The organism is Pseudomonas sp. 65/3-MNA-CIBAN-0223, assembly GCF_040310425.1.
Taxonomy (GTDB): domain Bacteria; phylum Pseudomonadota; class Gammaproteobacteria; order Pseudomonadales; family Pseudomonadaceae; genus Aquipseudomonas; species Aquipseudomonas gregormendelii.
Genome location: NZ_JBEOPV010000023.1, coordinates 1 through 90,480, shown reverse-complemented (window position 1 = coordinate 90,480; position 90,480 = coordinate 1). Strand labels below are relative to the sequence as shown.

The window sequence follows — 90,480 nt, the reverse complement described above, 5'->3', positions numbered from 1 at the left end:
TCACCTCCAAGTCACCAGCGAGGCCACCACAGCCAAGCTGGTTGCGCTTGCGCGCAACGCGCCATGCCTGGCGCACGAATAAAAAAGACGTCCCGAAGGACGTCTTAAAATTCACCTCTGCTGAAGGAGCTTCTAAAGGTGAATGTGGAGCTTCAACTGAACAGCAATGAGTTTCAGACTTTCACAGACTAGTTACTTATCTGTAGCAATCTAACCAGATGCGCTAGCTAGAGTGCTATTAACTCCAGATAATTATAAGGAACTCAAGCTAACGGGGAGATGATTAAAAAATGACATTTTTGTAATCTTTCTAGAGGGAACGGGATGCTCGTCTAGGGCGAATCATCCCGTTCAGGCATTACAGAATAGCTAATGGATACTCAACAATCACACGAACTTCATCCAGGTCCGACTCAAATGCGGTTGCGCGAGTGTTAGCTTGTCGCAGGCGGAAAGACATGTTTTTCAAGGAACCTGCCTGAACGACGTATTTTACTTCGATGTCGCGCTCCCAACGCTTCTGGTCAGTCAACGGGTTCCCGTCCGCATCACGCCGCATGTACGTCGCGTTAGCGTTGGAGTAGTCAGCGTCAGTGCCACGAGCGTAACGTGTCATAAACGACAAACCAGGCACGCCATACGAACTCATGTCGAGGTCGTAACGAACCATCCAGGAACGTTCTTTAGGCGAGTTGAAGTCGCTGTACTGGATTGAGTTGTCGAGAAAGATAGAATCCGACTGGCGCAGATAGTCGAAGTCGTCGTTACCATTATTTCGCTGGTGAGAAAGTGCAAGCGAGTGCGCACCATACTTCACGCCAACTTTGCCGCTCCAGATATTGTTGTTAAACTCACCCAGCAGTTTTTTGCCTTCATCGACAGCCTTGTAGTAGTTCACGCCACCGAATACGGAAAGCTCATCCGTCAGTGCGTAATTCAACCCTGTGCCGGCATAGTATTGATTCCAAGCGTCTTTGAGACGGCTGGAGTAAAGACTGATGATGACGTTTTTGTTCAGACTATAGTCGCCACCAAAGTAGCCGACCCAAGGCGAGTTAACAGGCCCTGCATAGAAGGTCGCAAAGTTGTCACGCATATTACTGGAGACTGGCTGGCTCATCGCATGAAGACGACCGCCCTCAACCTTCAAACCTTCAATGCTGGTATTGGTCGCCGTCACACCACGGAAGCTTTCCGGCAGAAGTCTCGAATCACCAGCAGCAACAACCGGGTTGGAGGGGAACACATCACCGACTTTCACCACGGTGTCAAAAGCACGAACCTTTGCCGCGCCACCGACTTTGGTGTATTCGTCTCGAGCTTCGCCGTCGCTATTGACGGGCAGTACATCGAATGAACTGCGACCGCCATTACGACCATCACCCGTATCAAGTTTCAGACCGATCATCGCGAAAGCATCGACGCCCACGCCAACAGTACCTTGAGTAAAGCCTGATTCAAATTTACTGATAATCGCGTGCGACCAAGTTTCGGAATAGCCATTTCCCGTGGGGCTTGATTGACCGTTGCGATGATCACGATTGAAATAAAAGTTTCGGTTGAGCACCGTAAGGCTACTATCTTCTATAAATCCCCCAGACTTTTCCTCAGCAAAAACCATGGACGGCCCGGTACTGACAACCACGGCTAAAGCAGCCATCGAGAATTTTTTGTTGTTAACCATCAATCACTCCTTAGGTTCGGCAGAACTGGAAAGTTCTTCGGCTTGATTTTTGTTTTGCTACGGGAAGCCGGATTGCCCTCCCGTACAGTTGCCGATTTATATCGTTGCAGCCTGGAGATAACGTGGAGATGATTGGAATATTACAATTTTGTAATGTTCATGTGCGGCGGGTGAGCATCGTCCAATAAACCCTGTTTGTTGGACGGATTGTGGTGGTGATGTTCAGTTGCAGAAAGCGTGAGGCCATGATTGAATGCAAGCTCGCTCGGAGCTAATGTGAGCCAGATAGCTTAAGTGCACTTCCTGTTCCGTTGCTCCCCAAACCCTATTTCTGCATTTTCTGACGCTATGGCGTCCACCTCTACGACCTCAACCTGATAGACGGAGCGCTTAGCGTACGATTTTTTCCGTTTTCTCTATTCGCCCCTGTTTTGACGCAGTTCCGATAGAGTTCGATCACCGATTGATTATAAAGGTCGCCCCCTGCCCGACCAAAAAACCAGACCGCTGGATGACGTTGCACAGACAATCATGGGGCGTGCAGTGGAGGACACAATCACTTCATAGCCTGCTTCTTTCCGAAGGTATGGATTCAACAACGAGGCGGCGGCGGCGCATCAAGCGGTAAGCTGCCGGGATGACAAACAGGGATAGTAAGGGCGCGGTAACCATGCCACCGACCATGGGCGCGGCGATGCGGCTCATCACTTCGCTACCGGTGCCGCTACCCAATAGGATCGGTAACAGGCCAGCAATGATGACCGCCACCGTCATGGCCTTGGGTCGAACCCGCTGCACCGCGCCTTCACGAATCGCGGCGATCAACCCAAGCTCGGTGTTATCACCGACGTCTACACGTTCGGCCCAGGCGTTTTTTAAGTAGAGCAGCATGATCACGCCGAATTCGGCAGAAACACCCGCCAGAGCAATGAAACCGACGCCGGTAGCCACCGACAGGTTGAACCCCAACAGGTACAGGAACCACGCCCCACCGGTAAGGGCGAATGGCAAGGTGGCCATGATCAGCAAAGCCTCGTCGAATCGGGAAAACGTCAGATACAGCAGCACGAAAATAATCAGCAGCGTGGCCGGCACTACCAGCTTGAGCCGTGCGTTGGCTCGTTCAAGAAACTCAAACTGCCCTGAGTAACTCAGGCTCATGCCTGGCGGCAGCTTGACCTGCTCACCCACAACCCGACGTAGATCGGCAACAACTGAGGCAATGTCCCGACCACGCACGTCGATGTACACCCAGCCGGAAGGTCGGGCATTTTCGCTCTTGAGCATCGGTGGGCCTTCACTGACCTTGACCTTCGCCACCGTGCCAAGGGTGATCTGGCTCCCTAGCGGGGTGTAGATCGGCAGTTGCTCCAGGGCGCCAAGCGAATCCCGCCACTCTCGGGGATAACGCACATTGATAGGGAAGCGCGCGAGCCCTTCAATGGTCTCGCCAACGTTTTCACCACCAATAGCACCGGCGACGATCGACTGCACATCAGCGATATTCAACCCGTAGCGGGCAGCAGCCTTGCGATCGATATCCACATCAATGTAGCGGCCACCGGTCAACCGTTCAGCCAAGGATGAACTGACCCCGGGCACGTCCTTGGCCACGCGCTCGACCGCCTGGGTGGCCGCATCGATCTCCGTCAAGTTGGCGCCGGCAATTTTCACTCCGATCGGACTCTTGATCCCGGTGGCGAGCATGTCGATGCGGTTGCGGATCGGGGGTATCCAGATATTGGTCAGGCCCGGGACGCGTACCACTCGATCCAGCTCTTCCACCAGTTTTTCCTGGGTCATACCAGGGCGCCACTGCTCGCGTGGTTTGAACTGGATAGTGGTCTCGAACATCTCCAGCGGCGCCGGGTCGGTGGCGGTTTCGGCGCGACCAGCCTTACCAAAAACGTGTTCGACTTCGGGTACCGTCTTGATCAGGCGGTCGGTCTGTTGCAGCAGCTGCGCCGCTTTCTGCGCCGACAACCCTGGCAGCGCCGAAGGCATGTAGAGCAAATCGCCCTCGTCCATCGCAGGGAGGAACTCGCCACCCAAGCGAGAGATCGGCCACAACGCACTGAGAAAGACCAATAGCGCGATCAGTAGGGTGACTTTTGGCCGACTTAACACCGCATCCAGGGCCGGCTGATAGATCTTGATCAACCAGCGGTTCAGCGGATTGTGTTCCTCTTTGGGGATCCGTCCACGAATCCAGTAGCCCATCAGCACCGGCACCAGGGTTACCGACAGTCCGGCTGCCGCAGCCATGGCATAGGTCTTGGTAAAGGCCAATGGACCAAATAGACGACCCTCTTGCGCCTCCAGGGTGAACACCGGAATGAACGACAGGGTGATGATCAGCAGGCAGAAGAACAGCGCTGGTCCCACCTCCGCTGCCGCTTCCGTTATCACCTGCCAGTGACGTTCGCCCTTCAACTCTTCCCCTGGATGGGCCATATGCCAGGCCTCAACCTTCTTGTGGGCGTTCTCGATCATTACCACGGCGGCGTCGACCATGGCGCCGATGGCGATAGCGATCCCTCCCAACGACATGATGTTGGCGTTGATCCCTTGGTAGCGCATAACGATGAAGGCAATCAGCACCCCCACCGGTAAGGAGATAATGGCCACCAGGGATGAACGCAGATGCCAGAGGAATACTCCACAGACCAACGCGACGACGATGAACTCCTCAAGCAGCTTGTAGCTGAGGTTTTCCACTGCGCGATCGATCAGTTTGCTGCGGTCATAGGTGGTGACGATTTCTACCCCGGCCGGTAGGCTGCTTTTCAGATCGTCAAGTTTGGCTTTGACCGCGGCAATGGTTTCGCGAGCGTTCTTGCCGCTGCGTAGAATCACCACGCCGCCGACGGTCTCGCCTTCGCCGTCGAGTTCCGTGATGCCGCGACGCATTTCTGGCCCCAGCTGGATAGTCGCCACGTCGCCGAGGGACACCGGCACCCCACCGGCACCGAGTTTGAGCGGAATCGAACGAAAGTCATTGAGTGTCTTCAGATAACCGGAAGCTCGCACCATGAACTCGGTCTCCGCCATCTCCAGCACGGCGCCACCGGTTTCCTGATTGGCCTTGCCGATAGCCTCGGTCACCTCAGCCTGAGTGATTCCGAGGCTGGCCAGCTTGAGTGGATCGAGCTGCACCTGGTACTGCTTGACCATGCCGCCCACGGTGGCCACTTCTGCAACGTTCGGCAGGGTTTTGAGTTCGAACTTGAGGAACCAGTCCTGCAAAGCGCGCAGTTGCGCCAGGTCGTGTCCGCCACTGCGGTCCACCAGTGCGTACTGATAGATCCAGCCCACGCCTGTGGCGTCGGGCCCCAAGGACGGTTTGGCGGAAGCCGGCAGGCGGCTTTGGACCTGACTCAAATACTCCAGCACCCGCGAGCGGGCCCAATACAAATCGGTACCGTCTTCAAACAGCACGTACACGAAGCTGTCGCCAAAAAAAGAATAGCCGCGTACGGTCTTAGCCCCCGGCACCGAGAGCATGGTGGTAGCCAACGGATAGGTCACCTGGTTCTCAACTATTTGCGGCGCTTGTCCCGGATAAGGGGTGCGGATAATCACCTGAACATCGGAAAGGTCTGGCAATGCGTCGATGGGCGTGCTATGAACCGACCAAACGCCCCAGACCGTGACGAAGATCGTGGCCAGCAGTACCAGAAAACGGTTGGCGACTGACCAGCGAATCAGGGCGGCGATCATGGCTGACCCCCGGCTTTTTCCAGGCGTTCAACGCGCAAACCATCATCGGTTTGACTCACCGAGACCCGAACCTTGTCGCCCGCCTTGAGCCCTTGCATGAGCGCCGTGGCAGCCAATGGGAAGGTCATGGTCATGCCCGGCATGCCCAGCGTCTTGAAGGGGCCATGGGCGAGCGTCACGTCTTTGCTATTGATCTCGACAACCTGCCCATCGGCCTCATGCAGGGCGGAGGCAGCGGCGGTAGGTGGTGGAATTTCCAGCACTCTCGCAACAATGCCCTTGAGACTGGCCTCGGAGTCGAGCAGGAACTGTCCAGAGCTGACTACCTGCTGGCCTTCTTCCAACCCCCTCAACACCACCGTCTTGCCTTCGTTTTCCTGCCCGAGTTGCACTTCTACCGGTTGGTAGCGACCGGCGTCTTCGGCGAGCATCACCAGGACGCGTCGACCGGTGCGAATGATTGCCTCGCTTGGCACCCACAGCACACTTTGTTCGGTCGAACGATTCAGGTGCACCTGGGCCGTCATACCCGGCCTGAGTCGCCCATCCAGGTTGGGCAGTTCGACCCGCACACGCACAGTTCGGCTGTCGGGATTGGTTTCGGGCAGAATCGCACTGACCGTGCCCTTAAGCACTGTTCCAGGAAAGGCTGGCAGACGTGCTTCGACCGCTTGCCCCATGATGATCGATCCAGTCTCCGATTCTGGAACGGCCACTGCCAGCCAGACGCTGCTCAAGCCATTGACTCGAGCCAGAGTCTCGCCGGCCGCCACGGTCATACCCGAACGTACATTCAACGCTTGCAGCACACCGCTTATGGGGCTGGTAAGCGTCAGGACCGACTGGGTCTTGCCGCTTCGCTCCACTTGAGCAACCAGCGTCGCTGGCATCCCGGTCAAGCGCAAGCGTTGGCGTGCTGCCGCCAGCAAGTCGGCATCGCCACTGCGTTTGAGTGCGAGAAACTCTTCCTGAGCAGCGACCCACTCCGGGACCAGGATATCGGCCAAAGCCGCATTGGCTTTGAGCACATCGCCTGGAGCACGGGCATACACCCGCTCCACAAAGCCAGCAGTACGCGATTGAATCACCGCGACATCCCGCTCGTTGAATGCCAGCACACCGACCACGTCCAGGCTGGAAGCAAGCACGCCGCGAGTGACGGTGGCCAGACGCAAGCCGAGATTCTGGGTCAGGCTGGGGTCGATACTGATGGCCGCACTGTCCGCCGCACTATCAGCGTAACGGGGCACCAACTCCATATCCATGAAGGGCGATTTGCCTGGTTTATCGAACTTCTGCTGCGGGGACATCGGGTCGTACCAATACAGTACTTTGCGTTCGTCTTGCGTTTTAGGGGCCTGTTCGGCGGAGGTCTCAGGCATTGCACTCATGCGCTGCTGAGCGAACCAGTAACCACCGGCAGCGCCCAAGGCAATCGAGAGGCCTGTCAGCACAGCCCCTTTCCAGATTCGAGAGCTCATTGATTGGCGTCCCCATAAGCAAAATACAGGCGAGCACTGGTGAGGGCTCGCTGTTCTTCGAAGTCGATCTGTTTGAGGCGGGTCTCGATGAGTTCACGTCGGGCAGCGATGACAGCCGCCAAGTCGCTTTTACCGGCTCGGTAGCTGGCCATGGTCAGCCCCACCTTTTCCTTGGCCAGGGGTAACAGGCTGTCCTGGCTGCGGCGCACGGCACGGTTCAGACGCTCGTATTCGGCCAGATCGTCTTCCAGTTGCTGGGTATGTTCACGTACGAGAGCTTCGCGCTCGGCCTCCAACTGATTCAGTTCAGCGTGTTTGGCGGCGATCTTCGGGTTCTGTCGGGAGTCGGGGAACAGTGGCAGGTCGAACGTGAACTGCACGCTCACCATGTCGCCGAACTGACGGTTGCGCCGCTGGTAATCAAGCTCCCAACTCCAGTCGGACTGCTTTTCCGACTCTGCTTCACGGACCTTGGCCTGCGCTTCGCGAGTCATTGGAACGAACGCCGCCAGTGCGGGGTGATGTTGCAGCTTATGCGGGTAACCCGAGGCGTCGATGGGCCACTCGGGCAAGCTGCCGACGGGATGGTCATTGGCGGCCGGACCTATCCAACGTCGCAGAGCCGCTCTGGCCTGTGCCCGCAGGCGGATCAGGTCGTCCTGTTGTTCCGCCAACTGAGCCGCCTCCTGTTTCGGCGTTACCGCATCGGCAGGCTGAGCTCGACCACCGGCGATCTGCGCCCGGACGGTATCAGCCAACAGACGGTTTTCCCGGTAAAAGTCCTGAAACAGCGCCTCTTTACGCTCGACGGAGTAGCTGCTGATCCAGGCCAATGCCGTGGCCTGACGAACGTTCAGGCGCTCGACACGGCCTTCCGCAGCAGCTCGATCAACGAATGCCTCAGCGACCTCGATACGCGCCCGGCGCTTGTCACGGTTGGGCACCTCCTGCATGACGCCGACCATCTGCATGGTCATGAAATCCTGTTCAAGGCGCCAGCGGTCAGGGCCGCCGATGGGATAGTTTTGTACGCCCAACAGGAGCTTCGGGTCGGGTAGTTCGCCGGCTGGAATGGCGGCGCTGCTGGCAGCTTGCAGTTTGGCTGCTTGGGCGGTCAGCGATGGTGCATTGGTTTCCGCAAGGCGTAAGGCTTCGTCGAGTGTCAGGGGCGCAGCAAGGCTCGGCAATGCCAGCACGCTTGCCGCCAGGGCCGCCACGAGGGGCCAACCGGTGCAGTAGCACTTGGAGTTCATGTTCACGATTCCTGTGATGATCCACTGCGCGCGTCTCTGAACATCCGCGCAGATATGCCATCCCGCGCCAGAACGGGATGAGGCTCAGTGTGGTACAGGAATCAGGCGCGAGGCGGTCGCCACACCCCGGACGGGGCCTGAGTAGGCAGGGAGTCGCTGAAGATTGTTAGCATCTGCGGACGGGACAAACGGGTGGTAGGTTTCCCAAACGACACTTGTAGCAGACTGGCGCTCCTGCATTCCTGGCCAGGTTTGCAGGGTTTGCCATGATCGGCGGAGCTGCTCATGTCGAGGCAGCAGTCTTGGTTCATATCACCCATCAGGGTCATACCCGTCGTTTTCATCGGGCAAGGTTCTATCGGTGACTGAATGCCCGCCATCCCGCTCAGGGGAAGCGCCAAGCTGATCAGAAAAATGAGGCAAAACCGCAGATAGCGTTTCATGCGAGGGAGTCTAGTCGCTGACAACGGGCTATACAATTACGAAGCTGTCAGGAAGAGCCAGCCAGATAGCGCCTGCAGTTCAACATGAATTCCCTCCCCAAGAAACAAGGACCCGTTCAACAGCGAAGCCCACACGCATGCTGATAGGTCAGGCTTTGTAAATGCTTGTCTCGTGAGTCGGTAATGCCACGATAAGGATCACCGCAATGGGTAGCGCCGGTGACCGTGCCGAGAACAGCGATCAACAACAGACAGATAACCGCGAAACACCTAGTGTCGTATCCCGCTATAAGCTTGTTGAGCTGATAGCTCAATGTGATCTCGCCGCAACAGAACCACTGGACGCAGTAAATACACTTGCGGGCGATAGCCAAGGAAACTGGAATATGTCCGAGACAATAGCTACACGTAGCATTCCCCGTACGGTCTGGGCGCTAGGTTTCGTCAGCCTGTTCATGGACTTGTCTTCAGAAATGGTTCATAGCCCGCTGCCTATCTTTCTGGTGGGCACTCTAGGCGTCAGCATGATCACTCTGGGTCTGATCGAGGGTATTGCGGAGGCGACGGCCCTGATAGTGAAAGTGTTTTCAGGGGCGATCAGCGACTACTTCGGTCGTCGCAAGGGCTTGCTGCTGGTTGGCTATGGTCTTGCGGCACTCACCAAGCCGCTCTTTCCATTGGCTCACTCTGCAGAAATGGTGTTCACCGCACGCTTTCTGGATCGAATTGGCAAAGGTATTCGCGGCGCTCCACGAGATGCCCTGGTCGCTGATATATCTCCACCGGAGATCCGCGGCGCTTGCTTCGGCTTGCGTCAATCCATGGATACGGTAGGCGCCTCGGGCCGGCGGTAGCGATCGGCCTGATGTATGCCTTCAGTGAAAACATTCCACTGGTGTTATGGAGCGCGGTGATACCGGCATTGGTCGCCGTCAGCCTGATTCTCGTTGGCGTCGATGAGCCCGAACATGAACAGTCAGCTCAGCGCTTTCGTTCACCCATACGGCTACTGCGTAATTGCACGGACTTGAACACCCATTCACATTCCCACTGAACAGCAGTTGCATCACTTGCACACCTGAAAATCGGGGGCGCTTATTGAGTACCTTCAGCCGATTGGGTTGATCCATACGAAACGCCATGGCAACACAATCCATCCAGTTATCGCCTAGAGGGGCCGAAAGCCACTGCGATGACAAATTAATTACATATATATGACTAGTCAGATGTAAAGCAGCTGAATTTGCTTGGCGATGGCAATCTGTTGCTCTCAATCCCTGGTTTTTGAAGGAACTGGCTCTTAAAGCGGCTTTCCTGCTCAGAAAACGGCGTTTCTGCTTTACTGTATATTCGATAAATCATATATTCGTTAAACCATATCCTCTTCGATACTTGGCAATGACCGATAAGACCCGCGTGCTGTTCGTTTGTGTCGCTAACGCTGCCCGCTCGCAGCTGGCTGAAGCGCTGCTGCGGCACACTGATTCAGAGCATTTCGAGGCCTTTAGTGCAGGCAGCCTGCCCAGCGAGATCGATCCCCGCGCCTTGGGAGCGCTTCAGCAAGGTGTGAGTACCGAAGGGCTGTACAGCAAGTCTATCGATGAGTTTGCGGCAGAGCGTTTCGATTACGTCATCACGCTGTGCGATAAATCGTCTCTGGAGTGTCATGCCCTGCCAGGAGTTGGAGAAGTGCTGGCCTGGAACTTTGAAGATCCGGTGACCAGCACCAAGCACGACGCATTCCGTCACACCCTTCACGAGATCCATGAACGCATCAAGATGTTCGTGTTGGTGAAATCCAAACATTGAGACTCCTATGGCTGACCATCTGACACCGACCACCGTATTCAAATGCCTGGCCGACGAAACCCGCATTCGCCTTATGTTGCTTATCACCCGTGAGGACGATCTGTGCGTTTGCGAACTGACCTGCGCACTCGATGAGAGCCAGCCGAAGATTTCCCGCCACCTGGCGCAACTGCGCAATTGCGGTTTGCTGGAGGATCGTCGGCAAGGTCAATGGGTGTATTACCGCCTGCATCCCAGTCTGCCGGACTGGGTGATCGCCGTATTGAAAACCACTCTTGACGCCAACCAGCATTGGCTCAGTCCCGACGCCAAACGCCTCGACGTGATGGGTGATCGCCCTCAGCGCCTAGCCGCTTGCTGCTGAGTTAACGCCTGCCCGAGCAGCGCTCGGCCTTTACGAGATAGCCCGATGAAGATTCTGTTTCTCTGCACCGCCAACAGCTGCCGCAGCATTCTTTGTGAGGCCATGTTCAATCATTTGGCTCCAGCGGATATGCACGCCTACAGCGCTGGCAGCCAGCCGAAGGGTGAAGTGCATCCGCTGAGCCTGAAAACGCTGAATAAGGCTGGAGTCTCGACTGCGGGGCTCTACAGCAAGTCCAGCGAAGTCCACGAGAACCTGGCACCTGATTTCGTCATCACGGTGTGCGACAAGGCTGCCGGTGACGCCTGCCCGGTATTTTTCGGGCCGGCCACCAAGGCCCACTGGGGGCTGGCTGACCCATCGGAATATCAAGGGACTCAGGAAGAAATCGAGGCGGCTTTCGAAGCCACTCTGGAACAGATCAGAACCCGAATCGAAGCCTTCCTGGCTTTACCGCTCAAGCAGTTAAGTGCCGAACAACTCAAGGCCGAGCTGGCCCTGATAGGCACCCTCTGACACCGGAGACATGACTATGAGTAAAAGCCGTCTTTCTTTTTTGGATCGCTATCTGACGGTCTGGATCTTTCTCGCCATGGCGATTGGTGTCAGCTTGGGCGGTCTGTTCGAGGGACTGCCGGCCTGGCTCAACAGCCTGTCGGTGGGTTCGACCAATATCCCGATTGCCATCGGCCTGATCGTGATGATGTATCCGCCGCTGGCCAAGGTGAAATACGAAGAGCTTCACGAGGTGTTCAAGGACAAGCGTATTCTCGCGCTGTCGCTGATCCAGAACTGGGTGATTGGCCCCGTGCTGATGTTCGTGCTGGCCATCGTGTTTCTCGCCGACAAGCCGGAGTACATGACCGGACTGATCCTTATCGGTCTGGCGCGCTGCATCGCCATGGTGCTGGTGTGGAATCAGATCGCGGGCGGCAACAATCAATACGTTGCCGGGTTGGTGGCTTTCAACAGCATCTTCCAGATCCTGTTCTTCAGTGTGTATGCATGGATCTTCCTCGGTCTGCTACCGCCATTGTTCGGCCTGCAGGCCAGCGTGATTGACACCAACTTTGTCAACATCGCCGAGTCCGTGCTGATCTACCTCGGCATCCCATTCCTGGCTGGTTTCCTTACGCGTAAGATCCTCATCAGCCGCAAAGGCGAGACCTGGTACAGCCAACGTTTCATTCCGCGCATCAGCCCGCTGACCTTGGCCGCGCTGCTGCTGACCATCATCGCGATGTTCAGCCTCAAGGGCGACATGGTGTTGCAGCTGCCGCTGGATGTGCTGCGCATCGCTATCCCGCTGACCATCTACTTCGTGGTGATGTTCTTCATCAGCTTTTGGATGGGCAAGCTGCTCCACGCTGACTATCCACGCACCACCGCACTGGCTTTTACCGCTGCCAGCAACAACTTCGAGCTGGCCATAGCCGTGGCCATCGCGACTTTCGGCCTCGCCTCACCGGTGGCCTTCGCCACGGTGATTGGCCCGCTGGTGGAAGTGCCGGTGCTGATCTCCCTGGTTGGCGTAGCCCTCTGGCTCAAGCGCCGCTGGTTCGATCATCCGAAGGGCGCCCTCGCTCAGGAGTAAATTTATGACTGAAGAAATGATCCCCAACCTCGATGCCGAACTGGTCGATCTACCGACACTCGATAAGCTCGGCAGTACGTTGTCGGCCACCCACAAGCCGCGCATCCTGCTGCTCTACGGCTCGACTCGCGAGCGTTCGTTCAGCCGCCTGCTAACTGAAGAAGCTGCGCGCCTGTTGCAGCACTTCGGCGCAGAAACACGCATCTTCAACCCATCTGAGCTGCCGTTGCCAGATGACGTGCCGGACAGCCATCCAAAAGTCCAAGAGCTACGCGAACTGGTGCTCTGGTCAGAAGGTCAGGTCTGGTGCTCCCCGGAGCGCCACGGCTCGATGAGCGCGGTGTTCAAAGCGCAGATCGACTGGATTCCGTTGACCATGGGCGCGGTGCGCCCAACCCAGGGTAAGACGCTGGCGGTGATGCAGGTCTGTGGTGGCTCGCAATCCTTCAACGTGGTCAACCAGCTGCGTGTGCTCGGTCGCTGGATGCGGATGTTCACCATTCCCAACCAGTCCTCGGTGCCGAAGGCCTACCTGGAGTTCGATGAAGCCGGGCGGATGAAGCCCTCCGCATTCTATGACCGTGTCGTGGACGTGATGGAAGAGCTGGTGAAATTCACTTTGCTGCTGCGTGAGCGGCAGGACTATCTGGTCGACCGCTATTCCGAACGTAAGGAATCGGCGGAAGAGCTCTCCAAACGCGTTAATCAACGCTCTATCTGAAGGACGCCTGATCGTGCACCAACATCCGTACTCCGTGCTAACCACGACAGCTGTGCAAGGCCAACTGATCTTCACGCCTTGCCCAGGCACCAAAGACGCGTCGGTCGCTGAGGCGCTGGACACTCTGAAGGCAGCAGGTGCTTCGGCCTTGCTGACGCTAATGCCCACCGAAGAGTTGAGCCAGAACGAAGTCGAGAATCTGCCAGAGCAATGCCAACAGCACGGCATCGAGTGGTTTCACCTGCCCGTGGAAGACGACCAAGCACCTGTTGAGTCGTTCCAGGTTGCCTGGGAGGCCAATCGTGAGCGGATCAAGCAACTGCTCACCGAAGGCAAGAATATTGCCATTCACTGCAAGGGCGGCTCGGGCCGTACCGGATTGATTGCAGCGCAACTGCTGATCGAATGCGCAGTGCCGTTCCGCGAGGCGGTAAGCGAAGTACAAGCGCTACGTCCGCGTGCGATTCAGCACCCTGCGCATATCAACTACATCAGTCAATTCGACATCGCCAAGTCGTAATTGCCCCCAGACAGCAGTCCCAAGAGAACAACAGCATGAGCATCAAAGTAGGTATCAACGGTTTCGGTCGCATCGGTCGTCTCGCCCTGCGTGCGGCCTGGGGCTGGCCAGAGTTCGAGTTCGTGCAAATCAACGACCCGGCAGGTGATGCAGTAACCCATGCGCACCTGATCAACTTCGACTCAGTGCATGGTCGTTGGCACAATGAAGCCAGCGCAGAAGGCGATCATGTAGTAATTGGCGGCAAGCGCATCAAGGTCACCGCGAACAAAGCGATTGCCGACACCGACTGGTCGGGTTGCGATCTGGTGATCGAGGCCAGCGGCAAGATGAAGACTGTGGCGGTGTTGCAGGCCTACCTGGATCAGGGCGTTAAGCGTGTGGTGGTCTGTGCGCCGGTCAAGGAGCAAGGCGCCTTGAACGTGGTGATGGGCGTTAACCAACACCTGTTCGACCCGGCGCAGCACCGTATTGTGACTGCTGCCTCCTGCACCACCAACTGTCTGGCACCAGTGGTCAAAGTGATCCACGAGAACCTGGGCATCCGTCACGGTTCGATCACCACGATTCACGACCTGACCAACACCCAGAGCATCCTCGATCAACCGCATAAGGATCTGCGCCGTGCCCGCGCCTCGGGCATGAGCCTCATCCCGACCAGCACCGGCTCGGCCACCGCCATTGCGGAAATCTTCCCCGAACTGCGTGGCCGCCTGAATGGTCACGCGGTGCGCGTACCGCTGGTCAACGCCTCGCTCACCGATTGTGTGTTCGAAGTGGAGCGCGCCACCTCGGTGGATGAAGTTAATGCGTTGCTCAAGGCAGCAGCAGAAGGCCCGCTGAAAAATATCCTCGGCTATGAAGTACGCCCACTGGTGTCCATCGACTACCGCACCGACCCGCGCTCATCGATCATCGATGCGCTGTCGACAATGGTGATCAATGGCACTCAAGTGAAGATCTATGCCTGGTACGACAACGAATGGGGTTACGCCAACCGCGCTGTTGAGCTGGCGAAACTGGTCGGTTTGGCCGATTAACAGGGAGAGATCATGAACGCGTTGTCAGCCCTTTCCCCGCAAGTGCGTCAGTACCTGCTGGTGACCGGCAATTACTGGGCCTTTACCCTCACCGACGGTGCGCTACGCATGTTGGTGGTGTTGCACTTCCATGCGTTGGGCTACAGCCCGTTGCAGATTGCGTTCCTGTTTCTGTTCTACGAAATCTTCGGTGTCATTACCAATCTAGTGGGCGGTTACCTGGGTGCCCGTCTAGGCCTGAATCGCACCATGAACATTGGTTTGGGCTTGCAGGTGGCAGCCTTGTTGATGCTGACTGTGCCCGCTGCCTGGCTGACCATCCCTTGGGTGATGGGGGCCCAGGCGCTGTCGGGTATTGCCAAAGACCTCAACAAGATGAGCGCGAAGAGCTCCATCAAGCTGCTCGTGCCCGACAACCAGCAAGGCACCCTTTACCAGTGGGTGGCAATTCTCACCGGCTCGAAGAACGCGCTCAAAGGCGTGGGTTTCTTCCTGGGAGGTGCGCTGCTGGCATTGCTGGGCTTTACGGTTGCCGTGCTGGCGATGGCCGCGACTCTGGCGCTGATATGGATAGCCAGCCTGTTCCTGCTGAAGAAACATCTGGGCAAAGCCAAGGCCAAACCGAAGTTTCGCGACATTCTCTCCAAGAGCCGGGCGATCAATATCCTCTCGGCGGCGCGAATGTTCCTCTTTGGTGCCCGCGATGTGTGGTTCGTGGTGGCGTTGCCGGTCTACCTGAGCACGGTTTTTGGCTGGGACTTCTGGATGGTTGGCGGCTTCTTGGCGGCCTGGGTCATCGGCTACGGCATCGTCCAGTCGTTGGCCCCGAACATTACCGGAAAGAAGCACGGCCACGTCCCGGATGGGCAAGCTGCTTTCGTTTGGGCGGCATTTCTGGCAGGGCTGCCTGCGGCAATCGCCCTCGGTCTCTCGGCTGGTTGGGCACCTCACGTTGTACTGCTGGGTGGGTTGATGGTGTTCGGCGCGTTGTTCGCGGTGAACTCTTCTCTGCACAGCTATCTCATCGTCTCGTATGCCAAAGAAGACGGGGTGTCGCTGGACGTGGGTTTCTACTACATGTCCAACGCCCTGGGCCGACTGCTCGGCACCGTGCTGTCCGGCTGGATTTATCAGGGTTACGGATTGGAGGCCTGCTTGTGGGTTTCTACGGCCTTCGTGTTACTGGCCGCCCTAATTTCTATCGCCTTACCCAGGCATGCCGAGGCGATATGAAGCCGTCAGACAGGACGAAGTGAACCTCTGCGCGCTGCGCACGCGGGGGAGTTGGCAGAGCCTGAACCAGCACATGTCGGAGGCACGCCATGAGCAAGTTTTTCGACATACCTGCACTGTCTTTTGTGGTGCTTACAGCTGTTCTATTGGCCGCCTGTGATCAAGGCGAGACACAAACCAAGCGTCCGTCCGGTATGGATAAGACGATTGAAGGGACATGGTTTATAGGTGAGTGGCGCAATAATCGTAGGGATGCTTTGGTGCTACCGGCATTTCGGCTTTCCTCCGACAGGCTGCAATGGGGCGATTGCACGGCGGAGATTGGCAGTCTGATCAGCCGCGACGAGAAGCGAGCATCCCTGGTGGTAAAAGAGGGCAGCACCTGTCCAACCAACAGCCAAGGACTCCTGAAGGACATCCTTCTGCAGCGCATAAACGACTGCATGGTCAGTGTCCAGCTATACGCTTCTGCGGATGATATCAAGCAAGGCTCTCCTCACCAGTCAGCGGTATATATCAAAGCGGGTTGCAGTCCCCTTCAGCCGGACTGATCGACGAGTAATGCGTCATTTCGCTGACTGTGGTGCGTGCTGTGCGTGTGACGCCGATCAGCGTGACGGAAGCCGAACCTGTCCACTCGCTGTGGCCGACCAGCCTTGGCTCTTGGGCTGAGTGGGTACCGGGCTTTCCAGCGCTAACAGTTGCACGCTCATCAGGTGTGCAAGTGATGCAACTGCTGTTCAGTAGGAATGCAAATGGGTGTTCAGATCCGATGCAATTGAGTGTGCAGATGAATGCAATTGCTCAGCTACAACTGCTCTACAGCTTTTCGCCGGCTTACTGGTGGGTGGTGATAGCCGGCGCATTGTTTACCCTGGCACGTTTTAGCGAGGCTTTCCTGGTCTTGCGCGCTCAGCAGGCAGGACTGTCTGCCACCTGGGTGCCGATAGGGATGGTGGTGATGGCCTTGTTCTACACGCTTTCGGCCTACCCTGTGGGGAAGCTCTCTGATCGTGTCAACCGCACAAGTCTCCTCGGGGTCGGGTTGATATTGCTGACCTTGTCCGATCTGGTTCTAGCCAGCGCTGAGTCCGTCTCAATGTTGATACTCGGCGTCGCCCTATGGGGACTTCATATGGGATTCAGTCAGGGGCTATTGGCTGCCCTTGTCGCTGACACGATACCGGCAGAATTGAAAGGAACCGCTTTCGGGATTTTCAACCTGGTGAGTGGAGTGTCCATGTTGCTGGCAAGTGGGATTGCGGGGTTACTTTGGCAAACTTATGGTTCAGCAATGACGTTTTATGCCGGCGCAGTTTTTTCTGCGGTAGCACTCATACTGCTGATAGCACATCGTAGTAAGAGCACACTTCGCTTGCATGATCACGGGCAGTGACCATGCAAGAATTAAGGAAAGGTTGAAAATTAGTTTGCCGGGTACTCGGCAATCACTTGGTCAGCACCTGCTTTACTCAGGCCGATGACTTGATAAGCATCCCGCTTCCCCGCGACCTCCATACCAGGCGAGCCTGCCGGCATGCCCGGCACAGCAATCCCGATAAGGTCATCGCGATTGCTCAAAGCAACTATTTGCTCAGCAGGTACGTGGCCTTCAACAAACTTTCCGTTGATCACCGCGGTGTGGCATGACGAGAGACGCGGAACAACACCCAGGTCCTGCTTGATCGCGCTCATGTTGGTTTCTACATGATCAACGACGGTGAAGCCGTTAGCTTCAAGGTGCTGAATCCACTTCTTGCAGCATCCACAATTAGCGTCACGATGGACATCGATCGTCAGCGATTCTGCTGCATGGCCAGCAGAACTGATAAACAGCGCCGCGAATGTAGCGAGGCGAAGCGCCCGGCCGGGACGAAGGAAGTTATTTCGCATGGGTATGATCCTTCCCATCATCATGGGTATGAGTTTTTGGCTGAGCGGCTGGAGTCGCTGGAGCAGCTGGAGCAGCATTTGAAGCCTCGCCCCCCGGTGGTTGGGCATGTTCGGGACTTTCATCCTCAGAAAGTTCTGCGGCCTGATCATGAGCATGGGCGCTGTTTTTCTCTCCATGATGATCGTCTGCTTCGGCTACCTCTTCGGGTGCATTCGCATCATGATGTCCAGCGACAACCCCTTTTTCACCATCATGCTGACCTTCATGGTTATGCATTTTGGTTTCGCCGCCACCGTGTTGATGACCACCACTGCTGGCCGCTAAAGCGGTGTATTGCTCTGCATCCAATGAAGGCAGTTGCTGGAGAAAAGCGACCATCCCCCAGATGTAGGGATCAGCCATGCTTTTACCCCAGGCAGGCATGCCTGTGGATTTGATTCCATGTTTGATGATCCAAAAAGCGGCGGCAGGGTTTCCATCAACCCCCAGTTTCGACAGATTCGGAGGTGCTGGGTAAAGGCTTTTACTCAACTCGGTTCCAGCGAGTCCCGGAGCAAGGTGGCAGCCAATGCACATTGAGTTGTAGTTGCCAGCACCTTCGCGGATGAGTGCTTCTTCGCTCAGGTCGGGGACTTTAATATCGCGTGAACGCACAGCAATCGAGCGATCCCGAGCAGTGGACAGCAGTGCGTACACGGGATCGGAGTGTGGTTCATCGGCCCCAACGTTGAACACACCAAAATGCACGACGCCGGCCCCCATGATGACTGCAACCACACCGGCAGCAGCCAACGTTTTTATTGTTCTTTTCATATAAGGGGTTCTCAAAACCACATCCGAATACCGGCGACAAATCGCGCCTCACTCGTATCTTCTCCTTCATCGCTGGCGAGGTCGGCAGTCTTGCCATAAGAACGGCTCCAAGTAACGCCGATGTAGGGGGCAAACTCGCGGACAATCTCGTAGCGCAACCGCAAACCTACTTCGGTATTGGCCAAACCAGAACCAATGCCGCGTTGAGGGTCGTTTTTCCCGTAAAAGTTCATTTCGGCGGTGGGCTGCAAGATCAGGCGATTGGTCAGCAGAATGTCGTAATCGCCCTCTAACCGAGCCGCGGTCTGCCCGTTCTCACCAATGAACGCGGTGGCTTCCGCTTCAAAGTTGTAGAGAGCCATCCCTTGGATACCAAAAGTGCCCCAAGTCTGTGGCGAGCCTGGTTTAAAATCTTGACGCACCCCGGTAACAACGTCCCACCACGGACTGATCGAGTGCCCCCACAGCGCTTGGAGTTCGGCGTCTTCAGTCACACCGTTGGTACGCTCCCCCTCCGAGCGCAGCCATAACCGATCAATGTCACCACCAATCCAGCCTGTTGCATCCCAACTCAGGGCACTGCCGTTGTCAGCGTCCTGATACTCGAATTGATCGAGGAGAAAGAACGTATTGAGGCTTTTGTCATGAACTCCATGGCCTGCGACAGGCGGAAAAGCAGCTGCACGATCAGCGTCGGTCAGTACCGGTATGGGCGTTCGGCTGGAGGTAGTCGCCCCGGCATCCATACTCATTTTGCTGTGGTCCATGCCCTCCATACCGTCCATTTGGCCCTGGTCCATGTTCTTTTTGCTGTGATCCATGGCCCCCATCTTGCTATGGTCCATGGTTCCCATCGAACCGTGATCCATCTTGGAGTGATCCATTGAGCTGTCTTTTGCTTTCGCAGACGTCGGCTTTTGAACCGCCGAAGGTTGCGAGTCCGAACTCGATGGCATGGCCATCGACGGATCCATCGCCTCAGCGGCGCTGGCCCAGCCAGCAAAAGCGGTGCTGACTGAAACCGTCAGCGCCATCAAGGTCGGACGTAAAAGCTTGTTGGTCATGATCTCAATCCGCTTTTTTAGTTTTTTGGTCATGATCCATCGACTCATCGCTCATTTTGCTGTGATCCATCGAGCCATGGTCCATGGAACTGTGATCGGTTTTGGATTCATTGGCCTTGGATTTTTGGGTTGGCTCTGGCTTGTCCGTTGATGATGCAGGAGTTGGATGGGAATGATCACCACCGCTTTCTCCTGCCAGTGCAACGGGCATTCCCCCTAATAGGCCAAAGACGAGGGCGCAACCGATCAGCGACTTACGATACAGATATGTGCTCATAACCTGTCTCCTTTACTCATCAACCCGTACTTCACGGAACATGCCCATTTCCATATGGAATAGCAGGTGGCAGTGATAGGCCCAGCGACCTAACGCATCGGCGGTGACTCGATAGCTGCGTTTGGTTCCTGATGGCATGTCGATCGTGTGTTTGCGCACCATGAATTTTCCGTTCTCATCCTCAAGATCACTCCACATACCGTGGAGGTGGATGGGGTGAGTCATCATGGTGTCGTTCACCAGCGTGATGCGCAGACGCTCGCCATACTTGAGACGCAATGGTTCGGCGTCAGAGAATTTGATGCCGTTGAATGACCAGGCGAACTTTTCCATATGACCGGTCAGGTGCAGCTCAATGGTGCGATTGGGCTCGCGGCCATCCGGATCCTGGAAAGTGCTCTTAAGGTCAGAGTAGGTAAGCACGCGACGGCCATTGTTGCGTAAGCCAATACCAGGATCGTTGAGCTTCGGCGTAGGGGTCATGGCTTGCATGTCAACCAGGGGGTTATTGGTTTCGGAGGCTGGGTGAGTCTGCATCTCTCCACCCATGCCGCCCATGCCGCCCATGCCCGCCATCCCTGACATGTCACCATGGTCCATGCCGGTCATCTTGCTGTGATCCATACCGGTCATATTGGACATGTCACCCTGGCCCATGCCGGTCATTTTGCTGTGATCCATGCCGGCCATACCGGACATGTCACCTTGCTTCGTAGCGCCGCCATCCATACCATCCATGCCAGCCATGCTGCCGTGGTCCATCCCGGCCATGTCACCCATTCCCATATCATCCATGGTCACAAGAGGGCGCGGGTCGATCGCCGGCACCGGCGCCTTCAGCCCTTCGCGTACCGCCAAGGTTCCGCGCGCATAGCCGGTTCGATCCATGGACTGGGCGAATATGGTGTAGGCCTCTTCGCTGGCAGGCTCGACGATCACGTCATAAGTTTCTGCCACGGCGATGCGGAATTCGTCGACGCTGACCGGTTTGACGTGCTGGCCGTCGGCGGCCACAACGGTCATTTTCAAACCTGGGATACGGACGTCGAAATAGCTCATACCCGAGCCGTTAATAAAGCGTAGGCGCAGCTTCTCTCCCGGCTTGAAAATACCGGTCCAGTTACTATTAGGGGCCTGGCCATTCATAAGGTACGTGTAAGTATCCCCACTGACGTCTGCGAGATCGGTGGGGTTCATCTTCATTTCGGCCCACATCTTGCGATCCGCCACTGTCGCGGACCAGCCTTTCTCGCTGACATCGTCGATGAAGTCGCCCACGGTACGCTTGTGGTGGTTGTAGTAGTCCGACTGCTTCTTCAGCTTGGCCATGACGCGAGCAGGATCTTCATCGGTCCAGTCGGTCAGCATCACTACGTAATCGCGGTTGTATTGAAAAGGTTCAGGCTCTTTCGAGTCGATCACGATGGGACCGTAGACGCCTGCCTGCTCCTGTAAACCCGAGTGGCTGTGATACCAGTACGTACCGTTCTGATGCACCTTGAATTTGTACTCGTACATGCCATCGGGTGCGATGCCATGGAAACTCAAGCCCGGCACACCATCCATGTTGGCCGGCAGGATGATCCCGTGCCAATGGATAGAGGTGTCCTGGTCCAGGCGGTTTTTCACCCGCAGCGTAACCGTTTCTCCTTCACGCCAGCGCAGCAGTGGCCCTGGTAAAGAGCCGTTGATGGTCATGGCTGTGCGCGGCGAACCGGTAATGTTTACCGGGGTTTCACCAATAAACAGATCAAACTCGTTGCCGGTCAATACGTTCGGCAGACCGGGGCTGGTCACTGCCCATACAGGAGTGCGCCACAGACCAAGACCGCCGAGAATGCCACCAGCGGCCAGGCCTTTAACGAATGTCCGCCTAGAGGTTTTGGAATGCATGCCGTTTATGTCCAGTCAGTCAAAAAGGGAAACCGTGCGAAACACACTGTGCATTGTGCTTACAGGTTAGGGGGTTCTCAGGAGTTCGTCTCGAATCTCTATGAACCTTGCCCGCCGCCGCAAATGACAAAATTCATACGGCAGGCGAGCTCAGAAATTGCCACATTTTAACCACCGAGGTGATTACATTTCTGTCAGCTTGGGAGTGCATCGAGCCGTTCAATATTTGGCTTGGTCAGCCGCCTTGGCGTTGCTCTTCGCTACCGGGGTTTGAGTGCCTTGCTTTTGGGCAACTTGGTGCGCATCCATGGAGCTCTTCCTGGCGGCTTCCATACGTGCGAATGTCCGGTCACCACCGCCTTCGGCCATCGCCAGAGAAGAGACGGTCAAAGCGGCTATGACGAACAGGGTTTTAATGGATTTCATGGGGTATCCTCAAATGAATTTTGGTCATCCCGTTGAATTCACATTGAAAAATGATTCTTGGGGCTGAGCTCAAGGCTCGATATAACTTTAGGACTCATCCCCTGTCAGAAACCTTAGGTGAATATTACAGTTGTGTCAGGTTGCCACTTTTCTCTTGAACAGCAGGCGGATTAATTCGTAAGGTCACTCATCCAAGCAACATTTCACCGTATTTAACCGATTAAAATTCATATATGACAATTTTGTAATCTTGCCGTCATCTTCAAGGAGGCTCGACGGATTTTGAACAGCTGAACAGGGTCTGAAATTTACCGGCGTGGACGCATTATTTTTAACATTGAGTGTTCGATATGCGTATTGCGTTGGGACTGGTAATTCCACAAAGGTGATTAGACGTGAGTATTAATTTTGAAAAAGCCGTTGGCTCTGCGGAAAGAGCGTTAATTTATCGCAGCCAAAGAGCGGAGGTGCTGAGCAATAATATCGCTAACGCCGATACGCCAAATTTCAAGGCCCGCGACTTGGACTTTCCTGCCTTGCTTGCAGACCAGTCAAAGCGAGTGACGGCTACTCAGTTTTCGTTACAAACAACAAACCTAAAACACATTGCTGGGAAAGGATCAGCAGCCGAAATTGATGGGAGTGATTTACTTTACAGAACTCCAAATCAACCGTCCCTTGACCAAAATACCGTGGATCAGCAAGTCGAGCTTGCGAAGTATACGGAAAATGAAATTCATTTCGAGGCTGCGTTCACCCGACTCAATGGTTCATTTAAAGGCCTGATTAAGGCTCTTCGTGGGGAGTAATTGCCAAAAAACAAATAACCGCATTCATTATAGAGCAGCCCGGTTATCGCCCCTCTGGTTGCCCTAAACGTAATCTCAGTGTCAGCCGAGGACGCCCCATTGTCCCTACAACATTGTGCTCATTGAACCATCGAGGCTGGCTGGAAAGGTGCTGAAGCTATTACTCCAGGAAAGCACCAAGAAGACGTGGATCAGCTCATCTCGGCCCTGGGCTCATATCTGAAATGAGCCCAAGGAGAGCCCGAGTATGGGAGCGTTAACGCTGGAGCGGATCAGCACCCGCAGGCGCTGATTTTGGAAGGGAAGCCCAACGTTTCCACAGCTGCGCGGGACTCGCTCAGGGTTTTCGCTACTTTCAACGATGACCTTGCCGGCAGCACGATCCACCAAAACCTTTGCCTCATTATCCAACGCCTGAATAGCTTTGGTGATTTTGCTAATTCAGCTGCCGCAACCAATGCCGGACACATCTAAGACGAACATAGTTATTCCTCTCGTATTCGAACATCCGAATCCCGGCATCTTAGGTATTCCACTGGGTGTCAGTTCGTAAGTGGGGTCAGCGCAGATTTTTCTGCGCCGAGAAGCCAGGCTCCCATTCTTTTCTCATCTTCACTTTTGCTTGCTCGATCGTACGGATATCGGGTGACGGCATGAATGGGGAAGCATGAGTAAATGCGGCAACCTGAGGCTTAACAGGAAACCTAGTACTGTGAGGCCCGCGCTCAAGACGAAAGAGGCGCCAGGGAGAAAGACAGCGCTGTAGAGGATTCCACCCGCAGCCGATCCTAAGGTTGTCCCAAGACTGGAGGCTGCCGTTTGCTTGCCGAGTTCCCAGCCCTGCGCGCTTCCAGCCTTGGCCGAGATCCAGTAGGTAAGGATCGGCGACAGGATGCCGGCGCTGGCAGCGACCGCACCGATCACGACCAGCATCAACATAAAATCAGATGCCCAAGGTACGAGAAGCAATCCAGCTGCCAGCACGGAGAGTGCGGGTGCGATGAGCCAGCGGGTCGTGTCCGGCTTGAACCAGGGCGAGAATGCAATTGCCTGCATCACAAACATGACCAAGCTGCACTCGGTGAACATGAGTGCAATCTGATATGGACTCAAACCGAGTTCCTGTTTACCACGCAGTGCGAGCCCGACCTCGAAGACCCCGACCCCAACCGAAACGATGAAAGTGAGGATAAGGAGTTTCGGTACTAGCCATGCTTTCTGATCGCCCGAGGCCCTAGTGGTTTTCGGTGACCGACTGCGGCCTTCGTCATTTGGCACTGAAAATGCGACTGCACTGGCCACAAGAATGGCAAGCAACGCTGTCGCTGCGAGCGGAATCGCGACTGATCCGGGCGGCAAGGCGAGATTGAAGCTAGCAGCAGCAAATCGCGTTACGAACACGCTCAGCATCGGCCCGAGCAGGAAGCCGCTAATTCCCGTCACGCTGACAAGCGCAAGCCGACGGGCTCGCCCCTGTTCAGTCGTCCTGACGTTTCCTATCACCGCCGCAGCTACAGGCGTCACGGCTGCGGCGAACATGCCACTCAGAAAACGCTCGGCGTATACAGCGACGAGACTCTCAACAAATGAGAAAACCAACATGGTTACGCCAAAGCCGAGGAGTCCAATAAGCAGTACACCACGCGGGCCGCGTTGATCGGAAAGTCGACCCCACAGGGGGGCGAATAGAAAAAGTGAAAGAGTATAGACAGCCGTCAGTAATCCCGTGTGCCGGGAAACCTGCGCAGCATCACCTCCCGCGCCCAGGAGTCGCTCAATCAGGTAGGGCAAAAGTGGAAGCACGATGCCAAAGCCAATCGACACAGTGAACACGCTAAGCATAAGCGTGGCCATAGTCGCGACGGGCAAACCTGCTGAGCGCACGCTGGTGACCCTCATGTAGCCACAGGCCATCGAGTCATGCCTGCGGTCTGACTGCTGGGCATCATAGGGACGAGTTAGCCGCAGCAACCGCCCTTGGATTGATGACTGGACGGGGCCTTAGCCATATCCACGCCATAGCCCGCGCCTTTCACGGCCGATTTCAGTTGATCGGGTGAGGTCAGTTGCTCGTCATAGCGCACCGCAGCCTCGCCGGTCGAGAGCGACACTACTACGTCATGGACTCCGGGAATTGCTTTCAGCGCGTTCGCCACATTGCTGGTGCAGCCGTCACACGTCATACCCGTTACGTTCAACGTTTGATTTAGCATGGTGATACTCCTTTTCATGATAGGGAATACAAACATCGCAGTAATACGCTTTTAGTCTCCTGCATGGACCTTCACATTCTCATGCAGATCAATACTTGCCGGATTGCTTGACTCAAGGATCGCTTTGGATCTCGCCATCTCGTCCGAGGAGCCATGGGCTACAACAAGAAATCCATCAGCTTTGACGGCTTGCTCGTACTGTATGACGCTGTCCTTCGGAATGCCGATGCTGAAAAGCGCAGCGCCAAGCGCGCTCAACCCACCGACCAGAATTGCACCCTCGACAGCGGCAACGACGATCCCTGCCAAGTGACCAAGCACCATGACAGGCCCGATCACAGGAATGGTCAGAAATATTCCGCCGAAGAACAGGCTCCAAAGGCTGCCCCAAAATGCGCCCTTCTTACCCCAAAATTTAATTCGGTCGCCGACGTTGTAGAAACCCACAACCTTTTCCTCGGAATGAAAACCTTGTCCGACGATACTGAAATGCGTCATGTCGAAACCACTGGCAGCAAGCTTGCGGACAGCGTCCTCTGCATCCTGATGATGAACGAATACAGCGACTACAGCGTCATGCTGATCCAGTTGGAGTGTCATGCTCTGTTCCTCGGTTGAGCGTGCTTGAGTTTTTTGGTTGGCACCAGCGATAGAGGGCTCCTCAGAGAACCATTGGTTTATCCGGTAATTCATTCGGCTCACCGCCGGCAACGGGAAAGTGTTTCGTCAGATGCTGTGTAACCGCCTGAACACCGCTGACTACGCCGCCTTCGTAATTGGATTGTTTGAAGGCGGCTTCCATCTGGCGGCAAATACTTTGCCATTCTTGAGAGCCTGCCTTCGCGTGTATCCCGCGATCGGCAACAATCTCCACGTCCCGGTCTGCCAGCAAAAGATAAATCAGCACACCGTTATTGTGAGCGGTGTCCCATATACGCAGCTGCGAAAACACATCAATAGCGCGCTCTCGCGCGGACTGGCCCTTGAAAAGCGGTGTGCTATCCAGTGCGCCCTCCACGACGAAACGGATTTCTCCGGCGTGTGCAGCCTCACTGGCTTTGATCGCTAGTTCGATCGCGATCAACGTTTCGCGGGGAAAAGCCCGTTTGACCTGCCAGTGGGTCATAACAAGATGGTTTAGAATGCGTTTGATATTCATCTTTACCATCTCCCTGATGCACCGCCGCCGCCAAACCCGCCGCCGCCGCCGAAGCCACCACCACCGCCTCGACCGAATCCTCCACGATGCCCCCCCATACCGTATCCGCCCATACCGCCACCGACCAACGTGAACAAGAGCGCTATCACTCCCGCGCCCAACGCGATGAACAGTGCGCCGGCAACCAACCAAGCGATAACGGCCACAACGCCTCCAGTGACTAGCGCGCCTGGAAATCTGCCCAAAACGGGGCGCAGAACACTGCCTATTACGAGCGCAAGAATAAAAACGAGCGGACCATACTGCCGAATATCTGTAACACCGCCGATAGTTTGTGCGTTGGGTGCAGGCAACGGTTCGCCATCAATTACCCGGATCATCTGGTCGAGCCCGGCAGCAATGCCACCGTAGAAGTCTCCTTGCTTGAAGCGCGGTGTGATGATCTCGCTAATGATGCGCTTGCTGGTGGCGTCATTGAGTGCGCCCTCAAGCCCGTAGCCTACTTCGATGCGAAGCGCACGGTCGGTCTTAGCGACGACCAGGATTGCGCCGTCATCCACTTTTTTTCGGCCTAACTTCCATTGCTCCGCAACGCGCAAAGCATATTGTTCGATCGCTTCCGGCTGGGTGCTGGGGACAATGAGAAGTGCGAGTTGAGTGCCTTTCTTGGCTTCAAACGACCGTAAAGTTTGCTCAAGACTTGCTGCCTGATCTGCGGAGAGCGTAGCGGTCTGGTCAGTGACCCGGCCAGTCAGGGGGGGGACTGCGACTTGAGCGCCCACGAGGAAAGACCAGCAAAGCACTAAGACAAACAATGCCGCCGCGCTTGTCGTGCGCACCGTCGTCACTTGGTTGCTCCCTGAGTCCCGCTTGGGGGAAGAGCAGGCGCTGACCCAAAATCTACTGCGGGGGGCTTAGCGATTTCTTTTTCGTTTGCGACCGTGAAATTAGGCTTCTCTTTGTATCCGAATGCCATCGCCGTCAGATTGGAGGGGAACGAGCGGACCGTGACGTTGAATTCCTGCACTGACTTGATGTAACGGTTGCGTGCCACTGCGATGCGGTTTTCGGTGCCTTCCAGTTGCGCCTGCAAATCGCGAAAACCGGCGTCGGCTTTCAGTTGCGGGTAGTTTTCGCTCACTGCCAGCAACCGGGATAACGCTCCGGACAGCTCGCCTTGTGCAGCCTGAAACTTGGCAAAGGCGGCCGGGTCATTGAGCACCTCTGGCGTCACTTGTATGGAGGTCGCCTGAGCCCGCGCTTGCGTCACTTGAATCAATACTTCTTTTTCATGCGCAGCATAGCCTTTGACGGTATTGACCAGATTAGGTACCAGATCCGCCCGCCGCTGGTATTGGTTTACTACCTCAGACCAGCTCGCTTTGATTTGCTCGTCGTTGCTCTGGAATGTGTTGTAGCCGCAGCCATTTAGGTTTAAAGCAACCAGCGTTGCCAGGATGATCCATAATTTGCGCATTTTATTTTTCCAAAAACAGGTTTTCAAACCGGACAACATTGTGACTGTTGCGCCTTTCATCAATATCCTTGCCATGTTTTGGTACCGGCGGCGTCTCGCCCCTCCAGCAGCACGAGAATCCTATCGCCGCAGCCGATAAAGTGCCTCTGTAGCTTGACCAACTCAATCTGCAAAACATGAAGCTGAGCTGCATAGTCATTATGTGAGATCGATGCCTCGGTTTGCCCCCTGCTGACGATAAGTTCGGCCGGCGTAATACCTGTGCCACCTGCAACCGACAGAGCGACTGCGTCACTTCGCCTGACATTTTTTCTTTTTGCTCATAGAAGTACTCCATCGTCCAGCTCGGTCGTTCGGACCTTCAGGGCAAAACTGATCTTGGTGACCACCGATTCGATCTTGGTCGGTGTCACGGACGCAGATTTTTTAGGCGCTTACGCGCTGTCTGCACACGCACCCGATACGGGTACCTCCCCTGACATTAGGCTCGTTCTGCTGAGGTACAAGACCCGAGCAATCAACAGATGGAATGGGATTGCTTGCGTCGTTGAACCTGCTAACGCGATTCAGGTGTTGATCCATAGCCGCCGGAATAAACGGAGTTAAAGGAGTGCCAGCGAGCCTTCCGGCAACATCGCTTCAGGTGGCCGATAGCCGCTTGCGCAGCGACGGCAGAAAGCGTGGCGTCCTCGCCGCATAATCTTCAAACTCCGCGCCGAACTGCTTACGCATCTCCGCCTCTTCTGTGATAGCCAGCCGCGCATACATCACTAGCAAAATAGGAAACATGAGCAAGGTCAGCAACGTCGGCCACTGGAACAGAAAGCCCAGCAGAATAAGTACGAACGCAACGTACTGCGGATGGCGGATGTGCGCATACGGGCCTGACACGGCGAGACCTTTGCGCTGCTGCGCGTGGTATAGGACATTCCACGCGCTAGACAGTAAATAGAAGCCGAAGCCAAGGAAGACATAGCTGGCGATGTGCAGCACACCGAAGTGCGGATCGCCCTTCTCTCCGAGTAACGTTGACCACAGATGGCCGGTGTTGTGGGACAGTAGGTCGAGGCTCGGAAACTTCGTCTGAAGCCAGCCCGACATCAGGTAGATGGTCAGCGGGAAACCGTACATCTCGACGAACAGAGCAACTATGAAGGCTGCGAACGCCCCGAAAGTGCGCCAGTCGCGTGCGGTCTGAGGCTTGAAGAAACTGAACGCGAACATGATGAAGATGGCCGAATTGAGGATGACGAGCGTCCACAGTCCGTAGTCCGGTGTGTCGTGCATGACTAATCTCCAGTCTTTGGCGGCTGCGATGGTCCGGGGGGGGCTTTAGCCGATGGGTCTCCGTGATGGTGACCATGGCGGCCGTGCATGAAGAAGTGCATCAGCGGGCACGCCAGCAGCAGTAGAAACGGCAGCGCGCCAAAGAAGTGGGCACGGTGTTCGCTTAACAGAAAATACGTAGCAATGGCGCCAAAAACGATCAACCCGATCAAGTAGCGCGAGTTCCAAAAGCTTGGTGGCTCAGAGCTTTGCTGGAGGTGGTCGTGCTTCACTAGATTCTCCTTGGGGAGCCTACAGAGTTCGGAAAAATCGTACGCTAAGGTTTTCCGAACTGCCGTAGGCCGAGCAGTCGCGCGGCGACGATGAGGTACGCACCCCTGCGATGTGGAATTGCGGAAAGCCAACTCGGCAATAAGCTGCTGATCATCGCCGTACCACCCGCGGCAGCAGCCGGACCAAATCCAGGTTCATTCCCAGGACCGCAGAGACCGGCACCGCGCACACTTTTTCCGCATTCCCGGCGTAGCAAAGCGCCGCGAGCCGTGAGGGTGAGGCGCATGAGACTACGGCGGTGATGACGGAACCAGTACATGAGCATTCCATAGACCTGTTAAGCCATGTCGATGTTCAGTTTAGACCTCTAAGCAGCATCAGAACTGACCTAAGTCAAACCAGCGGTTGTTTGCTGCTCACTCGGGCACTTGGTAGCTAATGCCATTGGGTCCGGCCCCAACTTTATGGCTGGCCACCACTGTGCGGCTGGCAGTATCGATCACAGAGAAGGTGCCGGCCTCGATATTGCTAACATGCACGCGACGGTCAAACCGTCAAGGCGTCACGCTGATGCCGTTGGGGCCCTTGCCTACAGGAACGGTCTTCGTGACCTTGCGGTCCTTCACGTCGAGCACGGAGACCGAGTTGGCGTAGGTGTTGGTAACGTATGCGTACCGTCCGTCACGGTCGACGACCACGCCATGAGCACCGGCGCCAGTCACGACTGTCTTGGCGACCTTGAAACTCTCCAGGTCGATCAGGCTGACGGTTTTGCCAGGCTTCTTGGGCGTGCCCTGGTTGGCCACCAGCAGCGTGCGCGAATCCGGCGTGACGTACAGCTGGATAGGCACCGTTCCGACGGCAACCTTGCGAATCACCTGGCGCGTGGCCGGGTCTATCACGGCGACGGCGTTTTCTTCCGACAGCGACACCAAGACAAGACGACCGTCCGGCGTGAAGCCGACTTGAGCCGGACCCTTGCCTACCTGCACCTGCGCGATCTCCTTTTGGCTGACGGTATCAATGACCGACACCGTGCCGCCCTTGAGGTTGGCGACGTAGGCCTGCTTGCCGTCCGGACTGATGCGAAGACCGTGGGGGAACTTACCAACCGGAATCGTGGCGACAACACGCTGCGCCGATGTGTCAATCACACTCACCGTGTCGTCGCCGCCGTTGGTGACGTAGGCAAGGCGGCCATCTGGCGACACCACCACATGGGCCGGGTGCGTGCCGACCGGCACCTTGGCGATTACCGCGTCACTACTGGTATCAATGGCCCAAACAGCTCCTACCGTCGCCATCGCGCTGTGTTCACCTTTGGCCATTTCCTTATGCACAGAGCCAGCCGCCTGATCAGGCTCGCCGTTATTGGTCACCCATACGACCTTTCCGTCGGGCGATACCTGCACGTTGTGCGGTGTCTTGCCGACGCGCACGCTTGCCAGTGTCTTGAACGACGCGGCATCGAGCACGCTGACCGTGTCAGCGCCCTCATTGGCCACATACACCTTGTCAGCGGCCCAGGTAGCGCCGGACCAGGCCAGCAGCCCGACCTGTATTGCCGTTAAAAACCACTTACCTTTACTTGTCATCATGATTAATCCTTATTGAGAAAATAAAACTTCTATCGTCAGGCCTCAGCCTGCGGCGGCCCGTCTTGGATGCCATTACTGGCCACGCCGCCTCTAATCTTGTGATTCACCTCCTTGACCGTGACAGCTGCCGCCGTCGATACCACCAAAACAGCGGAGTCATACGCGTCTGTTTCGCAGCCGCAAAGCGTTGCCGATCACCGACACCGAACTCAAGCTCATGGCCAGCGCGGCAATCAGCGGCGACAGCAGCCAGCCGGTCAGCGGATACAGCACGCCGGCCGCAATCGGGATGCCCAGCGCGTTGTACAAAAAGGCAAACATCAGGTTTTGCTTCATGTTGCCCACCGTGGCTTCCGACAATGCGCGCGCAATCGCAATCCCGCGTAGATCGCCCTTGACCAGCGTGATCTGGGCGCTGTTCATCGCCACGTCGGTTCCGGTGCCCATGGCCACGCCGACATCGGCCTTGGCCAGCGCCGGCGCGTCGTTGATGCCGTCGCCCGCCATGGCCACCACGCGGCCTTCCTTTTGCAACCTTTCCACCAGCAGCAGCTTGTCGGCCGGCTTGACCTCGCCATGCACCTCGTCGATGCCCAGGCGGGCTGCAACAGCCTTGGCCGTGGTCAGGCCGTCGCCGGTCGCCATCACGATGCGCAGCCCCGAAGCCTTGAGCGTCGCCAAAGCTTCCGGCGTGCTGGCTTTGATCGGGTCGGACACGGCCAGCAGGCCCATCAGCTGGCCATCGACTGCCAGGTGCATCACGCTGGCGCCTTCTGCGCGCAAGGCCTCGGCCTGCGGCACCAGGGCAGCGACCGAGACGCCGATCTGCTCCATCAGCGTGGTGTTGCCCAGCGCCAGTTGACGCCCTGCCACCTGCCCACGCACGCCGATGCCCGAGCCGGACTCGAAATTCTCGGGCTTGTCGAGCAGCATGCCGCGCTCGCGGGCGGCGCGCACGATGGTTTCGGCCAGCGGGTGCTCGCTGCCCTGGTCCAGGCTGGCGGCCAGGCGCAGCACCTCGTCGGCATCAAAGCCGGGCGCAGGCACAGCGCGCTCGAACGTCGGACGGCCCTCGGTCAGGGTGCCGGTCTTGTCGATGATGAGGGTGTCGATTTTGCGCATGTTTTCGATCGCTGCAGCATCGCGGAACAGCACGCCGTGCGTTGCGCCGCGACCGGTGGCGACCATGATGGACATCGGCGTGGCCAGGCCCAGCGCGCAGGGGCAGGCAATGATCAGCACCGACACCGCGTTGATCAGGCCGAACACCCAGCGCGGCTCGGGACCGAACAGGCCCCAGCCGAGGAAGGCCAGCAGGGCGATCCCCATAACGGTGACGACAAAGTAGCCCGCCACGACGTCGGCCATGCGCTGCATCGGCGCCCGGGAACGCTGGGCCTGCGCCACCATTTGCACGATCTGGGCCAGCATTGTGGTCGCGCCTACATGTTCAGAGCGCATCACCAGTGCGCCGCTGGTGTTGAGCGTGGCGCCGATCACCTTGTCGCCCACGCGCTTGGTGACCGGTATCGGCTCGCCCGTGAGCATGGATTCATCGACCGAGCTGCCGCCTTCAGTCACCACGCCGTCCACTGGCACCTTCTCGCCAGGGCGAACGCGCAGCAAGTCGTCCACATGTACATGGTTCAGCGGGATATCCTCTTCGGTGCCGTCCTCCCGGATGCGGCGGGCGGTCTTGGGCGCCAGGCCAAGCAGCGACTTGATGGCCGCCGAGGTCTGCGACCGGGCCTTGAGTTCGAGCACCTGGCCCAGCAGCGTGAGCGAGATGATCACGGCGGCCGCTTCAAAGTACACGGCGACGCGGCCCATGGAGATGAACGAGGCCGGGAACACCTGCGGCGTGACCGTCGCGACCACGCTATAGACGAAAGCCGCACCGGTGCCCAGACCAATCAAGGTCCACATGTTCGGACTGAGGTTCACCACGGACTGCCACCCGCGCGTAAAGAACGGCCATCCGGCCCACAGGACGATGGGGATCGACAGCACCAGTTCGACCCAGCTCTGCACGGTCATGTCCATCCACTGGAAACGGTGGCCGAACATGGCGAGAACAAAGACCATGCCTGTCAGCGGCAAGGTCCACCAGAAGCGGCGCTGAAAATCGCGCAATTCGGGGTTCTCATCGTCGTCGAGTTCCGGCAGCAAGGGCTCCAGCGACATGCCGCATTTGGGGCAGTTGCCCGGATGGTCCTGACGTATCTCGGGGTGCATCGGGCAGGTGTAGATGGTGCCGGCGGCCGCTGGCGCTGTCTCCGCCGGTGGTGCCAGCGTGAGGTATTGCAGCGGATTCGCCGCAAACTTGCCCTGACACTTGGTGCTGCAGAAGTAATAAGGCCGGCCCTCGTGCGTTAACTTGTGAACAGACTGCTCCGTGACGGTCATGCCGCACACCGGATCACGTAGACCTTCACCTTGGGGGTTTAATGGATGGGAGTGACTATGGTCGTGGTGGCTCGTGTTGGTGGCCATGATTATTTTCCGTCCTCATCCTTGTTGGCTTCTGCCTGATCACCATCTCGACCATGCCCTCCATGGCCATGTCCAAAAAAATGCATCAAAGGACAAATCAACAGGATCAGATAGGGTAAATAAGGCGAAACATGGCTGAAATGTTCCCTGACCACGTAGAAAGCGCTGATCGCAACCAGCATGATCAGTAAGACACCCGTTTTGCGCCTCCAGAAAGGCGAAGGAGCGTTTTCAACCGAAAGTGGATGGTTAGTCATAATGTAGTCCCCACTGTCCTCGCAAAAGTTGCGGTGACGTATGTGGCTGAGAGTAGTCAACGTTCGCTTTGAGACAGTGATATCGATCAAGCCACGTTCATTTCACGTCAAACTGACCGACCATTCCGGCGAGATGTTGTTGGGGCGACATTGATGTATCAGGATGGTCTTGATGGAGTTGGCTCATGATCTCGCCAAGCATTTTCATGTGCTCTGCCATGTGCACATGGCGTTGACCCGCTGGGGTTTTTTCGGCTTGAATCAGAACTGTTTCCGCTTTATTACGATTACGCATGCTTTCCATGCGCTCCATCACTCGGTCTCCGCCGCCCTCAGCCCATGCCGAGGCCGAGAGCAGGATCGAGCCCACCAGAAACACGGTTTTGAGATAGCTCATGGGGCCGCTCCTTGATAGGGATGGTGTCCGACTCCTGAGGATTTTTCTCTCTGGAGAGTCGGATGAGCACTTGACGGTGTTCATGGGCAAACCCTAGACAACGCTTGCTGACATCTACCTGAAGCCAGAATTACATTTCTGTCAGTTTCTGGTTGGCTGGGCTAATTCGTTGCAAACTCAGCCCCATCATCACTTTGAGAGCCACTCCCATGAGACTGCTGGTTGCTGAAGACGAACCGAAAATAGGTATCTACTTGCAACAGGGCCTTACTGAGGCTGGGTTCAACGTTGATCGTTTCACCAATGGTACTGAGGCCCTGCAACACGCCTTGAGCGAAGCGTATGACCTACTGATTCTTGACGTCATGATGCCCGGTCTGGATGGGTGGGAAGTGCTTCAGAAGGTGCGTTCGGCAGGAAAAGATGTACCGGTGTTATTTCTGACTGCGCGAGACCGTGTTGAAGATCGCGTTAAGGGGCTTGAGCTCGGAGCGGATGATTACCTGATCAAGCCCTTCGCATTTTCTGAATTGCTGGCCCGCGTCAGAACACTACTGCGTCGCGGTAATGGCGCGCCCTCGCCAACCAGTATGAAACTGGCCGACCTAGAGGTTGACCTGCTCAAACGCAGGGCCATTCGGGGGGGGAAACGCATAGACCTGACGGCCAAAGAGTTTGCGCTGCTGGAGTTGCTGCTCCGTCGCCGGGGCGAAGTGCTGCCGAAGTCGCTCATCGCCTCGCAAGTTTGGGACATGAATTTCGACAGCGATACCAACGTAATCGAGGTTGCGGTGCGCAGGCTCAGGGCGAAGATTGATGACAGCTTTGAGGTCAAGCTGATCCACACCGCACGTGGTATGGGCTACATGCTTGATGCACCGGATTCGGAATCAAAATGAAGCGTCTGTCCCTGACTACACGCATGGGTCTGATGTTCATGCTTGCGGTAACAGCTGTGCTCACCGTCGCCGGAGTCAGCTTTGACCACCTCAGCCAGCATCACTTCAAAATGTTGGATCAACAGGCTCTAAACGAAAAACTCCACTCGACCCAGAGAATCCTGGGGGAGCTGAAGAGCATCGATCAATTCAGCGAGTTAAAGCCCGAGTTACAGGCTTTGCTCGGGGCTCACCATAATTTGACAGCCCTTATCCTAGACGATGACGGGAGGCTACTTTTCGCTGATCCAGGGCCAGTCAATGTTCCAGAGGCGTTCCTCACGACCACCAACAATAATTTTTGGGAATGGCAGAACCAAGAGCAGATGCTCCGCGGGGTGACGGCACAAGCGATGGTGACCGGTCGGGACAAGCCGCTGACCGTGATCTTGATCTTTGATGTTACTGAACACATGTTTTTCTTCGAGACGCTCCAGCGATGGTTCTGGATAGGGCTGGTGATCAGCGCGCTCGTCAGTATGGGGCTGGGCTGGTTGGTTGCCCGCAGTGGCATGCGTCCTATTCGTCAGGTAACCAAGGTCGCTGCGTCGATGTCGGCCAAATCACTTAAAGAGCGAATTCCGTTAGCGTCTGTTCCAAAAGAGCTTCAACAGATGGTGTCGTCGTTCAACGCAATGTTGTCACGTCTGGATGATGCTTTTGTCCGGTTATCAAATTTCTCTGCGGACATTGCTCACGAACTGCGCACACCGGTCAGTAATCTGATGACCCATACCGAAGTGGTGCTCTCTAGAAAAAGGAATATTGAGGACTACGAAGACAATCTGTATTCGAATCTGGATGACTTGAAGCGTATGTCTCGGATGATCGACGACATGCTCTTTCTGGCTAAATCTGACAACGGCCTGATTACCCATGAGAACAAACCGATAGACCTATTGGACGTCGTAGAGAAGCTGCTCGAATACTACCACCTGCTGGCAGATGAGCGCGGCATCAACCTAACGGTTTCAGGGGCAGGGAGTGTCCGGGGCGACGTACTAATGCTGCACAGAGCTATCTCGAATCTGCTTTCTAATGCGCTGCGGTACACCCCGGAGGGGAGGACCATCAATGTCGATATCCAACAGAGAAGTACCTCGACATTTGTGGTCGTGGAAAACCCAGGAGAAACCATTGCACCCGAACACCTTGAAAAGCTCTTCGATCGATTTTATCGCGCGGATCCGGCTCGGCGTGAAGGGAGCCCCAGCAACGCTGGACTGGGGCTCTCAATTACGCGGTCGATCGTAGAGGCCCATGGAGGCAAGATCTGGTGTACCTCATCCAATCGAAAAACAGCCTTCCATATGGAATTTCCTAATGCCGGATCGAAACGAGCCTAGCCTCGCTCAGGCGTCGTCTTAGAGCAAAGGCCGCGACCTTTGCTCCAAGACGGATTGACCGACAGGCTTCAGAGAGAAAGCCAAGGTAACGCACATCGGGAAAATAAAAAGCCACGATGACAACCCTCAATTCTGGACCAGAGGGCACGCGCAAAGCTTACTGAAATGTAATCGAATGGTCGGCAGTCATGTGGCATCGTGTCCTAGCTCTATAACGCGGATCATCCTGATCCATTACCTGGGTTCAGTACGCGGCATACGCTTGGTATTCGCCTGTGGTTTTAAACGGAATTGAGAAGTAAAAAATAGATCTCCCCCACCAAACCTCGAACCAACAGCTTATGCTGTGAGGAGTCTTGCATGTCATTCTTTAAAACTACTACCGTAGCTGTTGCACTTACCGCCGGTTTGCTCGTGAGCGCTATCGCTCAGGCGCATCCAAAGCTGATGTCTTCGACCCCTGCGGACGGCTCGACGTCTGCGGCACCGTCCAAGATCGAACTGCACTTCTCGGAGAACCTCACGACTCAGTTCTCGGGAGCGAAACTGATCATGACTGACATGCCGGGTATGCCGAATTCACCTATGGGCGTTAAGGCTGGTGTCGCAGGCGGCGACGATCCAAAAATAATGGTTATCACGCCCACCGTTCCGCTAACCACTGGTACTTATAAGGTCGAATGGCGGGCAGTCTCCTCCGACACTCATCCCATCACCGGCAATTTCTCTTTTAAAGTGAAATGATCCATGAGCGACTCAATCAACATCGCCGTTCGTTTCGCTCTTTATATGGACCTCATGCTACTGTTTGGATTGGCCATTTTTGGTTTGTATAGCCTACGGGGGAAAGAGCGAGTATCCGGCGCTGTCTTAAACTTTGAGTCGCTCCTTTTCGGCACCGCAGTTATTGGTGTACTTCTGTCCCTTGCCGCTATGTTGTTTCTTGCGAAAGCAATGAGCGGCGTTTCAGAATTTATGGAGCTTCACCATCACATCTTCGAAATGGTGCTAACTGGTACCGACGTCGGGCTCACCTGGATGGTCCGAATAGCAGCCTTGGTGCTGGCAGGTATCGCCATCACACTTAACAAGCGCTTCCCAACCCTCAGTCTTTGGGCGGTTACCGTCTTCGGTGCTATTGCTCTCGCTACCCTAGCGTGGACAGGGCATGGCGCAATGGACGAAGGCAATCGTCGTTATATACATTTCATTAGCGATATACTTCACCTTCTGGCAGCCGGCGGTTGGATGGGCGCTCTGGCCGCATTCGCTTTACTGCTGCGCGCGAAAAGACTAAACGGCGGACAAGAAATACGGGTTCTCTCCCGTGTCCTGACTGGGTTTGAATCAGCTGGCGCGCTAATTGTTGTGATTTTAAGCATTACTGGCGTAGTGAATTATCTCTTTATCGTGGGCCCAACCCTAGACGAAGTGATGCTAACTACTTATGGTATTCTGCTCTTTTTGAAAGTTTTACTCTTCGCAGGGATGATTATACTAGCGACGCTAAATCGATTCCATTTGAGTCCACTGTTAGAACGCTCAATCAAGGAAGGGGACCATGCCGTCGCCGTCAATGCTTTACGACGTAGTATGACGCTGGAGTTTTCCGTTGCAGTAGTCATAGTATGCCTTGTCGCTTGGCTAGGAACCCTGAGCCCGGAGATGGATATGAGCACGGTGCAGCATTAATAATCCGCATAATGTCCACAGTTACCTGAAGCGCCTACGCTCCAAACGCAAATTTTGTGAGCGTTGAGCCAAGCGTCCATGTTGCCGTAACGCTACGGTTCTCAAGCCACAACTCGGTTGTCACCAGCATGTTGACTCCGGGGGTTAAAGTCCGCACCCTTGCCGCTAATAGTCAGGAGCAAGTGCTGCCAAAGGAGCCAAGTGTTTAGAGCCTGTTTGCAAGCAAGAACATAAGGCAGAAATATCCCCTTGAAGGGCGATCGCCTGCTCCCAAATACTGTCAACATCAGTGGTAGCTACGGCGAGAGGGGAACTTTCCAATATGGTCATGGCCATGGCATGTAGATGTAAAAAGTCGTCCCTAATGCGGCCGATCCCACCAATTTCAGCAAGACAGGCATCTAGCCGATCCACCAAGTTAAGCAATTGAGAGGTGTCGTAGCTCGCACGCAGTGAATCGAGTGCCTTGGCATCGACTTCTCCATAGGGCGTCACTCGAAACGAAGCGGGTGGAATGTGCATCAGTTCGTCTCCAAAACGTTGCTATGGGGAATCTTTTGCCCTCGAATCGAACCCGCAGCCTGCTGGAAAATGGAGTCTTTGATCCAGGGCTCCGGGGGGCGTTTGAGGCTGAGATTGAATTCTCCAAAGCGTTTGACGTTGCTGGTCAGGTAGGGGCTGAGAAACGATACATCTTCATCGGTAAACTGCCAGCCGTCACGGGCGAGTTTCTGCAGGATGCGCATCATGTCGACGGTGTTCTGCAAGATCACTGAGGAAGCAATCATATCGTTGTAACGCAAGCGCTTCTGTTGCTCATCTGGATCGTTCTCGGCGATGACATCGCCGCCGAAGGACAGCCACTTCGAGAAACCGTTGTAGGACTCGATCTTGTTGGTATTGGCTGTTACTTCTTGGCGCAACTCACGGCTGCCAATCCATTTGAGCAGGAAAATCGTCCGGATTACACATCCCAGCTCCTGCGCTGCATGGTAGAGCTTGTTGCGCCGACTGTAAGAGCCGAGTTTGCGCAGCAGCATTGGCGAGGAAATTTTGCCGGCCTGAATCGACAGCGCCACCTGCATCAGATCCTGCCAATGGGTCTCTATCTGGCTCCAGTTGACGGTATCAGTGAAGAAGCTGTTGATGTGCTTGTACTTGGCCGAGCGATCGGGTCGATACATGACCAGATTGCGCCAGTTGCGGATGCGAGGCATTAGATTAATGCCCAGCAAATGGGTGAATGCAAACACTGTTGCGGACTGGCCTTGAGTGTCTGAATAAACCGTATCAACTTCAATACTATGATCCGCTTTTAGCAGGCCCTCAATGACATAGATGGCCTCCCAGATGCCGGGAGGGATGAAGTGCTGAAAGACTGCGATGTAGTTATTTGCCACATGTCGGTAGGCGACCGCGCCCATCTTGCGATATCGGAAATGGTAGCCGGCGAGCAAGTTTTCATCGTAGAAGTCAAATTGTGTCCCGTCGGCCGCGACCGCCTTGCCGTCGCCCCAGAGCTTGGGCAGATCGAGCTGGAGATAAAGCTCGACCAACTCCCGGTTAGCCTTATCCAGCTTGTCGAGTGGCAGGTGCCGACGATTGGTGTAAGACAGCATGTGTGGGGTTACGTTACCCGCCAGATGGCGAGCAGCTTGGTTCGGTCCTAGGTTGCAGCCCATGGCGAAGATCGTCATCAGGTAGCGTTCGGCTGGCTCCTTCAGTTTGGGGTCGCTGCCGGACATCGGCCCAAAATGGCGAGTGAACTGAATCCAGTGCTCGATGTTGGCCATAATGTCGAGCACATGCCTGGCAGGCATACGCTGTGTGATAGCCGTTTGTAGCGAGATTGCTGAAGGCGGGATGTCACGGGCGACCACTCGGCGCAACACAGGATCACCGGCCTCATTAATTGACACGTCACCCCGGCAACTGGGAAATTTGTCATCCAACTGCTGAGCAGTGCTCTCAAGTTGCTCCTTCAAGCTGGCGACAAACTCTGTGGCCGTACTCGGTAGGCCGACCTTTTCGCAGTATTCCGGCAGACGAGCCAGACACTCATCCCAAGGCAATAACTGTTTGCGGTAGTCAGCAAACGACTCCGAACCAAGCACACAGATATCGCCAGAGCGAAGCTCATTGGCCAGATGGGAAAACACGCAGACTTCCAGGAAGCGCCGGTTGGTCGGTGGTCCTTCGCTGGCTGCGCGACGGACAACTTTGATCCAGCGATCCGAGGCGAACGACAGGTCCACGTGCTCGTCGATCCATTCCCTATGCAGGTTCTCGTTGTCCTGGACCACTTGCAGAGCCGCGATAAGCGAGCGATCCTGGGTTGTTGGCTCCATTTGCAGCAGATGGCTCAGGCGGAACAGCAGTGATCGATGGGATTTGAAGTGCTTCCAGAGTAACGGGAGATAGTTACTGCCGCCTGTGGCCTGGACTTCGGCGCAGGCCTCGCGAAGGTGATCAAGATTCCCTTCGGGAGACAGATACTCGCGAATCAAGCTTCCGGCTTCCTGATCAATTGGTTCTTGGCTGAGAATTTGAATCACGCCATCCAAGGTGGCCACGAGCAACTCTAGCTTTTTGCGCTGACGTAGCTGGATCTGCTCCAACTCATCCTTGGCTCGCTTGTGAATCGTCGCGATTCGCTTGATGAACATCTCAGCAAGGTGATCCCGTGCTCGTACACGCATGAGGTAGATCAGCGCCAGCATCAAGGTGTAGCGCTTTGGAAGCGAACAATCCTTAAGCTCTGAAACATCTGTTTTCTCCGCTTGATTCGCAAAAAACCAAATCTTGGTATCAACGATTCCCTCAAAGATGACGTCGAGGTCACCGAATCCCTCCAGCCAACTTAAGTGGTCGATCAATATCTCCAAATGTTTGCGAGAGGGCTTCTTGGGGACCTGCTTCAGGGCATTGAAATCGCTTTGGCGCCGACCGAAATCGGTGTCCAGAAGTTCTCTGAGACGATAGATCACATCAATCGGAGCCCTATCGACGACTCGATTGAAAATCTTTTCCTGGAGAGAAACTTGGGCGTCTTCAGCCGCATCATTGAGTGTCGAGTAGGCCGGCAGTTCGTAACCTCGCTCAAGCAGCTCGCCAATCAGGACATTGATGACGTCAACGCGCTGATCAAGGACCTCCGCCGCTTCGTGGGCAGTTTTCTCGGCAACTTTCAGAGCATCGCTCCCATAAAACGGGGTGATCTGTAGATATTGGCGGATAGCTGTTTGATGACGGTACAGGGTACGGGGATTCGCATAACGAGGAACTATGCGCGCCCCGTAACTCAGGCACGACCTGACATGGTTAACGATTTCAGCTGGAATCTCTTCGAGAGCGGGGAAGTAATGGAGCTGTTGGAATGCTTTAAGTAGAACGGCTAACCCAATGGTAAGAGCAGGGCTTTTAGCCGTTCTAGAGAGCCATTCGAGCTCAGATTCTGAGAGCGAATAGCTCTGATGAAGCTCTTTCGACGACAGATTCGCCCGCAGCTTCGGATAGGCTGTCCGCTCCAGAGAGGCCATGGAGTTCGTCCCTCAATAAAAAGCAAAAGCTTCAGCATAGACGGCTAAACTTGGGACGAGGAAAGGCAACGCAGAATAATATTTAAATCCTATAAATATCATCAGGTTACAGAACGAATGTCCTGATTTTCCTTTATCTCGGCATAACCCCCTCTGCAACGCGGCCACGAAACGCTCCCGGTCAATCGTCAGTAACACATCTCCTGCGTTTACCGCTTGGTTGTCCACAACATTCAGTTCCTTTACCCAACCCGACACGTCGGGAGCGAGGGTGATGATATCCGCGCGGATACGCGCATCACGCGTCCACGGCGACAGCATGTAGTAACGCCACAGTTCATACCCCGCGAAGACGGCGGCCAGCACCAACGCGAGGGTCACTACAACCCGTATTAACATGCGCATCAGTTACTCCTTTTCATAACGGCCCTAGCCATTTGGTGACTACCGTCAAGACACAAACGAAAATGGCGACATCGAATAGCGCTTCGTGCCAGATCCAGATATGCCATCGGGTTAATTGCAGTAGCGCCCGTAGGCCAGCAGTAATCAAAAATGCGAGCAACATATAAAATAAAAAGGGGCTAAGCAGCACTCCGCCTAATGACCACTCACGCAATCCCATTGGCGGCCTCCTGGCTGACACACCAGCGTTGCCAACTATGTTGAAGTTGCAGGACCGCGCCTCGCGCCAAACGCAAGTCGCTATTTTGCGGAGACTGATCCAATACTCGCAGCAACGTTTCAGTCGCAGAATCGAGAGCACTAGCTCGCTCGCGCGCCGGCGCGTCGTTCAGCACGTCGGCCACGCGATTCAGAAATATCCTGTCAGCCCCTCCCAACGAAATTTTCGACCTGGAGAGACATTTGCGTAGGTGAATCAACTCATCACCGACATCCAGCCCGTGCATAGCTGCTTCAATGCGCAAACGTTCAGTTCTGGATAAGTCTTTATCCAGCTGAGCAAACAGCAGCATACGATCAGCCATTCGTCCCCCGAACCAGGTTTCAGCATCTGCAAGGTCGCGATGGGTCAAGCGCACCAGATCCTGGCGAGTTGAATTCAGTAATCGTCGGCTTTTCCAGAGTGGGTAGCGAAAAACCAATAATTTGAATGCCAGCACAGCAACTAATACACCTACCGTAATTGCCATTGCGTTATTGAAAAATGTCTCCACGCTGTAGGTCATATGATTGCTTACTGATAACAAGACTATGAAATGCAGGCAAAAAGATGTTGCTGTTCCTGCGATTTTTGGATTCGCCATGCCCAATGCACCGAAGAATAACGGCACACCCAACGCCAGACAGAGCATGGCAAAGCTACTCCATTGCGGCAGGATGAACTGTCCCACGAATAAGGCGACCGGTACTGCCAGGCACACTCCCCGTAAAAAACTCATGCCTATTTGAGCGCCGTTTTCTTTACTTGCAAACAATCCGCAGACCACGCAAGTCAGCAACATTCCGCTAATGGCTGCTGGCCAGGCGGTCGCCAGCCAAATACAGGCCATCGCGAGAAAAGCCAAGGCACTACGTGTGCCAAACAAGACGGCCGATACCCAGTCACGCTGCACAGCGAGACTGACTGTTGAAGCTGTCTTTCGGCCCTCCTCCACATCACGCAGCGCCCGACTGCTCGCCATCGCGTTATCCAGAACCAGTGCCATGCGTGCCAGGCAGGATCGTTCTACGCCAGTGTTTTGCTGATCGGTGGACATCTCCCAAAGCTGGTGTCTTAACACCTTAACTTCTGATGGGTTTGGATCCGGCAGCGCTTGCCAAACCGCCTCCAAACTGGACGCTAGGGCATGCATTTGTTTGTCATCCAACTGTAGCCATTGCCGACGCACTGAACGACAAAGGCGTAGCATCATCAATAATGACTGTACCAGCGCTCCGATAGCTCGGGCACGCTGACGTCCAGAATGACCTTCAAACCATGCGTGCTCGCGTTGTGCATCTACCGCGATGATCCCGGAAAGCAACTCAAGTAGATCGTTACGAGCGGAGCCTGCGCCGACCAGGCTCGCCTGTGCTGCCTGAGTACCACGCTTGCTGACATCTCGCGCTTGCTTGGTAAGAGCGAGCTCCACCTTCGAGGGCCATAACAATGCACTGACGAGCGTTGCACAGATGATTCCCAGACTGATCTCTGTACACCGCGCGACTGCTTGATCAAAAACGCCTAAAGGGTGGTTTAACGCCGGTAACGCAATAATTGCGACGGTATAACCTGACAACACCCAAGAATAAGAGAACGCGCTCCGTAACATCGTAGAAACAGCGGTCGTCAAACCGAGCCAAAGCGCCAGGCTCAGGAGAAAAAGCCATGGCGCCTGAGCCGCCATGCTCATAAACACCACCGACATGACGGTTCCCACTAGAGTACCCAGCAATCGAGCGAGCCCCTTCTGCAGCACCATGCCCGAAAGGGGTTGAGCGACAATAAAAGCGGTCATCAGCGCCCATGACGGTTGCTCGAGCCCCCATCGCATGGCCAGCCACAAAGCAAGCCCACCGCCAATCAGTGTCTTGATGGAGAACTGTACAGCAGCCACGCCAGGCAAAAAAAGCGCTCTGAAAGTCGTGCCCAAAAAACCACCTCAAGAAGAGATCAGCAGACAAAATAGCAACCTTGCATAGCTATTGAAGTATGGCTGAGTGCAGAGCGCCTACAACCGTCGCGTCATCCACTTCATATACCCCGCCTGGGTTGGCCAGGTATTGAATGTTCGGACGCACCATGAGCCACGGGGCGGTGCAAAGCAGTACCGCCGCCGAAAATTCGTAAAAAAGAGCAGTGACACTTCAGTGCACTGCCCTTCTCTGTTTTGTTGATCCCTCAGTCCAGACGGAACGCAATCACGCTATCACCCAACGTCGTTCCAAGAGAGCCATGACCACCGGCAGCGATGATCACGTACTGCTTGCCGTCGCTGCCCATGTAGGTCGATGGGGTGGCCTGCCCGCCAGCGGGCAATTCGGTCTCCCAGAGGACTTCGCCAGTATTGATGTCGTAAGCACGAATAAAGTTATCAGCCGTTGCACCGTGGAAAACCACGCCACCGGCAGTCACCAACGGCCCACCATGGGCAACCATGCCCATCGGGAAGCCGATCGGGAAACGCCCAGGCAGGAAACTGGTCTTCAGATTTTTGCTCGTGCCCGTGCGACGCATCCACTCGGTTTTGCCCGTGTTCAGATCAACCCCGACCATACGCCCCCAAGGCGGTGCGATACAGGGAACGCCAAGACCGGAGGCGAATTGCTGAATATGTATGGCGTAGTCGCCTTGGAAGTTTTCGTTCCAGTAAGGCGTTCCGTCCTGGGTGAACAGGCGCTTGTCTTCTGTTTGCGCGGTGCGCTTGATCAGATTGTATTTGTAGGCAAGACGCACAGGCGCTGCGATCAGAATCTGTCGGTCAGGATCGACCGCCACCGAGCCCCAGTTAAAGGCGCCGATGTTGCCAGGGAAAATGAGCGAGCCCGACTCGGTGCTCGGCGTCCATGGGTTGCCATCGTAACGCAGTTGGTTGTAGCTGATGCGGCAAGACATCTGATCGAAGGGCGTCATGCCCCACATGGATTTTTCTGTCAGCGCCTCAGGAATGAAGTTGATTTTGGAAACGGGTTGCGTCGGTGCAAAGTGCTCACCCGGCACACCGCCATCGGTTGCGACCTTGACCTGATCAACAGGGACTATCGGCTCCCCTGTCAGGCGATTTAGGACAAAGATGTTGCCGACCTTGGTGGGCAGCAGCAGGGCCGGTTGCTTTTTGCCCTCTTTACCCAAGTCGAGCAGCGTGGGTTGCGAAGGGTTATCGCGGTCCCACAGGTCGTTGTGCGAAGTCTGGAATTTCCACTTGAACGCACCCGTGTGCAGGTCGAGCGCAACCAGGGTATCGCGGAATTTTTCAGTGTTGCTGTTCGGATCACGCTGGGTGCCAAGTTCATCCGGCGAGGCATTACCGAAAGGTACGTAGACCAGACCATTTTTCATATCGGCACTCAGGGTGCCCCACGCGACCGGCGTGTCGTAGGGATAGGTCTTGTCCGCCGCGATGGGTTGGGTATTGTCCGGATTTTCAGGATCGAAGTTCCACACCAATTGGCCGGTGATCACGTTGTAGGCCCGGATCACGCCGGACGGGTTGCCATCGTTGTAACCGTTGTCCATGACCGAGCCACCGACAACAATCAGATTGCCCGCCACCAGCGGCGCTGCGGTCTGCATCAAGGCGTGTGGACGAATCTCGCCCATGTTGGCACTCAGATCGACCACGCCGTTGTCACCAAAGTTACTGCACAGCTTGCCGGTATCCGCATCCAGCGCCACCAGTCGGGCATCTGCGGTCGCGGTGATGATGCGTTTTTCGCACTGCGCCGCAACGCCTTGCTCAGCGGTCGAGACGTTAGTGGATTGACCACTGTCGGAAGCCGCAGAGTAGTAACTCACGCCTCGGCAAGTCTGATGCTGTTGCAGGTAGGAGCGGTTTTTCTCCGGCGCGTATTTCCAGTCCAGTTTCCCGGTCTCCGGGTTCAGGGCGTGCACCTCGTTATGAGCGGTACACAGATACACCCGGTTGTTGACCTTAAGTGGCGTCGCTTCGAAGGTGTACTCGCTCGCATCTTTTTCAGCATCGCGAAGGTCGCCGGTGTGGTATTCCCAGGCCACCGACAGTTTCTTTACATTGTCCGGTTTGATCTGGTCCAGACTGGAAAAGCGCTGACCGTTATTGGTGCCGCCATAAGCCACCCAATCTTTACCCGCCACATCAGTGCTGCGTGACGTCACCGGGTTGCTGAGCTGACCTTTTACCGGGTAGGGATCGTAGAACATGACCGCTATCACGATCACCATCATTACCCCAACCGTGCCCCCCAGGAAAGGATGAAAACCGCGGGTATCGGCAGCCGTCTGCGCCTTGTTAAGTGGGCGAACAACCCAAGGCATTGCCAGCCACAAACCCATTAGCGCGAACAGATCACCACGGGGAATCCACTGCCACTTATCGAAGCCAACTTCGTAAATGATCCAGATCAGAATCCCCCACATCATCAGCGCATAAAGCGTCAGCGCTGACTTCTTTTGCAGAAATATCAGCACCGCCGTCACCAGCACACCAAGGGCAATGACCGTATACGCTGGCGAACCACCGGCAGCCACCAACTGTGCACCCATGTACAGCAGCGCAATACCCAGTATCGCCATCACGATACTTGTCACTCTTAAAATCATCGTTATTTTCCTATCTTTTGAAGGAGTGAAAAGCCCAAAGTCAGAAAACGGTATTAACGGTCAAACCCACCACGGTAGCGTTATCTACTTCGTAAACGCCACCGGGGTTTGCGAGGTACTGAACGTTGGGACGAAGCATCAGCCAAGGTGTCAGTTTAAAGTCGTAGTGGATCTCGGCGGCGTACTCCGCGTGCTGGATCGGCTGATACGCCGGGTTGTCGAAATTCGTGAGATCGCGCGTTTCGTTGTGCAGGCGCTGATTTTTCGTCAGCGCCGGATTGACGTGCAATTCACTGAAGCCGATAGCCAGCGAATCCTGTGGGCGGGCGTCGAATGGTCCCGCATAAATAGCGCCAACCTGAGCCTGCCAATCCAGTGTGCTGCTGCGTTTGTCGTACTGGGAATAATGGGCGAACAGGCTAAGACCCCTCTTGGTGTCACCGCCAACGGTGGTGATTTGCTGGCGAGCATAGGCATACATCCCATACCGCCCATCGAGCTGGTCTGCCGGCTCACCGGTTACTTGCTTGTTGCGGCCGTTGGCATCTTCAAGCACATCGTTGGCCGTAGCGCTGTTCCAGTAACCGCCCACCATGTATTTGCCCGCCATCCCCGCATCGCTCAGAGAAGGTGTCCAGCCCAGTTCGCTTACGTAGGTCGTACCTTCGCGACCGGACGTGTTGAGCTTGAAACCATTGTTGCTTTCGAGCAGGGTCGGGTTGTACTCGTAGGCGCCCACTTGAGCATAGACGGTGGGCGTGATGTTGACCTTGATCCGTCCTCCCCACTGCCCTACGGGTGAGTTGTACCAGACGGTGGACGCGTGACCGACCAGGCCACCACACAATGAGTTGTTCTGGAAGACACAACCTGTCGAATCGAAGTCGCTGCCAATGGGCAAGCGACCGACTTTTATGTCTAGAACGTCATCGAAGAATTTTTGCTGATACGCCAGCGTTGTAATGCGCCAGGTTTGGCCACGTCCGTAGTTTTCCTGGACCGAGGATCCAAGCGTACCCGTGCGTGCGTCTGCAAGACGATCGTTGGTGATATCTCGACCGCTACGCTCTGTAATAAGTAACTGAAGATTTGCTTTCTCCCAGCCCAAGATCTTTTCAAGATCGAATGCGCCACCCATATTGAACTGATCGGTATAACGGGCAGTGTGATCGTGGTCAGAACCACCGCGAAGATTGGCGGCACTTTCGGACTGATAACTGAACTGAAAGTCATATCCTTTATCCAGCAATTCGGTTCGCAAGCCACCCCAGTCGCCGGTCATCCATCGGGAGTTAGCTGAGAACATTTGTTCCTGCGCCCCGGCTCCCGTTGCAAAAATGATTATAAATAACCCACTGACAGGAATGATTTTTATCTTCACTGGAAACCTTACCGGATGCGTTTTGATACGCGTTAGTGGAAAAGGCGCATTGCACGCACAGTTCAAGAGCCCGCGAGCCTAACAGATTGATAGCTAACTATCAATTAGCTGGCTACCAGAGATAAATCTATTGAAACCAATAGCTTATTCAAAAGAAGCCATGTTTTTTTGTGTAATCAGGGGGTTATCGGTGTAGCGACAAACACTATTCAAAATGGCGATACAGGGTATCGACCGTTTGGATTGCTGCTTTCGTTGAACCCCATCAAATAACATGGCTGGGTTCATGACCAGTCGTTCAATATTGACGAGTCGAGGTGACAGAACAGATAGCACTTTCTGTGAGATGCGCAACTGCATCTAGATAAGCGTTACTCACTGTTTTATGGCGATTTAATAATTAATGCCGAGCCTAGGCTGCCGTGGCAGCCCGGCGAAGTGCTGTCAGACCCATTGGCCGTTGACCATCGCACGGTCGAAATTCAACCGCTCCATGATCGGTGCGTCGGAAAAGCTGAACAGGTCGAATTGGCTTTCGGCGTGCAATGACCAACTGATCCAGGATGGGATGACAAAAAGGTCGCCTTTTTCCAGGGCTCGGCTGACGCCGTCCAACACCACCTCTCCCCTACCCTCGAACACCTGGAAAACCCGCGAGCCCACTTCCCGACGTTCGGCTGAAACCGCGCCGGCACGCAAGCGATGAAACTCGGCACGGAGGGTGGACATGATGTCACCACCAGTGGTCGGATTGACGAAGCGCACGGCGGCATGGCCTTTCTCCAGGACACCGGGGAAGCCTTCCTCTTCGAGTCGCAACTGCTCAGAGAGGGCGCGATCGGTGTGCTCCCAACGATAGGCGCCAATGGGCGAACTGACGGTGTTCGCGAGGCCAGACAGCGGACGTAAACCCGGATGGCACCACAGGCGTTCGCCACGCGAGTATTGCGGCGTGGTGATATCGGTCAGTTTTTCCGAACCGAACTCAAAGAAGCCAACATCGTTCTGGTAGGAGAACGGGATATCAAGACCATCGATCCACGCCATCGGCTTGTCGGTCACGTTCTGGTGGCCGTGAAAGTTCCAGCCCGGGGTCAACAACAGATCGCCACGGCTCATACGAACCGGGTCGCCATTGACCACGGTCCAGACGCCCTCGCCTTCGATAACAAAACGGAAAGCATTCTGTGCGTGGCGATGCTCCGGTGCTGTTTCACGCGGGCCCAAGTATTGGATGGCGCACCACAAGGTCGGGCTGATGTAAGGACGCCCTTCAAGGCCCGGGTTGCCGAGGCCAATGGCCCGACGTTCGCCACCACGACCGACCGGCACCAGATCACCGGAGCGCTTGGCCAAGGGGTACAGGTCGGACCATTTCCAGACATACGGCACGGCGCGCGGCATGGGATGTTTGGGCATCAGGTTACCGATCTGCGTCCACAGCGGCATCATGTGCCCGGCTTCGAAATCGGCATACAGTTGGCGCAATTCCGGGGTGTCATCCGGCGCCATGACGTTTTGAACGGGGGCCTGTTCAAGGCCATCATGATTGGACATGGCTACGTATCCTTCTTTCAATGAAGTGGCGATGCGCGGACTTGGTTCCAGGCCAAAGGTCCGCGCAGGTGGCAAGCGGAGCAATGCCGAATCAGTGCTTCATGCAGTTGTCGAGGCTCCAGCCATACAGCCACTGCATGGCATCGTAAAACTGTTCTTGTGTACGACCGTCCCACAGTTGATTGCGCACTTGACGCTCGACACCTTTGGCGTGGTAAAGGCGCCCCATCTCGCGAGCCGACCATAGGATCCGGGCCGTGCGCGGGATGCGGATGGTTTCGTACAAGAGGAAGGCTGCCGTCAGGTCAAAATTGCATTGTTTGATAGCCTGCCCAAGTACCACAGCGTCTTCCAGTGCACTGCACGCACCTTGGGCCAGATACTGAGTCATTGGGTGAGCCGCATCGCCGAGGATGGTGACGCGGCCTTCGCCCCATTTTTCCACTGGATCACGGTCTGCGGTGGCCCATCGACGCCATGAGGTCGGGCGATCAAGCATCTGGCGTGGACGCGGGTGGATGCCCTCGAAGTAGCGAAGTACCTCCTCCTTGCTGCCTTCGGTAACGCCCCACTCTTCCTGCTGATTGCTGTGGAAGGTGACCACCAGGTTATATTGCTTGCCACCGCGCAACGGGTAATGCACCAGGTGACAACGCGGACCAGCCCAGAGCATCGGCGCGTTGACGCGCAAGTCCTCGGGCATGTCTTTTTCATCCACGACTGCGCGATACACCACATGTCCGGTCACGCGCGGCGGCTCGCCATGCAAGGCATCGCGCACAACGGAACGAACGCCGTCGCACCCGATCACAGCATCGGCGCGGTAGATGTTGCCATTTTGGTCAGTCAGGGTTACGCCATCGGCGTCCTGCTCAAGGTTTTTAATGCAGACCGAGGTTTTGAACTGAATCAGCGGATTGTTTTGTACCGCCTCAAGGATCGACAAATGAATGTCGGCACGGTGGATCACACCATAAGGGTTGCCGAAGCGCTCGCGGAACGCTTCACCGACCTCGATGCGGGCCACTTCGTGTGCATCGACTGCATCCATCATAATCAGATGATCAGTGAACACCGAGCGACTGCGGGCTGCCGCTCCGGCGCCAAGCGCATCGAGCGCTGCGTAGGCATTGGGTCCAAGCTGAATGCCGGCGCCGATCTCACCAATATGGTCAGCCTGTTCCAGTAGCAGCACAGCGATACCTTGCTGGGTCAACGCTTGAGCGGCAGCGAGTCCACCGATGCCACCGCCAACGACGATAATCGACTGATTTTTGTTGTGTGCAGTCATGATTCGAGTCTCCAATATGTTGCAGTGCAGGCGTCTTGAATGAGCAGCGAAGCCTGCGGATAAGTCATGCAATGAAATCCGGTTGCTGCGCAGGTGCAGCTGCCTGAAAGGCTGGCAGTTCCAGGCAATGGCGATACACGACCATGATCCGCGGGTAGTCGGACAAGTCGCAGCCCATGCGCTCGGCATTGGCCACTTGCGCTATCAGGCAGCATTCGGCCAGGCCAGGTTGTTCACCGACGCAGTAGTTGCCGCTGCCATGGCGTTGCAGCAGCGCTTCAACGGCACTCAGGCCTTCGGCGACCCAGTGTTTGTACCAGGCTGTTTTTTGCTCGGCACTGACTGCCAATAAGTTCTGCAGATAATTGAGCACACGCACGTTGTTCAGAGGGTGGATATCGCAGCCAATCAGGTTGGCGATTTCCAACACGCGGGCACGCTGCAGGGCATCGACGGGGATCAGGCGCGGGCCTGCGTACTGGCTGTCGAGGTAGTCGATGATCGCAAGGGATTGGGTCAACAGGGTGCCATCCGCGTCAAGCACCGGTACACCACCAATCGGGCTGAGCTCGCGGTGAGCGGGACTGTACTGCTGGCCCTCCCGCAAGTTGATGCCTTGGTAATCATAGGGCAGCCCCTTCAATGCGAGCGCGATACGCACTCGATATGAGGTGGAGCTATTGAAAAAACTGTAGAGCTTCATGTGGGCAATTCCTATCGTGTATCAATGAACGGCGATTGACGGCTGTGCTAAAGAACGGCTGTAGCGCAAGCCCATCACGAAAATCGCGGCGCTGGCCAGCAATGCCGGCAACATCAGGACGGTGAAGATGCCGTTGAAGCCCATGCCGATGCTCAGCATCCAACCACCACCCAAAGTGCCGAGTACCGAGCCAATGCGGCCGACACCATGGGCCCAACTGACCCCGGTGGAGCGCATGGTGGTCGGGTAGAAACTCGCTGCCAAAGCGTTAGCCCCGACTTGCGAGCCACTGATACAAAAGCCCATGCCGAAGACCCCGACAGTCAACAGGGTGAATTGATCATGAAACAGACCAATGAGCATCAGGCAGAAAGCGCCGGCGATGTAGGCACAGACCAGCACCCGGAACGGATTGAATCGGTCCATCGCTGCGCCCAAGAGAATTGCCCCTAAGGTGCCACCGACTTGAAACATAGCGCTGACCCGCGCCGCCTGGCTAAGTGACAGGCCGGTGTCCTTGATAAGAATCGGCAACCAACTGGTCATCATGTAAATGATCAGCAGACTCATGAAAAATGAAGTCCACAACAGCAAGGTTCCTGCGCGATGGCTACCGCTGAGAATCTGGCGGATCGGTGATTGACGGGGGTTGGACTCACCGATGCCGTCGTGAATGTCGTAACTGAGATGACTGGGCAACGGTTGCCCCGAGACGCGTTCCAAAATGGCGCTGATCTGCTTTGCAGGCGCCGAGCGCTGCACCAGGAATCGCACTGATTCAGGCAAGAATACGTAGAGAATCGGCAGGAACAAGAGAGGCAATACACCGCCCAAAAACAGCACGCTTCGCCAGCTGTAAACCGGCACCATCTGGGCGGCTATTACGCCCCCGAGCGCAGACCCCAGCGTGAAGCCACAAAACATGGTGGTGACCATCAACGAGCGACGGCGTTGCGGGCAATATTCAGAAGTCAGGGTGATCGCTTGGGGCATGGCGCCGCCCAATCCAAGACCGGTCAGGAAACGCAAGATGGTCAGGCTGAAGATATCTTGTGATGCGCAGGCGGCAAGGCTCCAACCTCCGAAGAATAAAACGGAAATCAGCAAGATGGTTTTGCGACCGAAACGGTCAGCCAACGGGCCGGCGATGAAAGCACCGAGCATCAGGCCCAGCAATGAAGCGCCGAGTACCGGATTGAGTTGCGCAGGCGTCAAACCCCACTCGTCGCGCAATGCGGGTGCGATAAAACCGACCGCAGCAGTATCCAGGCCATCGATGGCCGTGATCAAAAAACACAAACCTAGAATCATCCACTGGTAGCGGCTGACCGGCCTGCTGTCGATGAAGTCTTGTACATCCACACTGTTATTTTTATCAGTGGAAGACATGAGCGTATCCTCCGGGCCTGCACGTTATGCGGACCACGTATGGGCAATTCGAGTGGGGGCCGACGGCGTGGAGCCGACCCCCGGAACGTATTAAACGATGTCGACCTGGATCTCTCCCAAGCCTTCTACACCGCCGGTCATGCGCTCGCCGACCACCACTGGTCCCACACCTTCAGGTGTGCCGGTCATGATCAAGTCGCCAGGCTGGAGTTCGAAGAAGCGAGAGAGGTAGCTGATTGTTTCCGGGACAGACCAGATCAGCTTGTCGATATCGCTGCGCTGCTTGTCCGTGCCATTGACCTGCAGCCACAGCCCGGCCTTGCTCGGGTGGCCAATCTGGCTGGCAGGGTGCAATGGACCGATCGGTGCCGAGGCATCGAACGCCTTGCCGATTTCCCAAGGGCGACCCATTTCGCGCATTTTCATCTGCAGGTCACGGCGAGTCATGTCCAGGCCAACGGCATAGCCATACACATAGTCGTTCGCCTGCTCCAGCGGAATATCGCGACCCGCCTTACCAATGGCCACAACGAGTTCGATTTCGTAGTGGTAGTTGCTGGTTTCGGCCGGATAAGGCAGTTCCAGCGGCTGGTGATAGGCCACAGAAATTACCGCATCGGAAGGCTTGCAAAAGAAGAACGGCGGCTCGCGATCTGGATCGAAGCCCATTTCACGGGCGTGAGCGGCATAGTTACGGCCTACGCAATAAACGCGGCGTACTGCAAACTGTTGCTCACTGCCAGCGACCGCCAAAGTTACGGGGGCTTGCGGGTCGAATACGTAGTTCATGGGAAGGCTCCAGGAAAAGGGGGGCAAGCTGACTACAGCAAGCAGGTTGCGCTGACATGCAACTACCACCGGCGTTTGTCCATTAAAAACCTGCCAGTCTTACTGGAATAATGATATTTTCCGATGCACCCATACTTTTTTACGTATATGAGCACCATGACCTGGACGACCCGTTTGCGCCTGCGACATCTGCAACTACTGATCAGCCTCGCCGAAACGGGCAGCGTCAGCGACGCCGCACGTACCGCCAATACAACACAGCCAGGGCTGTCGAAATGGCTCAAGGACCTGGAGGAAGATGCCGGCGCCACACTGTTTGAACGCCACGCTCGAGGTTTGCGCCCTACCAGCCAGGGCGAACTGCTGATCAACCATGTAAGACGCATCCTCAGCGAAATGGAGCGGGCACAGAACAACATGGACGCCCTCAAGGAAGGTAACGCGCCGAACATCGCCATCGGTACTTCGCCCGCTTCGGCGCCGAGCCTGGTGCCTGATGCCATCGCTCATTTCCTGGCCATGCACCCCCGGGCGCACGTCTCTCTGCAAGAGAGCACCATGAATGTGTTGCTGGAGCGATTGGAACTTGGTCATTTGGACCTGGTGGTTGGACGTCTCGACAGCTATCAGCCCAGGCCCACGCTGAACAGCCAGATGCTGTTTCGAGAACCCACACAGGTCATTGCCCGTCCCGGGCATCCGCTGACCTTGAAATCACACCTCAACTGGGATGATCTCTTGGCCTTCGACTGGATTCTCTGGCCAGAGGGAACGCCCATTCGCCAGCGGCTGGACTCGGCGTTGAGCAATGCGGGGCTCAAACCTTTGCCAAGTCGGGTCGAGTCGTCATCGCTAATGGCCAATCTGTGGCTGCTGCAAACGAGCGATATGCTTTCGATAGCCTCTGGCCGTGTCGCCGAGCATTTCACCAATCGTGGTCTAGTCAAGGCCCTTGACTTTGATATGGGCGCTGAAGGCAGCATCGGAGTCTGTTGGCGAGATGAACCTTACATTGACAATGCAGTTCTTGATTTCCGCGAATGCTTGCTTAGGGCCTCTGGCCGAGACAACCATATAAAATAACCCTGAGTCGATGACCAGCTGCTCAACCGCTGGTCTGGCTGCGGGACGATCCCTGGATGTAGACCCTAACGAAAAATGCTCCGCATCATTCGATACGAAGCATTTTCTTTGAGCGCTGCGCAGATTGTCAGGTTTTCAAACAGTCTGCGAAAGTCCTTATGTCAGTAATTTCCAGAGTTCACTGGAGCTATGTATCTCTATTGGTTTTTTCATTTACTGACTATAAAACCACATCGCAAGTTACAAATGGTTTGAGCCCGCCAATAAACGTTTTGCCGTGTTCAAACCAAACCTTCCTTTTCTCGGCCGCCATGTAAATCTCATAGTCGGCCTGATCGCGAAACCAGCATTCCCCAATTGCATGCACTCGTGGCACCTCAAGATAAGGTACGTGGGTGTCGCTTGGGTTCTCTGACACCAGCCTGACCTCATATTTGTGCAAGCCAGGAATGCCCTCACTCATTTCAAAGTGACGCCTGCATTCCTGTTTGAAGACCGCATCGCTCATGGTTTGAGGCTTAACCAGCAGATAGACGATTCTAATCATTTGAATTTCCTTCAGGTGCGTTGTCCGGGCAACGGTTGCGGGGACGGGCCGGTTCCTTTTTCAACCACGTCGAGTTCATCGAGCCGAAGCCCCTTGGTTTCGGGTAACAGCAGCAGGGCAAATACAGCGATGGCGTAAGCGACCAGGCAAAACGCGCCAACAGATTGGGATAGACCGAATTTGGCAGCGAGCAGCCCAACCCCGGTGACGGCCATTGCGCCCACCGACTTGCCGACGTTGTACGAAAAGCCCATGCACGTGGTGCGAACCTGGGTCGGGAACAACTCGCTTAAGAACGGACCCAGCGCCGCAAACATACCGATCGCCAATGCGCCGACCAAAAAGCCCATGATGTGCGCTACAAGAGGGTTGAGCGGCACGAACATATAGGCCACGGTGACAATCCAGGAGGCCAGCGACAGGATCATCAGCGTCGGGCGTCGGCCCAGGCGGTCTGACATGTAAGCGGTGGTGGCGAAGCCGCAAAGACTGCCTAGCGCCATGATCAGAATCGTCAGGATAAGCGACCCGGATACAACACCGCGCTCGGCCATCATCGAAGGCGTCCAGACCAGAATCACATAGCAGCCCGCCTGCAATCCAATCACCAACAAGCTGGCAAGCATGCTGACCTTGATGTACTTGGCGGAAAACACGCTTCCGATAGAGGCTTTATCCGTATCGAGCTTTTGCGATTGCTTGAACGCGTCCGAATCCTTGACGTTGCGTCGAATGAAAATCACCACCAGCGCGGGCAGTACACCGACCCAAAACGCCACACGCCAGGCGTACTCAGCGGGGAAATACGCCAGGATCCCGGTAACGATCAGCACCGCGCCGGCCCATCCCAAGGCGAAACCGGACTGCACGAAACCCAACGCCCTCCCTCGATTTTTCGGATTGATGACCTCGGCCATGAGCGCTACACCGATAGCCCATTCGCCGCCGAATCCCAAGCCTTGGAGAGTTCGTGCGACCAGCAACTGCTCAAAATTTTGCGCAAACCCCGCGACGACGCCGAAGAACGTAAACCAGCACACCGTGAAAATCAGGATGCGCACACGCCCGAAGCGGTCGCTCAGGATGCCTGCGATCCATCCACCCAAAGCCGCCGACAGCAAGGCCGATGTCCCGACAATTCCCGCCTCGCCTTTGGTCAGCCCCCAGATCCCGATCAGCGTGGGCAGCAGGAAGCTGAACATCTGCATGTCATAGGAGTCCAGAGCCCAGCCGGCATAGCAGGCCCAAAAGGTTTTTTTCTCACGCGGGGTGCCGCTTTTGTACCAGGAGAACATGGGCCGATCCTTATTGTTATGGGGGGTGCATCCAGGGGGCCGAGGATGAACCAGTCGTGTTGATGTGCCCATTTGCGTTTTTGAAAGCCGGCCTTTTACTTTTGCTAAGAAGCCCGGATTGTCGATCCACCTGTACGCTGGCCCCTCGAATTGCTAAACGCCTGGGCAATAATCAGTTCAACCATGGCGTAGACCAGATCCAGGCGGGCGCTCCCGGAGAGCCTCAACGCTGGCAGCCAGGCGGGGGCTTGATTGAGTAGCGTGACGATGCCTTTCGTGCAGGTGTGGCTGCACGCCGAAGGGCCAATAGCTGCAGCGATGATCTGTTCGTACCGCGCACGATGGGCATTGGCCTGATCGAGCCAAGGCTCACTTAGATGACGCCACTCCTGTTCCAACAGCTGAAAATGGCAGGGCATGCGGTCCTGTAGGCTCAAGTGCATCTCGATGATCTTGCGCAGCCGCTTCGGGGCCTCGGTCTTGCGCTGTATTTGCATGGCCTTGGTCTGTAATAACCCCAGCAGCTCTTCAAACAACTCGTAGAGCAACGCCTCCTTGCTCTCGATGTGGTTGTAGATCGAGCCGCATTTGATCCCCAGGGCCGAGGCCAGCTCGCGCATACCTACATTGCTGTAGCCCTTGCTGGCAAACAGCGAAATCGCTTGTTGGCGTGTATCCAGAAATGTATTTATAGCCGCCTGCTCCCACAAAAGCCTGACAGCAGCATGATTGGCAGGGCCGGCGACAGCAATTTCAAAAAATGGAAGGCGGCGTTGCATCCTGCCTGCCCAGCCTTAGGCAAAGCTTCACGCTGACTTACGCAAAAGCCAATTCCCCACCTCCGCTCTCCCCTTCATCCTGTTGGCAACTGCAGCCAATGGGGAAAGCACAACATGCAAGATTTCGAACCGGGAATCTGGGTCGGCCGAACACAGGTGCGCAATGACCAGTTCAGCCTCCCTTTGGTGCGGCGCATCGCTGCGATGTTCAACGTCCCCGCGCCAACGGACGGCCAGGAGTTACCTTGGCTGTGGCACTGGTGCTTTTTTGATGACTGCGCCGAACAACGCCAGCTCGGACCTGATGGGCATCCGACGCTGGGCGAATTCATGCCGCCTGCGTATGGACGTAACCGCATGTGGGCAGGCAGCCGGGTCGAGTTCTTCCATCCTCTGCGGGTCGGTGCGTCCGCCCGCCGTCACACGACGATCAAGCATATCGAGGAAAAAAAGGGCCGCACCGGATCCCTGCTATTTGTCACGCTCGCTCATGATCTGTGGCAAGACGAGCAGCGGTGCATCAGCGAAGAGCAAGACATTGTTTACCGTGAACCGAACCCACCCAAGCTCAGCGCCGGTGAGCCGCTTCCCGAAACGCAGTGGAGCGAAAACATCAGCCCCGATCCGCTCCTGCTGTTCCGGTACTCAGCCGTCACCTTTAATGCGCACCGCATCCATTTCGATTGGCCTTATGTCACCGGGACAGAGGGTTATCCCGGCCTGGTCGTCCATGGTCCGCTGACCGCCACCCTGAACCTTGCCGCTTTCGTACAGGCAAACCCATTGGCACGTGTTCGGCAGTTTTCCTTTCGCGGCGTTCGCCCTCTGATAGCGCCCACCCCGTTCAAGGTCGGTGGACACCATACCCGGCACGGTTTCGCTGACCTCTGGGCAGGCGATGAGAGCGGTATCAACCAACACGCAAGCGTCGAATTCGACTGAGTTTTACATCACTCCATAGGACTTCAGATGAATCCCAATAACAACGAAGACTTCAATGCCATCCGCGAAGGCGTACGCGCCCTGTGCGCCGAGTTCGATGCCGCTTACTGGCGCCAGGTCGATGAAGAAAAAGGCTTTCCCGAAGCCTTCGTAAAGGCCTTGACCGATGCTGGCTGGCTGTCGGCGATGATCCCCACCGAATACGGCGGTTCAGGCCTGGGCCTGGCCGAAGCTTCGATCATTCTTGAAGAAGTGAACGCTTGCGGTGGTAATTCCGGCACCGTGCACGGGCAGATGTACAACATGTTCACCCTGCTGCGTCACGGCAGCGCGGCGCAGAAAAGCTATTACCTGCCGAAACTGGCCAGCGGTGAATTACGCCTGCAATCGATGGCCGTGACCGAGCCCACCACCGGCACCGACACCACCAAGATCAAGACGACGGCGGTCAAGCAAGGTGAAAAGTACGTTATCAATGGCCAAAAGGTCTGGATCTCGCGGGTGCAGCACTCGGACCTGATGATCCTGTTGGCGCGCACCACACCGCTGGCCGAGGTCAAGAAAAAATCTGAAGGCATGTCGATCTTCCTCGTCGACTTGCGCGAGGCCATCGGCAACGGCCTCACCGTGCAGCCCATCGCGAACATGGTCAATCATGAGACCAACGAGCTGTTCTTCGACAATCTGGAGTTGCCGCTGGACAGCCTCATCGGCGAAGAGGGCAAGGGCTTTCGCTACATCCTCGATGGATTGAACGCCGAGCGTACGTTGATTGCCGCTGAATGCATCGGCGACGGTCGCTGGTTTATCGAGAAAGCCAGTGCCTATGCCCGCGACCGTGTGGTGTTCGGACGCCCGATCGGGCAGAACCAAGGCGTGCAGTTCCCGATTGCCGAAGCCCATGTCGAGATTGAAGCGGCGGACCTGATGCGCTGGCGCGCCTGCGATGAATACGACAGCGGCGAGAACGCCGGGGCCAGCGCCAACATGGCTAAATACCTGGCGGCCAAGGCCTCCTGGGAAGCGGCCAATGCTTGCCTGCAAACCCACGGCGGGTTTGGCTTCGCCTGCGAATACGACGTAGAGCGCAAATTCCGCGAAACCCGTCTGTACCAGGTGGCGCCGATCTCAACCAATCTGATTCTGTCCTACGTCGCCGAGCATCTGCTTGAACTGCCACGCAGCTTCTAAGGAGCGAAATCATGAATGACCACCTGATGCGCTCGGCGCTTTTCGTGCCTGGCAACCGGCCCGAACGGTTCGCCAAGGCGCTGACCAGCGGCGCCGACGTCGTAATCGTCGATTTCGAGGATGCTGTCCAGGCGTCGGACAAAGCCTTGGCCCGGGACAATCTCGGAGCGTTTTTGCAGGCAACGCCGACCGGCCGCGTCTGGGTACGAATCAATATGGCCAGCCATGCTCAGCACGAAGCCGATCTGGCGTTCTGTGCGAGCCAATCCGGCGTGTGCGGCGTCATGTTGCCCAAGGCTGAAAGCGCAGAACAGGTCGCCCGGGCTGCCACTACTGGTCAGCCGGTTTTGCCTATTATCGAAAGCGCATTGGGGTTGCAGGCGCTGGCCGCGATTTCTCAGGTTTCGGGTGTAGACCGGCTGACCTACGGTGGCCTGGACATGAGCTTGGACCTCGGCTTGATTGCAGGCACCGCTGGCGCTGAATGCATGCTCGATCAGGTTCGGTTCGCCCTGCTGCTGCACAGTCGTCTCGCTGGCTTGGCCCCACCGCTGGAGACCGTCTATGCGCGCATTGACGACCCCGTCGGTCTTGAGCACTTTGTCTTGAGCTCAAATAACAAAGGGTTTGCAGGTATGCTGTGTATTCACCCACGCCAGGTCGAGGTTGTGCATCGGGCGTTGGCGCCAACCCTCACTCAGGAGGATTGGGCTCGTCGTGTGCTGGCGAGCGCAGATCAACCAGGCGCCTTTCAACTAGACGGGCAAATGGTCGACGCCCCGGTGATTCAACGTGCACGCAATATCCTGAAAGCCGCCAACAACGCCTGACGCCAAGCGATACCATTAACGGACCATCAGGATTTCCGGTGGTCCATTTTGCGATACGGCTAAAGGACCACCAGCCTCTGATGGTCCTTTTTTGGTTTCAGTGGTGCCTGGTTCGCTCAGTTATTCGAATGCATAGGTATACGACAGAATCACTCGGTTTTCGTCCAGGTCACCCAGTGCATCCGAGCGCACCATCGCGTTGCGCCAGCGCATTCCGAAGTTTTTCAGCGGGCCATTCTGGATGACGTAGCTCACGTCCAGATCGCGTTCCCACTCCTGGGCGTTGCTACCCGCCACCTCGAACCCGTCACCTCGCAGATAGCGCGCGAGAAAGGTCAGGCCCGGCACGCCAAAAGCGGCCATGTTCACGTCGTAGCGAGCTTGCCATGACCGCTCTTGGGCACGGGTGAAATCGAGAATCTGCACCACGTTAGCGACGTTCGGGTCTGCATCCTGCAAGAAGGGAAGCGCTGAATGGCCACGGTTGTCCTGGTAGCCGACCCGCCAGGTATGCCCACCCAGATTGGCCGACAACAGCAGCGACGTCAGTCCACTGTCGATCTTTCCTGCCCGCTGTGCTCCCGCCTCAGAGGAGCCGAAGTAACCCAGGTTACCACCCAACGTCCAGCGCCCAAGGGGTTGAGTAGCCAGCAGGCCGAAGTAGTTCTGCTGGTAGACATTCCCCAGCTCTGCCCGCCAAAAGGAGGCAGTCAACTGGGGACTGAAGGTATAGGCCGCACCGGCGTAATCGAAACGGTCACTGCTGGCCGAATAGTTAGCCGTCCTCAGGTCATCGTGATTACCACTGGAGTTACGGTAGTTGACGCTGCGAAATTGCCCGACATCAATCATCAGGTTATCCACGTCGGTGGACGTCAGGGCGACGCCATTGAAAAGCGGTGGCAGCAGCCGCGCATCACTAGACAACACGACGGGAGACTTAGGCATCAAACCGCCCACTTTAATCTCGGTTTTCGACACTTTGGCCTTGAACACCCCCGACAGATCGCTGTATTCACCCGGCCCCGCGTTTCCAAATGCGTTAGGCAGCAAACCGGTTCCTGCGCGGGCAGCGGACGAATCCAGTTTGACCCCTAGCGCGGCATTCAGGTCTACACCGAAGCCTACCGGGCCTTCGGTGTAGCCAGATTTAGCGTTGAACATGAAACCTTGCGCCCACTCTTCTCGCTTGGACTGGGGTGCATCGTCCTGGCGAAAGTCACGGTTGAAGTAAAAGTTGCGCAGACTGAGCGTAGTGCTGCTGTCGCCAAGAAAGTCAGCTTGGGCGATGCAAGGAAGGACCAGAATTGGCGCGACACAGGTAAGCGCGCACGCATGTGCCAAGGGAAGCTTTTGCATGGGAGGTGGTTTCCGATAATTATTTTTATTGGGTCGCCACAGCGTCGGACGCTCAGGGCGCAGCCAGCATGGGCAGCCCTTTACGGCTTGGGTATTGGATTTTGCTTAAGCGGCACTTGCGCCGAGGAAAACACCCCCTACCAAAGGGTGGTGGTTAAGCAGCACGGAACGCTGCCTTTTGCTAAACGAAATTGTCTGGCAGACCCACCTCCGCCATGCTGGTTTGAACATGTCGCACACGCCCATAACAAAAGGTACCAGCGTGATGAAAGACGCTTTGATCGTGTCGCCGCTGAGAACGCCTATCGGCAAATTTGGTGGCGCACTCGCCTCACTGACTGCTGATCAGCTCGCGGCTACGGTGATTCGTACTCTGGTGAGTCGCCTGAACCTCGCCCCCGATTCTCTTGATGAAGTCATCGTTTCCCAATCTTACGCCAATAGCGAGGCGCCCTGCATGGGCCGCTATGCCGCACTGCTGGCCGACTTGCCCATCGAGGTGCCGGGTTACTCGCTAGACCGGCGCTGCGGTTCGGGCCTGCAGGCCATCGCCGATGCCGCGATGCGTATCCAGACAGGCCACGCCGAAGCGGTCATGGTCATCGGCGTCGAGAGCATGAGCAACATCGAGTACTACAGCAATGACATGCGCTGGGGCGCGCGCGCCGGCAGTGTGAAAATGCACGACCGCCTGGAGCGAGGCCGTGAACGCTCACAACCCGAAGCTCGTTTTGGTCATATTTCGGGCATGCCGGAGACTGCTGAAAACCTGGCCCGCGATTACCATATTTCTCGTGAAGACGCTGACCGTTTCGCCGTTCGCAGCCACTTGAATGCAGCAACGGCATGGCGCGAAGGACGGTTTGCCGACGAGGTCATTGCCCTTGATGTGCCACGCAAGCGTGGCGCAAGCGAACGCGTGAACATGGACGAAGGCATCCGCGCGGATGCCAGTCTGGAAACCATGGCAAGCCTGCGCACACTGTTGCCTGATGGGGTGTGCACCGCAGGCAACTCCAGCCAGCAAAACGATGCCGCTGCCGGCTGCCTGGTGGTGTCCCGCGAATACGCAGCACGGCATAACCTGCAACCGATCGCTCGGCTGGTGGACTGGTCCTCGGCCGGATGTGACCCGGCACGCATGGGTATCGGCCCGGTGCCCGCCGTGGCCAAACTGCTTCAACGCACCGGTCTGAGCCTGGCCGACATGGGCCTGATCGAGGTCAACGAAGCCTTTGCCGCTCAGGCACTGGCAGTCTTGCGCGCCTGGGACATCCAGGATATCGAGCGGGTCAATGTCAACGGCTCGGGTATTTCTCTAGGGCATCCAATTGGCGCAACAGGCCTGCGTATCATGACCACCCTGCTCCATGAAATGCGCCGACGCGACGTACGTTATGGACTGGAAACCATGTGCATCGGCGGCGGCCAGGGTATGGCCGCGATTTTCCAGCGCGTCTGAGCGAGGCAGCGACATGAACTGGGTGAAGGTAAACAACCAGGTACTGCGCTATGACCTAGGCCCGAAGACCGGGCCAGCGCTGGTTTTGATTCATGAAATGGGCGGCTCCCTGGAAAGCTGGGATCAGGTTTGCACCCTCCTCCAAGGGAAGTTCCAGACGCTGCGCTATGATGTGCGCGGCTCAGGACTTTCAGAAAAAATCGTCGGCGAAATCGATCTCGATGCACACATCCACGATCTCGCTGCATTGTTGGACAGGCTGCAGATCAACGGGCCCTTGGCATTGGTCGGGGTCGCGGTGGGCGCTGCCATTGCCATTCGTTTCGCGGCCCTTCATCCACATCGGGTCAGCCACTTGATCGCACTGGCACCGGCCTGCGGCGTGGCGCCCACGGCCCGCGAGGCTACGCTGGCAAGCGCCAGCATGATTCGCCAAGAAGGATTGAAAACACTGATCCCGGCGCTGCTGGACAAGACCTGGCCCGCACCGTTGCGAACAGATGCCGCTGCATTCGAACGCTTCAACCTTCGCTGGCTGAGCGCAGACCCACATAGCTTCGCCGCTATCTTCGCGATGCTTGCGCGCATGGAGCTGGAGGCCGATCTGCCCCGCTTACCACTCCATTCACTGCTGGTCGCAGGCGAATTTGATGGCTTGCGTCCGCCTACGGAAATCAATCGGCTCGCGGGTTTTGCCAGTCACATCGAAGCGCTGCAGGTTGCCTCGGGGCATTTCATGCCAGTACAGAGTCCGCGCTGGGTCGGGGCGCTGCTTGAACATTACATTCTCGAAGGCCGTACTGGCGCCGAGATTTACCGCGATTTCATGGCCAAACCTGAACATCGGGTCGCCGTCAGCGGGCACGCTGCCTAGCTGAACCTAATAAGAGAAAAGAGGAAAACACACCATGATGCAGTCACGCATGATCGGCGATATAAAAGTCACCCGAATCCTCGAATACGCGGGACCGACCCACGATCCCGCCTTTCTGTTCCCCTCGATCGATCGCAGCGTTCTCGAAGAGCACCAACAATTGATGGCACCCCATCATTGGGTGCCACACATGGACAAATTGATCGTGACCATCCAGTTCTGGGTGGTCCACGCCGGTAGCAACATCATCGTGGTCGACACCGGTGTCGGAAACTTCAAGCCGCGTGCGGGCATCCCGCGGATGAACATGCTCAATACCCTGGTGCGCGAATGGATGACCGCTGCGGGTGCGGCGCCGGAAAAAGTAACCCATGTCGTAATGACGCACCTGCACGCCGATCACGTCGGCTGGAACACCACATGGCAGGACGGACGCTGGGTACCGACATTCCCCAACGCCCGTTACTACATTCCCAAACAAGACTTCGACTTCTGCAAGGAAGGCAAGAACAAGGAGTCAGGCGTCATCGACGTGTTCGGTGATTCGTTCTTTGACAGCGTCATGCCAATCATCGAAGAAGGGCTTGGCGTGATGATGGAGGCGCCCCAGGAAATCGCCGATTGCCTGGTGGTCGAGCCTGCGCCAGGACACAGCCCGGGGCAAGTGGCATTCCGCGTACGCTCTCGCGGTGAGGAAGGTCTGTTCTGTGGCGACATCCTGCACAGCCCGATTCAGATCATTCGTCCAGACGTGAATTCCGGTTATTGCATCTGGGAAGACACTGCCCGCACTACGCGAATGGAATTCCTCAACCGCGCCGCTGATCGGGAAGCGCTGATCATGCCGGTGCACTTTGGCGAGCCACATTGCGGCTATATCCGGCGACAGGGCGATGGCTTTCTTTTTGAACCGGCGCAGTGGTAGACCGGCGATCCCTACGCAGCCGCTCGTTAATGGACAGGCGATGGAGACTGCCATTACCTTGGGTGATCTCTGATCAAGAAGTTGAAGAATAATGGCGACCCATTTTGATATCACTGACTTCCGCCTGTTCATCAACATTGCGGAAACCAGCAGCCTGACCCGAGGCGCCGAGCGTTCGTTTCTGTCGGTTCCCGCGACCAGCAATCGCATCAAGAACCTTGAAGACAACCTGGGCATGCGCCTGCTCGAACGCTCACCTCAGGGCGTGACACTGACCAACGCGGGCAAGACCTATCTGCAACATGCGCGAGTGATCCTCGCGCAGCTGGCATTGCTCACAGGTGACCTGCAGGAATATGCCATTGGCCTGAAAGGACAGTTGCGGTTGCTGGCCAATACCACGGCGATCACCGAATACTTGCCGCCGGTGGTGGGCGAATACCTGAAGACCCATCCGGACGTGCATATCGACATGCGCGAGCGCCTCAGCGACGACATTGTGCGCAGTATTCGCGATGGCGGCGCCGACCTTGGAATCGTGTCCGGCAGCGTGGTCACCGACGGGCTGCAAAGCGTGCCGCTGGTGTCCAGTCGCCTGATGGTCATCGCCCCCCTCGGGCATCCCATACTGGCCAACAGCGAAGTGTTTTTCAAAGAAGCCCTGCAATACGCGTTCGTTTCGTTGCTCGAAGGCAGCGCGATCCACGTATTCCTCAGTCGGGCCGCCGCTGCGCTCCATACACCGTTGACGATTCGCGTGCAGGTAGCGAGTTCAGATGCGATTTTCCGGATGGTCGAAGCCGGTGCCGGCATTGCCATTGTGCCCCAGGCCGGATTCACCCGGCTCAAGGGCCAACAAAACATCGGGTCGTGCACCCTGCTCGATCCTTGGGCGGTCCGTACCTTCCAGTTGTGCGCGCAAGATTTTGACGGGCTTTCGTCGTTCGCCCGGGATTTCGCAAACAGCCTGGTCGAATGGTGCCACGCCTCGGACAGTGCTGCCCCACCGGTCTGAACAACGCTTGATGCCCCCCGACAGAACACCAGAGTGCCCGTACTACGCGAGCCTGAGAGTAGGAGGTTCAATACACATGGGGGGCTGACGGCCGCCTGCGATTTATAAGAAGAAGGAAGGCCATATGACCTATCACCGTTGGAAACATCGTCCAGAAGGCTCGAACTGGGGGGATTTTGGCCCCGACGATCAGAAGGGACGACTCAACCTGCTCACCGCTGAAAAGGTTCTGCAAGGCATCGCCGAGGTCCGCGAAGGTCTGGCTTTCTGTTTGAGCCTTCCGCTGGACTACCCGGGCGGCAATGCCATGAACGCCAATCGCCGGCCCCCGATTCTGCGCCCCTTGCTGCGTAAAGGCGGGGTCAATATGAATTATCAGTACGACCGCATACAGGCGGGCCGCCCCGACGTGCTGAGCGACGACCTGGCCATTTTGCATTTGCAGTATTCCACTCAGTGGGATGCCCTTTCTCACGTTGGCGCCCTGTTCGACGCCAACGGTGACGGGTTAGCTGAGCCGCTTTATTACAACGGCTATGCCGCGGGCATTGATGTCGTCGGCCCCAGTGATATCGCCGATTGCGGCGTTGAGGGTGAAATCTCCCCGCACAGCACCTCGTGCGCCCACGCCCTAGGCATCGAACGCATGGCCGAAACCTGCGTGCAAGGCCGTGGCGTGATGATCGACCTGCACCATCACTACGGCGATGCTCGTACCCATATTGGTTATGACGAATTGATGTATGTGCTCGATGCCGATCAGGTAAAGGTCGAGCCTGGCGACATTGTCTGCCTGCACACCGGCTACGCCGAAGCGGTGCTCGGAATGAACAAGCAACCGGTCCCCCAGGTCCTGGACGCGCTGGGAGCGGTACTCGACGGTAATGACCAGCGTCTGCTGCAATGGATCACTGACAGCGGATTGGTCGCTATCGCTGCCGACAATTACTCGGTGGAAATTTTTCCCAACGGACATGGCGATGGCTGTTGCTCCGTCATGCCGTTGCATCACCACTGCCTGTTCAAGCTGGGTATTCACCTGGGCGAACTGTGGCATCTCACGCCTCTGGCCAAATGGTTACGCGCCCACCAGCGCAATCGTTTTCTGCTGACCGCCCCACCCTTGCGTCTGCCGGGAGCCGTGGGTGCGCCGTTGAATCCTGTCGCAACCGTCTAGAGCCACTCAAGGAACACACGATGTCCAGAGAAAGAGTACTGATTACTGGCGGCGCCTCAGGTATTGGCGCAGCGATTGTTCAGCGTTGCATTGAAGACGGCTTCGAACCGGTGATTATCGACCGTATTGGAGAGGGCATTCTTGCTGACCTCCGTAATGTCAAAGCCACCGCGCAGGCGCTGGAACAAGCGCTGGCCGGCGGGCCTATCACCCGACTGGTCAACAACGTTGGCATGGTCTGCCCCAACAGCGCGCAGGAACAAAGCCTCGATGAGTTGGAACAGGTCTGGGCGCTCAACGTGCGCTGCTCGCTGCAGTGCATGCAAGCCCTTTTGCCCGGCATGAAAGACGCTGGCTTCGGGCGCATCCTCAACATGTCTTCACGCGCGGCCTTGGGCAAGGAGCTACGCAGCGCCTACGCCGCCACCAAGGCGGGATTGTTGGGTATGACCCGGGTCTGGTCGCTGGAGTTGGGCCGCTTTGGTATCACGGCCAACGCTATCGGCCCTGGCCCGATCCGGACTGAATTGTTCGAGCGCGCCAATCCACCAGACAGCCCTCGCACTCAGGCCATCACCGATTCGATCCCCGTCAAACGCTTGGGCATGCCGGACGATATCGCCCAGTCTGCCGCGTTTTTTCTAGACGCCCGAAGTGGCTTTGTCACTGGTCAAGTGCTGTACGTCTGCGGTGGGATGACAGTCGGCGTGGCCGGTGTTTAACGCCTTCGTAGAACGGCCGTTAATCAGTGGTTAATCAAGCCTTCCGAAGACCGAAATTGTGGCTGCCCGCTGTGTTGGGCAAGCTGATCAGACCAGGCAGTTGAAGCGTCCGGGCCACGCACCCGACGCTTTAACTGCCTGTACCCCGTCGTTATCCCGACGCTGGACGATAACGGTGGACGATCTCACAACAAGGACCACATCCATGATCGACAAGCTTTCCACCAGCGTACAGGCGGCTCTGGCTGATATTCCCGATGGGGCCACCATCGCCGTGGGCGGTTTCGGCGGTGCGGGCATGCCCGATGACTTGATTGAGGCGCTGATCGACCAGGGCGCTCGCAACTTGACGCTTGTCAGCAATAACGCGGGACAGGGCGATACCGGTCTTGCTGCACTGCTCAAGGCGGGTCGGGTGCGTCGGATTCTCTGCTCCTATCCGCGCATGACCGGCTCTCACGTTTTCGAAACCCTGTATCGCGCCGGAAAGATCGAGTTGGAGATAGTGCCTCAAGGCAATCTGGCCGAGCGCTTGCGCGCTGCGGGCGTAGGTGTTGGCGCGTTTTTTACACCCACAGGCTTCGGCACGTTGCTGGCCGAAGGCAAGGAGACCCGCAGCATCAAAGGCCGCGACTATGTGCTTGAGTATCCGATCCCCGTCGATTACGCCTTGATCAAGGCCGAGGCCGGTGATCGTTGGGGCAACCTGGTGTATCGCAAGACGGCGCGCAACTTCGGCCCTGTGATGGCCATGGCGGCAAAAAACACGATCGCCTCAATCGAGCGCTTCTGCGAGCTCGGTGAACTGGACCCCGAGACCATCATCACACCGGGGATCTTCGTCAAGCACCTGGTGTTGCGCCGCGACCCGGCCGGCGAACCAGCGACACTTCTAAATCGAGCGGGATGACTGGTATGGACAAGAATGTACGCATAGCCATGGCGCAACGAGTCGCCCGAGACATCACCGAAGGTTCTTACGTCAACCTGGGAATTGGCCTGCCGACCCTAGTAGCCAACCACCTGCCGCTGGATAAAGACTTCTTCCTGCACAGTGAAAACGGCGTGCTGGGCCGCTGGCAAGCCGCCGCGCCTGGCGAAGAAGACTGGGACATGATCAACGCGGGCAAAGAGCCTATCGAACTCGCCCCGGGCGGCGCATTTTTCCACCATGCCGACTCCTTCGGGATGATGCGCGGCGGGCATCTGGATGTCTGCGTATTGGGCGCATTCCAGGTGTCGGCCACCGGTGATCTGGCCAACTGGCACACCGGTGCAGCGGATGCGATTCCGGCTGTGGGTGGTGCAATGGACCTGGCCATCGGCGCCAAGCGAGTCTTCGTCATGATGGAACATCTGGCCAAAGATGGTTGCAGCAAATTACTGCCAGCGTGCACCTACCCATTGACCGGCCTGGGTTGCGTGAGTCGTGTCTACACCGAACTGGCAACGATGGATATCACCGCCAGCGGCGTAAAAGTGCTCGAGTTGATCGGCGACATCACGCCCCAGGCATTGCAGGAGGTGACACAAGTGCCGCTGGACTTCAGTGCGCTGACCCTGCGCGAAGACTCGTCGACCTTGCACACGTCTTTGACCCCCAGCGCTTTGGCGACCATGAGCCAATGAACAGCGGGCGCAGTTGGGACCAACGCGATCTCACCGAACTGCTGACCCTGGAACCGGCGGGCCAGCAAAACTGGCGTAGCTATGCCTATGACATCAATGCCAACGGCCGGGTCTATGGCGGTCAGTTGCTGGGGCAAGCGTTGTGGGCCGCGGCGCAGACGGCGAACGGACGCAGCCCGAGCATGCTGCAAATGACGTTTCTGCAAGGTGCGCGTCCCAAAGACCTCATCGAATACAGCGTCGAGGCGCTGCAAGATGGGAGACGTCTTTCCACTCGCCACGTCTATGGTGTCCAGGGTACCGGCCTTGTGCTCAGCGCCAACGCCAGCTTTCAAGTGGCACAGTCCGAGCCCGGCGATCCGCACCAACTGCAGCAACCAATGCCGGCGCCGGAAAGCCTGCCGACCTTGGCTGAATTGGCCGAGCGTTGCCCGTTGAACAGCGAGGGCGTGCAACTGCGTTTCAGTGCCCGGCCGGTACTCGATATCCGGCTTATTCATCAGGATCATTTCCAGCACTCCACTGCCGGCCGAGACATCGCTTATTGGGTGCGCCTTAACCAGCCGCTAACGGCCGAAGGCTGCCTGCACCATGCGGCGCTGGCGTACCTGTCTGACGGTTGGCTGAACGCCAGCCTGGCACCGGGGCAAGGGATGCTTGATCTCTCGCAAAACCATTACGTCAGCAACCTCAACCACACGCTGTGGTTTCACAGCCTGGAGATCGACGTCAACGAGTGGTTGCTGTTCGTCAACGAAGCCGTGCGCAGCCTCTCCGGACGAGGGCTGACCATGACTCACATCTATCGGCGAGACGGTCGACTGGTCGCCAGTATGGCCCAGGATTTATTGATTTCACCGCGCGATGCCTGAGCTTGAGTCAAGCTGCAAGGCCCGGCTTTGCTAAGGAAAATGGGCGCCACCCGGTCACTGCTGCAGTCTGAATCGCAGCCTCTCAGGCCCAAGGTCCCTCCAATAAAAAGTCCAATAACAAGAAGGACGGCGATATGTTCGAATGGTACAGAACCGGCTCCTCACAAGAACGCAAAACGTTCTGGGCATGTTTTTCCGGCTGGGCGCTGGATACTTACGACGCCCAGATGTTCAGCTTTCTATTGCCGACCCTGATGGCGGTCTGGCAGATATCCAAGGGCGAGGCCGGCATCCTCGGCACCGCCGCGCTACTTTCGGCGGCACTGGGCGGTTGGGCCGCCGGTATCCTCAGCGACCGCTACGGTCGGGTGCGGATTCTGATATTCACCATCTGCTGGTTCACGCTCTTCGGCGTGCTGGCAGGTTTTACCCAATCCTTCGAACAAATGCTGATCGTGCGCACCTTGCAAGGCCTGGGTTTCGGCGGTGAGTGGGCCGTCGGTGCCGCGCTGATGGCCGAGGTCATTCGTCCCGAGCATCGCGGCAAGGCGTTAGGGTTTGTACAGAGCGGGTTCTCGGTGGGCTGGGCTCTGTCGGCGGTGGTGATGACCGCGCTACTGGCTTACCTGCCACCGGAGATGGCGTGGCGTGTCGCCTTTTGGGTGGGGATCATTCCGGCCACGTTCGTGCTGTTCATCCGCCGCAACGTCAAGGACGCCGAAATTTTCAAGGAAGCCAAGGCCGCCAATAACGAAAAGGCGTCGATCCTCTCCGCGTTCCGCCCTTCCGTGATCCGCCTGACCCTGCTGGGCGCCCTGTTAGTGACGGGTCTACAGGCCGCCGCCTATACGATCATGGCGTGGCTGCCAACGCTGATGGTGCAGGTCCGCGGGCTGAAGCCAGGGCCAGTCGTCTTCACGATGCTGATCATGTGCGCCGGCGCGTTCGCCGGCTTCGTCCTCACCGCGTACCTCTCCGATCGCTACGGTCGTCGGCCTGCGCTGCTGGTCTTCTGCCTGGGCGCATGGATTTTCACCGTGGTTTACATGCTCGTGCCGATGAGCCCCACCGTATTGATGCTGATGAGCTTTCCTGTCGGCGCCTTCGCCACGGGCATCTTCGCTGTCGTAGGGCCTTTCCTGAGCGAGCTGTTCCCAACTCACATCCGCACCACCTGCATGGGCTTTTCCTACAACCTGGGTAAATCCCTGGGTGCATTGTCTATCGCGGGCGTCGGCGTTCTGTCTGAGCGTTTTGGCTTGGCTGAAGCGATCGGTGGCTTTTGCCTGGTGGCCTACGCTTTGGCAATTATCGCCGTGTTGCTGCTGCCGGAGACGCGCGGTGTGCGCCTGGAAGATGTCGACGCCAACCTTGGTCACACCTCGGACGATCACAGCGCCAGGGTTACCGACCATCCATTGATCAACAGCAAAATCCAATCGGAGTAGTACTCATGCTTTATCACGTAAAGATGGACGTAAACATTCCTCGCGATATCCCTGCCGACACCGTGGAAGCGATCAAAGTCGCCGAGAAGAAACGGGCCACCGAGCTTCAGGAGTCAGGCAAATGGCCGCACCTGTGGCGAATAGTCGGGCAGTATTCGAACATCAGCATCCTCGACGTGGCCAGCAACGACGAGCTGCATGCGCTGCTGTCCAGCCTGCCACTGTTCCCGTACATGACCATCCAGGTTACGCCATTGGCCAAGCACCCGTCCTCAATCGTCTAAAGATCACGGCGGCCTTCGCGCCGCCGTTTCCCCTCCCTTTTTGAAGCTTTGGCTGCCCAACCAGCAGCTGTGGCTGACTGTCGCCGAGATCGCCCCGATGCCACAGCTATTGCACCTCGAATCGCTGGACCTCACTTCATTGATCCAACCGGGCGACACGGTAATGTGGGGGCAGGCCAATGCCGAGCCCTTGCCTTTGACCCAGGCATTGATGGCTCAACGGCAAAAGATCGGCCGGTTCCGGGTGATGTTGGGGATCGCCAACAGCCCGACCTGCACGCCCGAGCACGCCGAACATGTGGATTTCATCGCGTATTGCGGCGCGGGGGCCAACCGCCAGCTGGCTAATGCCGGGGTGCTGCAGGTGATGCCCAGTCATTACTCCGAACTTCCAGACCTGATCACCAGCGGTGCGTTGCGTATCGATGTGTTGATGCTGCAACTGGCGCCCGCCAATGTCGAGGGTCGCTACAGCCTGAGCCTGGCCAGCGAGTATTTGCTGCCAGCGCTGGACAGCGCACGCTTGGTGATCGCAGAAATCAATGCTCAGGCGCCATGGACTTACAGCGACCGGACTCTGGGAGACGATGATCTGGACGCCATCCTGTTCACCGATCGGGCTCCCATGGAAAATCCGATCAGCCGAGTCCGGGAAAGCGATCAGCGCATCGCCCGGCATATCGCCGGACTGATCGAAGATGGCGCCACCCTGCAGATGGGCATCGGTGCCATACCCGACGCCGTCTTGAGTGCATTAGGCGACCATCGCCATTTGGGCGTGCATTCAGGCAGCCTTGGTGACGGCGTGGCGCGCCTGATGCAAAGCGGTGCTATCAGCAACCAGCGCAAGACAGTCGACCGAGGCATCAGCGTTGGCGGCATTCTCATTGGAAGCAGCCTGCTGCATGACTATGCCCACCTCAACCCGGCGATCCAATTACGCTCAACCCGCTACACCCACGATGCGCACGTCCTTGAGCACATCGACAAACTGGTCGCGATCAACTCGGCCGTCGAAGTCGACTTGAGCGGTCAGGTGAACTCGGAGATGGCCGCGGGCAGCTACGTCGGCGCCATCGGCGGAGCGGTCGACTTTATCCGTGGCGCGCGGCGCTCAAAAGGCGGACTGCCGATTATCGCGCTGCCTTCTACTGCGGGTGGTCATAGCAGAATCGTGGCTCGGTTAAACGGACCCGTCACCATTGCACGAAGTGATGCGGTCATTGTCGTCACCGAGTACGGCGTAGCAGATCTGCGCGGCACGACGCTCACTCAACGCATCACAAAATTGCTGGATATAGCCCATCCCGAACACAGGGCTGCGCTTCAGGCGCAACTCGATAATGGGTAAATTTTCCGAACCCATTGAGTCAGCCCTATTGGATTTATTGGTCACTACCCAGCGACGGATGAAAGGCGCAGGAAGAGCGTTGCATGATTGACGCACGACGCGATTAGAGCCGGGCTTAAGCCCGGCCCCGGCAGTCTCCGACCGAAGGAGCGATAGCCGCAGTAGCTTTAGCTTCACAGCCTAACAACTCGTCTATCGAATCAATGCGACCAAGCGGTCACTTTCTAAGGAGCTGAATCGTGCTGCTTTCGCCCTTCCCACAATCGTTGTTGCGGCAGAGCGCGGCACCCCTGCGGAAGTGGCGCGTATGAGGGAGCTCAATGAGAAGATCGCCAATATCAACCCCTCTCATAGTGATGCCTCTGATAGCTATCGGAACCTCAATGTTGAATTTCATCGGCTGCTTCATGCGATGGCCAGATCACCTATTGTGTCGACGCGGCAGCTCGACAACTTCGAATTGTCTGACTTCTTCATTGTTCAAAGCTGCGGCTTTAACGCTCACCTGCCGGCAGTGACCGACGAGCATGATGAGATCATTGCGGCCCTGACTACCAGAAACGCCAAAGCTGCCGGTAAGGCGGCTATGGAGCATATTGAGAGCGTATCGCGCCAGGTAATCGAGGCTCTTCAATCTCATGAGGACGAAGAGCTAACTGCGACGGCTTAAGGCGTAGAGGTAACAGTTGCTAAAGGGGCAGCGCCGCTTCGATCCAGATGAATCCCCCATCGGCCCGTTCTTCACATTCGTTTCATGCAACCACTTAAGCACTGCACCAGTGGCTTGGTCGAATGAATAGAAAAGCTGCGGCCCGATGGAAGATTTTTCGAGGCGATTACCGTTGGCTAACGAATCGCCACTGCTGTCATCGTCGGAAAACTGCTTGGGATAATGCCCCGCAATACCTACCTGCAGTTTCGGCATGGACGGCACTCGATGACCTACCAAATAGTCGGTTTTAAAGACGTTGCCAGACCTATTAACTCGTAAAAAAGCGATCGAGCCAGCCTATACCCTCGAGTGTGCCAATGGCAGGTTGATACTCACACCCAACCCAGCCCGCATAAGAATGTGCTTTTATCGAATCAAGAACTGTGGGTAGGTTCAAATTACCAATATTAGGTTCATGCCGTCCGGGGTAGCCGGCAATCTGTAAATGGTCGGATTGAGGAATATAGAGATCGAGGCAAGCAAGAGGATCCAGCCGCTCCATCGCAGCATGATAAAGATCCAGAATCAAGCCTAGCCCTTCAAGTCTTTGCGTCCAGCCGACGGCTCCCGCCAGTGTTCGAATAAAATACCCAGGCACTGAAATTTGATTGATGGCTTCAATCACAACCTTTACGTGATGTCGGTTAGCCTCCTCTATAGCCCAGCGCATGTTGTCGACAAATAGTCCGCTCGATACCGCGTAATCTTTCTGCTCAACCACACCGGAAAGCACGTGAAGCAATGGACTTCCTCCTTCCACGGCATATTCAAGTCCCAAGCTAAAATCCTCACGGAAGTCCCCAGCTTTTCCGGACTGAGCGGCCAACCCCTTACTGCCAGGTCTTAATGGCACTGTTGCCAATACCTGTTGAAGGCCTGTGCGACGAAGGATTTCCGCTATTTCTGTTGCCGTCATGTCTCGTGGAAAACTGAACTCAACGGCCTCAAACCCGGCGTCCCGCGCGGCACAAAATCGATCCTCGAAAGACCATTCGGTGAAGAGTAAGCTGAGATTCGCTGCAAATTTGATCATTCAATTCTTCAAACTTTTGAGTTTGTGTTTCGCCACAAAAGAGCGGATCCAGCTATCCTGAATCCGCACTTGTGCTAAGGAATTACGCAGTTACAGGTTTCGGCTTCAGCAGAAAGTGCGCCAGAGCCGGAACCAGTACCAGTGCACCCACCATGTTCCAAATGAACATGAAGCCCAATAGGATGCCCATATCTGCTTGGAATTTGATGGGCGACAGCACCCAGGTCAGTACGGCGATGCCCAGCGTGATACCCGTCATCACCACCACTTTCCCAGTCGAAAGCAGGGCCAGGTAATAAGCATCCGACAGGCTTGAGCCATTGCGTAAATTAGTGAGGGTAACGCTAAGGATGTACAACGCGTAATCCACCCCGATGCCTACCCCCAACGCAATCACGGGCAGCGTCGCCACCTTGACGCCGATGTTCAGCCCGACCATCAAGGCTTCGCACAAAATAGAAGTCAGCATCAGCGGCAGCACCGTGCACACGACAGCGCGCCAGGATCTGAAGGTTATAAAGCATAGGGCGATGACGGCTGCGTACACCATGAACAGCATCTGCACGTTCGAACGCTTCACGACAATATTAGTGGCTGCCTCGATGCCGGCATTGCCCGCCGCATTGAGGAACTGGATCTGATCTGTGTTGTGGGTCGCCGCAAACTGCTCGACGGTCTGCACCACGCTGGTTAGCGTGTCCGCCTTATGATCCGTAAGGTAGACATAAACCGTCAGCAAATCGCAGTTCTGGTTGAACAGTTCGCGCGGTGCACGGGTAATGATGGCATTCAGAAGCCCTTGATTACGTGGTATCTCGTACCAGGTCATGCTGCCTTCGTTCATGCCCGCTGCAGCCTGCTTGCTCAACGCCGCCAACGACGTCGTGGATACCACCCCTGGCAGCTGCTGGAGCTGAGCTTCCAGAGCGTCGACCAACACTAATGTCTGGTAATTAGCGCAGTAGTATTGGGGCGTTTTCACCATCACAACGTACTTGTCGCTGCTGGCGGAAAAGTTGCTAACCATGAAGCGGTTGTCGGTGTTGTAGCGCGATTCCGGCCGCAGTTCTGGTGCCCCGGGATTCAGATCACCGATCCTCACATGCAGACTCACAGCGAAACCAGCTACCCCCAGTATCACTGCGACGATGATTGCGCCACTCGCCCATTTGCGTTCGGTGAATCGATCCAGGAAAGCCCAAAACGGGTGCCGGGCGTGTTGAGCATCCAGCTGTGAGAACTTGTCGTTCGCTGCCTCACGTTGAGCCGCCGCTTTGCTAACTCCGGTGTATGACAACAGAATCGGCAACAGAATCAGGTTGGTAAAAATCAGGGTCAAAACGCCGATCGTCGCGGCGACGGCCAGATCCTGAATGACCGGAATTTTGATAATCATCAGCACCGCGAAACCTACGGCGTCGGCGACCAACGCCATCAGTCCGGTCAAAAACAGCCGGCGAAATGTGAAGCGTGCCGCCACGAGTTTGTCAGCTCCGCGACCGATGTCCTGCATGATGCCGTTCATTTTCTGGGCGCCATGACTTAACCCGATCGCAAACACTAGGAACGGGACTAGGATGGAATACGGATCGAGATCAAACCCCAAAGTGGGCAGCAATCCAAGCAGCCAGACAACCGCAATGATCGAGCACAGCAACACCAACAGGGTGCTGCGCACGCAACGGGTGTACCAGAACAACACGATGCCGCAAATCACCAGCGTCGCGGCGAAGAAAAGTTGCATCTGCCGCATGCCGTCAATCAGATCGCCCACGACCTTGGCGAAGCCGGTGATGTGGATCTTGATGTTGTCGGTTTCGTACTTGGCGCGAATCTGTTCGAGCTGGCCTGAGAGCGCGTTGTAGTCCAGCGGTTTGCCGTCGTCCGACGTGATGTCCTGAAGAGGCAAAAGAACAATGCTGGACTTGAAGTTCGCGGCCACAAGCCGTCCGACTTCACCCGAGCGTTCGACATTCTGACGAACCTGCTCCAGGCTGCCGACAGAACCATCGTAGTTGTCAGGAATGACCGGGCCGCCATCGAACCCCTCTTCCGTTACGCCGATCCAGCGGGTCGCCGGAGTCCAAAGTGATTTCATGTACGAACGGTCAACGCCGGGGAGCAAAAATACCTCATCGTTGATTTTCTTGACCGTCTCCAGGTAGGCAGCATCGAAAATACTGCCCTGCTTGGCCTCAATCGCAATGCGTAAGGTGTTGCCCCCCTCCCCCAGCTGGCCGCGATTCGTCAGGTAGTTCTGCACAAAAGGGTGATCCGTTGGGATCATTTTTTCGAAGGCTGCATTGAGCTTCAAACCCAGTGCCTGATAGCCCAGTATCAAACTGAGCAACACGCAGATGCCCAAAATGATACTGCGATGATTGAACAAAAGCCGTTCAACCAGAGTGCCGGAGGATGGGTCGAATACATCCGGCTTAGGAATGGTTTGATGCTCAGCAGAACGAGTATAACTATTCATTGATCATGCTCCGGCGATTCCACTGCACCTGCGGACGACAGCATGCCCCGTGCAGTGCTGATGATCAGGGCGCCGTTCGCGGCCTGCGCCATACCTGTGAAATAACTGGGTTGTGTGATCTTCAGGACAGAGGCTTTGGTATCGCCCTCCTTAAAGCGCAGCACTCTTCCAGACTCGTCGGCAAGGACTACCGATCCATCGTCAAGACGCAACCCACTGGTCAACGTGACGGGCTGCAAGGTATCGAGGCGCTGCCAGGTATCGCCGCGATCCTTGGACTCAAAGGCTTTTCCACGAAGCCCAAACGCCACAATCGATCCGCTGTCGGTCGCCTGAAGCCCGAAGGTCGTGCCCTCATAAGGTGAAGCCAGCGACTCGAAAGTCTGTCCCTCGTCGCTCGATCTCAGCAGAGTGCCCTGCTCGCCTCCGATAAAGAAATCCGCCCCAACCCGCTCAATGCTGTAGAGATGTAGACCAGACGGGTTGTCGATACGAGTTCGGATGGATTGCCAGCTGAGCCCGCCATCATGAGTAACAAACGCGAGACCGTAAGCACCCACCACCAGTCCGTTTTTAGCGTCGAGGAAAAGCAGATCGAGCAACGGTTTGTCAGGCCCTTCGTCAACGAGTTGCTGTGCCTGAGCGAGACGCTCCTGCGCCTTCGCTGCATCGTCGGAGCTCTGCGTAGCGAGCGTGGCTTGCTGCAACTCGATCTCCGCCGCTTGGACACCATCAAGCTGCTTGACCCAGCTCAGGCCGCCATCCTGACTGTGCAAGACAACCCCGGCATGCCCGACCGCCCAGCCTTGGAGGTCATCAATGAAGCGAATCTTGACCAGCGTCATGCTGACCGGGGAGCTGACTTGCCTCCAAGTAACTCCATTATCGTCCGAGGCAATGATGAACCCTCTTTCGCCAACAGCCACCAGTCGGTGGCCTGCACGCGCGACGCTCAACATAACCGATTGAGTTGCCATGGCACTGGTAATCGATGGCTGCACTGGCAACCCATCGACTTGTGCCGCAGCCGAGCCTGTGAGCGCGGTGACGATCGACACGCTCAGCATGAATGCCTTAAAGGAACGTTTACGTAAATGCCTGGATGTTTGAATACGCATTAGCGAGCCTCGACGATGCGGCTCCATGGACGCGGCGTCAGGGGCACGGCGTCTATGGAACACAAGTTTGAATAAGTTGCGAGGCTCAGCGCACCGATCCGGACGCTACCGAGTTACCGGTAAAGAAGTTCTCGGGCTTGCGCGGTATGACGCTATAAGTTTCGCCGTTGAGGCCTTGCACGACGCTGTATGTCTTGGCTTGCAGGTTGTAGATCACTACCGGTTTCACAACCACCGCAGGGATGGAAGGAACAACGAATGGAAGCACTTGGGAGACACGCCACAGTTTGCCTTCGGCGTCGTAGCCATCCACCAGCGAGACCGTCCAGCTATCTTCATCGATGAAGAATTTGCGCTTGGGCACTGCATGGCGTTTACCCGGGGCGACAGTGGCCTCAAGCTCCCAGACACGATGCAGTTCCCAGCGCAACTTGTCCGGATTGAGGTGGTTAGCCGCAAATGCATCGTCTCGTTTCTCGGCGTTGAATTTGTTGTCGTTGTAAGGGATGTACAGCTCTTTTTTTCCGACCAGCTTCCAGTCGTAGCGATCGGGATGACCGATAAAGCCATGAACCTCGTCGAAGTAGTTGGCGCCGGACGCAACGAAGTCTGGTGTGTCATAACCGACAGTGGGGGCACGACGCACCCGTCGTTGTCCTACCAAGTATTGCCAGGCATCCCTCGGTTGTTGGGCGTTGATGCTGTCATGAGTCACCAGCGATTCGCCGGCCTTGAACGGTGGTTCATTGGTCAAAAAGCGTAGCAGTGCATACTGCCCCGACCATTTATCCACGCTCCCGTCTTTGTAATAGTAAGGGTACTGCCAATTCTCGACGCCCCGGCTCGCCAGTGTCCGGGTGCCATCAGCATTGCCTATGACGTTGGAATACCCCATCTGAATGGATTCCGCTTCGACCCTCAGCAAAAAATTCCAGATAACCTCATTGCCCGTTTTCGGGATAGGAAATGGGATGCCGCCGTAACAGCCCTCTACCGATAATCCGTTACTGGTTGTCTTGCAATTGGTCGCGTTGGCAAACGTTTTTTGGTACACGCTTTCGGGCGCCGCTGCAGTGCGGTGCGTTGGGTAAATATCCAGATGGAAGGTATCGGGATATTTGGCCAACAACGCTTTCGTACCCTCACTTAACTTATCCGCGTATTGCGCCGCGTTCTTAGCGGTAATTTGGAGCACCGGTTTCTCACCCGGGAACGGATCAGCAGGCACATCGCCGAATTTTGCCCCCGCGACATCCTTAGTCAGTCCACCTGTCCAGGCGGGTATGGAGCCATCGGCATTGCCCGCTTTTTCAGCGCCCAAGGGAGTCAATGTGGTCTTGAGACTCGCTGCCTCCTCAGGGCTCACCGCAGCGAAAGCGCTGCTAGTTACCATCGAGATCGACAAGGTGGAAAGCAACAGCAATTTAATTTTTGTCATTATCAGTGCCCGCCTGTTCTTTACTTAAAAAGTTCGCTGAATCGAAAACGCCACGAAATCCCGGTCTTTCATATTTTGCTGATAGGTGTACGAATTGGAGGAGTTGATGATTGGCCCGGTTTCACCAAAGAAGTTGGTGTAGGTCAGCGAGGCGTACCACTGCTTCTTGTAATCGGCCTTGAGGCCCAGCGTCAGATCCCCACCGTGTTCGGGGCCAAACGCTTGAGGCGTCACGGAGGAACGGCCGGACGGGTTGTAGCCAATGGTGACCGGGGCTTGGATGTCGATCCCAGGAAAAACCTGGAAATACTGAGGCTCAAACGTAAAACGCAGCGCGAAGGCGTCGCGAGTCGAATTGGGTTCCAGCTGGTCGGCATTTTTGGTAACGCTCAGCCGCCGGTTGAAGGCCAGCTCACCGACAAACGAAGCACCGTCCCACAGCGCCGATCCGCCATATACATTGACCATAGAAACCTGGGCATGCCACGACCGCCCGATGGGGTAGGCAGGATTGGAGTCGTTGTCGGAATCCAGGCCCGTAATGATGGTTCCACCAACGCCCGCCAAAGGCGTATCAATCCGTATGGACGTTTCACCGGCGATGTTGGCTTCACCCACCAGAGTGCTAAAACTCGCGCCGAACACCTTGACGTCCTCGGGATAAACATTGATGTACGAGTCATCTGCACCAGGTACCAGCGCTGCCGGACGGAAATAAAACACGGGGGTCTTTTCGTGATATTTAGCGGCGTACAGACCGAATTCCCAATCCTCGACCGCGAATTTTAGTTGAGCGCCAAACTGGCCAGAATCCCTGGCTTCCTTGTCCTTGCCATGAAGAAGCGCGCCGGTGGGGAAGAACACCCGCTCCCCGCCCTCGCCCACGAAGTCCGCACCGCTGAAGTAACTGCCAGCCGCAGGTAGCCGGGTCTTGTTCCACTGGAATTGGTAGTACGCACCAACACTCACCGTATCGTTCAGCTGCCAGTTGCCTGACACCTGTTGGGTGGGCATCAGAATTTCTTTGAACTGAGAGCTGGGTACGGACTGGAGTTTCACCAAGTCGACGGTGGACTGCGCATTGGCGATGCCGTTGGCACCAAAGAAAAGACTTTCGCCATAGATTTGCGTGAACTGCCCCAGTCGCCCGGACAGCGAGGTACTTCCGAGCTCCTTTGAGCCGTAGACGAAGGCATCCATGATTTCAGTCTTCTGTTCGTGGATGCGGCGCGTATCACTGGTGAATTCATCGTGATCGACACTCAAAGAGTTGGCGGTGCCCGGAGAGTCGTTATCGTTGTCATGGCTGTAGACATCGTCGTACCAGGACGCAGCGCTGAGGCGCGCACCGACGTCTTTGTACTTGACGTCAAATTCGGACAGGACATCGAGGCGATTAGAGATGAGCCCGCGATCGAAATTTCGGTCGCCGTCATCCAGGTTGGGATTGCTGTTAGAGGTGCCTGGGCCGACCGCAACCTTGTGATCAAGTTTGTTCACGCGCCATGCGTTGCTGTACTTGATCGTGTTGTCCCAAGTCGCCGAAAAATCAGGGTTGCCTGTGTCGATCTGGAAAGCGTGAGATGGCGTTGAGAGGCTCAGCAATACCGATGCGCTGACCGCGCAAGCAAGGCTGGAAACCGGCAACGGGCAGAGCCGCTGGTTGGCTATTTTCATGAAGATGTTCCTGTTTTTTTGTTTTTGTAGAAAGGTCATCCACTCGCAGCATTGGCTGCGAATACATCGGGGTGCTGCATAACGCTCCGAGCGCCGTTGTTCCCTGCCTTATCGTTCCAGATGCGCGGCCAATGCTTGCAAGCCGGCCTCCACGAGGACGATGTCCAGTTGCGACTTCAACCCGCTGACGGCAAACCCGCCTACGACTTCACCCTCAACAACGATTGGAAGCCCGCCTTCGATGGCAAAGACGCCGTGAATCCTAGAAGCGCCGGATCGGCCTTCGGCGACCATCTCCTCAAAAAACTTGGTTGGCCGGCGCGTGACTGCAGCGCTGCGGGCTTTATCAATGGCCGTTTGGACAGACGAGACGGATGCGCCATCAAGCCTTCTGAACGTCATTAAGCAACCCGCCTCATCGACCACTGCCATGGAGACCTTCCAGCTCTCCGTGGTGGCTTTTTCCATGGCCGCCATGAGCATCAATTCAGCGTCTGCCAATTCGAGAACCTGCTTCGTTTTCATCACACGCCTCTGAACCTTGGGTTCGGGATCGATACAAGCCAATAACAAAATGCGTAAAAAAGTATTTGATGCACTTGGTATCGCTTTGTGCACAAAACGTAATCCTGAGCAAATTTAAAGTCAAGAAGATTCTCGAGGGCAAGTATTCCGTTGCGCAGATACGGGCGAGATGCGAAGAAGGCATACGGGGCCACCCGGTTGTGGCTCAAACGACGGAACGTTCAGGAGGTAAGGAAAGAATCGGGAAGGGATACAGGCGGACGCTGTAGAGGTAGAAAGCGAATTAGAGCGTACGGCAGAGTCGGTAACTATTTTACGCTTGCGGCGCGGAGCAATTTATGCGCAACTTGGGCATTAGCCATTTGCACCAAATGGTGTTTTGCGCATAAAATCCGTTTAGTGCAAATTCCAGGAAGCTCCGACCATGATCACCTCCCCCGGCAGTCCGCTAATCGATGTCGCGCTGACGAAGATGAAAAAAGCGATTGTTTGCTGCGAACTGGCCCCGGGCGAAAAACTCAAGGTTGCCGAACTGTCCAAGACCTATGGGCTCAGCAGCTCCCCCATTCGTGAAGCGCTTAATCGACTGACTCAGGACGGTGTCGTAGAAGCCAGCGACAACAAGGGATTCAGGGTCGCACCGATCTCCACTACCGACTTCCGCGACATTACGCGGATGCGCTGCCTGCTCGAGTGCGAAGCGCTAAGTGATGCCATCCAGTTTGGCGACGATGCCTGGGAAGCCGATGTACTCGGTGCGTTTCACCGTTTGAATCTGATTGAGAAAAAACTGGGAAGTGGCGTACTCGCACTCGACGATGAGTGGTCTAACCGGCATAAGGCCTTCCACTTCGCGCTGTTTGCGGCATGTCCATCACCGCTGATGCTAAAGATGATCGACTCTCTATTCGACAGAGCAGAGCGCTACAGGCGCTTTTCCGCCAAGCAGCGGGTCACTCCCAGACATAAAGGAAATGAGCATCAAGAGTTGATGGATGCTGCTCTGGCACGTGACTCAAAAGCTGTGACGCTCTTACGCGATCACATCCAAAACACCTTGGGTCGAACCGTAGAAGCCATCGAGCGTCAACAAGCTACGCTTCAGTAAATCATCGACCTGCCACTGGTTTCGGGTTTCCGGCTCGATGACGTTGTCACGCGTCATCGACAGCTTTAACGTATCCCACAAAAAAACCCTTCACCTCGCAACTGCTTTCGTGGGCAGTACGAAGCAAAGGGCGTACTGCTCCCTACAAGGTTATCGCTTGCGCAAACCTGATCGTCTTATCGCAAGCGCCGCCATTACTCTGCAGAGCCTGTTCAGGTTCTTTGCACCACAACGCAAGCTCCATGCCCTCAAGCATCTCCATCGCCCAGGCGACAGTGACTGCCCCGCCGTAAACGTAGTGATCCGGCCGCACGATGACCACATTGCAGCCACGACGCTCCAGCCATTCGGCCAGCACGCCGTCAACCTCTTCGTAATCATCAACAGCGCGTGTGCCAGACTGTTGGGAACTGACTAACCGAACGACCTGGATAGGCAGACCTTTCAGCGATTGGCTACTTCGCAGACATCTTAATAGCGCGCTGGCGTCGAACCCTGGCGCAATGACCACTCGAAAGGATTGTCCGGTAAACGCATCCAGCAGTGCCTTCTTGCCGGCATGGTTGATGACCATCGGTTGCGGAAACAGCTCACCGGCAGGCGGAACATTGGCGACAAAGCCTTGGTTCAAACCAGGAATCAGCGATTGCCTGATGGTGCCTCCCGGATTTTCCGTCATTTGCTGGATCAAGCGCGCATCGCGGATCGCGGCTTTCTCGCTGTCACGCTCGCAAATCACCCCGCCGAATTCTTTTGCCGCCATCGTGGTTTGGCGGACATGAGGGATACGTTCGGTCTGGTAGGTATTAAGGAACGCCGGGGCAGCCAGGCCTCCTTTAACCAGCGCCAGTTTCCAAACCAGATTCAATGCATCGCGAATCCCTTGGCACATGCCTTGTGCCAGAAAGGGGGGCGTCATGTGCGCTGCGTCCCCGAGGAAAAACACCCGGTCGGTCTTCCACTGCTCCAGAATCAGTGCATGGAATCGGTAGGCAGACGCACGCCACAGCTGATAGTCGCCCTCAGGTAACCAGCGGGCGATCAGCTTCTTGATCGCTTCGGGTTGTGAGATTTCCGTCGGCTGTTCGTCAGGGTTAATCATGAACTCCCAACGCCGATGTTGGCCCGGCCCAACGACAAAGGTACAGGGCCTGGCCAGCTCGCAAAACTGCACGTTGGTCTTCGGCAAATGCTCGCCCGCCCCTTCGTTGAGGATCACGTCCACCACCAGCCATGGCTCGTCGAAGGCTAGATCCTCCATTTTCAGCCCCAGACGGGTGCGGATCGGACTGGTGCCCCCGTCACACGCCAAGACATAGTCTGCAGTCACCGTACGCTCAGCCCCGTCCTTGGCCTGAATACGCACCTCCGCTTGCGAACCTTTGGAATCTACCGACAGAACCTCTGAACCGAGCTCCACGGTCACGGACTTCAAATTCGCAATTTTACTGCGCAGAGCGCGCTCGACGGGGGGCTGTGAGAAGACATAGTTAGGCGCCCAACCCAGCGGATAGGGAGGTTTGGCGGCATCAATGCGTTTGATCAGCTGAGAGCCGGTGGTACGGTACTCCGAAGGGCGATACGGCATGACATGCTCAGCAATGTCATCGGCCAACCCAATGTTGCCGAAGACACGCATCACTTCGTGGTCAAAACCCATGGCCCTAGGGTTGATGTACACCGACTCAGACTTGTCGATGACGAGAGCTTTCAGCCCCCACATGCCGGCCAAATTAGCGCACAGAGCACCCACTGGCCCCATTCCAACAATGATGACATCGTAGTCCATCGTCTACTCCGCTTTTTGTTCTTATCCAGTGCGTCTTCTGGCTGATGAACTAGCTTGCACACGCCCACCAACCAGGATTCAACATCAAAAAAATCGTCAAAGATCAGCCAATTCGAACCCGCTGTTCTTCAATCTTCCGGCGGGTGGACTCCATCCAATCCTCACGCGTCTGAAAACCGGGACGGCGGCGGCACATGGCCTCAGTCTGAGCAAGGATAACCTCGCTGGGTAACTCAAGATCGAGTGGCTCCTTGCAAGGTTGGGCAGTGTAAAACGGCGCATCAACATACATTTCGATCGGGTTGTCTTCTGGATCTTTGAAGTACATAGACCAAGCGTTGCCGTGATCAACCTGAGCGATCCCCTCAATGCCGCTTTTTTTAGCGAATTGATAGTACGTCTTCAGGTCATCCAGAGAATTCAAAAGAAATGAAAGCTGGTTGATCGGATTGAAAGGCAGGTCGACAGGCTTGCCGTCGAAGAGTACGACCTGATGATGCAATTCCGGGTTCTGAGTCATGAAGAAAAGGCGATGACCTGTTGAGGCGACGCCCTTGTCGCTTACGATGAAACCCAAGATTCGGCAGTAGAACTCAACCATACGATCAAGGTCTGCGCAAAACACTCCGGAGTGGGTGAAATTGATGGTAGGTAGTGCGGACATGTGGAGCCTCCACTTTTTATGATTGTTAGAGGACAGCGCTTAGGCTTCGTCAATTACGCCGTTCGACAGGGTGCCAATCTCAGTGATAACCACCTCGAACACGTCACCAGGTTTAAGAAATATCGGTGGGTTGCGCTTGAAGCCAATGCCACTCGGCGTGCCAGTAGCCAAGATGTCACCCGGATTCCAAGGCAGCGCTTTTGATACGTAAGAAATCAAATGAGGAATGTCGAAGGCTAACTCCGAGAGACTGCCCTCTTGAAGTTGCTCCCCATTGAGTACGCCACGCACGACCAGTTTTCTGTAATCCGGAATTTCCGACGCCGGCACGAGCCACGGCCCTAAAGCGCCCGTTTTTCTGAACGTTTTACCCATGCCATATTGGTGTGTGTGAAATTGCCAATCGCGAACACTGGCGTCGTTGAAGCAGGTGTAGCCCGCGACATGATCCATAGCGTCAGCTGGATCGATGTGTGCACCACCCTTGCCGATCACAACCGCCAACTCGGCTTCGAAATCGAATTGCTCAGATACTTGGGGTCTAACGAGCGGTTCGCCGTGTGGAAGCAATGTTTCTGCGAAACGCTGAAAAATGACCGGAAACTCCCCGACCTTTCTGCCAGCCTCCTCCGCGTGAGCAACATAGTTAATGCCTACGCAAATAACTTTTCCAGGATTAGGGATTACTGACTCCAGTTGGACGCTGGAGAATGGGTAGTCCGACTGGACAGAATCAATGATCAAGCGCGCTTCCTGCAGCAAGGATGGATCGCTGAGAAATGATGCGAGGTCAGCTACCTGCGCAAACCGGCCCGTCAGCTCAACCACTCCATCACCGGAGACAGCGCCGAAATGCGCCTTCCCTTCTTTGCGGTACGAAATCAGCTTCATGATGTCTTTCCTATTTTTGTGCACAAAAACTAACTTCTTGCACCATACATCATTAAATGCATAATGCAAAAGGTCGGTTCAAAAAAAATAGCGAGCCCACTGAGGCTCTCGGTTCTGGAGGTAAGGCATGTCGCTTGTGACGATTCGTAAGGTCAAACTGGATGTAGAGGAAGTGTTTCACGAAGGCGGCCCCCGCGCCTCCTTCCCGCTCAGAATCGCGGTCGCAACCGCCGTCGTGGCCAATCCGTACGCGGGTAAGTATGTAGAAGACCTGCTGCCATTCATGCAGGAGTTGCGAGCTTTAGGTGCAGAACTCTCGGAGCAGCTTATCCATGCGCTGGGCGGTGCCAAGAACGTGCACGCATACGGTAAGGGTGCAATTGTCGGAGAAGACGGCGAACTCGAACACGGCGCCGTATGGCATGAAGCAGGTGGCTGGGCGATGCGGGAGGCGCTAGGCAACCCCAAGGCTATCGTACCTGCAGCAAAGACCATTGGCGGCCCGGGTTGCCGAGTAATGATCCCACTGGGTCATGTTCAGGCTGCGTATGTGCGTAGCCACTTTGGCGTTGCTGAAATGACCGTTTGGGACGGCCCACGTCGTGGCGAAATTGCCTTTGGTCTTGCCATGGCGACTGGTGGAAGAATCCATGCACGCTTGGGTGGTTTGGCTTCAGCCGATGTTAAGGGCGAAGACGGGCTGCGCTAATACCAAAGATCTGAAGCGCTCCAAAGTTACGTTCCACTACAAAAATAATATGTGTGTTGGAGAACATCATGACTGCAAAAACTATGCGCGCTGCACGTCTGTACGAAGGCGGCAAACCGATGGTCATTGAGCAAGTGGCCGTTCCAGAGATTCGTCCGACTGAGGTTCTCGTAAAGATCAAGGCATGCGGGATCGTCCCGAACCTCCACAATATTTTAACGAACTGGGTAAAGTGGTTCCCTCAAAACCCATTGCCGAAGCTTCCAGCGATTTTCGGACTTGATCCATCAGGCGTGATCGAAGCCGTCGGTGCTCAGGTCTACGACTTCAAAGTGGGTGACCGGGTGTACGTTAACCCTGGCAGATATTGCGGCTCCTGCCGGGCATGCCGTGCGGGCAATAACATTGCGTGCACCGCCTATACCTTCAATGGCTACTTCGGCTTCACGCCAAAAAGTCCCCGCATGTTTGAAGATTATCCGTACGGCGGCCTCTGCGAGTACATCCCTGCGCCCCAATACAGCTTGGTCAAGCTGCCTGACAATATCAGTTTTGAAACGGCTGCACGTTTGGGTTACATGGGCACCGCTTACAAGGCGCTCCTAAAGGCAAATGTTGGCCCTGGCAGTACCGTGCTCATCAATGGGATTAGCGGGACGCTTGGTCTCGGCGCCGTCGTCCTGGCACTTGCTCTAGGTGCTCGTAAGATTCTCGGAACTGCCCGCAATCAAGATTTGTTTCAGAAGGTGAAAGACCTCGCAGTTCCTGGGCGAATTGAAATTCACACGCTCGGTACTATTCCTACCAACGAATGGGCCCATGAGGTTACGCATGGCGAGGGCGTGGATGTGGTTATTGATGCCTTGGGCCCAGGCGCACCGCACGAAAGCCTGACCCAAGCTCTCAAATCTCTGCATCGAGGCGGACACTTAGTGAACATTGGCGCTATCGCCGGTGAAGTCCCTATTGACCTGCATTGGATCATGGACAACGACATCCAGATCAGTGGATCTGCCTGGTTCACCACTGGTCAAGGACAAGCCATGGCTGACATGGTTGAGTCCGGTGTGCTGGATCTTTCATTTTTTGAAAATACGGCTTTCAAGCTAGAAGACGTCAACAACGCGATTACCGGTATCGAAAACCGCCATGGCGGCTTCAGTAACTACGTCATTTGTCCTTGATGTACGCAGCGAGTGGAGCGGTTCGCCCTTCCCTCGCTGCCTCTTTGACTGCTCGTTGAGTAATCCAAATGAAGATAAGAAGAATCGTGACCGGTCACGACGAACAAGGGAACTCCGTGTTCGTTTCAGATGACTACGCCCCAAGAGCTCAATCTTTTGCCTCAATCCCTGGACATGCCATGGCGCAGTTGTGGGCGACCCCAGCAAATCCCGTACGCCTCGAACAGGAACGTGATCCCACGCTAGGCAACTCTTCACTGATTCCTCCTCAGGGCGGCACCAGCATCGCCATGTTCGATTTCCCACCGGACTCTGTGATGCAGAACCCCGTCGATGGAGTGCGGGCCTATGAAGAGTTGGGGGCGGCTTTGCCTGGCTTGATCGAAAGCTTTGAACTGGAAAATCCGGGTATGCACACCACCGCCACCACTGATTACGGAATCATTTTGGAGGGCGAGATGTGGCTAGAGCTGGATAACGGTCAAAGCCGTCTCGTAAAGGCGGGAGACATCGTTATACAAAATGGCACACGACACGCGTGGCGCAACAAAAGTGAGGGAATTGCCCGAGCACTGTTTGTGATGATCGGCGTGTCATCTCCAGAGAAACAGGTCGTGTAGTTTTTCGATTATCCATCTCTCTGAAGGATTTTTATGGCCACTGTCGCTCATCGTCTACTCGGTATTTCAGGTAGCCTGCGTTCACAATCCACCAATACAGCGGTACTCAAGACCCTCTCCAATCGGTTGGGCCATCAGGTAGAAATGAGTCTCTTCGCACTGAATGAGATACCCCTTTACAACTCAGATCTCGAAGCGCAGATGCTGCCTGCATCGGTGGCGGTGCTGAAAGATGCTATCGAACAAGCCGATGGCTTGATCATCTGCTCGCCTGAATACAACTACGGCACTTCCGGCGTGCTGAAAAATGCACTGGATTGGGCATCTCGCCCGGGCTTCAACTCACCGTTGAAAAATAAACCCGTGCTCATCATGACGTCTTCACCAGGTGTGCTTGGCGGGGTGCGCGCCCAGGCACAATTGAGAGAGACACTATCAGCGACCCTTTCCAGAGTCATTCGCGGCCCTCAGATAGTCATTCCGGGCGTCAATGAAAAGATCCAGGACGGCAGCTTCATTGATGAAAAAACGATTGAGTTCATGCTTGCCGCCGTTGATGACTTGATTAGTGAAATCAAAGCAGCCTAGTAGAAGGCTATCCGAGACGATACCAATACCTAGGGAAGGTCTGAAGTACCCACCGATTTTTCATGCCCTCGTTACTTGAGGTTCAAAAAAACATGCGTCGG

The 90,480-nt window shown here is 56.1% G+C and carries 87 protein-coding genes and 4 pseudogenes; 38 read left to right on the top strand and 53 right to left on the bottom strand.

Annotated elements, in window-relative coordinates:
* Positions 1-358 precede the first annotated feature (358 nt).
* From AAEZ09_RS23530 to AAEZ09_RS23510, 5 genes are all read right to left on the bottom strand, one after another.
* On the bottom strand, positions 359-1,684 hold the full coding sequence (locus AAEZ09_RS23530) for an OprD family porin (RefSeq protein ID WP_028623764.1): 1,326 nt from the start codon (positions 1,682-1,684) through the stop codon (positions 359-361).
* A 561-nt stretch (positions 1,685-2,245) separates the two neighbouring features.
* Complete coding sequence (locus tag AAEZ09_RS23525) at positions 2,246-5,404, bottom strand: efflux RND transporter permease subunit (protein ID WP_028623763.1); 3,159 nt, start codon at positions 5,402-5,404, stop codon at positions 2,246-2,248.
* Positions 5,401-6,885: an efflux RND transporter periplasmic adaptor subunit gene (locus AAEZ09_RS23520; protein ID WP_350600972.1), complete on the bottom strand. Its 1,485-nt coding sequence runs from the start codon at positions 6,883-6,885 to the stop codon at positions 5,401-5,403. The genes AAEZ09_RS23525 and AAEZ09_RS23520 overlap by 4 nt, the downstream gene beginning before the upstream one ends.
* The gene (locus tag AAEZ09_RS23515; protein ID WP_028621213.1) at positions 6,882-8,138 is read right to left on the bottom strand and encodes a TolC family protein; all 1,257 of its coding nucleotides are present in this window, start codon (positions 8,136-8,138) and stop codon (positions 6,882-6,884) included. Before AAEZ09_RS23515 ends, AAEZ09_RS23520 begins: the two co-directional genes overlap by 4 nt.
* 101 nt (positions 8,139-8,239) lie before the next feature.
* A complete protein-coding gene (locus AAEZ09_RS23510) occupies positions 8,240-8,581 on the bottom strand; it encodes a hypothetical protein (RefSeq protein ID WP_028621212.1) in 342 nt (113 codons plus the stop codon).
* A 386-nt stretch (positions 8,582-8,967) separates the two neighbouring features.
* Here AAEZ09_RS23510 and AAEZ09_RS23505 point away from each other — a divergent pair.
* The 11 genes and pseudogenes from AAEZ09_RS23505 to AAEZ09_RS23455 all read left to right on the top strand — a co-directional run.
* Positions 8,968-9,584 (top strand): annotated as a pseudogene (locus tag AAEZ09_RS23505) (MFS transporter); the annotation flags it as partial.
* Between the two features lie 395 nt (positions 9,585-9,979).
* Positions 9,980-10,390, top strand: coding sequence for an arsenate reductase ArsC (locus AAEZ09_RS23500; protein WP_028621211.1), 411 nt, complete (start codon positions 9,980-9,982; stop codon positions 10,388-10,390).
* A 7-nt stretch (positions 10,391-10,397) separates the two neighbouring features.
* On the top strand, positions 10,398-10,754 hold the full coding sequence (locus tag AAEZ09_RS23495; protein ID WP_028621210.1) for a metalloregulator ArsR/SmtB family transcription factor: 357 nt from the start codon (positions 10,398-10,400) through the stop codon (positions 10,752-10,754).
* Between the two features lie 45 nt (positions 10,755-10,799).
* Positions 10,800-11,270 (top strand): arsenate reductase ArsC, encoded by a 471-nt coding sequence (locus AAEZ09_RS23490; protein WP_028621209.1) that lies wholly within the window; start codon positions 10,800-10,802, stop codon positions 11,268-11,270.
* Between the two features lie 16 nt (positions 11,271-11,286).
* A complete protein-coding gene (gene arsB, locus AAEZ09_RS23485; RefSeq protein ID WP_028621208.1) occupies positions 11,287-12,348 on the top strand; it encodes an ACR3 family arsenite efflux transporter in 1,062 nt (353 codons plus the stop codon).
* 4 nt (positions 12,349-12,352) lie between these two features.
* Complete coding sequence (gene arsH, locus AAEZ09_RS23480; RefSeq protein ID WP_028621207.1) at positions 12,353-13,069, top strand: arsenical resistance protein ArsH; 717 nt, start codon at positions 12,353-12,355, stop codon at positions 13,067-13,069.
* Positions 13,070-13,082: 13 nt separating this feature from the next.
* Complete coding sequence (locus tag AAEZ09_RS23475) at positions 13,083-13,589, top strand: cyclin-dependent kinase inhibitor 3 family protein (RefSeq protein ID WP_033050344.1); 507 nt, start codon at positions 13,083-13,085, stop codon at positions 13,587-13,589.
* A gap of 35 nt (positions 13,590-13,624) precedes the next feature.
* The gene (locus AAEZ09_RS23470) at positions 13,625-14,629 is read left to right on the top strand and encodes an ArsJ-associated glyceraldehyde-3-phosphate dehydrogenase (RefSeq protein WP_028621205.1); all 1,005 of its coding nucleotides are present in this window, start codon (positions 13,625-13,627) and stop codon (positions 14,627-14,629) included.
* A 12-nt stretch (positions 14,630-14,641) separates the two neighbouring features.
* A complete protein-coding gene (arsJ, locus tag AAEZ09_RS23465) occupies positions 14,642-15,862 on the top strand; it encodes an organoarsenical effux MFS transporter ArsJ (RefSeq protein WP_028621204.1) in 1,221 nt (406 codons plus the stop codon).
* Between the two features lie 89 nt (positions 15,863-15,951).
* Positions 15,952-16,413: a hypothetical protein gene (locus tag AAEZ09_RS23460; protein WP_028621203.1), complete on the top strand. Its 462-nt coding sequence runs from the start codon at positions 15,952-15,954 to the stop codon at positions 16,411-16,413.
* A gap of 260 nt (positions 16,414-16,673) precedes the next feature.
* A pseudogene (locus AAEZ09_RS23455) lies at positions 16,674-17,258 on the top strand (MFS transporter); the annotation flags it as partial.
* 29 nt (positions 17,259-17,287) lie between these two features.
* Here AAEZ09_RS23455 and AAEZ09_RS23450 read toward each other — a convergent pair.
* The 6 genes from AAEZ09_RS23450 to AAEZ09_RS23425 all read right to left on the bottom strand — a co-directional run bounded on the left by AAEZ09_RS23450 (position 17,288) and on the right by AAEZ09_RS23425 (position 22,229).
* A complete protein-coding gene (locus AAEZ09_RS23450) occupies positions 17,288-17,755 on the bottom strand; it encodes a DUF411 domain-containing protein (protein WP_028621202.1) in 468 nt (155 codons plus the stop codon).
* A complete protein-coding gene (locus AAEZ09_RS23445; protein ID WP_350600979.1) occupies positions 17,745-18,569 on the bottom strand; it encodes a c-type cytochrome in 825 nt (274 codons plus the stop codon). The genes AAEZ09_RS23450 and AAEZ09_RS23445 overlap by 11 nt, the downstream gene beginning before the upstream one ends.
* Positions 18,570-18,580: 11 nt before the next feature.
* Positions 18,581-19,666, bottom strand: coding sequence for a copper resistance protein B (locus AAEZ09_RS23440; protein WP_028621201.1), 1,086 nt, complete (start codon positions 19,664-19,666; stop codon positions 18,581-18,583).
* The gene (locus AAEZ09_RS23435; protein ID WP_152635525.1) at positions 19,638-19,910 is read right to left on the bottom strand and encodes a hypothetical protein; all 273 of its coding nucleotides are present in this window, start codon (positions 19,908-19,910) and stop codon (positions 19,638-19,640) included. Before AAEZ09_RS23435 ends, AAEZ09_RS23440 begins: the two co-directional genes overlap by 29 nt.
* Positions 19,911-19,922: 12 nt before the next feature.
* Positions 19,923-21,803: a copper resistance system multicopper oxidase gene (locus tag AAEZ09_RS23430; protein WP_028621200.1), complete on the bottom strand. Its 1,881-nt coding sequence runs from the start codon at positions 21,801-21,803 to the stop codon at positions 19,923-19,925.
* Positions 21,804-22,022: 219 nt separating this feature from the next.
* Entirely contained in the window at positions 22,023-22,229 is a 207-nt protein-coding gene (locus AAEZ09_RS23425; protein ID WP_028621199.1) for a co-regulatory protein PtrA N-terminal domain-containing protein, read from the bottom strand.
* A 395-nt stretch (positions 22,230-22,624) separates the two neighbouring features.
* Here AAEZ09_RS23425 and flgB point away from each other — a divergent pair, with 395 nt between their 5' ends.
* Positions 22,625-23,038, top strand: coding sequence for a flagellar basal body rod protein FlgB (gene flgB, locus AAEZ09_RS23420; RefSeq protein WP_028621198.1), 414 nt, complete (start codon positions 22,625-22,627; stop codon positions 23,036-23,038).
* 272 nt (positions 23,039-23,310) lie between these two features.
* On the opposite strand, the pseudogene AAEZ09_RS23415 reads toward flgB, so the two are convergent.
* The 15 genes and pseudogenes from AAEZ09_RS23415 to AAEZ09_RS23345 all read right to left on the bottom strand — a co-directional run bounded on the left by AAEZ09_RS23415 (position 23,311) and on the right by AAEZ09_RS23345 (position 34,192).
* Positions 23,311-23,479 (bottom strand): annotated as a pseudogene (locus AAEZ09_RS23415) (cation transporter).
* A gap of 171 nt (positions 23,480-23,650) precedes the next feature.
* Positions 23,651-24,952, bottom strand: a complete 1,302-nt coding sequence (locus tag AAEZ09_RS23410; RefSeq protein ID WP_081832447.1) for an MFS transporter — start codon at positions 24,950-24,952, stop codon at positions 23,651-23,653.
* Between the two features lie 44 nt (positions 24,953-24,996).
* Positions 24,997-25,251, bottom strand: coding sequence for a heavy-metal-associated domain-containing protein (locus AAEZ09_RS23405; protein WP_033050342.1), 255 nt, complete (start codon positions 25,249-25,251; stop codon positions 24,997-24,999).
* Between the two features lie 51 nt (positions 25,252-25,302).
* Complete coding sequence (locus AAEZ09_RS23400) at positions 25,303-25,851, bottom strand: general stress protein (RefSeq protein WP_033050340.1); 549 nt, start codon at positions 25,849-25,851, stop codon at positions 25,303-25,305.
* Positions 25,852-25,912: 61 nt separating this feature from the next.
* A complete protein-coding gene (locus tag AAEZ09_RS23395; protein WP_028621194.1) occupies positions 25,913-26,410 on the bottom strand; it encodes a TPM domain-containing protein in 498 nt (165 codons plus the stop codon).
* A 2-nt stretch (positions 26,411-26,412) separates the two neighbouring features.
* Entirely contained in the window at positions 26,413-27,258 is an 846-nt protein-coding gene (locus AAEZ09_RS23390; RefSeq protein WP_028621193.1) for a TPM domain-containing protein, read from the bottom strand.
* On the bottom strand, positions 27,255-27,887 hold the full coding sequence (locus AAEZ09_RS23385; RefSeq protein WP_028621192.1) for a LemA family protein: 633 nt from the start codon (positions 27,885-27,887) through the stop codon (positions 27,255-27,257). The genes AAEZ09_RS23390 and AAEZ09_RS23385 overlap by 4 nt, the downstream gene beginning before the upstream one ends.
* A 59-nt stretch (positions 27,888-27,946) precedes the next feature.
* Positions 27,947-28,096 carry a hypothetical protein gene (locus AAEZ09_RS23380; protein WP_268871173.1) on the bottom strand — a complete coding sequence of 50 codons (150 nt, stop codon included), beginning with the start codon at positions 28,094-28,096 and terminating at the stop codon, positions 27,947-27,949.
* A gap of 430 nt (positions 28,097-28,526) precedes the next feature.
* Complete coding sequence (locus AAEZ09_RS23375) at positions 28,527-29,174, bottom strand: methyltransferase family protein (RefSeq protein WP_028621191.1); 648 nt, start codon at positions 29,172-29,174, stop codon at positions 28,527-28,529.
* A 2-nt stretch (positions 29,175-29,176) separates the two neighbouring features.
* A complete protein-coding gene (locus AAEZ09_RS23370) occupies positions 29,177-29,446 on the bottom strand; it encodes a DUF2933 domain-containing protein (RefSeq protein WP_028621190.1) in 270 nt (89 codons plus the stop codon).
* Positions 29,447-29,863: 417 nt separating this feature from the next.
* On the bottom strand, positions 29,864-29,986 hold the full coding sequence (locus tag AAEZ09_RS23365) for a hypothetical protein (RefSeq protein WP_350600967.1): 123 nt from the start codon (positions 29,984-29,986) through the stop codon (positions 29,864-29,866).
* A 15-nt stretch (positions 29,987-30,001) separates the two neighbouring features.
* On the bottom strand, positions 30,002-31,045 hold the full coding sequence (locus AAEZ09_RS23360) for a YVTN family beta-propeller repeat protein (RefSeq protein ID WP_350600966.1): 1,044 nt from the start codon (positions 31,043-31,045) through the stop codon (positions 30,002-30,004).
* 156 nt (positions 31,046-31,201) lie between these two features.
* On the bottom strand, positions 31,202-33,538 hold the full coding sequence (locus tag AAEZ09_RS23355; protein ID WP_050483177.1) for a heavy metal translocating P-type ATPase: 2,337 nt from the start codon (positions 33,536-33,538) through the stop codon (positions 31,202-31,204).
* A gap of 2 nt (positions 33,539-33,540) precedes the next feature.
* Positions 33,541-33,795 carry a DUF2933 domain-containing protein gene (locus AAEZ09_RS23350; RefSeq protein ID WP_350600964.1) on the bottom strand — a complete coding sequence of 85 codons (255 nt, stop codon included), beginning with the start codon at positions 33,793-33,795 and terminating at the stop codon, positions 33,541-33,543.
* A 97-nt stretch (positions 33,796-33,892) separates the two neighbouring features.
* Positions 33,893-34,192: a co-regulatory protein PtrA N-terminal domain-containing protein gene (locus AAEZ09_RS23345; RefSeq protein WP_350600963.1), complete on the bottom strand. Its 300-nt coding sequence runs from the start codon at positions 34,190-34,192 to the stop codon at positions 33,893-33,895.
* Between the two features lie 209 nt (positions 34,193-34,401).
* Between AAEZ09_RS23345 and AAEZ09_RS23340 the strand changes: the two genes are divergently transcribed.
* The 4 genes from AAEZ09_RS23340 (at position 34,402) to copD (ending at position 38,168) form a co-directional block, all read left to right on the top strand.
* Positions 34,402-35,091 carry a heavy metal response regulator transcription factor gene (locus AAEZ09_RS23340; RefSeq protein ID WP_350600961.1) on the top strand — a complete coding sequence of 230 codons (690 nt, stop codon included), beginning with the start codon at positions 34,402-34,404 and terminating at the stop codon, positions 35,089-35,091.
* A complete protein-coding gene (locus AAEZ09_RS23335; protein WP_350600960.1) occupies positions 35,088-36,476 on the top strand; it encodes a heavy metal sensor histidine kinase in 1,389 nt (462 codons plus the stop codon). The genes AAEZ09_RS23340 and AAEZ09_RS23335 overlap by 4 nt, the downstream gene beginning before the upstream one ends.
* 360 nt (positions 36,477-36,836) lie before the next feature.
* A complete protein-coding gene (copC, locus tag AAEZ09_RS23330) occupies positions 36,837-37,220 on the top strand; it encodes a copper homeostasis periplasmic binding protein CopC (protein WP_350600958.1) in 384 nt (127 codons plus the stop codon).
* Between the two features lie 3 nt (positions 37,221-37,223).
* Entirely contained in the window at positions 37,224-38,168 is a 945-nt protein-coding gene (copD, locus tag AAEZ09_RS23325; RefSeq protein WP_350600956.1) for a copper homeostasis membrane protein CopD, read from the top strand.
* A 165-nt stretch (positions 38,169-38,333) separates the two neighbouring features.
* Here the strand turns inward: copD and tnpC are convergent, their stop codons facing one another.
* The 13 genes and pseudogenes from tnpC to AAEZ09_RS23260 all read right to left on the bottom strand — a co-directional run bounded on the left by tnpC (position 38,334) and on the right by AAEZ09_RS23260 (position 54,059).
* The gene (gene tnpC / locus AAEZ09_RS23320) at positions 38,334-38,690 is read right to left on the bottom strand and encodes a Tn3 family transposase post-transcriptional regulator TnpC (RefSeq protein ID WP_458717435.1); all 357 of its coding nucleotides are present in this window, start codon (positions 38,688-38,690) and stop codon (positions 38,334-38,336) included.
* Positions 38,690-41,707, bottom strand: a complete 3,018-nt coding sequence (locus tag AAEZ09_RS23315) for a Tn3 family transposase (RefSeq protein WP_350600955.1) — start codon at positions 41,705-41,707, stop codon at positions 38,690-38,692. Before AAEZ09_RS23315 ends, tnpC begins: the two co-directional genes overlap by 1 nt.
* A gap of 150 nt (positions 41,708-41,857) precedes the next feature.
* A pseudogene (locus tag AAEZ09_RS23310) lies at positions 41,858-42,112 on the bottom strand (HlyD family secretion protein); the annotation flags it as partial.
* Between the two features lie 13 nt (positions 42,113-42,125).
* Positions 42,126-42,332: a DUF1656 domain-containing protein gene (locus AAEZ09_RS23305; RefSeq protein WP_350600953.1), complete on the bottom strand. Its 207-nt coding sequence runs from the start codon at positions 42,330-42,332 to the stop codon at positions 42,126-42,128.
* Positions 42,319-44,304, bottom strand: coding sequence for an FUSC family protein (locus tag AAEZ09_RS23300; protein WP_350600952.1), 1,986 nt, complete (start codon positions 44,302-44,304; stop codon positions 42,319-42,321). The genes AAEZ09_RS23305 and AAEZ09_RS23300 overlap by 14 nt, the downstream gene beginning before the upstream one ends.
* 49 nt (positions 44,305-44,353) lie before the next feature.
* Entirely contained in the window at positions 44,354-44,455 is a 102-nt protein-coding gene (locus AAEZ09_RS23295; RefSeq protein WP_350600950.1) for a carbohydrate porin, read from the bottom strand.
* A gap of 97 nt (positions 44,456-44,552) precedes the next feature.
* Entirely contained in the window at positions 44,553-46,949 is a 2,397-nt protein-coding gene (locus AAEZ09_RS23290; protein WP_350600949.1) for a membrane-bound PQQ-dependent dehydrogenase, glucose/quinate/shikimate family, read from the bottom strand.
* A gap of 40 nt (positions 46,950-46,989) precedes the next feature.
* A complete protein-coding gene (locus AAEZ09_RS23285) occupies positions 46,990-48,330 on the bottom strand; it encodes a carbohydrate porin (RefSeq protein WP_350600948.1) in 1,341 nt (446 codons plus the stop codon).
* Positions 48,331-48,774: 444 nt separating this feature from the next.
* Entirely contained in the window at positions 48,775-49,887 is a 1,113-nt protein-coding gene (locus AAEZ09_RS23280) for a cupin domain-containing protein (RefSeq protein WP_350600946.1), read from the bottom strand.
* A 91-nt stretch (positions 49,888-49,978) separates the two neighbouring features.
* Entirely contained in the window at positions 49,979-51,178 is a 1,200-nt protein-coding gene (locus AAEZ09_RS23275) for a 3-hydroxybenzoate 6-monooxygenase (RefSeq protein WP_350600945.1), read from the bottom strand.
* 64 nt (positions 51,179-51,242) lie between these two features.
* On the bottom strand, positions 51,243-51,881 hold the full coding sequence (maiA, locus tag AAEZ09_RS23270) for a maleylacetoacetate isomerase (protein ID WP_350600944.1): 639 nt from the start codon (positions 51,879-51,881) through the stop codon (positions 51,243-51,245).
* 21 nt (positions 51,882-51,902) lie between these two features.
* Complete coding sequence (locus AAEZ09_RS23265) at positions 51,903-53,270, bottom strand: MFS transporter (protein WP_350600942.1); 1,368 nt, start codon at positions 53,268-53,270, stop codon at positions 51,903-51,905.
* A 90-nt stretch (positions 53,271-53,360) separates the two neighbouring features.
* A complete protein-coding gene (locus AAEZ09_RS23260; protein WP_350600941.1) occupies positions 53,361-54,059 on the bottom strand; it encodes a fumarylacetoacetate hydrolase family protein in 699 nt (232 codons plus the stop codon).
* 156 nt (positions 54,060-54,215) lie between these two features.
* Between AAEZ09_RS23260 and AAEZ09_RS23255 the strand changes: the two genes are divergently transcribed.
* On the top strand, positions 54,216-55,142 hold the full coding sequence (locus tag AAEZ09_RS23255; RefSeq protein WP_350600940.1) for a LysR substrate-binding domain-containing protein: 927 nt from the start codon (positions 54,216-54,218) through the stop codon (positions 55,140-55,142).
* 220 nt (positions 55,143-55,362) lie between these two features.
* On the opposite strand, the gene AAEZ09_RS23250 is transcribed toward AAEZ09_RS23255, so the two are convergent.
* The 3 genes from AAEZ09_RS23250 to AAEZ09_RS23240 form a co-directional block, all read right to left on the bottom strand.
* Positions 55,363-55,689: an EthD domain-containing protein gene (locus AAEZ09_RS23250; RefSeq protein WP_350600938.1), complete on the bottom strand. Its 327-nt coding sequence runs from the start codon at positions 55,687-55,689 to the stop codon at positions 55,363-55,365.
* 11 nt (positions 55,690-55,700) lie between these two features.
* Positions 55,701-56,984 carry an MFS transporter gene (locus AAEZ09_RS23245; RefSeq protein ID WP_350600937.1) on the bottom strand — a complete coding sequence of 428 codons (1,284 nt, stop codon included), beginning with the start codon at positions 56,982-56,984 and terminating at the stop codon, positions 55,701-55,703.
* A 104-nt stretch (positions 56,985-57,088) separates the two neighbouring features.
* A complete protein-coding gene (locus AAEZ09_RS23240; protein ID WP_350600936.1) occupies positions 57,089-57,763 on the bottom strand; it encodes a TetR/AcrR family transcriptional regulator in 675 nt (224 codons plus the stop codon).
* A gap of 114 nt (positions 57,764-57,877) precedes the next feature.
* Between AAEZ09_RS23240 and AAEZ09_RS23235 the strand changes: the two genes are divergently transcribed.
* Genes AAEZ09_RS23235 through AAEZ09_RS23225 form a run of 3 tightly spaced genes read left to right on the top strand, consistent with a single transcriptional unit; the run spans position 57,878 to position 60,726 of the window.
* Positions 57,878-58,705, top strand: a complete 828-nt coding sequence (locus AAEZ09_RS23235; RefSeq protein ID WP_350600934.1) for an HTD2 family dehydratase — start codon at positions 57,878-57,880, stop codon at positions 58,703-58,705.
* 27 nt (positions 58,706-58,732) lie between these two features.
* Positions 58,733-59,896, top strand: a complete 1,164-nt coding sequence (locus AAEZ09_RS23230) for an acyl-CoA dehydrogenase family protein (protein ID WP_350600933.1) — start codon at positions 58,733-58,735, stop codon at positions 59,894-59,896.
* An 11-nt stretch (positions 59,897-59,907) separates the two neighbouring features.
* Positions 59,908-60,726 (top strand): HpcH/HpaI aldolase/citrate lyase family protein, encoded by an 819-nt coding sequence (locus tag AAEZ09_RS23225; protein ID WP_350600932.1) that lies wholly within the window; start codon positions 59,908-59,910, stop codon positions 60,724-60,726.
* A gap of 120 nt (positions 60,727-60,846) precedes the next feature.
* Here the strand turns inward: AAEZ09_RS23225 and AAEZ09_RS23220 are convergent, their stop codons facing one another.
* Positions 60,847-62,085: an OprD family porin gene (locus tag AAEZ09_RS23220; protein ID WP_350600930.1), complete on the bottom strand. Its 1,239-nt coding sequence runs from the start codon at positions 62,083-62,085 to the stop codon at positions 60,847-60,849.
* A gap of 265 nt (positions 62,086-62,350) precedes the next feature.
* Here AAEZ09_RS23220 and AAEZ09_RS23215 point away from each other — a divergent pair, with 265 nt between their 5' ends.
* The 13 genes from AAEZ09_RS23215 (at position 62,351) to AAEZ09_RS23155 (ending at position 74,514) form a co-directional block, all read left to right on the top strand.
* Positions 62,351-63,547, top strand: a complete 1,197-nt coding sequence (locus tag AAEZ09_RS23215; protein WP_350600929.1) for an acetyl-CoA C-acetyltransferase — start codon at positions 62,351-62,353, stop codon at positions 63,545-63,547.
* A 13-nt stretch (positions 63,548-63,560) separates the two neighbouring features.
* Positions 63,561-64,421, top strand: a complete 861-nt coding sequence (locus tag AAEZ09_RS23210; RefSeq protein WP_350600927.1) for an alpha/beta fold hydrolase — start codon at positions 63,561-63,563, stop codon at positions 64,419-64,421.
* A 34-nt stretch (positions 64,422-64,455) separates the two neighbouring features.
* Complete coding sequence (locus AAEZ09_RS23205; protein WP_350600926.1) at positions 64,456-65,346, top strand: MBL fold metallo-hydrolase; 891 nt, start codon at positions 64,456-64,458, stop codon at positions 65,344-65,346.
* 91 nt (positions 65,347-65,437) lie between these two features.
* Positions 65,438-66,361 carry a LysR family transcriptional regulator gene (locus AAEZ09_RS23200; RefSeq protein WP_350600925.1) on the top strand — a complete coding sequence of 308 codons (924 nt, stop codon included), beginning with the start codon at positions 65,438-65,440 and terminating at the stop codon, positions 66,359-66,361.
* 124 nt (positions 66,362-66,485) lie between these two features.
* Complete coding sequence (locus tag AAEZ09_RS23195) at positions 66,486-67,538, top strand: cyclase family protein (protein ID WP_350600924.1); 1,053 nt, start codon at positions 66,486-66,488, stop codon at positions 67,536-67,538.
* A 20-nt stretch (positions 67,539-67,558) separates the two neighbouring features.
* The gene (locus tag AAEZ09_RS23190; RefSeq protein ID WP_350600923.1) at positions 67,559-68,260 is read left to right on the top strand and encodes an SDR family oxidoreductase; all 702 of its coding nucleotides are present in this window, start codon (positions 67,559-67,561) and stop codon (positions 68,258-68,260) included.
* 205 nt (positions 68,261-68,465) lie between these two features.
* The gene (locus tag AAEZ09_RS23185; RefSeq protein ID WP_350600921.1) at positions 68,466-69,170 is read left to right on the top strand and encodes a 3-oxoacid CoA-transferase subunit A; all 705 of its coding nucleotides are present in this window, start codon (positions 68,466-68,468) and stop codon (positions 69,168-69,170) included.
* Positions 69,167-69,889 carry a 3-oxoacid CoA-transferase subunit B gene (locus tag AAEZ09_RS23180; RefSeq protein ID WP_350600920.1) on the top strand — a complete coding sequence of 241 codons (723 nt, stop codon included), beginning with the start codon at positions 69,167-69,169 and terminating at the stop codon, positions 69,887-69,889. Before AAEZ09_RS23185 ends, AAEZ09_RS23180 begins: the two co-directional genes overlap by 4 nt.
* Positions 69,886-70,761, top strand: a complete 876-nt coding sequence (locus tag AAEZ09_RS23175; RefSeq protein ID WP_350600919.1) for an acyl-CoA thioesterase — start codon at positions 69,886-69,888, stop codon at positions 70,759-70,761. Before AAEZ09_RS23180 ends, AAEZ09_RS23175 begins: the two co-directional genes overlap by 4 nt.
* 134 nt (positions 70,762-70,895) lie before the next feature.
* Positions 70,896-72,209, top strand: a complete 1,314-nt coding sequence (locus AAEZ09_RS23170) for an MFS transporter (RefSeq protein ID WP_350600917.1) — start codon at positions 70,896-70,898, stop codon at positions 72,207-72,209.
* A gap of 5 nt (positions 72,210-72,214) precedes the next feature.
* On the top strand, positions 72,215-72,493 hold the full coding sequence (gene catC, locus AAEZ09_RS23165; RefSeq protein ID WP_350600916.1) for a muconolactone Delta-isomerase: 279 nt from the start codon (positions 72,215-72,217) through the stop codon (positions 72,491-72,493).
* 97 nt (positions 72,494-72,590) lie between these two features.
* On the top strand, positions 72,591-73,844 hold the full coding sequence (locus AAEZ09_RS23160; RefSeq protein WP_350600915.1) for an acetyl-CoA hydrolase/transferase family protein: 1,254 nt from the start codon (positions 72,591-72,593) through the stop codon (positions 73,842-73,844).
* Positions 73,845-74,043: 199 nt separating this feature from the next.
* Complete coding sequence (locus tag AAEZ09_RS23155; protein WP_350600975.1) at positions 74,044-74,514, top strand: FCD domain-containing protein; 471 nt, start codon at positions 74,044-74,046, stop codon at positions 74,512-74,514.
* Here the strand turns inward: AAEZ09_RS23155 and AAEZ09_RS23150 are convergent.
* The 7 genes from AAEZ09_RS23150 to AAEZ09_RS23120 form a co-directional block, all read right to left on the bottom strand.
* Complete coding sequence (locus tag AAEZ09_RS23150; protein ID WP_350600974.1) at positions 74,497-74,844, bottom strand: transporter; 348 nt, start codon at positions 74,842-74,844, stop codon at positions 74,497-74,499. The genes AAEZ09_RS23155 and AAEZ09_RS23150 overlap by 18 nt on opposite strands.
* Positions 74,825-75,589 (bottom strand): hydroxypyruvate isomerase family protein, encoded by a 765-nt coding sequence (locus AAEZ09_RS23145; RefSeq protein ID WP_350600913.1) that lies wholly within the window; start codon positions 75,587-75,589, stop codon positions 74,825-74,827. The genes AAEZ09_RS23150 and AAEZ09_RS23145 overlap by 20 nt, the downstream gene beginning before the upstream one ends.
* Positions 75,590-75,671: 82 nt before the next feature.
* Positions 75,672-78,068, bottom strand: a complete 2,397-nt coding sequence (locus AAEZ09_RS23140) for an efflux RND transporter permease subunit (protein ID WP_350600912.1) — start codon at positions 78,066-78,068, stop codon at positions 75,672-75,674.
* Positions 78,065-79,186 (bottom strand): WD40/YVTN/BNR-like repeat-containing protein, encoded by a 1,122-nt coding sequence (locus tag AAEZ09_RS23135; RefSeq protein ID WP_350600910.1) that lies wholly within the window; start codon positions 79,184-79,186, stop codon positions 78,065-78,067. Before AAEZ09_RS23135 ends, AAEZ09_RS23140 begins: the two co-directional genes overlap by 4 nt.
* 85 nt (positions 79,187-79,271) lie before the next feature.
* Complete coding sequence (locus tag AAEZ09_RS23130; protein ID WP_350600909.1) at positions 79,272-80,624, bottom strand: DUF1329 domain-containing protein; 1,353 nt, start codon at positions 80,622-80,624, stop codon at positions 79,272-79,274.
* Between the two features lie 24 nt (positions 80,625-80,648).
* Positions 80,649-82,301: a DUF1302 domain-containing protein gene (locus AAEZ09_RS23125; RefSeq protein ID WP_350600908.1), complete on the bottom strand. Its 1,653-nt coding sequence runs from the start codon at positions 82,299-82,301 to the stop codon at positions 80,649-80,651.
* 108 nt (positions 82,302-82,409) lie between these two features.
* The gene (locus AAEZ09_RS23120) at positions 82,410-82,919 is read right to left on the bottom strand and encodes a GlcG/HbpS family heme-binding protein (RefSeq protein WP_350600906.1); all 510 of its coding nucleotides are present in this window, start codon (positions 82,917-82,919) and stop codon (positions 82,410-82,412) included.
* A 331-nt stretch (positions 82,920-83,250) separates the two neighbouring features.
* Between AAEZ09_RS23120 and AAEZ09_RS23115 the strand changes: the two genes are divergently transcribed.
* Positions 83,251-83,934 carry a GntR family transcriptional regulator gene (locus tag AAEZ09_RS23115; protein WP_350600905.1) on the top strand — a complete coding sequence of 228 codons (684 nt, stop codon included), beginning with the start codon at positions 83,251-83,253 and terminating at the stop codon, positions 83,932-83,934.
* 142 nt (positions 83,935-84,076) lie between these two features.
* On the opposite strand, the gene AAEZ09_RS23110 is transcribed toward AAEZ09_RS23115, so the two are convergent.
* The 3 genes from AAEZ09_RS23110 to AAEZ09_RS23100 all read right to left on the bottom strand — a co-directional run bounded on the left by AAEZ09_RS23110 (position 84,077) and on the right by AAEZ09_RS23100 (position 87,278).
* The gene (locus tag AAEZ09_RS23110; RefSeq protein ID WP_350600904.1) at positions 84,077-85,723 is read right to left on the bottom strand and encodes a bifunctional 3-(3-hydroxy-phenyl)propionate/3-hydroxycinnamic acid hydroxylase; all 1,647 of its coding nucleotides are present in this window, start codon (positions 85,721-85,723) and stop codon (positions 84,077-84,079) included.
* A 103-nt stretch (positions 85,724-85,826) separates the two neighbouring features.
* Positions 85,827-86,387 (bottom strand): VOC family protein, encoded by a 561-nt coding sequence (locus AAEZ09_RS23105; RefSeq protein ID WP_150732978.1) that lies wholly within the window; start codon positions 86,385-86,387, stop codon positions 85,827-85,829.
* A 39-nt stretch (positions 86,388-86,426) separates the two neighbouring features.
* Positions 86,427-87,278, bottom strand: coding sequence for a fumarylacetoacetate hydrolase family protein (locus tag AAEZ09_RS23100; RefSeq protein WP_350600902.1), 852 nt, complete (start codon positions 87,276-87,278; stop codon positions 86,427-86,429).
* Between the two features lie 127 nt (positions 87,279-87,405).
* On the opposite strand from AAEZ09_RS23100, the gene AAEZ09_RS23095 reads away from it, so the two are divergent.
* From AAEZ09_RS23095 to AAEZ09_RS23080, 4 genes are all read left to right on the top strand, one after another.
* Positions 87,406-87,987, top strand: coding sequence for an amino acid synthesis family protein (locus AAEZ09_RS23095; RefSeq protein ID WP_350600901.1), 582 nt, complete (start codon positions 87,406-87,408; stop codon positions 87,985-87,987).
* A 68-nt stretch (positions 87,988-88,055) separates the two neighbouring features.
* Positions 88,056-89,171, top strand: coding sequence for an alcohol dehydrogenase catalytic domain-containing protein (locus tag AAEZ09_RS23090; RefSeq protein WP_350600900.1), 1,116 nt, complete (start codon positions 88,056-88,058; stop codon positions 89,169-89,171).
* A gap of 68 nt (positions 89,172-89,239) precedes the next feature.
* Positions 89,240-89,791 (top strand): cupin domain-containing protein, encoded by a 552-nt coding sequence (locus AAEZ09_RS23085; protein WP_350600898.1) that lies wholly within the window; start codon positions 89,240-89,242, stop codon positions 89,789-89,791.
* Between the two features lie 33 nt (positions 89,792-89,824).
* Positions 89,825-90,379 carry an NADPH-dependent FMN reductase gene (locus AAEZ09_RS23080; RefSeq protein ID WP_350600896.1) on the top strand — a complete coding sequence of 185 codons (555 nt, stop codon included), beginning with the start codon at positions 89,825-89,827 and terminating at the stop codon, positions 90,377-90,379.
* Positions 90,380-90,480 lie beyond the last annotated feature (101 nt).

What these genes read in the sequence shown, in the direction of transcription:
- AAEZ09_RS23385 (WP_028621192.1), bottom strand. Translation starts at nt 27,887, where the DNA reads ATGCGCAAATTATGGATCATCCTGGCAACGCTGGTTGCTTTAAACCTA.
- AAEZ09_RS23280 (WP_350600946.1), bottom strand. Translation starts at nt 49,887, where the DNA reads ATGTCCAATCATGATGGCCTTGAACAGGCCCCCGTTCAAAACGTCATG.
- AAEZ09_RS23340 (WP_350600961.1), top strand. Translation starts at nt 34,402, where the DNA reads ATGAGACTGCTGGTTGCTGAAGACGAACCGAAAATAGGTATCTACTTG.
- AAEZ09_RS23295 (WP_350600950.1), bottom strand. Translation starts at nt 44,455, where the DNA reads ATGGTGCGTCCGAACATTCAATACCTGGCCAACCCAGGCGGGGTATAT.
- AAEZ09_RS23200 (WP_350600925.1), top strand. Translation starts at nt 65,438, where the DNA reads ATGGCGACCCATTTTGATATCACTGACTTCCGCCTGTTCATCAACATT.
- AAEZ09_RS23215 (WP_350600929.1), top strand. Translation starts at nt 62,351, where the DNA reads ATGAAAGACGCTTTGATCGTGTCGCCGCTGAGAACGCCTATCGGCAAA.
- AAEZ09_RS23460 (WP_028621203.1), top strand. Translation starts at nt 15,952, where the DNA reads ATGAGCAAGTTTTTCGACATACCTGCACTGTCTTTTGTGGTGCTTACA.
- AAEZ09_RS23170 (WP_350600917.1), top strand. Translation starts at nt 70,896, where the DNA reads ATGTTCGAATGGTACAGAACCGGCTCCTCACAAGAACGCAAAACGTTC.
- AAEZ09_RS23105 (WP_150732978.1), bottom strand. Translation starts at nt 86,387, where the DNA reads ATGTCCGCACTACCTACCATCAATTTCACCCACTCCGGAGTGTTTTGC.
- AAEZ09_RS23220 (WP_350600930.1), bottom strand. Translation starts at nt 62,085, where the DNA reads ATGCAAAAGCTTCCCTTGGCACATGCGTGCGCGCTTACCTGTGTCGCG.
- AAEZ09_RS23230 (WP_350600933.1), top strand. Translation starts at nt 58,733, where the DNA reads ATGAATCCCAATAACAACGAAGACTTCAATGCCATCCGCGAAGGCGTA.
- AAEZ09_RS23495 (WP_028621210.1), top strand. Translation starts at nt 10,398, where the DNA reads ATGGCTGACCATCTGACACCGACCACCGTATTCAAATGCCTGGCCGAC.
- copC (WP_350600958.1), top strand. Translation starts at nt 36,837, where the DNA reads ATGTCATTCTTTAAAACTACTACCGTAGCTGTTGCACTTACCGCCGGT.
- maiA (WP_350600944.1), bottom strand. Translation starts at nt 51,881, where the DNA reads ATGAAGCTCTACAGTTTTTTCAATAGCTCCACCTCATATCGAGTGCGT.
- AAEZ09_RS23085 (WP_350600898.1), top strand. Translation starts at nt 89,240, where the DNA reads ATGAAGATAAGAAGAATCGTGACCGGTCACGACGAACAAGGGAACTCC.
- AAEZ09_RS23180 (WP_350600920.1), top strand. Translation starts at nt 69,167, where the DNA reads ATGACTGGTATGGACAAGAATGTACGCATAGCCATGGCGCAACGAGTC.
- AAEZ09_RS23290 (WP_350600949.1), bottom strand. Translation starts at nt 46,949, where the DNA reads ATGATTTTAAGAGTGACAAGTATCGTGATGGCGATACTGGGTATTGCG.
- AAEZ09_RS23265 (WP_350600942.1), bottom strand. Translation starts at nt 53,270, where the DNA reads ATGTCTTCCACTGATAAAAATAACAGTGTGGATGTACAAGACTTCATC.
- AAEZ09_RS23080 (WP_350600896.1), top strand. Translation starts at nt 89,825, where the DNA reads ATGGCCACTGTCGCTCATCGTCTACTCGGTATTTCAGGTAGCCTGCGT.
- AAEZ09_RS23445 (WP_350600979.1), bottom strand. Translation starts at nt 18,569, where the DNA reads ATGAAAAGAACAATAAAAACGTTGGCTGCTGCCGGTGTGGTTGCAGTC.
- AAEZ09_RS23360 (WP_350600966.1), bottom strand. Translation starts at nt 31,045, where the DNA reads ATGATGACAAGTAAAGGTAAGTGGTTTTTAACGGCAATACAGGTCGGG.
- AAEZ09_RS23500 (WP_028621211.1), top strand. Translation starts at nt 9,980, where the DNA reads ATGACCGATAAGACCCGCGTGCTGTTCGTTTGTGTCGCTAACGCTGCC.
- AAEZ09_RS23240 (WP_350600936.1), bottom strand. Translation starts at nt 57,763, where the DNA reads ATGCAACGCCGCCTTCCATTTTTTGAAATTGCTGTCGCCGGCCCTGCC.
- arsJ (WP_028621204.1), top strand. Translation starts at nt 14,642, where the DNA reads ATGAACGCGTTGTCAGCCCTTTCCCCGCAAGTGCGTCAGTACCTGCTG.
- AAEZ09_RS23205 (WP_350600926.1), top strand. Translation starts at nt 64,456, where the DNA reads ATGATGCAGTCACGCATGATCGGCGATATAAAAGTCACCCGAATCCTC.
- AAEZ09_RS23115 (WP_350600905.1), top strand. Translation starts at nt 83,251, where the DNA reads ATGATCACCTCCCCCGGCAGTCCGCTAATCGATGTCGCGCTGACGAAG.
- AAEZ09_RS23245 (WP_350600937.1), bottom strand. Translation starts at nt 56,984, where the DNA reads ATGTTCTCCTGGTACAAAAGCGGCACCCCGCGTGAGAAAAAAACCTTT.
- AAEZ09_RS23335 (WP_350600960.1), top strand. Translation starts at nt 35,088, where the DNA reads ATGAAGCGTCTGTCCCTGACTACACGCATGGGTCTGATGTTCATGCTT.
- AAEZ09_RS23140 (WP_350600912.1), bottom strand. Translation starts at nt 78,068, where the DNA reads ATGAATAGTTATACTCGTTCTGCTGAGCATCAAACCATTCCTAAGCCG.
- AAEZ09_RS23315 (WP_350600955.1), bottom strand. Translation starts at nt 41,707, where the DNA reads ATGGCCTCTCTGGAGCGGACAGCCTATCCGAAGCTGCGGGCGAATCTG.
- AAEZ09_RS23250 (WP_350600938.1), bottom strand. Translation starts at nt 55,689, where the DNA reads ATGATTAGAATCGTCTATCTGCTGGTTAAGCCTCAAACCATGAGCGAT.
- AAEZ09_RS23515 (WP_028621213.1), bottom strand. Translation starts at nt 8,138, where the DNA reads ATGAACTCCAAGTGCTACTGCACCGGTTGGCCCCTCGTGGCGGCCCTG.
- AAEZ09_RS23520 (WP_350600972.1), bottom strand. Translation starts at nt 6,885, where the DNA reads ATGAGCTCTCGAATCTGGAAAGGGGCTGTGCTGACAGGCCTCTCGATT.
- AAEZ09_RS23100 (WP_350600902.1), bottom strand. Translation starts at nt 87,278, where the DNA reads ATGAAGCTGATTTCGTACCGCAAAGAAGGGAAGGCGCATTTCGGCGCT.
- tnpC (WP_458717435.1), bottom strand. Translation starts at nt 38,690, where the DNA reads ATGCACATTCCACCCGCTTCGTTTCGAGTGACGCCCTATGGAGAAGTC.
- AAEZ09_RS23145 (WP_350600913.1), bottom strand. Translation starts at nt 75,589, where the DNA reads ATGATCAAATTTGCAGCGAATCTCAGCTTACTCTTCACCGAATGGTCT.
- AAEZ09_RS23275 (WP_350600945.1), bottom strand. Translation starts at nt 51,178, where the DNA reads ATGACTGCACACAACAAAAATCAGTCGATTATCGTCGTTGGCGGTGGC.
- AAEZ09_RS23175 (WP_350600919.1), top strand. Translation starts at nt 69,886, where the DNA reads ATGAACAGCGGGCGCAGTTGGGACCAACGCGATCTCACCGAACTGCTG.
- AAEZ09_RS23395 (WP_028621194.1), bottom strand. Translation starts at nt 26,410, where the DNA reads ATGAATATCAAACGCATTCTAAACCATCTTGTTATGACCCACTGGCAG.
- AAEZ09_RS23405 (WP_033050342.1), bottom strand. Translation starts at nt 25,251, where the DNA reads ATGCTAAATCAAACGTTGAACGTAACGGGTATGACGTGTGACGGCTGC.
- AAEZ09_RS23410 (WP_081832447.1), bottom strand. Translation starts at nt 24,952, where the DNA reads ATGGCCTGTGGCTACATGAGGGTCACCAGCGTGCGCTCAGCAGGTTTG.
- AAEZ09_RS23450 (WP_028621202.1), bottom strand. Translation starts at nt 17,755, where the DNA reads ATGCGAAATAACTTCCTTCGTCCCGGCCGGGCGCTTCGCCTCGCTACA.
- AAEZ09_RS23210 (WP_350600927.1), top strand. Translation starts at nt 63,561, where the DNA reads ATGAACTGGGTGAAGGTAAACAACCAGGTACTGCGCTATGACCTAGGC.
- AAEZ09_RS23525 (WP_028623763.1), bottom strand. Translation starts at nt 5,404, where the DNA reads ATGATCGCCGCCCTGATTCGCTGGTCAGTCGCCAACCGTTTTCTGGTA.
- AAEZ09_RS23470 (WP_028621205.1), top strand. Translation starts at nt 13,625, where the DNA reads ATGAGCATCAAAGTAGGTATCAACGGTTTCGGTCGCATCGGTCGTCTC.
- AAEZ09_RS23125 (WP_350600908.1), bottom strand. Translation starts at nt 82,301, where the DNA reads ATGAAAATAGCCAACCAGCGGCTCTGCCCGTTGCCGGTTTCCAGCCTT.
- AAEZ09_RS23135 (WP_350600910.1), bottom strand. Translation starts at nt 79,186, where the DNA reads ATGCGTATTCAAACATCCAGGCATTTACGTAAACGTTCCTTTAAGGCA.
- AAEZ09_RS23130 (WP_350600909.1), bottom strand. Translation starts at nt 80,624, where the DNA reads ATGACAAAAATTAAATTGCTGTTGCTTTCCACCTTGTCGATCTCGATG.
- AAEZ09_RS23185 (WP_350600921.1), top strand. Translation starts at nt 68,466, where the DNA reads ATGATCGACAAGCTTTCCACCAGCGTACAGGCGGCTCTGGCTGATATT.
- AAEZ09_RS23375 (WP_028621191.1), bottom strand. Translation starts at nt 29,174, where the DNA reads ATGCACGACACACCGGACTACGGACTGTGGACGCTCGTCATCCTCAAT.
- AAEZ09_RS23510 (WP_028621212.1), bottom strand. Translation starts at nt 8,581, where the DNA reads ATGAAACGCTATCTGCGGTTTTGCCTCATTTTTCTGATCAGCTTGGCG.
- AAEZ09_RS23110 (WP_350600904.1), bottom strand. Translation starts at nt 85,723, where the DNA reads ATGGACTACGATGTCATCATTGTTGGAATGGGGCCAGTGGGTGCTCTG.
- AAEZ09_RS23305 (WP_350600953.1), bottom strand. Translation starts at nt 42,332, where the DNA reads ATGGGATTGCGTGAGTGGTCATTAGGCGGAGTGCTGCTTAGCCCCTTT.
- AAEZ09_RS23195 (WP_350600924.1), top strand. Translation starts at nt 66,486, where the DNA reads ATGACCTATCACCGTTGGAAACATCGTCCAGAAGGCTCGAACTGGGGG.
- AAEZ09_RS23225 (WP_350600932.1), top strand. Translation starts at nt 59,908, where the DNA reads ATGAATGACCACCTGATGCGCTCGGCGCTTTTCGTGCCTGGCAACCGG.
- copD (WP_350600956.1), top strand. Translation starts at nt 37,224, where the DNA reads ATGAGCGACTCAATCAACATCGCCGTTCGTTTCGCTCTTTATATGGAC.
- arsB (WP_028621208.1), top strand. Translation starts at nt 11,287, where the DNA reads ATGAGTAAAAGCCGTCTTTCTTTTTTGGATCGCTATCTGACGGTCTGG.
- AAEZ09_RS23255 (WP_350600940.1), top strand. Translation starts at nt 54,216, where the DNA reads ATGACCTGGACGACCCGTTTGCGCCTGCGACATCTGCAACTACTGATC.
- arsH (WP_028621207.1), top strand. Translation starts at nt 12,353, where the DNA reads ATGACTGAAGAAATGATCCCCAACCTCGATGCCGAACTGGTCGATCTA.
- AAEZ09_RS23190 (WP_350600923.1), top strand. Translation starts at nt 67,559, where the DNA reads ATGTCCAGAGAAAGAGTACTGATTACTGGCGGCGCCTCAGGTATTGGC.
- AAEZ09_RS23345 (WP_350600963.1), bottom strand. Translation starts at nt 34,192, where the DNA reads ATGAGCTATCTCAAAACCGTGTTTCTGGTGGGCTCGATCCTGCTCTCG.
- AAEZ09_RS23260 (WP_350600941.1), bottom strand. Translation starts at nt 54,059, where the DNA reads ATGAACTACGTATTCGACCCGCAAGCCCCCGTAACTTTGGCGGTCGCT.
- AAEZ09_RS23430 (WP_028621200.1), bottom strand. Translation starts at nt 21,803, where the DNA reads ATGCATTCCAAAACCTCTAGGCGGACATTCGTTAAAGGCCTGGCCGCT.
- AAEZ09_RS23530 (WP_028623764.1), bottom strand. Translation starts at nt 1,684, where the DNA reads ATGGTTAACAACAAAAAATTCTCGATGGCTGCTTTAGCCGTGGTTGTC.
- AAEZ09_RS23435 (WP_152635525.1), bottom strand. Translation starts at nt 19,910, where the DNA reads ATGAGCACATATCTGTATCGTAAGTCGCTGATCGGTTGCGCCCTCGTC.
- AAEZ09_RS23090 (WP_350600900.1), top strand. Translation starts at nt 88,056, where the DNA reads ATGACTGCAAAAACTATGCGCGCTGCACGTCTGTACGAAGGCGGCAAA.
- AAEZ09_RS23400 (WP_033050340.1), bottom strand. Translation starts at nt 25,851, where the DNA reads ATGACACTCCAACTGGATCAGCATGACGCTGTAGTCGCTGTATTCGTT.
- AAEZ09_RS23355 (WP_050483177.1), bottom strand. Translation starts at nt 33,538, where the DNA reads ATGGCCACCAACACGAGCCACCACGACCATAGTCACTCCCATCCATTA.
- catC (WP_350600916.1), top strand. Translation starts at nt 72,215, where the DNA reads ATGCTTTATCACGTAAAGATGGACGTAAACATTCCTCGCGATATCCCT.
- AAEZ09_RS23440 (WP_028621201.1), bottom strand. Translation starts at nt 19,666, where the DNA reads ATGACCAAAAAACTAAAAAAGCGGATTGAGATCATGACCAACAAGCTT.
- AAEZ09_RS23425 (WP_028621199.1), bottom strand. Translation starts at nt 22,229, where the DNA reads ATGAAATCCATTAAAACCCTGTTCGTCATAGCCGCTTTGACCGTCTCT.
- AAEZ09_RS23095 (WP_350600901.1), top strand. Translation starts at nt 87,406, where the DNA reads ATGTCGCTTGTGACGATTCGTAAGGTCAAACTGGATGTAGAGGAAGTG.
- AAEZ09_RS23350 (WP_350600964.1), bottom strand. Translation starts at nt 33,795, where the DNA reads ATGACTAACCATCCACTTTCGGTTGAAAACGCTCCTTCGCCTTTCTGG.
- AAEZ09_RS23160 (WP_350600915.1), top strand. Translation starts at nt 72,591, where the DNA reads ATGCCACAGCTATTGCACCTCGAATCGCTGGACCTCACTTCATTGATC.
- AAEZ09_RS23490 (WP_028621209.1), top strand. Translation starts at nt 10,800, where the DNA reads ATGAAGATTCTGTTTCTCTGCACCGCCAACAGCTGCCGCAGCATTCTT.
- AAEZ09_RS23235 (WP_350600934.1), top strand. Translation starts at nt 57,878, where the DNA reads ATGCAAGATTTCGAACCGGGAATCTGGGTCGGCCGAACACAGGTGCGC.